Origin of the sequence: Nevskia sp. (genome assembly GCF_051860985.1) — a bacterium.
Lineage (GTDB): Bacteria > Pseudomonadota > Gammaproteobacteria > Nevskiales > Nevskiaceae > Nevskia.
In genome coordinates, this window is record NZ_JBIMKV010000010.1 from 55,420 (window position 1) to 163,103 (window position 107,684).

Annotated in this window: 100 protein-coding genes and 3 tRNA genes (1 of these 103 running past the window's edge); 59 read left to right on the top strand and 44 right to left on the bottom strand. The window is 68.1% G+C overall.

Features of this window, described 5'->3' with window-relative positions; all coding sequences use genetic code 11:
• Positions 1-789: the 5' portion of an acyl-CoA dehydrogenase family protein gene (locus ACTIGJ_RS11435; protein WP_439640447.1), read on the bottom strand. The gene continues 375 nt to the left of window position 1, outside the view; the window shows 789 of its 1,164 coding nt (coding positions 1-789); its start codon is at positions 787-789; its stop codon lies beyond the left edge, outside the window.
• A 119-nt stretch (positions 790-908) separates the two neighbouring features.
• On the opposite strand from ACTIGJ_RS11435, the gene ACTIGJ_RS11440 reads away from it, so the two are divergent.
• The 3 genes from ACTIGJ_RS11440 to ACTIGJ_RS11450 all read left to right on the top strand — a co-directional run bounded on the left by ACTIGJ_RS11440 (position 909) and on the right by ACTIGJ_RS11450 (position 5,114).
• Positions 909-2,606, top strand: coding sequence for an AMP-binding protein (locus ACTIGJ_RS11440; RefSeq protein WP_439640448.1), 1,698 nt, complete (start codon positions 909-911; stop codon positions 2,604-2,606).
• Positions 2,603-3,082 carry a GNAT family N-acetyltransferase gene (locus tag ACTIGJ_RS11445; protein ID WP_439640449.1) on the top strand — a complete coding sequence of 160 codons (480 nt, stop codon included), beginning with the start codon at positions 2,603-2,605 and terminating at the stop codon, positions 3,080-3,082. The genes ACTIGJ_RS11440 and ACTIGJ_RS11445 overlap by 4 nt, the downstream gene beginning before the upstream one ends.
• 280 nt (positions 3,083-3,362) lie before the next feature.
• Complete coding sequence (locus ACTIGJ_RS11450; RefSeq protein ID WP_439640450.1) at positions 3,363-5,114, top strand: S8 family peptidase; 1,752 nt, start codon at positions 3,363-3,365, stop codon at positions 5,112-5,114.
• Positions 5,115-5,200: 86 nt separating this feature from the next.
• On the opposite strand, the gene ACTIGJ_RS11455 is transcribed toward ACTIGJ_RS11450, so the two are convergent.
• From ACTIGJ_RS11455 to ACTIGJ_RS11470, 4 genes are all read right to left on the bottom strand, one after another.
• On the bottom strand, positions 5,201-6,859 hold the full coding sequence (locus ACTIGJ_RS11455) for a fatty acid--CoA ligase (RefSeq protein WP_439640451.1): 1,659 nt from the start codon (positions 6,857-6,859) through the stop codon (positions 5,201-5,203).
• A gap of 184 nt (positions 6,860-7,043) precedes the next feature.
• The gene (locus ACTIGJ_RS11460) at positions 7,044-7,613 is read right to left on the bottom strand and encodes a DUF1415 domain-containing protein (protein ID WP_439640452.1); all 570 of its coding nucleotides are present in this window, start codon (positions 7,611-7,613) and stop codon (positions 7,044-7,046) included.
• Positions 7,610-8,200, bottom strand: coding sequence for an LON peptidase substrate-binding domain-containing protein (locus ACTIGJ_RS11465; RefSeq protein ID WP_439640453.1), 591 nt, complete (start codon positions 8,198-8,200; stop codon positions 7,610-7,612). Before ACTIGJ_RS11465 ends, ACTIGJ_RS11460 begins: the two co-directional genes overlap by 4 nt.
• 17 nt (positions 8,201-8,217) lie before the next feature.
• Positions 8,218-8,994: an SDR family oxidoreductase gene (locus tag ACTIGJ_RS11470; protein ID WP_439640454.1), complete on the bottom strand. Its 777-nt coding sequence runs from the start codon at positions 8,992-8,994 to the stop codon at positions 8,218-8,220.
• Between the two features lie 101 nt (positions 8,995-9,095).
• Here ACTIGJ_RS11470 and ACTIGJ_RS11475 point away from each other — a divergent pair, with 101 nt between their 5' ends.
• On the top strand, positions 9,096-10,952 hold the full coding sequence (locus tag ACTIGJ_RS11475) for a M48 family metalloprotease (RefSeq protein WP_439640455.1): 1,857 nt from the start codon (positions 9,096-9,098) through the stop codon (positions 10,950-10,952).
• 26 nt (positions 10,953-10,978) lie between these two features.
• Here the strand turns inward: ACTIGJ_RS11475 and ACTIGJ_RS11480 are convergent, their stop codons facing one another.
• From ACTIGJ_RS11480 to ACTIGJ_RS11500, 5 genes are all read right to left on the bottom strand, one after another.
• Positions 10,979-11,320 (bottom strand): hypothetical protein, encoded by a 342-nt coding sequence (locus ACTIGJ_RS11480; RefSeq protein WP_439640456.1) that lies wholly within the window; start codon positions 11,318-11,320, stop codon positions 10,979-10,981.
• 11 nt (positions 11,321-11,331) lie between these two features.
• Entirely contained in the window at positions 11,332-12,411 is a 1,080-nt protein-coding gene (locus ACTIGJ_RS11485) for a phosphotransferase family protein (RefSeq protein WP_439640457.1), read from the bottom strand.
• Between the two features lie 92 nt (positions 12,412-12,503).
• A complete protein-coding gene (locus ACTIGJ_RS11490) occupies positions 12,504-14,045 on the bottom strand; it encodes an EAL domain-containing protein (RefSeq protein ID WP_439640458.1) in 1,542 nt (513 codons plus the stop codon).
• Positions 14,046-14,170: 125 nt separating this feature from the next.
• Positions 14,171-14,986, bottom strand: coding sequence for an ion transporter (locus ACTIGJ_RS11495; protein ID WP_439640459.1), 816 nt, complete (start codon positions 14,984-14,986; stop codon positions 14,171-14,173).
• 38 nt (positions 14,987-15,024) lie between these two features.
• Positions 15,025-15,411, bottom strand: coding sequence for a hypothetical protein (locus ACTIGJ_RS11500; RefSeq protein ID WP_439640460.1), 387 nt, complete (start codon positions 15,409-15,411; stop codon positions 15,025-15,027).
• 138 nt (positions 15,412-15,549) lie between these two features.
• On the opposite strand from ACTIGJ_RS11500, the gene ACTIGJ_RS11505 reads away from it, so the two are divergent.
• Entirely contained in the window at positions 15,550-16,479 is a 930-nt protein-coding gene (locus ACTIGJ_RS11505) for a histone deacetylase family protein (RefSeq protein ID WP_439640461.1), read from the top strand.
• Positions 16,480-16,494: 15 nt separating this feature from the next.
• Complete coding sequence (locus ACTIGJ_RS11510; protein WP_439640462.1) at positions 16,495-17,940, top strand: peroxidase family protein; 1,446 nt, start codon at positions 16,495-16,497, stop codon at positions 17,938-17,940.
• Positions 17,941-17,962: 22 nt separating this feature from the next.
• Here ACTIGJ_RS11510 and ACTIGJ_RS11515 read toward each other — a convergent pair whose 3' ends face one another.
• The 5 genes from ACTIGJ_RS11515 to ACTIGJ_RS11535 all read right to left on the bottom strand — a co-directional run bounded on the left by ACTIGJ_RS11515 (position 17,963) and on the right by ACTIGJ_RS11535 (position 24,941).
• The gene (locus ACTIGJ_RS11515) at positions 17,963-18,298 is read right to left on the bottom strand and encodes a hypothetical protein (protein ID WP_439640463.1); all 336 of its coding nucleotides are present in this window, start codon (positions 18,296-18,298) and stop codon (positions 17,963-17,965) included.
• A 2-nt stretch (positions 18,299-18,300) separates the two neighbouring features.
• On the bottom strand, positions 18,301-19,245 hold the full coding sequence (locus tag ACTIGJ_RS11520) for a radical SAM protein (RefSeq protein WP_439640464.1): 945 nt from the start codon (positions 19,243-19,245) through the stop codon (positions 18,301-18,303).
• Positions 19,242-21,965: a protein kinase domain-containing protein gene (locus ACTIGJ_RS11525; protein ID WP_439640465.1), complete on the bottom strand. Its 2,724-nt coding sequence runs from the start codon at positions 21,963-21,965 to the stop codon at positions 19,242-19,244. Before ACTIGJ_RS11525 ends, ACTIGJ_RS11520 begins: the two co-directional genes overlap by 4 nt.
• 220 nt (positions 21,966-22,185) lie before the next feature.
• Positions 22,186-23,673, bottom strand: coding sequence for a protein adenylyltransferase SelO (locus ACTIGJ_RS11530; RefSeq protein ID WP_439640466.1), 1,488 nt, complete (start codon positions 23,671-23,673; stop codon positions 22,186-22,188).
• Positions 23,670-24,941, bottom strand: coding sequence for an NAD(P)/FAD-dependent oxidoreductase (locus tag ACTIGJ_RS11535; protein WP_439640467.1), 1,272 nt, complete (start codon positions 24,939-24,941; stop codon positions 23,670-23,672). The genes ACTIGJ_RS11530 and ACTIGJ_RS11535 overlap by 4 nt, the downstream gene beginning before the upstream one ends.
• Before the next feature lie 99 nt (positions 24,942-25,040).
• Here ACTIGJ_RS11535 and ACTIGJ_RS11540 point away from each other — a divergent pair, with 99 nt between their 5' ends.
• From ACTIGJ_RS11540 to ACTIGJ_RS11635, 20 genes are all read left to right on the top strand, one after another.
• Positions 25,041-25,337, top strand: coding sequence for a DUF1244 domain-containing protein (locus ACTIGJ_RS11540; RefSeq protein WP_439640545.1), 297 nt, complete (start codon positions 25,041-25,043; stop codon positions 25,335-25,337).
• Positions 25,338-25,389: 52 nt separating this feature from the next.
• Positions 25,390-26,172, top strand: coding sequence for an outer membrane lipoprotein-sorting protein (locus ACTIGJ_RS11545; RefSeq protein WP_439640468.1), 783 nt, complete (start codon positions 25,390-25,392; stop codon positions 26,170-26,172).
• Positions 26,172-28,907 (top strand): MMPL family transporter, encoded by a 2,736-nt coding sequence (locus ACTIGJ_RS11550; RefSeq protein ID WP_439640469.1) that lies wholly within the window; start codon positions 26,172-26,174, stop codon positions 28,905-28,907. Before ACTIGJ_RS11545 ends, ACTIGJ_RS11550 begins: the two co-directional genes overlap by 1 nt.
• Complete coding sequence (locus tag ACTIGJ_RS11555; RefSeq protein WP_439640470.1) at positions 28,904-29,806, top strand: hypothetical protein; 903 nt, start codon at positions 28,904-28,906, stop codon at positions 29,804-29,806. The genes ACTIGJ_RS11550 and ACTIGJ_RS11555 overlap by 4 nt, the downstream gene beginning before the upstream one ends.
• Before the next feature lie 18 nt (positions 29,807-29,824).
• Positions 29,825-30,328: a transcription elongation factor GreB gene (gene greB, locus ACTIGJ_RS11560; RefSeq protein ID WP_439640471.1), complete on the top strand. Its 504-nt coding sequence runs from the start codon at positions 29,825-29,827 to the stop codon at positions 30,326-30,328.
• A gap of 54 nt (positions 30,329-30,382) precedes the next feature.
• Positions 30,383-31,456 (top strand): Holliday junction branch migration DNA helicase RuvB, encoded by a 1,074-nt coding sequence (ruvB, locus tag ACTIGJ_RS11565; RefSeq protein WP_439640472.1) that lies wholly within the window; start codon positions 30,383-30,385, stop codon positions 31,454-31,456.
• Between the two features lie 46 nt (positions 31,457-31,502).
• The gene (ybgC, locus tag ACTIGJ_RS11570; protein WP_439640473.1) at positions 31,503-31,940 is read left to right on the top strand and encodes a tol-pal system-associated acyl-CoA thioesterase; all 438 of its coding nucleotides are present in this window, start codon (positions 31,503-31,505) and stop codon (positions 31,938-31,940) included.
• A 33-nt stretch (positions 31,941-31,973) separates the two neighbouring features.
• Positions 31,974-32,660 carry a protein TolQ gene (tolQ, locus tag ACTIGJ_RS11575; RefSeq protein WP_439640474.1) on the top strand — a complete coding sequence of 229 codons (687 nt, stop codon included), beginning with the start codon at positions 31,974-31,976 and terminating at the stop codon, positions 32,658-32,660.
• A complete protein-coding gene (gene tolR, locus ACTIGJ_RS11580) occupies positions 32,660-33,127 on the top strand; it encodes a protein TolR (RefSeq protein WP_439640475.1) in 468 nt (155 codons plus the stop codon). Before tolQ ends, tolR begins: the two co-directional genes overlap by 1 nt.
• Entirely contained in the window at positions 33,124-34,005 is an 882-nt protein-coding gene (gene tolA, locus ACTIGJ_RS11585; RefSeq protein ID WP_439640476.1) for a cell envelope integrity protein TolA, read from the top strand. The genes tolR and tolA overlap by 4 nt, the downstream gene beginning before the upstream one ends.
• Before the next feature lie 126 nt (positions 34,006-34,131).
• On the top strand, positions 34,132-35,427 hold the full coding sequence (gene tolB, locus ACTIGJ_RS11590) for a Tol-Pal system beta propeller repeat protein TolB (RefSeq protein ID WP_439640477.1): 1,296 nt from the start codon (positions 34,132-34,134) through the stop codon (positions 35,425-35,427).
• 72 nt (positions 35,428-35,499) lie between these two features.
• Entirely contained in the window at positions 35,500-36,009 is a 510-nt protein-coding gene (gene pal, locus ACTIGJ_RS11595; protein WP_439640478.1) for a peptidoglycan-associated lipoprotein Pal, read from the top strand.
• 16 nt (positions 36,010-36,025) lie between these two features.
• Positions 36,026-36,853, top strand: a complete 828-nt coding sequence (gene ybgF / locus ACTIGJ_RS11600; RefSeq protein ID WP_439640479.1) for a tol-pal system protein YbgF — start codon at positions 36,026-36,028, stop codon at positions 36,851-36,853.
• A gap of 59 nt (positions 36,854-36,912) precedes the next feature.
• The gene (queE, locus tag ACTIGJ_RS11605; protein ID WP_439640546.1) at positions 36,913-37,557 is read left to right on the top strand and encodes a 7-carboxy-7-deazaguanine synthase QueE; all 645 of its coding nucleotides are present in this window, start codon (positions 36,913-36,915) and stop codon (positions 37,555-37,557) included.
• A gap of 68 nt (positions 37,558-37,625) precedes the next feature.
• The gene (queC, locus tag ACTIGJ_RS11610) at positions 37,626-38,330 is read left to right on the top strand and encodes a 7-cyano-7-deazaguanine synthase QueC (protein WP_439640480.1); all 705 of its coding nucleotides are present in this window, start codon (positions 37,626-37,628) and stop codon (positions 38,328-38,330) included.
• Positions 38,331-38,385: 55 nt separating this feature from the next.
• Positions 38,386-38,460 (top strand) — tRNA-Lys (locus tag ACTIGJ_RS11615).
• Between the two features lie 314 nt (positions 38,461-38,774).
• Positions 38,775-39,152 (top strand): hypothetical protein, encoded by a 378-nt coding sequence (locus ACTIGJ_RS11620; protein ID WP_439640481.1) that lies wholly within the window; start codon positions 38,775-38,777, stop codon positions 39,150-39,152.
• Between the two features lie 101 nt (positions 39,153-39,253).
• Positions 39,254-40,051 carry a uracil-DNA glycosylase gene (locus ACTIGJ_RS11625; RefSeq protein WP_439640482.1) on the top strand — a complete coding sequence of 266 codons (798 nt, stop codon included), beginning with the start codon at positions 39,254-39,256 and terminating at the stop codon, positions 40,049-40,051.
• A gap of 101 nt (positions 40,052-40,152) precedes the next feature.
• The gene (locus tag ACTIGJ_RS11630) at positions 40,153-41,865 is read left to right on the top strand and encodes a proline--tRNA ligase (RefSeq protein ID WP_439640483.1); all 1,713 of its coding nucleotides are present in this window, start codon (positions 40,153-40,155) and stop codon (positions 41,863-41,865) included.
• A 122-nt stretch (positions 41,866-41,987) separates the two neighbouring features.
• Positions 41,988-42,524, top strand: coding sequence for a lytic transglycosylase domain-containing protein (locus ACTIGJ_RS11635; protein WP_439640484.1), 537 nt, complete (start codon positions 41,988-41,990; stop codon positions 42,522-42,524).
• A 9-nt stretch (positions 42,525-42,533) separates the two neighbouring features.
• On the opposite strand, the gene ACTIGJ_RS11640 is transcribed toward ACTIGJ_RS11635, so the two are convergent.
• Complete coding sequence (locus ACTIGJ_RS11640; protein ID WP_439640485.1) at positions 42,534-43,229, bottom strand: hypothetical protein; 696 nt, start codon at positions 43,227-43,229, stop codon at positions 42,534-42,536.
• A 61-nt stretch (positions 43,230-43,290) separates the two neighbouring features.
• Here ACTIGJ_RS11640 and ACTIGJ_RS11645 point away from each other — a divergent pair, with 61 nt between their 5' ends.
• The 3 genes from ACTIGJ_RS11645 to ACTIGJ_RS11655 all read left to right on the top strand — a co-directional run bounded on the left by ACTIGJ_RS11645 (position 43,291) and on the right by ACTIGJ_RS11655 (position 44,853).
• A complete protein-coding gene (locus tag ACTIGJ_RS11645; protein ID WP_439640486.1) occupies positions 43,291-43,701 on the top strand; it encodes a hypothetical protein in 411 nt (136 codons plus the stop codon).
• A 214-nt stretch (positions 43,702-43,915) separates the two neighbouring features.
• Positions 43,916-44,515, top strand: a complete 600-nt coding sequence (gene wrbA / locus ACTIGJ_RS11650) for an NAD(P)H:quinone oxidoreductase (protein WP_439640487.1) — start codon at positions 43,916-43,918, stop codon at positions 44,513-44,515.
• Complete coding sequence (locus ACTIGJ_RS11655; RefSeq protein WP_439640488.1) at positions 44,512-44,853, top strand: DUF2069 domain-containing protein; 342 nt, start codon at positions 44,512-44,514, stop codon at positions 44,851-44,853. The genes wrbA and ACTIGJ_RS11655 overlap by 4 nt, the downstream gene beginning before the upstream one ends.
• Before the next feature lie 27 nt (positions 44,854-44,880).
• Here the strand turns inward: ACTIGJ_RS11655 and zapE are convergent, their stop codons facing one another.
• The 5 genes from zapE to ACTIGJ_RS11680 all read right to left on the bottom strand — a co-directional run bounded on the left by zapE (position 44,881) and on the right by ACTIGJ_RS11680 (position 48,709).
• Complete coding sequence (gene zapE, locus ACTIGJ_RS11660) at positions 44,881-46,017, bottom strand: cell division protein ZapE (protein ID WP_439640489.1); 1,137 nt, start codon at positions 46,015-46,017, stop codon at positions 44,881-44,883.
• 4 nt (positions 46,018-46,021) lie between these two features.
• A complete protein-coding gene (locus ACTIGJ_RS11665; RefSeq protein WP_439640490.1) occupies positions 46,022-46,774 on the bottom strand; it encodes a lysophospholipid acyltransferase family protein in 753 nt (250 codons plus the stop codon).
• A gap of 96 nt (positions 46,775-46,870) precedes the next feature.
• Positions 46,871-47,233: a hypothetical protein gene (locus ACTIGJ_RS11670; protein WP_439640491.1), complete on the bottom strand. Its 363-nt coding sequence runs from the start codon at positions 47,231-47,233 to the stop codon at positions 46,871-46,873.
• Between the two features lie 19 nt (positions 47,234-47,252).
• Positions 47,253-47,975 carry a phosphoadenylyl-sulfate reductase gene (locus ACTIGJ_RS11675; protein WP_439640492.1) on the bottom strand — a complete coding sequence of 241 codons (723 nt, stop codon included), beginning with the start codon at positions 47,973-47,975 and terminating at the stop codon, positions 47,253-47,255.
• A gap of 131 nt (positions 47,976-48,106) precedes the next feature.
• Positions 48,107-48,709 carry a glutathione peroxidase gene (locus tag ACTIGJ_RS11680; protein WP_439640493.1) on the bottom strand — a complete coding sequence of 201 codons (603 nt, stop codon included), beginning with the start codon at positions 48,707-48,709 and terminating at the stop codon, positions 48,107-48,109.
• 123 nt (positions 48,710-48,832) lie between these two features.
• On the opposite strand from ACTIGJ_RS11680, the gene ACTIGJ_RS11685 reads away from it, so the two are divergent.
• Positions 48,833-49,432 (top strand): RDD family protein, encoded by a 600-nt coding sequence (locus tag ACTIGJ_RS11685; protein ID WP_439640494.1) that lies wholly within the window; start codon positions 48,833-48,835, stop codon positions 49,430-49,432.
• A gap of 8 nt (positions 49,433-49,440) precedes the next feature.
• Here ACTIGJ_RS11685 and lptG read toward each other — a convergent pair whose 3' ends face one another.
• Positions 49,441-50,499, bottom strand: a complete 1,059-nt coding sequence (gene lptG, locus ACTIGJ_RS11690; protein WP_439640495.1) for an LPS export ABC transporter permease LptG — start codon at positions 50,497-50,499, stop codon at positions 49,441-49,443.
• Positions 50,496-51,569 carry an LPS export ABC transporter permease LptF gene (gene lptF, locus ACTIGJ_RS11695; RefSeq protein ID WP_439640496.1) on the bottom strand — a complete coding sequence of 358 codons (1,074 nt, stop codon included), beginning with the start codon at positions 51,567-51,569 and terminating at the stop codon, positions 50,496-50,498. The genes lptG and lptF overlap by 4 nt, the downstream gene beginning before the upstream one ends.
• Before the next feature lie 344 nt (positions 51,570-51,913).
• Here lptF and ACTIGJ_RS11700 point away from each other — a divergent pair, with 344 nt between their 5' ends.
• Positions 51,914-53,428 carry a leucyl aminopeptidase gene (locus ACTIGJ_RS11700; protein WP_439640497.1) on the top strand — a complete coding sequence of 505 codons (1,515 nt, stop codon included), beginning with the start codon at positions 51,914-51,916 and terminating at the stop codon, positions 53,426-53,428.
• Between the two features lie 183 nt (positions 53,429-53,611).
• Positions 53,612-54,091, top strand: coding sequence for a hypothetical protein (locus tag ACTIGJ_RS11705; RefSeq protein WP_439640498.1), 480 nt, complete (start codon positions 53,612-53,614; stop codon positions 54,089-54,091).
• Positions 54,092-54,232: 141 nt separating this feature from the next.
• Here the strand turns inward: ACTIGJ_RS11705 and ACTIGJ_RS11710 are convergent, their stop codons facing one another.
• Complete coding sequence (locus ACTIGJ_RS11710; RefSeq protein WP_439640499.1) at positions 54,233-55,645, bottom strand: sensor histidine kinase; 1,413 nt, start codon at positions 55,643-55,645, stop codon at positions 54,233-54,235.
• Positions 55,646-55,804: 159 nt separating this feature from the next.
• The gene (locus ACTIGJ_RS11715) at positions 55,805-57,166 is read right to left on the bottom strand and encodes a sigma-54-dependent transcriptional regulator (RefSeq protein WP_439640500.1); all 1,362 of its coding nucleotides are present in this window, start codon (positions 57,164-57,166) and stop codon (positions 55,805-55,807) included.
• Positions 57,167-57,469: 303 nt separating this feature from the next.
• Between ACTIGJ_RS11715 and ACTIGJ_RS11720 the strand changes: the two genes are divergently transcribed.
• The 7 genes from ACTIGJ_RS11720 to ACTIGJ_RS11750 all read left to right on the top strand — a co-directional run bounded on the left by ACTIGJ_RS11720 (position 57,470) and on the right by ACTIGJ_RS11750 (position 61,631).
• The gene (locus tag ACTIGJ_RS11720; RefSeq protein WP_293373434.1) at positions 57,470-57,634 is read left to right on the top strand and encodes a DUF1328 domain-containing protein; all 165 of its coding nucleotides are present in this window, start codon (positions 57,470-57,472) and stop codon (positions 57,632-57,634) included.
• A gap of 60 nt (positions 57,635-57,694) precedes the next feature.
• The gene (locus ACTIGJ_RS11725; RefSeq protein ID WP_439640501.1) at positions 57,695-58,336 is read left to right on the top strand and encodes a BON domain-containing protein; all 642 of its coding nucleotides are present in this window, start codon (positions 57,695-57,697) and stop codon (positions 58,334-58,336) included.
• A gap of 89 nt (positions 58,337-58,425) precedes the next feature.
• Positions 58,426-58,620 (top strand): CsbD family protein, encoded by a 195-nt coding sequence (locus ACTIGJ_RS11730; protein ID WP_439640502.1) that lies wholly within the window; start codon positions 58,426-58,428, stop codon positions 58,618-58,620.
• A gap of 177 nt (positions 58,621-58,797) precedes the next feature.
• Positions 58,798-60,222, top strand: a complete 1,425-nt coding sequence (locus ACTIGJ_RS11735; RefSeq protein ID WP_439640503.1) for an OmpA family protein — start codon at positions 58,798-58,800, stop codon at positions 60,220-60,222.
• A 152-nt stretch (positions 60,223-60,374) separates the two neighbouring features.
• Entirely contained in the window at positions 60,375-60,818 is a 444-nt protein-coding gene (locus tag ACTIGJ_RS11740; protein WP_439640504.1) for a DNA polymerase III subunit chi, read from the top strand.
• A 5-nt stretch (positions 60,819-60,823) separates the two neighbouring features.
• Complete coding sequence (locus tag ACTIGJ_RS11745; protein WP_439640505.1) at positions 60,824-61,240, top strand: hypothetical protein; 417 nt, start codon at positions 60,824-60,826, stop codon at positions 61,238-61,240.
• Between the two features lie 7 nt (positions 61,241-61,247).
• Positions 61,248-61,631 (top strand): bleomycin resistance protein, encoded by a 384-nt coding sequence (locus tag ACTIGJ_RS11750; RefSeq protein ID WP_439640506.1) that lies wholly within the window; start codon positions 61,248-61,250, stop codon positions 61,629-61,631.
• On the opposite strand, the gene ACTIGJ_RS11755 is transcribed toward ACTIGJ_RS11750, so the two are convergent.
• The 15 genes from ACTIGJ_RS11755 to ACTIGJ_RS11825 all read right to left on the bottom strand — a co-directional run bounded on the left by ACTIGJ_RS11755 (position 61,628) and on the right by ACTIGJ_RS11825 (position 82,066).
• A complete protein-coding gene (locus ACTIGJ_RS11755; protein ID WP_439640507.1) occupies positions 61,628-62,323 on the bottom strand; it encodes a response regulator in 696 nt (231 codons plus the stop codon). The two genes, ACTIGJ_RS11750 and ACTIGJ_RS11755, sit on opposite strands and share 4 nt — an antisense overlap.
• On the bottom strand, positions 62,320-65,070 hold the full coding sequence (locus tag ACTIGJ_RS11760) for a DUF4118 domain-containing protein (protein ID WP_439640508.1): 2,751 nt from the start codon (positions 65,068-65,070) through the stop codon (positions 62,320-62,322). Before ACTIGJ_RS11760 ends, ACTIGJ_RS11755 begins: the two co-directional genes overlap by 4 nt.
• Positions 65,071-65,072: 2 nt before the next feature.
• Positions 65,073-66,416: a hemolysin family protein gene (locus tag ACTIGJ_RS11765; RefSeq protein ID WP_439640509.1), complete on the bottom strand. Its 1,344-nt coding sequence runs from the start codon at positions 66,414-66,416 to the stop codon at positions 65,073-65,075.
• Positions 66,417-66,512: 96 nt separating this feature from the next.
• Positions 66,513-67,094: a potassium-transporting ATPase subunit KdpC gene (gene kdpC / locus ACTIGJ_RS11770; RefSeq protein ID WP_439640510.1), complete on the bottom strand. Its 582-nt coding sequence runs from the start codon at positions 67,092-67,094 to the stop codon at positions 66,513-66,515.
• 40 nt (positions 67,095-67,134) lie between these two features.
• On the bottom strand, positions 67,135-69,189 hold the full coding sequence (gene kdpB / locus ACTIGJ_RS11775) for a potassium-transporting ATPase subunit KdpB (RefSeq protein WP_439640511.1): 2,055 nt from the start codon (positions 69,187-69,189) through the stop codon (positions 67,135-67,137).
• A 50-nt stretch (positions 69,190-69,239) separates the two neighbouring features.
• The gene (gene kdpA, locus ACTIGJ_RS11780) at positions 69,240-70,985 is read right to left on the bottom strand and encodes a potassium-transporting ATPase subunit KdpA (RefSeq protein WP_439640512.1); all 1,746 of its coding nucleotides are present in this window, start codon (positions 70,983-70,985) and stop codon (positions 69,240-69,242) included.
• Positions 70,982-71,074: a potassium-transporting ATPase subunit F gene (locus tag ACTIGJ_RS11785; protein WP_439640513.1), complete on the bottom strand. Its 93-nt coding sequence runs from the start codon at positions 71,072-71,074 to the stop codon at positions 70,982-70,984. Before ACTIGJ_RS11785 ends, kdpA begins: the two co-directional genes overlap by 4 nt.
• Positions 71,075-71,085: 11 nt before the next feature.
• Complete coding sequence (locus tag ACTIGJ_RS11790) at positions 71,086-71,331, bottom strand: hypothetical protein (RefSeq protein WP_439640514.1); 246 nt, start codon at positions 71,329-71,331, stop codon at positions 71,086-71,088.
• Between the two features lie 12 nt (positions 71,332-71,343).
• Positions 71,344-73,170, bottom strand: a complete 1,827-nt coding sequence (locus ACTIGJ_RS11795) for a hypothetical protein (protein ID WP_439640515.1) — start codon at positions 73,168-73,170, stop codon at positions 71,344-71,346.
• Positions 73,171-73,241: 71 nt separating this feature from the next.
• Positions 73,242-76,592, bottom strand: a complete 3,351-nt coding sequence (locus ACTIGJ_RS11800; protein WP_439640516.1) for a UvrD-helicase domain-containing protein — start codon at positions 76,590-76,592, stop codon at positions 73,242-73,244.
• Positions 76,589-79,417, bottom strand: coding sequence for a PD-(D/E)XK nuclease family protein (locus ACTIGJ_RS11805; protein ID WP_439640517.1), 2,829 nt, complete (start codon positions 79,415-79,417; stop codon positions 76,589-76,591). Before ACTIGJ_RS11805 ends, ACTIGJ_RS11800 begins: the two co-directional genes overlap by 4 nt.
• A 28-nt stretch (positions 79,418-79,445) precedes the next feature.
• The gene (fdxA, locus tag ACTIGJ_RS11810; protein WP_439640518.1) at positions 79,446-79,769 is read right to left on the bottom strand and encodes a ferredoxin FdxA; all 324 of its coding nucleotides are present in this window, start codon (positions 79,767-79,769) and stop codon (positions 79,446-79,448) included.
• Between the two features lie 76 nt (positions 79,770-79,845).
• Positions 79,846-80,391 (bottom strand): cytochrome b, encoded by a 546-nt coding sequence (locus ACTIGJ_RS11815; RefSeq protein WP_439640519.1) that lies wholly within the window; start codon positions 80,389-80,391, stop codon positions 79,846-79,848.
• On the bottom strand, positions 80,388-80,762 hold the full coding sequence (locus ACTIGJ_RS11820) for a c-type cytochrome (protein ID WP_439640520.1): 375 nt from the start codon (positions 80,760-80,762) through the stop codon (positions 80,388-80,390). The genes ACTIGJ_RS11815 and ACTIGJ_RS11820 overlap by 4 nt, the downstream gene beginning before the upstream one ends.
• On the bottom strand, positions 80,762-82,066 hold the full coding sequence (locus tag ACTIGJ_RS11825; RefSeq protein ID WP_439640521.1) for a cytochrome C: 1,305 nt from the start codon (positions 82,064-82,066) through the stop codon (positions 80,762-80,764). The genes ACTIGJ_RS11820 and ACTIGJ_RS11825 overlap by 1 nt, the downstream gene beginning before the upstream one ends.
• Before the next feature lie 203 nt (positions 82,067-82,269).
• Here ACTIGJ_RS11825 and ACTIGJ_RS11830 point away from each other — a divergent pair, with 203 nt between their 5' ends.
• On the top strand, positions 82,270-82,974 hold the full coding sequence (locus ACTIGJ_RS11830) for a response regulator (protein ID WP_439640522.1): 705 nt from the start codon (positions 82,270-82,272) through the stop codon (positions 82,972-82,974).
• Complete coding sequence (locus ACTIGJ_RS11835) at positions 82,971-84,365, top strand: ATP-binding protein (RefSeq protein WP_439640523.1); 1,395 nt, start codon at positions 82,971-82,973, stop codon at positions 84,363-84,365. The genes ACTIGJ_RS11830 and ACTIGJ_RS11835 overlap by 4 nt, the downstream gene beginning before the upstream one ends.
• 38 nt (positions 84,366-84,403) lie before the next feature.
• Here the strand turns inward: ACTIGJ_RS11835 and ACTIGJ_RS11840 are convergent, their stop codons facing one another.
• Entirely contained in the window at positions 84,404-85,762 is a 1,359-nt protein-coding gene (locus ACTIGJ_RS11840; RefSeq protein ID WP_439640524.1) for an adenosylmethionine--8-amino-7-oxononanoate transaminase, read from the bottom strand.
• 141 nt (positions 85,763-85,903) lie between these two features.
• On the opposite strand from ACTIGJ_RS11840, the gene ACTIGJ_RS11845 reads away from it, so the two are divergent.
• Positions 85,904-87,115, top strand: coding sequence for a pectin acetylesterase-family hydrolase (locus ACTIGJ_RS11845; RefSeq protein ID WP_439640525.1), 1,212 nt, complete (start codon positions 85,904-85,906; stop codon positions 87,113-87,115).
• A gap of 12 nt (positions 87,116-87,127) precedes the next feature.
• Here ACTIGJ_RS11845 and argA read toward each other — a convergent pair whose 3' ends face one another.
• Together argA and ACTIGJ_RS11855 are read right to left on the bottom strand one after the other, a co-directional pair.
• Positions 87,128-88,459 (bottom strand): amino-acid N-acetyltransferase, encoded by a 1,332-nt coding sequence (argA, locus tag ACTIGJ_RS11850; protein ID WP_439640526.1) that lies wholly within the window; start codon positions 88,457-88,459, stop codon positions 87,128-87,130.
• 57 nt (positions 88,460-88,516) lie between these two features.
• Positions 88,517-88,969: an acyl-CoA thioesterase gene (locus tag ACTIGJ_RS11855; protein WP_439640527.1), complete on the bottom strand. Its 453-nt coding sequence runs from the start codon at positions 88,967-88,969 to the stop codon at positions 88,517-88,519.
• Between the two features lie 360 nt (positions 88,970-89,329).
• Here ACTIGJ_RS11855 and ACTIGJ_RS11860 point away from each other — a divergent pair, with 360 nt between their 5' ends.
• From ACTIGJ_RS11860 to ACTIGJ_RS11930, 15 genes are all read left to right on the top strand, one after another.
• Positions 89,330-89,812, top strand: a complete 483-nt coding sequence (locus ACTIGJ_RS11860) for a DUF4282 domain-containing protein (RefSeq protein ID WP_439640528.1) — start codon at positions 89,330-89,332, stop codon at positions 89,810-89,812.
• Positions 89,809-92,001: a DUF1302 domain-containing protein gene (locus ACTIGJ_RS11865; protein ID WP_439640529.1), complete on the top strand. Its 2,193-nt coding sequence runs from the start codon at positions 89,809-89,811 to the stop codon at positions 91,999-92,001. The genes ACTIGJ_RS11860 and ACTIGJ_RS11865 overlap by 4 nt, the downstream gene beginning before the upstream one ends.
• Before the next feature lie 12 nt (positions 92,002-92,013).
• Positions 92,014-92,745, top strand: a complete 732-nt coding sequence (locus ACTIGJ_RS11870; RefSeq protein ID WP_439640530.1) for a hypothetical protein — start codon at positions 92,014-92,016, stop codon at positions 92,743-92,745.
• Positions 92,742-93,494, top strand: coding sequence for a hypothetical protein (locus ACTIGJ_RS11875; protein WP_439640531.1), 753 nt, complete (start codon positions 92,742-92,744; stop codon positions 93,492-93,494). The genes ACTIGJ_RS11870 and ACTIGJ_RS11875 overlap by 4 nt, the downstream gene beginning before the upstream one ends.
• Positions 93,491-94,258 carry an Abi-alpha family protein gene (locus ACTIGJ_RS11880; protein WP_439640532.1) on the top strand — a complete coding sequence of 256 codons (768 nt, stop codon included), beginning with the start codon at positions 93,491-93,493 and terminating at the stop codon, positions 94,256-94,258. Before ACTIGJ_RS11875 ends, ACTIGJ_RS11880 begins: the two co-directional genes overlap by 4 nt.
• A 53-nt stretch (positions 94,259-94,311) precedes the next feature.
• A complete protein-coding gene (locus ACTIGJ_RS11885) occupies positions 94,312-95,601 on the top strand; it encodes a DUF445 domain-containing protein (RefSeq protein WP_439640533.1) in 1,290 nt (429 codons plus the stop codon).
• On the top strand, positions 95,598-96,380 hold the full coding sequence (locus ACTIGJ_RS11890) for an outer membrane lipoprotein-sorting protein (protein ID WP_439640534.1): 783 nt from the start codon (positions 95,598-95,600) through the stop codon (positions 96,378-96,380). The genes ACTIGJ_RS11885 and ACTIGJ_RS11890 overlap by 4 nt, the downstream gene beginning before the upstream one ends.
• Positions 96,381-96,532: 152 nt before the next feature.
• Positions 96,533-96,609: transfer RNA gene (locus ACTIGJ_RS11895), tRNA-His, on the top strand.
• A 15-nt stretch (positions 96,610-96,624) separates the two neighbouring features.
• Positions 96,625-96,700: transfer RNA gene (locus ACTIGJ_RS11900), tRNA-Lys, on the top strand.
• A 177-nt stretch (positions 96,701-96,877) separates the two neighbouring features.
• Positions 96,878-98,086, top strand: a complete 1,209-nt coding sequence (locus tag ACTIGJ_RS11905) for a tyrosine-type recombinase/integrase (RefSeq protein WP_439640535.1) — start codon at positions 96,878-96,880, stop codon at positions 98,084-98,086.
• Positions 98,086-98,277 carry a hypothetical protein gene (locus ACTIGJ_RS11910; RefSeq protein WP_439640536.1) on the top strand — a complete coding sequence of 64 codons (192 nt, stop codon included), beginning with the start codon at positions 98,086-98,088 and terminating at the stop codon, positions 98,275-98,277. The genes ACTIGJ_RS11905 and ACTIGJ_RS11910 overlap by 1 nt, the downstream gene beginning before the upstream one ends.
• 446 nt (positions 98,278-98,723) lie before the next feature.
• The gene (locus ACTIGJ_RS11915; RefSeq protein ID WP_439640537.1) at positions 98,724-101,597 is read left to right on the top strand and encodes a class I SAM-dependent DNA methyltransferase; all 2,874 of its coding nucleotides are present in this window, start codon (positions 98,724-98,726) and stop codon (positions 101,595-101,597) included.
• A gap of 4 nt (positions 101,598-101,601) precedes the next feature.
• Positions 101,602-102,822, top strand: a complete 1,221-nt coding sequence (locus tag ACTIGJ_RS11920) for a hypothetical protein (RefSeq protein ID WP_439640538.1) — start codon at positions 101,602-101,604, stop codon at positions 102,820-102,822.
• 114 nt (positions 102,823-102,936) lie between these two features.
• Positions 102,937-103,131: a helix-turn-helix transcriptional regulator gene (locus ACTIGJ_RS11925; protein ID WP_439640539.1), complete on the top strand. Its 195-nt coding sequence runs from the start codon at positions 102,937-102,939 to the stop codon at positions 103,129-103,131.
• Between the two features lie 11 nt (positions 103,132-103,142).
• Positions 103,143-103,676, top strand: a complete 534-nt coding sequence (locus ACTIGJ_RS11930) for a hypothetical protein (protein WP_439640540.1) — start codon at positions 103,143-103,145, stop codon at positions 103,674-103,676.
• Positions 103,677-104,325: 649 nt separating this feature from the next.
• On the opposite strand, the gene ACTIGJ_RS11935 is transcribed toward ACTIGJ_RS11930, so the two are convergent.
• Positions 104,326-105,636, bottom strand: coding sequence for a multiheme c-type cytochrome (locus ACTIGJ_RS11935; protein ID WP_439640541.1), 1,311 nt, complete (start codon positions 105,634-105,636; stop codon positions 104,326-104,328).
• Positions 105,637-105,983: 347 nt separating this feature from the next.
• On the opposite strand from ACTIGJ_RS11935, the gene ACTIGJ_RS11940 reads away from it, so the two are divergent.
• Positions 105,984-106,730 carry a PP2C family protein-serine/threonine phosphatase gene (locus ACTIGJ_RS11940; protein WP_439640542.1) on the top strand — a complete coding sequence of 249 codons (747 nt, stop codon included), beginning with the start codon at positions 105,984-105,986 and terminating at the stop codon, positions 106,728-106,730.
• Positions 106,727-107,684 (top strand): serine/threonine-protein kinase (locus tag ACTIGJ_RS11945; protein ID WP_439640543.1); only part of this gene is annotated, 958 nt, incomplete at its 3' end. The genes ACTIGJ_RS11940 and ACTIGJ_RS11945, both read left to right, overlap by 4 nt.

Consider the following 107,684-nt stretch of genomic DNA (forward strand, 5'->3'; position numbering starts at 1 on the left):
CTGCGCCGAGGCCCAGGCCTGCGCTGCGAGCATGATCCGCTCGTTGTTGAAGTTCATCATGATCGCCATGAAGCCGGCGTTTTCAGGACCGATGCGGTTGGCCACCGGCACCCGGCAATCCTGGAAATACAGCGTGGCGGTGTCCGAACACCACCAGCCCATCTTCTGCAGCGGCGTGCGGCTGAAGCCTGGCGTGCCGGCCTCGATCACCAGCAACGACACGCCGTTCATGCCGTCGCCGCCGGTGCGGACGGCCACGGTGAGGTAGTCGGCGCGCATGCCGGAAGTGATGAAGGTCTTCGAGCCGTTGACGATGTAGTGGTCGCCGTCGCGCACCGCCTTCGTGCGCAGGTTGGCGACATCCGAGCCGCCGCCCGGTTCGGTGATGCCGAGGGCGGCGATCTTTTCGCCGCGCAGCACCGGCGCCAGGAATTTCTCCTTCTGCTCGTGGCTGCCCATGTGCACCAGCGGCGGGCTGGCGATGCCGTGGCTCAGCAGGCTGGCGATCAGGCCGCCGCTGCCGGTACGGGCCAGTTCCTCGACGGCGATGACCAGATAGAACAGGTCCGGCACCTCGATGCCGCCATAGGCTTCCGGGAAGCCGACACCGAGCAGGCCGACTTCCGCCGCCTTGGCGTGCAGTTCGCGCGGCAGTTCCTCCGCAGCTTCCCAGGCTTCGATGTTCGGTGCACATTCACGCTCGACGAAGCGGCGGACCTGGGTCCGGAAGGCCTCGTGTTCGGCGGTGTAGAACGGCGAAGCGAGCGAGGCACTCTGGGCACGAGTCACGGTAATCATCCTGTCTGTCGTAGCGGTTTCGCAGACTGTAGTGCTCGGCGTACCATCACGCTAGAAGAATATTTGTTACGACAATCATTATTACCCGAAGCCTTCAAAGGACACCCGACATGGCGCAGCTCCCACCCGATGCTCTCCCGCTGGCCCGTATCTATCGCTGGGAAAAGGAGCTGGCCGACCGGCCCTGGCTGACCCAGCCGATGGGCGGCGGCGCGGTTCGCACCTGGACCTGGGCCGAGGCCATCGACGAGGCGCGGCGGGTGGCCGAATGGCTGCAGTCCTACGGCCGTATCCACGGCTGGGACAAGGACGCCAAGGTGGCGATCCTGTCGAAGAACTGCGCCCACTGGATCATGACCGACCTCGCCATCTGGATGGCCGGCTATGTCAGCGTGCCGCTGTATCCAACGCTGACCGCGACCTCGGTGCGGCAGATCCTGGAGCACAGCGAATCGAAGGCGATCTTCGTCGGCAAGCTCGACGACTACGCGATGATGCGGCCCGGCATTCCCGATGACTTGCTGCGCTTCGGCTGTGCGCTGTCGCCGACTGACGATCATCGCCAGTGGGACGACATCGTCGCCTCGAATCCGCCGATGCCCGGCGAGACCCGGCGGGCGGCCGACGAGCTGGCGACCATCGTCTACACCTCGGGCACCACCGGCATGCCCAAGGGCGTGATGCACAGCTTCGGCACCATCGGCCGCGCGCCGATCGCGATGGAGCAGCGCATCGCGCCGACGCCGGCCGACCGCATGCTGTCCTACCTGCCGCTGTCGCACATCGCCGAGCGTTGGGCGGTGGAATCGGTGTCGATCCGCTGCGGCACCCAGCTCTACTTCGCGGAAACGCAGGACACCTTCCTGAAGGACCTGCAGCGTGCCCGGCCGACCTTGTTCATCTCGGTGCCGCGCCTGTGGGTGAAGTTCCAGCAGGGCGTGTTCGCGAAGGCGCCGAAGGAAAAGCTCGACCGGCTGTTCCGGATTCCGTTCCTCGGCCGCATCGTCAAGAAAAAGATCCTGAAGCAGCTTGGTTTCGACACCGTGCGCTTCGCCGGCGGTGGCGCCGCACCGATGCCGGCCAGCCTGATTCGCTGGTACGGCACGCTCGGGCTGGAACTGCTGGAGGGCTACGGCATGTCTGAGAACTTCGGCGTGTCCCACGGCAGCAAGCCGGGGCAGGGGCGACCGGGCTATGTCGGCGTGCCGTACGACGACGTGGAGCATCGGATTGCCGAGAACGGCGAAATCCTGGTCCGCTCGCCGTGCAACATGATGGGCTACTTCAAGGAGCCGGAGAAAACCCGCGAGGCGCTGACCGAGGACGGCTGGCTGCACACCGGCGATCGCGGCGAGATCGACAGCGACAACCGCCTGCGCATCACCGGCCGGGTCAAGGAACTGTTCAAGACCGGCAAGGGCAAGTACGTGGCGCCGGCGCCGATCGAGAATCGCCTGTCGGCGCATCCGAAGATCGAAGCGGTCTGCGTGACCGGCGCCGGCTTTCCGCAGCCGTTCGCGATCGCCATCCTGAGCCCGGATGCGCAGAGTGCCTTCGGGGCCGACCTGGCGCTGCGCGATGCGCTGACCGCGTCGCTCGGCGCGATCATGGCCAGCGCCAATGAGGCGGCCGATCCGCACGAGCACCTGAGCTTCATCGCCGTGGTGCCGGGCTCATGGACGGTGGAAAACGGCTTCATCACGCCCACGCTGAAGATCAAGCGCAACATCGTCGAAGAGGCTCACAGCAAGCACTTCGAAGGCTGGTCGCGGCAGCGGCGGGCCGTGGTCTGGCAGCTCGGCGCATGAACGCCGGCACGGCTGTGGTGACCGCCCGGCTGTACCGGCCGGACGATCGTGCCGCCTGCCTGCGAGCCTTCGACAGCAATGTGCCGAAGTTCTTCGATGTCGCCGAGCGCACCGATTTCGAGGACTACCTCGACAGCCTGCCGGAGCGCTCGCACGGCCGCTATTTCGTGGCGGTCGATTCCACCGGCGCCGTGCAGGGCAGTGCCGGTTATGCCCTGAACGAGCGCGGCGACAGCGCCGATTTCTGTTGGGCCATGGTCCGGCGCGAACAGCACCGCAGCGGCTACGGCCGGGTGCTGCTGGAAGCGCGGCTCGCCGCGATCCGGGCTGAAGGCGGTGTCCGCGACGTGCGCCTGAGCACCAGCCAGCACGCGGCCGGCTTCTACCAGCGCTTCGGCTTCGTCACCGTCAGGCTGGTGCCGGGCGGCTTCGCGCCCGGCATCGATCGCTGCGACATGCAGCTGCCGCTCGACTGAAGTCGCACGGCTCGGCTTGCACCTCGGGCGAGGGCGTAACCAGGTCCGCCCGATGCCCGGATCGTGTTGCCGGTCGATGAGCGGCGGACGCCCGTTCTTCGTTCCCGGCTTGATCAAGGTCTCCAATGGCCGCGGATTTCGGCATGCCGAGGGCTGATGCGTGCTGGTTCCCGGTGCGGCTTTCGTGGTGGACTGACGCCGGTTGGCACGAAATTCGGTTGCCAACCCGCGCGTCGGACCCCGTTGGGTCCTCACCACACAAGAACACAGGGAGCAGAACATGGAATCAGTCAGCAACACGAAGGGCTGGCGGCCGCGCCGGCTCGGCATCGGGCCGATGGCCTCGGCGCTGGTCGCCGGTGCCTTCCTGCTGGTCACGGCAGCCACGCAGGCGGCGGACAGCGGGCCGACCCAGCGCTTGATCGTCAAGTTCAAGCGTCCGGCGCTGTCGACGGCGGCGCACCAGAAGCAGGCACAGGCGCTGGCCAGCCTGATCGGCAGCCGCCGGGGCGTGGCGCTGCAATGGCTGCGCAGCACCGGCACCCAGGCCGACGTGCTGCGCATCGGCCGGCGTGTGGATGCAGCGGAGCTGGCCGCGCTGATCGCCGAATTCAAGGCCGATGCGGCGATCGACTACATCGAGGAAGACCGCCTGCTGCAGCCGACGTCGACGCCGAACGATCCGCGCTACAGCGAGCAGTGGGGCTATTACGAAGCGGTCGGCGGCATCCGCGCGCCGGCGGCCTGGGACGTCACCACCGGCACCGGCGTGACCGTGGCGGTGATTGACACCGGCTATCGCCCGCATGCCGATCTGGCCGCCAACATCGTCGGCGGCTACGACATGATCAGCGACCTCGCCACCGCCAACGACGGCAACCTGCGCGACGCCGATGCCCGCGATCCGGGTGACTGGGTGCGCAACTTCGAATGCGGGCTGAACCTGTCGGCCAGCAGTTCCTGGCACGGCACCCATGTCGCCGGCACCATCGCCGCCGTCAGCAACAACGCGCTGGGCGTGGCCGGTGTCGCCTATGGCGCCAAGGTGCTGCCGGTGCGCGGGCTCGGCAAGTGCGGCGGTTACACCTCCGACATCGCCGACGGCATCATCTGGGCTTCTGGCGGTACGGTGCCCGGCGTGCCCGCCAACCCGAACAAGGCGCAGGTCATCAACATGAGCCTGGGCGGCTCCGGTGCCTGCGACAACACCACGCGGCTGGCGATCCAGGGCGCGATCAGCCGCGGCACCACCGTGGTGGTGGCGGCCGGCAACGACAACGGCAACGCCAACAACCACACGCCGTCGAACTGCCCCGGCGTGATCACGGTGGCGGCAGTCGGCCGCAACGGTGGCCGTGCCAGCTACTCGAACTTTGGCACCGTGGTGACGCTGGCAGCGCCCGGCGGTGATAGCCGGGCGGCCGGCAACGGCGTGCTGTCGACCCTGAACGCCGGCACCAAGGGCCCCGGTGCGGACGCCTACGCGTTCTACCAGGGCACCAGCATGGCCACGCCACATGTGGCCGGCGTGGTGGCACTGCTCTACAGCGTCAAGCCGTCGATCACGCCGGACGAGGTGAAGACCGCGCTGACCACCACGGCCCGCGCCTTCCCGGCGGCCTGTTCCGGCTGCGGCAGCGGCATCGTCGACGCGGCGGCGGCCGTCGCCTACGTGCAGGCCGGCATCATCATCGACCCGCCACCGCCGCCGCTGTGCCCGGCGGGCTTCCTCGCCTACCAGGGTGAACTGGCCACGAAGGGCGCACTGACCGCTCAGCCCAGCGAGCTTGGCTTCACGCTTGGCGCCGCAGGGCCGATCGAAGGCAGCCTGAGCGGTGCCGATGCCAGCAACCTCGACCTGTACCTGCAGCGCAAGAGCGGCAGCGCCTGGAGCATCGTCGCCCGCTCGGATGCCGCCGGCACCTCGGCCGAACGCATCAGCTTCACCGGCGCCGCCGGCGCTACCTACCGCTGGGGCATCCGCGCCACCGCGGCGCCGGGCGCCTATACGCTGTGCGGCAGCCCGCAATGACGATCGCCATGCCCAGCGCCTGAAACACATTCGCCCTGCAGCGGCATGACCGCTGCAGGGCGAATGTCGTCAGCCAGGGGCCGTGTTCAGGCCGCGCCAGCCTCCGCGTACTTCACGCGCAGCACTTTCTTGTCGAGCTTGCCAACGCTGGTCTTGTCCAGCGCTTCGACGAACAGCACGCGTTCCGGCACGCCGTACTTGGAGATCACGCCCTTGTCGGCGAAGGTCATCATGTAGCGCTTGATCTCGGCTTCGTCGCCGGTTTCGCCGGCCTTGAGCACGATCAGCGCCACCGGGCGCTCGCCCCACTTCGGGTCCTTGATGCCGATGACGGCGACTTCGCTGACACAGGGATGCGCGGAGATCAGGTTTTCCAGATCCAGCGACGACACCCATTCGCCGCCGGTCTTGATCACGTCCTTGACGCGATCGGAGATCACCAGCACGCCGTCGTCGCCGAAGCTGCCGATGTCGCCCGAGTGCATCCAGCCGCCCTGCCAGAGTTCCTCGGACGCTGCCGGGTTCTTGTAGTAGCCCTGGGTGGTCCAGATTGAGCGGAACACGATCTCGCCGGTCGACTTGCCGTCGTTCGGCAGCGGCTGGACGTTGGCATCGACGGCGCGCACGTCGCACAGCAGCGCTGGGCGTCCGGTGCGCACGCGCAGGGATGCCTGATGGTCGTTGTCGCCGCCGAGCTGGTCGGTGGGGATGTGGTTGATGATCTGCAGCGGGCCGGTCTCGCTCATGCCGTAGCCGGTGAAGACGTCGATGCCGCGATCGAGTGCGGCCTTGGCCAGGCCCTTCGGCAGCGCCGAGCCGCCGATCAGCACCTTCCAGCGCGACAGGTCCACTTCCTTGGCCATCGGGTGGCTCAGGATCATGTGCAGGATGGTCGGCACGCAGTGCGAGTACGTGACGCCTTCCTTGGCGATCAGCTGCAGCAGCATGTCCGGCGTGTAGCGGCCGGCGTAGACCTGCTTGAGGCCGAGCATCGTCGCCACGTACGGCATGCCCCAGGCGTGGACGTGGAACATCGGCGTGATCGCCATGTAGACGTCGTCCTGATGCACGCGCCCCTGCACCGGCGCGGTGCCGAAGGTAGAGGCGACGCCCAGCGTGTGCAGCATCATCTGGCGATGGCTGTAGTAGACGCCCTTCGGCAACCCGGTGGTGCCGGAGGTGTAGAAGGTCGACATCCGTGCGTTCTCGTCGAACTCCGGGAAATCGAAGCACGGCGTTGCCTGCGCGAGCAGCGTTTCGTACTCGCCGGCAAACGGGATCTTCGACGCCGGCAGCTGGCCGTCCTCGGCGATCAGCACGTACTGCTTGACCGTTTCCAGCTTGTCCAGCAGCGATTCCAGCACCGGCACGAAATCGGTGTTGACCAGCACGATGTCGGCCGCCGCATGGTTCAGCGTGTAGAGCATCTGCTCCGGGCTCAGGCGGATGTTCACGGTCTGCATCACGCAGCCGAGCATCGGGATCGCGAAGTACAGGTCGAGGTAGCGCTGGCTGTCCCATTCCATCACCGCCACCGTCATGCCCGGCTTGGCGCCCAGCGCGGTCAGGAGGTTCGCGGCCCGGTGCACGCGCTCGACGAACTGCGGATAGGTGAAGCGCGCCTTGTCGCGATAGACGATCTCGTTCTTCGACGCGCGATTGATCGGGCTGGTCAGCAGGTGCTTGATCAGCAGCTGGTAGTTGTAGGCGGACGGCGTGCGATCGATCGGCGGCAGCGAGGTCATCGTGGGGTCTCCTGATGCGTTCGGTGAGAAAGTGCAGAACAGCGTTGGTTCGCGTGCCAGCCGGCGCGGCGGGCGCCTGTGACGGCACGCGATTCACATGATTTCGACAAGCGGCGGCAGGGCTGCCGCGCAGCGCTGCGAACTATAGCCGCAGGGTTGCCGTGCGAGGACGCAGGGCAGTGCCTCAGCCCGGCTTCAGGAAGCTGAACAGGCGCCGGCGTTCGGCAAGGCTCATCGCCTCCAGCTTGGCGACGTTGGCCTCGGGAATCCCTTCCGGGTCCGGGTGGCTGTCGATCGCGCTTGCCACGCTGTCCTCGCGCAGCAGGTGCAGGATCGGCACCGGCGAGCGGTTGGTGTAGTTGCCGGCTTCGGTCGGCAAGGTGCCGGCGAACTGGTAGTGCGGATGGAAGCTGGCTACCTGGAATTCGCCGGACCACTCGTACTGGTCGAGCAGGGCATCGACGTCGTCAAGGAAATCGTTGTAGTCGAGAAAGTCGGCGAGGAAATTCGGGATCGCGATCAGCGTCGTTTCCAGGGTCGCCGGCGGCGTATCGGCCAGCCGCGCCAGCTCCAGTTGCAGATCGGTCAGCAGTTCCACGCCGCTGCGGGCTTCGCTGACCAGTACCCGCACCCGGTTGTCGCGGAACGGCCGCGCCGCGAACGGACACAGGTTCAGGCCGACGACGATGCTTTCCAGCCAGGCGCGGACCTGGGCTTCGACCGGATGCAGCGCCGGCGGCGGCGTCTGGTTCATGGGCGATCGTCCCGCAGCTGCCGCAGCAGGGTTTCGACATCGGCCAGCATCGCCAGCGGGCGCGTCGCCTCCAGCAGCTTCTGCTTGCGCTCGGGCGCAATCGGCAGCAGTTCGGCCAGCCGGCTGGCGACCCAGGCCGCGTCGTCGAAGCGGGTCGGCTGCGCGAAATTCTCTTCGCCCAACTCCTTGATCAGATCGCCCAGCAGCTGCTGCAGCGGCGCGTAGCGTTCGGGCACGCCGGTCGGGTCGGGAGGGTCGATCAGTTCGACGGTGCCGATGATCAGGCCATCCGGCTGGGTGCGTCTGTCGATCAGCCGGAAGATGCTTTCGCCACGCGTGTTCAGGGTGAACAGGCCGGGGTTCGGCACTTCCCAGTCGGTGATGCGCGCTGTGCAGCCGACCTTGGCCGGCACCGCCGGCGTGCCGACCTCGAAGCCACCGACGATCAGCGCCACGCCGAACAGGCTGTTGTCGCGGATGCAGGCCTTGGTCATCTCCACGTAGCGCGGCTCGAAGATGCGCAGCGGCAGCCGGCCGCCGGGGAACAGCACGGTGCCGAGCGGGAAGATCGGGATTTCCATCGCCATCGCCGCAGCTGTCCGGTTCAGAGCCCGCCGCAGCCGATCAGGCCGCCGTCGACCGTCAGCGTGGTGCCGGTCACGTAACTCGATGCCGGCGACACCAGATAGAGGATCGCCGGCGCGATTTCCGCCGGCTGGGCCGCGCGGCCCAGCGGAATCTGCGGCAGTACCTGCTTCATCAGCTGCTCGTTCTTGGTCAGCGCCGAAGCGAACTTGGTTTCGGTGAGCCCCGGCAGCACGGCGTTGCAGCGCACGTTCCAGGACGCGCATTCCTTGGCGAAAGCCTGGGTCATGTTGATCACCGCCGCCTTGGTGATCGAGTAGATGCCCTGGTACATGCCCGGCTTCACACCGTTGATCGAGGCGATGTTGACGATCGCGCCACCGCCGCTCTTCTTCATCAGCTTGGAGGCCAGCGCCGCCAGCTCGAAATAGCCCTTGATGTTGACCTGCAGGGTCTTGTCGACCTTCGACATCTCGGTGTCGCTGATATGGCCGAAGTAAGGATTGGTGGCGGCGTTGTTGACCAGGATGTCGAGCCTGCCGAGGCCGGATTCGATCTCGGCCATCAGTGCCTTCAGTGCGGCCGATTCGCCCTGGTGCGCCGCGATCGCAGTGGCTTTGCCGCCGCTGGCGACGATGCTGGCAGCAACCACGTCGAGGTCTTCCTGCTTGCGGCTGGAAATCACCACGTGCGCGCCCTGTTCGGCCAGCAGCCGGGCAGTGGCTTCGCCGATGCCGCGCGAGGCGCCGGTGATCAGCGCGACCTTGCCGGTCAGATCGAAAAGTTGAGTCGCCATGGCCGCTCCGGGTCGATAATCGTGATTGCGAGCCGCGAGTTTAGCCGCAGCGATCCTCCGGCGAAGCGCTGGCGATCACCACTCGACAACCGGGGGCAGGCATGACCGAGCAGGGCTTCCAGGCGCTGGTCCAGCGTCTCACCGGACGCGCCCAGCGGCACCCAGCGCGGTTCCGGCTGGAAGTGTTCGCGCTGGCGGCAGCCGGCTACCTCTATGTGCTGCTGCTGGTGGTGCTGGCACTGCTGAGCAGCCTGGTGCTGGTGGTGATCTGCTTTCTGCAGCCGATCCTGCTGGTCAAGCTGCTGAAGATCATCTGGCTGCCGATCTGGTTCTCGTGGTCGGTGCTGAAGTCGATCTGGGTGCGCTTCGATCCGCCGCAGGGCCGGCCGCTGAAGCCGGCCGAGGCGCCGGCACTGTTTGCCGAGATCGCGCGCATTCGTGCCGCGATTCCCGGTCCGAAGCCGCATCAGGTGCTGGTCACCGACGACTACAACGCCGCCGTCGCCCAGCATGCGCGGCTCGGCGCGCTCGGCGGGTGGCGCAACTATCTGATCCTGGGGCTGCCGATGATGTCGGCGATGTCGCCGGATCAGTTCCGCGCCGTGCTGGCCCACGAGTTCGGCCACTTCGGCGCCGGCGATTCGCGGCTCACCGGCCGCATCTACCGCATGCGGGTGCTGTGGGCGCGGCTGCAGCAGCAGTTCGATCAGCGCGGCGGCTTTTTCTTCCGGCGCTTCTTCGCCTGGTTCGGGCCGAAGTTCAACGCCTATTCGTTCGTGCTGGCGCGGGCGCAGGAGTACGCAGCCGATGCCGCCAGTGCCCGGCTGGTCGGCACCGTGCCGGCGGCCGAAGCGCTGGTGATCGCCCAGATCGGACACGACTATCAGGAAAGCCAGGTCTGGCAGCCGGTCTGGCAGCGGCTGCCGCACGATCCCGAGCCGCTGGCGCGGCCCTACGCGCAGTTGCTCGCGGGCGGTCATCGCTATGCCGACTGGAGCGACGCCCCGGCGCGCTTGCAGCGAGCCCTGCAACGCCGGACCGGCTGGTCCGATACGCATCCGGCGCTTGGCGATCGGCTCGCCTCGCTGGGTGCGGCCGCGGCGGTGCCGCCAGCCGCTGAGCAATCGGCGGCCGCCGCCTTTCTCGGGCCGACCGCCGAGGTGCTGGCCCGGGAATTCGACGAACGCTGGCGTGCCGGCATCAGCCAGCCGTGGCGCGAGCGCCACGAGCAGCGCCAGCAGGAGCGGCAGGAACTGGCAATGCTCGACGAGCAGGCGGCCGGCGCCGGCGCGCTCGACCGCGCGGCTCTCTGGCGGCAGGCGCTGCTGACCGAGATCGTCCACGATCCGGCGACGGCGCTGCCGCGTTTCCAGGCTTTCGCCGAAGCCTATCCGGACAGCGCCGAGGCGCGTTACGCGATCGGCCAGATCCTGCTCGGCCAGGGCGACGACGCCGGCATCGCGCTGATCGATGCAGTGATGCGGCAGGACCCGAATGCGATCAAGCCCGGGGCGGTGCTCGTTCACCAGTACTTGACCGATCGGGGGCGGGAAGCGGAAGCGCGGCCGTATCTTGATGCCTGGCAGGCGCGCGACGATCTGGAGCAGCAGGCCGCCGCCGAACGCGCCGAGTTCCGGCCGAAGGACGACTACCTGGATCACGGCCTCGATGCTGGCGAGGTCGATCGGCTGCGCATACAGGCGGCGACGCTGCCCTGGCTGGGTCAGCTGTGGCTGGTGCGCAAGAGGGTTGCGGTATTTCCGGAGCAGCCGGCCTGGCTGCTGCTGGTCAAGCCGCGCTGGTACAAGCGGATCAAACCGGCGCTCGCCGAAACCGAGATCCGCCGGACGCTGGACCTTGCCGATACGCTGACCGTGGCCGTCCATCGTTCGGAGCTGAAGGCCTTGTTCAGGCGGGCGACCCGGATGGCCGTCGGCAGCCTGATCTATCGGGCCTGAGCCCGGACCGGGTTTTTCGATGCTGGCTACAGCACCGAATAGACGACGAAGAACCCAATCGCCACCAGCAGCGTCATCGAGGCCAGGAACAGCGTCTCCACCGCCCGCAGCAGCCTGGCGGTGGTGCGCCGGCTGCCGGTGCGCAGCCCCCAGACCACCAGATAGCAGCAGATCAGGAACATCAGCGCGTTCAGCGCCAGCACGTCGTCGGCCAGCGTTTCGGTGTTGCGCGAGCGGGCAAAGGCATTGACCGCGCCGAGCAGGCCGACGCAGATGCCGGTCATGCTGGTGGCGGCGGACAGCAGCCGTTCGAGGATGCGCTCGTGACGGGCGTCGTCGTCGGCGCTGATCGGGTCATGCAGCTCCATGCCGTGCGGGCTCAGAGCGGCGAGCGGGCCATCACCCGCTCGCAGACCTGCGCCAGCACGGTGACGAACAGGCCGAAGGCCTTGAACTTGGGATTGGTGGTCTGGCCGAGCTTGTAGCGGTAGTAGATCTGCTGGGCGATGACGCCGAGCCGGAACAGGCCGAACACGTAGTACCAGTCGGCGTTCGGGATCGCGCGGCCGGTCTTTTCCTCGTAGTGCCGGATGATTTCCGCGCGGCTCAGCATGCCGGGGATGTTCGACGGCTGCATGCGGATCGCCTGCATCTCCGGCGGATCGCCGGCTTCGACCCAGTAGGCCAGCGAGGAGCCGAGATCGAGCAGCGGATCGCCGAGCGTGGCCATTTCCCAGTCGAGCACGCCGATCACAGTCAGCCCGTCGTCGGGGCTCAGCACCACGTTGTCGTAACGGTAGTCGTTGTGGATGATCGCCGGCCGCGCCGAGTCGGCCGGCATGTGATCGTGGAGCCAGCGGATGATCGCGTCGTAGCTCGGGATGTCGTCGGTGACGACGCGCGCCAGCCGCTCGCTCCAGCCGCTGACCTGGCGCGCGACATAACCGGCCGGCTTGCCCATGTCGGCCAGGCCGGCGGCCTGGTAGTCCAGCTCGTGCAGCGCGATCTGGGTATCGATCAGGTTCAGGCACAGCTGGCGCGCGCGCGCCGGGCTGTACTGCACGCCGGCCGGCAGATCGCGGCGCAGGATCACGCCGGTCAGCTTGTCCATCACGTAGAAATCCGAGCCGATCAGGCTGCTGTCCTCGCAGTAGGCCAGCGGCTTCGGGCAGGCGAAGTGCGGATTCAGCCGGGCCAGCACGCGGAACTCGCGGCCCATGTCGTGGGCGCCCTTGGCCTTGGTGCCGGACGGCGGCCGGCGCAGGATCATCTGGCGGCTGCCGACCGTCAGCTGGTAGGTGAGGTTCGAGGCGCCGCCGGGGAATTGCCGCAGCTCCAGCGGACCGTTGGCAAGATCGGGGATCTGCGATTTCAGGAACGGCAGGATCCGCGCGGGATCGAAGGCGTTCTCGTCGCGGACGGTGCCGGCGGTGTCCAGCGGGGCGGCGATGTCGGTCATCGGGTGCTCGGGCTCGGTGGCGGATCAGCGGCGCATTGTTGCCGAAGCGCGCCGCCGTCCGCACGGGGCCCGGGTCTGCCCCCGGCGCGGCTTCAGCCGGCCTTGCTGCCGCGCTCCAGATAGCGGCGCAGCTCGGCCAGCGGCAGCGCCGCCGCCAGCCGCCAGCCCTGCAGGTAGTCGACGCCCGCCGCCCGCAGGCGCTCGATCTGGAAATCGGTCTCCACGCCTTCGGCGACCGTGGCCAGGCCCAGCCGGCGCGCCATCGTCACCATGTCCTCGACCAGCCCGGCCGTGACCGATTCGGTACCGATGGCGTCGACGAAGGCCTTGTCGATCTTCAGCAGGTCGAAATGGAACTGGGCGAGATAGCGCAGCGACGAGTAGCCGGTGCCGAAGTCGTCGAGCGCGATCCGCGCGCCTTGCGCCCGCAGCGTGTCGATCACCTGGCTGGCGACGTTGTCGGACGACGACAGCAGCTCCCGCTCGGTGATCTCGAACACCAGCCGGCCATCGGCGAAGCGATCGCCGAACACGTCGTTCACCAGCGTCGGCAGTTCCGGATCGCTGAAATGCCGGGGGCTCAGGTTCAGCGCCACGTAGAAGCCGGGATAGGCCTCGAGCAGGGTTTCCAGATCGCGCCGCACCTGGCGCATCAGCCAGGCCGTCATCGGGATGATCTGCCCGGACAGCTCGGCCAGCGGCACGAACACGCCGGGCATGATCAGACCCTTCTGCGGGTGCTGCCAGCGCAGCAGCGCTTCGGCGCCGACCACCCGCAGGCCATCGCTGGCGTGGATCGGCTGGTAGTGCACGCGCAGCTCGTCGTTCTCCAGCGCGTCGACCAGGGCGGCGTCCATCGAGCGTTCGCGGCGGTCCAGTCGAACCAGCAGCAGGAACAGCGGCAGTGATATCGCCAGCCCGAGCGCGACGAAGCCGGCGGTGTTCTCCCACCAGGCGCCGATCAACTCGTCACGCGAGCCGCTGACGACGATGCGCAGCGGATAGCGTCGGGATTCGCGGCGGCGGACCAGGCTGTCGGCGTCCTCGATCACCGCCGCGCTGCCGGCGCGCGCCAGCACCCGGCCATCGCGGCGTTCGATGCGCAGCGCGATCGAGCTTTCATCGATCGCCGCCCGGACCGGCTCCAGCAGTTCGCGCGGATTGAGCAGCAGGCTGATGGCCAGCCCGGCGGCCTGCTGTGGCCCGCCGCTGCGCAGCACGCGGATCGACACCTCATCTTCCAGTGTCAGCGCCGGGGCCTCGATGTGGATGCCATCGGTCGGCCACGGCGGTAGGTCGAGATTCGGCACCTGTACTGGCGGCGCAAAGCGGCGCAGGTTGGAGCAGACCAGCTGGCCGTCGATCAGCAGGCCGGCTTCGCGGAAGTACAGCGAGGTGTAGACGGCCTTGCGCAGTCGCTCGAGGCTGGCCTCCGGACAGTCGGCGTCGACCGTCGTCACCAGCTCGGCCAGCGAGGCTTCGGCGGCGCCGAATACCTCGTCGGCACGGTGCTCCAGCAGCAGGGCGTAACGGTCCAGCCGCTGCCGGGCATCGCCGTTGGCCCGCTGCCAGGTCACTGCCAGGGTCAGCGCCGGCGGCAGCAGCCCGGCCACCACGGCGGCCAGGGCGATCATCGCCAGCTTGCGTCTGCGACGGGGTATCACCTGCAGCAGCTCCCGGTGCGGGCGGCGGCTGTCAGGAGCCTCCGCATCGGCAGCGAGACGCTGTCGAGGCCGGAACGGTAGTGCAAAGGCATCGGCTACGGCTGCCGTGCCGGAACAGTGGTCGGCGCCGGCGGCGTCGACGGTGGCGGGTGGCGGGCGTCCTCGCGGGCCTGCACGGCGGCGCGCAGCTGGTCGATGTTCTCGCGCAGCACGTCGGCCACCAGTTCATCGGTGCGCGGGTCGTTGAGCACGTCGTGGACGATGCCGATGGAAGTGTCGATCACCGAGTTGACGATGTCGCCGTAGAACGGCAGCCGGTTCAGCGCCTTGGTACGCGGATGGGCCTTCAGCTTGTCGGCGATCATCGCGCGCAGTTCGCGGTCGTTCTCCTCCAGCGCCCGGGCGATGTTGCGGGTGTAGGTGCCCTTCTTCAGCACTTCGGATACTTCCGCCAGCACCGCCAAGGTCACCACGCCGCCGATTGCGCGCAGTACGGCGTCCTTGAAGCGGCTGACCAGGCGATAGGTGAACTCGTCGCCCAGCGCGCGATCGGCCGCCATGCCGAAGCGCGACAGCAGGATCACGATCCGCACCACCCGGAACAGCCGGAAGCCGCGCAGCGCCGGCTCGGAGACCGGGATCATGCCGAGGATCTCGTACCAGTTGCGGACCAGATAACGGCGGCTCCAGCCGTCCTGCCACCAGCGCCACAGGAACTCGATGGCGAAGATCGCGCAGATCGCGTAGTCGGCGGCGATCAGCCGGGCGCTGAGTGCCGGTGATACTCGGCCCCAGCTTTCCCAGCTCAGCAGGCCGATCGACACCAGCGCCAGCACCAGCAGCAGCCAGTCGAGCAGCGGAACCCGACGGGCGCTGTCGATCAAGCCGGGCGGGGCGGCGGGTTCAGTCATCGGACGGCCCGGGCGGCTTGCGACGCCTGCACGGCGGCTCAGTGCGGGGTCGTCGGCGGCCGCTGGTCCCGGCGTTCCTTGATGCGTTCGCGCAGCTTCTGCTTCTGCTGCTCGCAGGCTTCTGGGTTGGCTTCGCAGCGGTCGCGCAGCGTTTCGGCGCGTTCGCGCAGTTCCTGCTTGCGGGCTTCGCAGGCATCCGGATTGGCCGCGCAGCGGGCCTTCAGGTCGTCGACCCGCTCGTGCACCCGCTCGCAGGCAGCAGGATCAGCCGCACAACGCTGCTTCAGCCGCTCGCCGGCCGCGGCGCAGGCTTCCGGGTGTTCGCGACAGTAGTCGCCCGCCGCACCGCTGGCGGCGCGCGCTGCGCCGGACCACAGGCCTGCCGCAAGCAGGGCCATCAAGACTGCAGACGGGATGCGGCGCATCGGGATCTCCTCAAGGTGGTTCGAATTGTGGCGATAGCAAACCACGAAAGCGGTGCCCGTGGGGCGCCGGCAGAGCGGCCTCCTTCATCGGCTGCCACCGTGCTTGACAGCGCCGTTGCCGCCACCCGAAATGCCGCCATGAGCATCGCCATCCCGCTGTGGATCACCCATCCCGCCTGTACCCGCCACGAGATGGGTGCCGGCCATCCGGAGTCGATCGAGCGCCTGCACGCGATCCACGACCGGATGATCGCCAGCGGCCTGCTGCCGATGTTCCGCCAGGCCACCGCGCCGCTGGCCAGCCGCGAGTCGCTGGTGCGGGTGCACGAGCCGAGGCTGGTCGATTTCCTGCTCGCTGCGCGGCCGCAGCCGGGCTCTTACCAGCGCATCGACGGCGATACCGCGATGAACGCCCACAGCGCCGAAGCCGCCCAGGCCGCCGCCGGTGCGGTCGTGCTCGGGGTCGATGAGGTGCTGGCCGGCAAGACCCGTTTCGCGTTCTGCGCCGTGCGCCCGCCCGGCCATCACGCCGAGCGCCGCCGGGCGATGGGCTTCTGCCTGTTCGACAACGTCGCCGTCGGTGCCGCCCATGCGCTGGCCAGCGGCCTGGAGCGTGTCGCCGTGCTGGATTTCGACGTGCACTACGGCAACGGCACCTCCGACATCTTCCGCGACGATCCTCGCGTGCTGGTCTGCAACACCTACCAGGACCCGTACTACCCCGGCTGGGTCAGCGACCCGCTGCAGCTGCATATCGTCGATGCACCGCTTCGCGCCGGCGATGGCAGCGAAGCGTTCCGGGCGGCCGTCGACAGCCGCTGGGCGCCGGCGATCGACGCCTTCCAGCCGCAGCTGATCCTGGTGTCCGCCGGCTTCGACGCCCACGGCCAGGACCCGCTGGCCGGCCTGGATCTGGTATTCGACGACTTCTCGTGGATCGGCAGCCGCATCCGCCAATGGGCCGATCGCCACGCCAGCGGCCGCGTGGTGGCGACGCTGGAAGGCGGCTACGACCTGTTTGCGCTGGCGCGCAGCGTGGAGTCGTTCGTGCGGCCATTCACGGTTTGACGGAGGATCATCGGAATGAGCCAGGGCGGCATTCGGCCGATCAAATCACCGGCATTCTCGCCGGCCTCTGCCAAGTACGGCCGGTTACTGCCGCCACCGCTGATCGGTCCGAGCAATTTCGATGAGCGCGCGCTGCGCGATCTTGGCCTGTCGATGATCGATCGTGGCGACCTGAAGGAGATTGGAAACCCCGATATCCCGGCGGCCTACACCTACTTCGGCCAGTTCGTCGACCACGACCTGACGCTTGATCTTGTCTCGACCTTTGAGGCCGAGATCGATTCGACCGCGACCCGCAATTTCAGGACGGCTGCGCTGGAACTCGATTCCCTGTACGGCCAGGGGCCGCACGATGCGCCGCATCTGTTCGATCAGGCGCAGCCGGGCTGTTTCCGGCTCGGCAGGGTGCTGCAGGCCGACCGCGGCGATGACCTGAAGTTTGATCTCCCGCGTCTAGAAGACGGCACGCCGCTGCTCGCTGACCGCCGCAACGACGAGAATCTGTTGATCAGCCAGCTGACCGTCGCTTTTCTGCGTCTGCACAACCACTGGGTGGGCGCAGCGAGCCACCAGGACTGGCGTACGAGGCATGAAGCTGCCCGGCAGCAGCTCCGCTGGCATTACCAGTGGGTGGTGCTGAAAGACTATCTACGGAGAATCGTTGGGCAGCCACTTATCGACGACATCCTTCTGAATGGCCGACGGCTCTACGACCCGCTGGATGCGGCCGCTGAAGCATTCATCCCGGTCGAGTTTTCGGGCGCTGCCTTCCGCTTTGGTCATTGCCAAGTTCGCGGTCGCTACCAGATCAACCGCAATGTGCCCAAACGTTTCATTCCCACGTTTCCGGCGCTTCCGATGAGCGACCGCTACGAGGTTCCAGAGCAGAACGATGTTCGAAGCAGCCTGCGCGGTGGACCGGTTCGCCAGCAGGACGTGGTCGACTGGTCGTTGCTGGTCGGAAACGGCATTGACGTTCAGTTCTCGAACCGCATCAGGCCCTCCCTCTCCGACCCGCTGCGCGGTTTGCCTGGCGAAGTGCTGCGCGACGGGGGTGACAACGGCGTGCTTTCGGTCCGCAACCTGTTGCGCGGAGCCCGACTGCGCCTGCCCGATGGGCGCGCTGCCGCCATGTTTGCGGCCGCGCTGATCTCTTCATCCGAAATCCGGGTGCTCGAAGAAGCCGAGATCTGGGCCGGTTTCGAGCACTACCGACTGGACCACGTGCCGTTATGGTTCTACGTGTTGCGCGAGGCTGAACAGCCTCGTGGCAACGGCTGTCGGCTGGCCGGACTGGGTGCGCGCATCGTCGCCGAGACGCTGATCGGTGTCCTGCAGAAGGACCCTTATTCGATCCTGCGTAGCGGCAGCAACTTCAGGCCTGACCCTTCGCTGACGCGCGATGGCGAATTCGATCTCGAATGCCTGCTGCGCGCAGCAGGCATGAAGTTCGGAGCCTGAGCGGCCAGCAGCCTGCGCCTCGTCAGCAAAGAGGTGCCAAGTCGTCCTTGCTTGCGCCAGACCAGCGCACGATGCGGGTAGCGGCGCACAGACTCTTGGCGATCAGTTCGACTACTTCTACTTGCTTCCCGGCTGGTGTCAGCTTCAGCAAGTCCTCCACCGGACCGAAGGCTTCCGGCTCAACACTCTTGAACTTGTTGATGCGCGGATCCTTATCGCCCGCGAATGTCCAGCCCCGAGCTTTGGCGAAGTCTGCGGGATTGGTACTCAACAGGCCTGCGGCAGCCTTGTCCTTGATTGCATCTTCGAAAGCAGTGATCAGATCGCCGACGGTCGGCGCACGCAATCCTTCAGTCATGGTCAAGCTCCTCGTGGTGATCGTTCAGGGTGAGTTTCATGGGCACTGTCGCGGACGACCGATGCCAGCTGCGGATCGGACGCCAGATGTGTGCAGAGATCGCAGGTGTCGACGTAGCCTTCGCGGAGCCGATCCTGATGACCCGCGCGTACCACGGCAGGCAGAAACGACGCGGGCCCGACAGCACGAAGACGCTGGTGAACGGGATCGCGCCGCAGGCGATCGAGTGCGCGGGCGAGTGTCGCCGTGTGGATATCGCCCAGCGTGTGCAGCTCGGAAACCGGCCCGGAACTGCAGCAGGCGAGCACCCGTCCATCGGCTGCGATCATCGTGTCTTCCGATGGGCAACGGCCGAGCGGAATGCCACGCGGGCGTATCAGCTCGTGATCGGCAACGGCGCCCTGGCTTCGTCCGGGGCCGATGACGGCGAACGACTCGACCTCGTCAGCCCAGACGGCAGCGGCAGACAGATCGGCGTCTGGTGCGCTCGACAGATCGGCTTCTATCACCGCCTGCTTGAGTACCGTGCGCAGACCGCATTGCCGCGCTGCTTGCAGTGCATGAGCCACCCGTTCTGCCGGAACGAAGGCGCGATGGAAGCGGCTGCTGCTGATGCCCAGCAGGCGCAGTCCGGCCTCGGCCAGCGGCGCCAGCACCTCGACCCCACGCGATACCGAGGTTGCCCAGAAGCCGTTGCTGACACAGCCGACGATGGCGCCTAGCGCCTGACCGTGCGCAATGAGTGCGCGAAGCTGCGCCAGATCGAGAAACGGCTCGCCGCCAGTCAGGGCGAACTCCAGCTGCCCCGTGTTCAGCGCAGCGGCCTGGTCCATCACGGCACACAGCTCATCGGTACCGAGCGTGGCCGTGCGCTGCGGGCCGCAAGCGGCGGAGCAATGCGCGCAGCGGGCATTGCAACGCGACGTGATCTCGATGCCAAGCCTCACGGCGCCGGCCTCTCCGCAGCTGGCAGCCGCGACTCGGCAATTTCCCGGGCATCCTGGCCTAGCCTCTGGCTGATCAGCGTCCATGCCTTTGTCAGAGCATGGGTCGGCGCCAGATCGTCGAAGCGCAGCGCGACCGGTATCGCCAGCTGCTGGCGGGCCTGTGCCGTGTCGCCGGCCGCGAGTGCCTGACGGGCCAGTGCCAGGCGGATCTGCCGGGTCAGGATGTGGTTCGTCCCGTAGTGGGTGCTGCTGCGGCGTAGGGCGTCCTGCAGTTCATTGCCGGCGGCGGCGACGTTGCCCTTGTCGAGCAAGGCTTCGCCAAGCACGAGCCTGACGAGCACCGACTGATCGAAGCCGCTCTCGCTCTGAAGCGCCGACAGGGCGCGGCGCGCGAGGTCGATCGATTCGTCGTGACGCCGTTGCAGCAGGCGGGTTCTGGCCAGCCCTGCCATTGCGGTGATACGCGGTCCGCTCGGCGCTTCGCCCCAGGCATCGGCGATCCGGAGTGCGCTTCGGAAAGCGGCCTCGGCATCGTTGTAGCGTCCGGTTTCATTGGCGATCTGTCCGAGCGTCAGCTGCATCAGCCCGACGCTTTCGTGGCTCGCGCCGTGCGCACGCACAGCCCGCGCGATGCCGTCGTTCGCGACCTGAGCGGCCTCGTCGTAGTGGCCGTACTTGGACAGTGCGACAGCAAGACCATCGCAGGTCAGGGCGATCGCCGCGTCGTCGTCAGGGTGGTGCTTCAGCTGGTCGTCGAGAATGCTGCGGAACGCATCCCGGGCGGTTGCCAGCTGGCCCCGGTGAAGCCAGGACCAGGCGACCTGGGAACGCAGCCGCAGTACCGAACTGTCCAGCGCGCCGTAGCGTTCGGCGGCGGCTTGCGCCAGCACCTGATAGTCGGCGAGATGGGCCGGGTCGCGTCCCATCGCGAATTTCAGCGTGGCCAGCTCGGCCGCATCGCGGACGGCGCTGCGCTCGTCGCGGCCTCCGGCGGCCAGATGACCGGCCAGCGCACGCTCCAGCTGTTCCTCAGCCTCGGCGCTCATCTCCAGCGCGTTGAACGACAGCCCGAGCGCGGCGTTCAGGTCAGCGGCAGTCCCCGGATCGTCGACGAACCGTTCGCCGACGCGGCTGGCACCTGCTTTCAGCAGCGCTGCCACCGTCATGTCCTTGACCGGCACCTTCCACGCGGTCACCGGCGCGAACAGGTCATGCGTCAGGAATTCGCTGACCGCCTGCGCCCGACGTGCTTCAGCTTCGGCCCGCCGGGCCTCGTCGCCGGCGCGCGTCGATTCGCGTTCGGCCAGTTGGCGTGCAGCCCGTGCATCGACATACAGAGTCGTGCTGGCGGCAAAGCCTACGAACAGCGCGGCGAAGGCAGCAATCACACCCACCCGCCGCGCCTTCATCCGCTCGGCGGCACGCAGGGCCGCTTCGGCGCGGCGGGCGGCTTCGATGGCGTCGACATGGGCCTGACGGCGGGCCGCCAGCGCGCGCAGCCGGGTTGCCAGTTCGGCGGCGCTGGCGAGCCGGCGCTCCGGATTGTTCTCGGCAGCGGCCGCGATGTCGTCGCGCAGCATCGGGTCGTCGATGCCGATTTCCCAGCCAGCGCCGAGCTGCCGGCGCAGGTTGCCGACCACGAACTGGTAGAGCATCACGCCGAGTGCGTAGATGTCGGCCTTGGCGGTGGCCGGATGCCCGGCGGCGACTTCGGGTGCCAGGTAGAGCAGGGTGCCGGCGTTCAGGTCGGCGCTGGGATCGATCACCTGGGTGAAGCCGCCGCGGGTGATTTCCAGCCGCGCGAGCACGCTCGGATCGAGAATCCGGCTGGCGCCGAAATCGGCGAGGCGGATGCCGGGAATGTCGTCGCTACCGGGCACCACGAACACGTTGGCCGGTTTCAGGTCCTTGTGCAGCACGCCGACCAGATGAACGTCGGCCAGCGCATCGGCGATCCGCGCCACCAGCTCGATACGCGCCTCCAGCGGCACCCGCGCCGGGCCGCCCTGGCCGTCGAACCATTCCAGCAGACTGCCGCCCTGGCAGTACTCGGTTTCGATGAAGTACGGTGGCTCGTCGAAGTTCCAGTCGAGCACATCGACGTAGTGGTCCTTGTCGCCGAGGCTCTGCCGCAGCAGGCGGTGGATGGTCACCTCGCGCTTGAGCGCCGACAGGCCGTTGGCGTCGGTGGTGAACTTGAACACGCGGTGCTCGCGCAGCTTGGCGTGTTCGGCCAGCCAGGTGTCGCCGGTCTGCCCGAGGCGGCGCAGCAGCCGCCAGTTCGGCCGCAGCGGCGGCTGGTCGCCGATCTGGAAGCCGAGCCTGGCTTCGGCAACGGTAGCGCTGCGGTGGTCGTCTTCCTGCAGCTGTACCGGTGCATCGAAGCGGTAGCCGAAGCCGTGCACGGTCTTCAGCCAGGTGCCGCCCTGTTCGCCCAGCACCTCGCGGACGCTGGACACGCAGTTGCCGACCACGGCTTCGTTGACGATCCGGCCGGTCCATAGCGCGTCCAGCAGTTCGCTTTTGGTGATCAGCTCGCCGGGATGGCGGACCAGCAGCATCAGCAGGTTCAGCGGCTTCGGCTCGATGGCCAGCAGTTCACCATCGCGGCGCAGTTCACGCCGGGTTTCGTCCAGCTCGAACGCGCCGAAGCGCCAGCGCGCGCTGTGCAGTGCAGGACCGGCGCGCTGACTGAAGTCAGGTTCGATCTTTTTCGGCATCCCCGTCGCCTGTGATGAGCGTGTTGTTCTGGTCATCGCACCGCTTGCGCGCCCGGCGCCGAAGGGCGTCGGGGCGCAAGGGTGCGCTGCGTCACGAAGGCACGATCTTCAGGCTTTCGACGGATTCTTGACGAGCCGTTCACAACGGCAACTGTGACGAACCGCACAGTTGCCGCCAACGTGTCCGGCGGCCGGCTGAAGGTGCCGGCCCGGTCGGGTGTCAGGACGAGCAGCTGACCTCGATATGACGCGCTTCCGGCGGTGGCTCGGCGGCGTAAGCCTCGTGGCCGGGCTGCTCGGCAAACGGTTGGGCGAGCAAGGTGAACAGCCGCGCGACCTCGCTGGCATCGCCCGCTTCGGCCTGCGCGATCGCCGTCTGCGCGAGATGATTGCGCAGCACGAATTTCGGATTGACGGCGTTCATCCGGGCCGCGCGTTCGCGGTCCTCGCTCTGTTCGGCACGCAGCCGGGCGCGGTAGTCGGGCAGCCAGGCGTCGAACGCGGCGAGATCGAGGATTTCTTCGCGCAGGCCGGCACCGGCGACCGCATCCGGCCGATCGTCGGCGATCCGCACGCGCGCCAGATGGCGCCAGCTGCGCGTGAAGTCGGCCTTGCTCGACGCCAGCAGGCCAAGCCAGCGGTTGATCAGGGCCTCGTCGCCATCGCGGTTTTCGCGCAGGCCGAGCTTGGCGGTCCAGCGCGCGGTCATCGCTGCCGCATAGGCGTCCGGGTAGCGATCGGCAATCGGCTGAGCGCGCGCCACCGCCGCTTCCGGGGTGTCACCGAGCAGCGGCAGGCAGGCCTGCAGCAGCTTGGCGCAGTTCCAGTGGCCGATCACCGGCTGGCGATCCCAGGCGTAGCGGCCGCCCTGGTCGGTGTGGTTGCAGATGTGTTGCGGATCGAAGGCATCAAGGAAGCCGAACGGGCCGTAGTCGAGAGTCAGGCCGAGCGCGGAAAAGTTGTCGGTATTCATCACGCCGTGGCAGAAGCCGACCGCCTGCCACTGCGCCATCAGCCGGGCCGTGCGCTCGACGACTTCGGTCAGCCATTTCGCGTGGCGGTCCGGATCGCCGTCGAATTCCGGGAAGTGGCCGGCGATCAGGTGATCGGCCAGCGGCTGCAGGCGTTCGTGCTCGCGCCGGTAGTACCAGAACTCGAAATGGCCGAAGCGCAGAAAGCAGGGCGCCACACGGCAGACCACGGCGGCGGTCTCCATCGTTTCCCGGCGCACCGGTTGCGGCGAGCCGACCAGCGCCAGCGCCCGCGTGGTCGGAATGCCGAGGGCGTGCATCGCCTCCGAGCACAGGTACTCGCGGATCGACGAGCGCAGCACGGCGCGGCCGTCGGCATGGCGCGAGTAGGGTGTCGGCCCGGCGCCCTTCAGCTGCAGCTCCTGCGGCCGGCCGGCGGCGTCGGTGATCTCGGCGATCGACAGCGCCCGGCCGTCGCCGAGCTGCGGCACGAACTGGCCGAACTGGTGCCCGGCATAGACCGAAGCGCGGGCATCGAAGCCCGGCCACGCCGCGTTGCCGGCCATCAGGGCAGTGAAGGCCGGATCGGCTGCGGCGGCCGCATCCAGGCCCAGTTCTGCGGCCAGCGGCCCGTTCAAGTGCAGCAGCTGCGGGTCCGGCAGCGGCCGGGCCGGGATCGGCAGCGAGTACGGCTCGCCAAGGGCAGCGAAGCGCGGCGTCAGCGGGGGCAGGGTCATCGAGGCTTGGTGGCGTCCGGGTCGGAGCCGACGATCAGGCGCGCGGCTCGCGAATAGCTGAGGTAGTTGAAGAACCATTGTGTCGCGACCAGCATGCGGTTGCGCGCGCCGATCAGGAAGTAGACGTGGGCGACGCCCCACAGCCACCAGGCGATCAGGCCCTTGATGCGGACGAAGCCGAAGTCGATCACCGCCGAATGGCGGCCGATGGTCGCCAGGTTGCCGAAATCGCGATAGCGGAACGCCCCCGGTGCCTTCTTGCCGGCGAGCGCGGCGCGAATGGTGCGCGCCACATGCTGGCCCTGCTGCTTGGCCGCCGGCGCCACACCGGGCACCTGCTTGCCGTCCTGGACGATCGCGGCGGTGTCACCAATCACGAACACCTGCGGCTGGCCGGCGACGCTGAGATCCGGCTGCACCTGCACGCGCCCGGCGCGGTCCGCTGGCACGCCGAGCCAGCGCGCGGCCGGCGAGGCGGCGACGCCGGCTGCCCACAGCACTGTGGCGGCGTCCAGGTGGCTGCCGTCGCCGAAGCGCAGGCCGTCGGCATCGCAGCCGGTGACGCGGGTGTCGAGCATCACCTCGACGCCCTTCTTGCGCAGCTCCGACAGCGCGAACGCCGACAGCGCCGGCGGGAACGACAGCAGCACCCGGTCGGCGCCTTCGACCAGCACCACGCGGACTTCGCGCGGGTCGATCGAGCGGAAGTCGCGGACCAGCACTTTCCTCGACAGCTCGGCGATCGCGCCGGCCAGTTCGACGCCGGTCGGCCCGGCGCCGACGATGGCGACGCTCATCAGCTTCCGACGCTCGACCGGATCGCTGCTGTTCTCGGCGTGTTCCAGCGCCAGCAGCAGCCGGCGGCGGATCAGTGTGGCGTCGTCGACACGCTTCAGTCCCGGAGCGTGACGTTCCCAGTGATCGTTGCCGAAATAGGTGTGGGTGGCGCCGGTCGCCAGAATCAGCCAGTCGTACGGCAGTTTCCGGCCGTCGGCGAGCAGCACTTCCCGGCTGCCGGTGGCCACGCCGGTGACCTCGCCGAGCAGCACGCGGGCGTTCTGCTGCCGGCTCAGGATGCCGCGCACCGGCCAGGCGACGTCGGAAGGATTCAGGCCGGCGGTCGCCACCTGGTACAGAAGTGGCTGAAAAAGATGGAAATTGCGGCGGTCGACGACGGTCAGGTCGACGGCCAGGCCATCGAGTGCGCGGGCGGCGGTCAGGCCGCCGAAGCCGGCGCCGACGATGACGATGCGGGGAAGCGAGGACATTGACTGTCTCAAGTGATGGCAGGTGGGCAGGGGGTGTCGCGGTGGCCAGCGGGCATCGCGCACAATCGCGCTTCCACTCGAATGACCACCGCCACGACCATGGACCAGCAACTTCGGGACCGTCTTGATGCCGCCGTGCTGCAGCGCCTGCTGAACCACCTCGACACGCGCAAGGACGTGCAGAACATCGAGCTGATGAATCTCGCCGGCTTCTGCCGCAACTGCCTGTCGAAGTGGTACGCCGCCGCAGCCCGCGACCTCGGCGCCGAGGTCAGCGATGACGCCGCCCGCGAGCGCGTCTACGGCATGCCGTACAGCGAGTGGAAGCGGCTGTACCAGAAGGAGGCGACGCCAGCGCAGCAGGCCGCCTTCGAGCAGGCCCGCCCGAAAGACTGACCGTTCGGCCAACGGGCGCGGTAGGCTTGGCGCGGGGATCCGGGGACGGCACATGAAGGCAACAAGCTGGCTTGGCGCGCTGCTGCTGGCCATGGCCGGCGCAGCGCAGGCCGACGATGCAACGCAGAAGCTGCTCGACTGCATGCGGGCCAACATCCCGCCGTCGCTGCAGATCAAGGAAGTGGAACTGAATTCGACCGACCGCAGCGGCGCCGAGCGCCAGCTGAAGGGCAAGGTCTACGCCTCGCGCGCTGAGGGGCTGATCCGCGTGCTGCTGCGCGTGTCGCGGCCGCGCGATCTCGACGGTGCCGCCTATCTGATGCGCGAGGGCGGCGCCGGCCGCAGCGACGAGATCTTCCTGTACCTGCCGGCGATCCAGCGGGTGCGCAAGATCAGCGGTGCGTCCAGCGACGGCGCGCTGCTCGGCACCGACTTCAGCTACAACGACATGAAGCAGCTGCAGGCGGCGTTCGGCGATACCCGGGCGGCGCTGGAAAAGCCGACCACGCTCGGCGACCGGCCGGTCGAGGTGCTCAGCCTGCTGCCGCCCACCGGGTCGGTCTCGCGGTACAGCCGGGTGCTGGCCTACGTCGACCGCCAGTCGTGCACGGCGCTGAAAGCCGAGTTCTTCGAGGGCAAGACCCTGCGCAAGGAGCTGAGCGCCTCCGCCGACAGCCTGAAGCGCGCCGACGGCTACTGGTATCTGTCCGAACTGCTGATGCGCGACCTGAAGGAAAACACCCGCACGCGGCTGAAGGTGACCGGCGTCAGCGGCAGCGCTGACGAACTGCCGTCGCGGCTGTTCGATCCGACCTCGTTCTACCGCGGCAACTGATGGATACCGTCGCCTGGCTCGGCGGCGTCGCACGACGGCCGCGTACCGTGCTGGCCGCCGTGGCGGCGGTCACCGTCATCGCGCTGCTGCTGTGCGTCAATCCGGTGACCCGCGAGGTGCGGTTCCAGGTCGATCCGGCGGCTGAGGCGCTGCTGCCGGCTCATGATCCCGGGCGCGCCGTGCTCGACCGGGTGCGCAAGACCTTCGGTATCGACGATCCGCTGGTGATCGCGGTGCGCTTCGAGCCGAGCGTCTACAGCGCCGATCACATCGCCCGCATCGCCCGCATCGCGGACGGCTTCCGTCAGCTGCCGGGCGTCACGGACGTGCACTCGCTGGCCAACGCGCCGAACGTCAAGGCCGGCGCTGACGAGATCGATGTCACCAGCTTCGCCGACCAGGCGGCCCGCGATCCGGCCGTCGTCGCCCAGTTCGCGGCGGACATCCAGGCCAATCCGCTGTATCGCGGCACATTGGTATCGGCCGACGGCAGCATGGCGGCGTTCGCGCTGACCCTCGACACGCTGACGCCCAAGGACTACCTGCGGCTCGGCTTCGATGCCCGGGCGCGGGCCGTCGTCGCTGACGTCGGCGGCGCATCGGAGGTCCACCTGACCGGCACGCTGCCGGTGCGCGCGGCCACCCGCGAGGCGCTGGACCGGACCCTGAAGCGCACCGTGCCGGCGGTGTTCGCGGCGATCGCGGTGCTGCTGCTGGCGACCTTCCGCAGTGTCGTCGCCGCCGGCTCGGCGCTGCTGTCGGTGGCCATCGCGCTGGTCTGGACCGTGGCCAGCGCGGTGCTGCTGGACATCCAGTTCAACCTGGTCAGCGCCATCGTGCCGCCGCTGGTGATCACCATCGGCCTGTCGTACACGGTGCACCTGCTGGCGGCGCATTTCCTGTCGCGCACGGTGCTGCCGAATGCCCGCAACAGCCAGCGCGCCGAATGGGTGATGCGGCGCATCTCCACCGGCCTGACCTTGTCGGCCACCACCACGGTGATCGGCTTCCTGAGCCTGCTGCTGAATCCGCTGCCGGCGGTGCGCGGCTTCGCGCTGCTGGCCAGCCTCGGCACGCTGTACGTCGGCGCGCTGACCCATCTGTTCCTGCCGGCGCTGCTCAACGCGCTGCGCTGCACGCGGGAAACGCCGCCGATCGCCACCCGCCTGTTCGGCCGCTTCGCCGCAGCGCTCGCCGAGTTCGACCTGCGCTACCGGCGGGCGATCATCGCGGCCGCAGCGCTGCTGATCGTCCTCGGCTTCACGGCCGCCACGCGGATCCGCGGCGGCGCCGATTTCATCGCCAGCTTCGATGCCTCGGCGCGCGTCCGGCAGGATTTCGAAGCGGTGGCGCAGGCCTTCAACGGTGCCAACTTCGTGACCGTGCTGATCGATGCGCGGGTTCCCGATGCGCTGACCGATCCGCGCCTGATCGAGGCAATCGACAGCTTCCAGGACTGGCTGCGGGCGCAGCCGGAAGTCGGCGCGGCGGTGTCCTATGTCGACCAGCTGAAGCTGACCAACCTGGCGCTGAACAACAACGAGCCGCTGCATTTCGGCATTCCCAACGACGATGCCGCGGTCAAGCAGATCCTGCTGTTCGCGGCCTCCGACACGCTGAACCGGCTGATCGATCCGCAGTACCGCAGCGCGCTGATCTCGGTGCGCATCAATGTCGACGGCTCGCAGGCGATCGGTGATTTCCTGGATCGCGCCGAAGCCCGTGCGGCAGCGCTGCCGGCGTCGCTGGAAGCGCGCTTCACCGGCAGTTCGGTGCTGGCCACGCGGGCCGTCGAGGCGCTGGCGGCCGGCCATCTGGCGTCGATTGCGATCGCGGTGATCGCCATCGCCTGCCTGCTGTCGCTGATGTTCACCTCGGTGAAGGCCGGGCTGGTCGCCACGGTGCCGAACCTGGTGCCGATCGCGGTCTACTTCGGCACCCTGGGCGTGCTCGGCCTGCCGCTGAATCCGACCACCAGCCTGATCGCCTGCATCGTGCTCGGCATCGCCGTCAACGACACCGTGCACTTCCTGGCCCGCTTCAACAGCGATGCCCGCGAGCAGGGCAAGGAAGCCGGCGCCGTGCGCTCGGCGCTGAATTCGGTGCTGCGGCCGATCACGCTGGCCACCGCCTGCCTGTGTCTCGGCTTCCTGGTGTTCACCGCGTCGGAGCTGAACAACCAGGTGCAGTTCGGGCTGCTGGGCGCCTGGACGCTGTTCGTCGCCTGGATCGCCGACATGACCTTGACGCCGGCGCTCGGCTCGCGGCTGCGCATCGTCACCCTGTGGGATCTGCTGCGGCTGGATCTCGGCAAGAGCCCGCAGCACACCATTCCGCTGCTGTCCGGGCTGTCGATGCGCCAGGCCCGGCTGTTTGCACTGATGTCGCGGCTGGAGCGCCACCCGGCCGGCGCCCGGATCATTCAGGAGGGCGACCTGTCGCGCGACATCTATGTGGTGATCGATGGCGGCGTCGAGGCCACCGTCGAACGCCACGAGGAACGGCTGGTGCTGTCGACGATGACCCGCGGTGCGGTGATCGGCGAGACCGGCTATTTCGGCCAGCGGCGCACGGCGAGCGTCGACAGCACCACGCCGGTCCGGCTGCTGCGTTTCAATTCCCAGGATCTGGAGCGCCTGCGCGAGCGCTATCCGGCGATCGCGGCGACCGTCTTCCGCAACCTCAACCGCATCCAGGCCGAGCGCATCGCCCGGATGACCGCCCTGCTCAAATGAAGCGACGTGATCGCGTGTCGGTCGATCGCCGGCCGGCCTTGGCTCTGGCGCTGCTGACGCTGGCCGGCAGCGCGCTGCTGGTGCTGCCGCTGGCGCTGCGTGCGCTGCCCGACGGCGTCTCGGTGATCGTCGGCGACGGGGGCAATGTCACCGCGCTGCAGGGCGCCGACGGCCTGCTGCTGATCGGCAGCTTCGACGGTCGACTCGATGCCGGCACCGTCGCCGCGCTCGGGGAAGCGGTGCCGCGTCTGGTCATCGACACCGATCCGGACGACGCCGCGCTGTCGGCCACCGGCGAAGGGGCCGCCGTGCTGCGCCGCGAGGGCGCGGTGGTGCGCAGCTCGGTGGCCGCGCTGCTGAAGCGCGAGGCGCGCAAGCCGTTCAAGACCGAGGCGGCGGCCACGCGGCCGATGATCGCCTTCGCCAGCGGCGACAGCTTCGCGTTCAACGGCGAGGAGATCGGCATCTTCCGGGTGCCGAGCGGCCTCGTCTCCGGCGCCAGCGCGGTGCTGCTGCCGGCCGCCCAAACCGTGCATCTCGGCGGCCTGCTGACGCCGGGCCAGTATCCGGACATCGATGTCGGTCAGGGCGGCTCGATCGCCGGCCTGATCGCCGCGATCGGCCGGCTGGTCAATCTCGGCACGCCGGATACCCGCTATCTGCCGCAGCGCGGCCCGGCGCTGGATCGCGACGCGCTGATCGCATACCGCGACATGCTGGCGACCATCCGCAACGCGGTACGCCAGGCCATGCTGCGCGGCGACGGGCTGGAAAAGATCCAGCGGGACGCGCCGCCGACCGCCGCCTACGACGCGGTCTGGGGGCAGGGGGCGATCAGCGGGCCACAGTTCATCGCCATCGTCTATGAAAGCCTGCAGAACCCGCCGGACGATGACTGAGTCCAGCAGGTGTTACCGGTGAGCCGCTATCGCGAGCCGCCGCCGAAGAGCGCGCCGTACATCACCGCCGAGGGCGCCGAGCGGCTGCGCGCCGAGTACGACCAGCTGTGGCGGGTGCGCCGGCCGGAAGTGGTGCGGGCGCTGTCGGCGGCGGCGGCCGAGGGCGATCGCTCGGAGAACGCCGAGTACATCTACCGCAAGAAGGAACTGCGCGAGATCGATCGCCGGGTGCACTACCTGCAGGTCCGGCTGCCGGAGCTGAAGGTGGTGGACGGCGCGCCCAGCGATCCGCGCCGCGTGTATTTCGGCGCCTGGATCGACGTCGCCGACACCGATGGCGAGGAACGGCGTTACCGGATCGTCGGCCCGGACGAGATCGACCCGGCGCGCGGGTACATTTCCATCGATTCGCCGCTGGCCAAGGCGCTGCTGAAGCGCAGCGAAGGCGAAGTGGTGAAGCTGAGTCTGCCGGGCGGCGAGGCGGAACTGGAACTGCTGTCGGTGCGCTACCAGCCGGGCTGAAGCGCGCGGCACCGGACGGCCGTTGCCGGGAGCAGTCCGACTACAATGTCGGCCATGCCGCGCAAGCCCTCCGCCCCGATTGACGACCTTCCGCCCGAACGGCTGATTTCCGCCGGCGCCCGCAGCGACGAGGACCGTGTTGATCGCGCGATCCGCCCGCAGCGGCTCGAGGATTACGTCGGCCAGCCGGCCGTCCGCGAACAGATGAGCATCGCCATCAGCGCCACCCGGGCGCGTGCCGAGGCGCTCGACCACGTGCTGATCTTCGGCCCGCCGGGGCTCGGCAAGACGACGCTGGCGCACATCCTGGCCGCCGAACTGGGCGTCAACCTGCGGCAGACCTCCGGTCCGGTGCTGGAAAAGGCCGGCGACCTCGCCGCGCTGCTGACCAACCTGGAGCCGCGCGACATCCTGTTCGTCGACGAGATTCACCGCCTGAGCCCGGTCGTCGAGGAAGTGCTGTACCCGGCGATGGAGGATTACCAGCTCGACATCATGATCGGCGAGGGGCCGGCGGCGCGTTCGATCCGCCTCGACTTGCCGCCGTTCACGCTGATCGGCGCCACCACCCGCGCCGGCAGCCTGACCGGGCCGCTGCGCGACCGCTTCGGGATCATCCAGCGGCTGGAGTTCTATTCGGTCGCCGACCTGACCACCATCGTCAAGCGCTCCGCTGCCATCCTCGGCGTGCCGGTCGAGGAGGAGGGCGCCTTCGAGATCGCCCGCCGCTCGCGCGGCACGCCGCGCATCGCCAACCGCATGTTGCGGCGGGTGCGCGATTACGCCGAGGTGCGCGGCACCGGCGTGATCAGCGCCGCGATCGCGGCGGCGGCGCTGCAGATGCTCGATGTCGACGCCCAAGGCTTCGACCTGATGGACCGCAAGCTGATGATGGCGCTGATCGAGCGCTTCGACGGCGGTCCGGCCGGGCTCGACAACCTGGCGGCGGCGATCGGCGAGGCGCGCGACACCATCGAGGACGTCATCGAGCCCTACCTGATCCAGCAGGGCTATCTGCTGCGCACGCCGCGCGGCCGGATGGTGGGCAAGCTGGCCTATCAGCACTACGGGATCCCGTTGCCTGGCCGGCTTCCGCCAGATCTCTTCGAAAGCGCCGCAGGTGATTGATCAGTTTGTGTTGTTGCGCTGCCGCATCGGCTAAACTGTCAGACAAATGTCGACCCTGAATCCGGTGTTCTCGTGGCCTTTGCGGGTCTATTACGAGGACACTGACCTGAGCGGCGTGGTCTATCACGCCAACTATCTGAAGTTCTTCGAGCGCGCCCGCACCGAGTGGCTGCGCGCGCTCGGCTGTTCACAGGAACGGCTGCGCGGCGAGGTTCAGGTGGTGTTCACGGTCAGCCAGATAAACGTGGCTTTCCGCTCGCCGGCGCGCCTGGATGATGAACTTGAAGCGACGGTGGCGGTCACGGAGCTGAAGCGGGCAAGCCTGGTGCTGAGCCAGACGCTGCGCCTTCGCGAGCAGCCGGATCGGCTTCTGGCCAGTGCCGAGGTGCGCGTGGCCAGCGTCGATGCCGCAAGCTTCAGGCCGACGGTGCTGCCGCCGCTGTTTCGCGATCGCGCCCGGTTCGTGGCGGACGATCACCGTTGAAACCTGCCCCAACAAGACAAGGGAACTAACCGAATGAGTGGCACGATCTCGTTGACCCAGCTGGTCCTGCAGGCGAGCGTCCCGGTGCAGCTGGTGATGGGCTCGCTGCTCGCCGCCTCGCTGGCGTCGTGGGCGGTGATCCTCGCCAAGCGCGGCCTGCTGTCGCGCATCCAGAACCAGGCGGTCGCGTTCGAGACGCGCTTCTGGTCGGGCGGCTCGCTGGCCGAGCTGTACGAGGCGCTGCGCCGTTCGCGCGAGCCGGAAGAAGGCTTGCCGCAAATCTTCCGGGCCGGTTACGAGGAATACTCGCGCCAGCAGGGTGCCAAGATCCCGCCGGACGATGCGCTGGCCGCCGTGCAGCGGCAGATGCGCGTGGCGATGGCGCGCGAGACCGAAAAGCTCGAAGGCGGCCTGAGCCTGCTGGCGACGATCGGCTCGACCAGCCCCTACGTCGGCCTGTTCGGCACCGTCTGGGGCATCGTCAACGCCTTCGTGGCAATCGGCAACGTCAAGCAGGCCACGCTCGCCAGCGTGGCGCCCGGCATCGCCGAAGCGCTGATCGCCACCGCCATCGGCTTGTTTGCGGCGATTCCGGCGGTCATCGCCTACAACTTCTTCGTCGCCCGCGTCGAACGCCTCGAGAACCGCTTCTCGACCTTTGCCGAAGAGCTCACCGGCATTGTCGATCGCGGCCTGCGCGGTGGTTCGAGGGCCGGCTGATGGCAGGCGTGGCGCCCAAGAAGGGCAAGCGGCGGCTGACCGCCGAAATGAACGTCGTGCCGTACATCGACGTGATGCTGGTGCTGCTGGTGATCTTCATGGTCACCGCGCCCCTGCTGACCCAGGGCATCGATGTCGAACTGCCGCAGGCCAGCTCGCAGACGCTGAGCGCCGATGACGAGCCGCTGACCCTGTTCGTCGACGCCCGCGGCGACTACTTTCTCGACGCCGGCGGCGATCCGAAGAAGGCCCTGGCCGACCAGATCGTCATCGACCGGGTGGGTGCGATCCTGCGCAACAAGCCCGAGACGATGGTGCTGATCCGCGCCGACAAGAACGTCAAGTACGACCGGGTCGCCAACGGCATGTCGCTGCTGCAGGCCGCCGGCGCCGCCAAGATCGGTTTCGTCACCGATGCGCCGTCGGTGCCGCGTGCCAGTTCCGCCGCCAAGCGCGAGCGCGGATGATCCTGCAGACGCGCCATATCGTTGCGGCGATCGCGCTGCATCTGGCGGTGTTCGGGCTGCTGTTCAGCGGCGTCCAGTGCGGTCGCGTGCCCGAGCCGGTCAACATCATCCAAGGTCAGCTGATCTCGGCGAACGAACTGCCTAAGCCGCCGTCGGCGCCGAAGGCCGAGCCGACGCCGGAACCGCAGCCCCCGACGCCGGAAGCCGTCCCGCCGCCGCCGGCTCCGGAGCCGCCGAAACCGGACCCGATGGAAGCGCAGCGCAAGCTGCAGGCGGAGCGCGAGGCCAAGGCCGAAGACGCCAAGAAGCAGCAGAAGGCCGCCGAGCAGAAGGCGGCCCAGGAAGCGCTGCTGAAGAAGCAGGCCGACGAGATCGCCGAACAGAAGCGGCTGGCCGAGGACGCCCGCAAGAAGAAGGAAGCGGAGGATCGCCAGCGCGAGGAAGAGCTGTCCAAGCAGGCGATTGCCGACGAGGAAAAGCGTCTCGCCGCGGAGAAGGCGGAGAAAAAGAAGAAAGCCGAGCAGGCACGCCGCGAGGCCGAGGAACGGCGCGCGCGCGAAGCGGAACTGTCGGCGGCTTTGGGTGCCGAAAGCGAGCAGCGGGTCGCGGCCGACCAGAATCTCTGGGTCACGCAGATCGTCGCGGCGATCCGCGCGGTGCGCCGGCTGCCGCCGAATGTCGACCCGGGGCTGGTCTGCCGGATCGCCATCCAGTTATCGGCGACCGGCGAAGTGATCAACGCCAGCGTACGAACCCCGAGCGGCAATCCGCAGTACGACGAATCCTCGCTGCGTGCGGTGTTCAAGGCGTCGCCGCTGCCGCTGCCGCGTGATCCCACTGCCTTCGTGTCGTCGATCGTGGTGTCGTTCTCGCCATGACCGTGCTGCATCCATCGCCGTCGGCGCCCGTCAGCGGGCCTGGCGTCTGGCCGCCGAGCGTCGATCACTCGAGCATCGCTGGCCGCGCCGTTGCCGACGCCACCTATCAAGAAGTCGAGGTGCCACTTGACTAAGTTCCGATCCTTTTTCCTGGCCTTGCTGCTGGTGACCGGTGGTGCGCGGGCCGAACTCGAAATCTCGGTGTCCGGCGGCACCATCCGTGCGCAGCCGATCGCCGTCGTGCCGTTCCGCCAGGGGCCGTCCGAGCCGGTGGATGTCGCTGCCATCGTCGCCGCCGACCTGGCCCGCAGCGGCCAGTTCCTGTCGCTGGCCCGCAGCGACATGAAGGGCTTCGATCCGCTGCCGACCACCGAGGCGCAGGTCGACTACCGCACTTGGCGCGCGCTCGGCCAGGAAGCGCTGGTGATCGGCAACGTGCAGGCGCTGCCCGGCGGCGGCGCCAAGACGGTGGCCGAGCTGTACGACGTGTTCCGGACCCAGAAGGTCCTGACTGTCGAAGCCACCGCCACCCGGGCAACCGAATGGCGTTCGATGGCGCACAAGGTGGCCGACCAGATCTACGAAAAGCTCACCGGCACCCGCGGCATCTTCGACACGCGGATCGCCTACATCACGTCGACACAGGTGTCCGGCCGGCGGCAGTTCAAGCTGATCTGGGCCGATGCCGACGGCGAGAACCCGCGCGAGATCGCCCGCAGCTACGAGCCGCTGCTGTCGCCCAGCTGGTCGCCCGACGGCAAGCGCATCGCCTATGTGACCTTCGAAGGCGGCCGCTCGAAGATCATCATCCAGACGCCGGCGACCGGCGACTACCTGACCTTCCTCGGCGAAAAGGGCATCAACAGCGCGCCGGCCTGGACGCCGGACGGCACCCGCCTGGTGGTGACGCTGTCGTTCCAGAAGAACTCCGATCTCTACGTCATCGACCTGGCGACGCGCTCGCGCCGCCGGCTGACCGACAGCTTCGCGATCGACACCTCGCCGGCCGTGTCGCCGGATGGGCGGACCGTCGCCTTCCTGTCCGATCGCAGCGGTTCAGCGCAGATCTATACGATGAGCATCGACGGCGGCGAGGCCAAGCGGTTGACGTTCCAGGGCCGGCGCAACGAGCAGCCGCGTTATTCGCCAGATGGCAAGACTCTTGCACTGGTGAATTACGATGCTTCCGGTTATCGTATCGGGCTTGTGGATGTTGCAACGGGTGCCATGCGCCTGGTGAGCAGCGGTCCGCTTGACGAAGGTCCGAGTTTTGCTCCGAACAGCGCGGTCGTGATCTACACGCGACAGGGCGCGGCGGGTGCCGAACTGGCCACGGTTTCCACGGACGGCGCGGTCCGTCAACGATTGCGGCACACCGGCGATGTCCGGGAACCGGCCTGGGCGCCGTATGCCTCGCCCTGAGTGTCTCTAGCCTGTCACCCGAAAGGGTTCATCATCGTCACCAATCCAAACGTCGTCACGGAGTTTAGAAAAATGCTGAACAACAAGTGGTTTGCCTGCGCCACCCTCGCCATCGCTGCCGTTGCCACCGGTTGCTCCAGCACCGGCGACAAGAACGCCAATGCACCGGCGGAAGCGGTCAAGCCGACCACCACGTCGCAGGGCAGCGCCGCTGCCGCGCCGTCGGGCAAGACCTCGGTCTCGACCCCGGCCGCGACCCAGTCGATCGTCTACTTCGACTTCGACTCCAGCGACCTGAAGCCGGAATCGAAGGATGTCGTGGCCGCCTGGGCGAAGTACCTGACCGCCAACCCGACCGCCAAGGCCCAGCTGCAGGGCAACACCGACGAGCGCGGCACCCGCGAGTACAACCTGGCCCTCGGCGAGCGCCGTTCGGCTGCCGTCAGCTCGGCTCTGCAGTCGGCCGGCGTCGCTGCCTCGCAGCTCGAACTGACCTCCAACGGCGAAGAGAAGCCGGTTGCGCTGGGCCACGATGAAGCCTCGTGGTCGCAGAACCGTCGCGTCGAAATCGTCGGCCAGTAAGACGGTGAGGGCCGCCATGGTGATGTCGCATCGCACGTCCACGATCCTCCGCACGGCCGCGACGTTCTGCGTGCCGCTGTGGCTTTCGGCCTGTGCAGCGCAGAACTACGGCGGTCCGATCAATGGCCAGCAGGCGCTCAGCCCGGAAGAGCGACGCCTGCAGGCCGTTGAGTCGAAGCTCGCCGAGCTGTCGCGCAAGCTGTCGTCCAACGAGGCCGGGCGCGATCAGCGCAATGCCGAGGAACTGGGGCGGCTGCGTGGCCTGATCGAGCAGCTTCGCTACGACTTCGACCAGTCCGAGCGTCGCCAGCAGGAAGCCATCACCTCGTTCGATGCCCGCATCAAGGGTCTCGAAGCCGAGGCCCTGGCGCCGTCATCGGCAGCCGCCGCACCCGCAGCGCATGTCGGCGACGGAGCCACTGGCAGCGCGCCGGCTGCGGCACCGGCGGCTGCGCCGCTCAGTTCGGCGGCCGACGAGGAAGCGCTGTACCTGAAGAGTTTCGACCTGCTCAAGGGCGGCAAGTACGACGAGGCTATCACCGGCTTCAAGGGCATGCTCGCCAAGTATCCGCAGGGCAACTACTCCGACAACGCCTGGTACTGGACCGGCGAGTCGTACTACATCAAGAAGGATTTCCCGAACGCGCTGGCGAGCTACCGCTCGTTGCTCGAGAAGTTCGGCAGCAGCCCGAAAGTCCCGGATGCGCTGCTGAAGACCGGGATCATCCAGCAGGAACAGAAGAAGAACGACGCGGCCAAGGCGGCCTACAACCGCGTCATCAAGGAATTCCCGAACTCCAGCGCGGCCATCCAGGCGCGTACGCGAGTCACCCAGCTTCGCTGACCCGCATGAGTCCGCTCGCCACGGCAGCCGAGCGCGCCACGCCTCGGACCCCGGTGGCGATGTCGACGCGACTCAGGCTCACCGAGATTTTCCTGTCGCTGCAGGGCGAGTCGACGTTCGTCGGCTGCCCGACCGTGTTCGTGCGGCTGACCGGCTGCCCGCTGCGCTGCAGCTACTGCGATACCGAATACGCCTTTCACGGCGGTCAATGGCATGAGCAGGCCGAGGTGCTGGCGACGGTCGCCGGCCACGGCGTCCGCCACGTCTGCGTGACGGGCGGCGAGCCGCTGGCGCAAAAGGCCTGCATCCCGCTGCTGGCGGCGCTGTGCGACGCCGGCTACACGGTGTCGCTGGAAACCAGCGGTGCACTCGATGTGTCGGCGGTCGATCCGCGCGTGGTCAAGATTCTCGACATCAAGACGCCGGCCTCGAACGAAGTCGGGCGCAACCGCTGGGCCAACCTGCCGCTGCTGCAGCCGCATGACCAGATCAAGTTCGTGATCGGCAATCGCGCCGACTACGACTGGGCGGTCGCCGTGGTCGCCGAACACCAGCTGACGCGCCGTCACACGGTGCTGTTTTCGCCGAGCGCAACCCAGCTGCCGGCCCGCGAACTGGCCGACTGGATCGTCGCCGACCGTCTGCACGTGCGCTTCCAGATGCAGCTGCACAAGCTGCTGTGGGGCGGCGAGGCCGGGCGCTAGGCGCCGCGCCGCCGCCACGCGCGCCGGCAGCCTCGCCGGCCGGCCCGCCCAACCCGTTCGGAGTGACCATGTCCCATCCCCGTTCCGCCGTCGTGCTGCTCAGCGGCGGTCTCGATTCCGCGACGGCGCTGGCGATGGCGCGTGCCGATGGCTACGTCTGCCACGCGCTCAGCGTCGCCTACGGCCAGCGGCACAGCGCCGAGCTGGACGCCTCGGTGAAAGTCGCGCGCCGGCTGGGCGCGGCCTCGCACCGACTGATCCAGGTCAATCTCGACCTGATCGGCGGCTCGGCGCTGACCGACCACCGCATCGCCGTGCCGGAAGGCCAGGCTCCAGACGCGGCCATCGGCGGCAACAGCATCCCGGTGACCTACGTGCCGGCCCGCAACACGCTGTTCCTGTCGCTGGCGCTCGGGCTCGCCGAAGTGGAGGGTGCGGAAGCGATCTACATCGGCGTCAACGCCGTCGACTACAGCGGCTACCCCGACTGCCGGCCTGCCTTCATCGCCGCCTTCGAGAACGTCGCGCAGCTCGCCACCCGGGTCGGCGTCGAAGGCGGACGCCTCCGGATCGAAACGCCGCTGATCGCGCTCAGCAAGGCCGAAATCATTCATCGCGGCGCGGCACTCGGCGTCGATTTCGCCGAAACCGTCTCCTGCTACCAGGCCGATGCCGATGGTCAAGCCTGCGGCCGCTGCGATTCCTGTCGCCTGCGCCGCGAAGGCTTCGCGGCTGCCGGCATCGCCGATCCCACTCGCTACGCCGCAGTCTGAATCGCCCACCGTTTCAGCGGCGCTTGCCGCTATAATCCGCGCCGCGTTGGACGAAGGGTCGTTAGCTCAGCGGTAGAGCATCGGACTTTTAATCCGTTGGTCGATGGTTCGATCCCATCACGACCCACCATCTTCATCCCGCGCAGGTCGCACCCCGCCTCAACGAGAAGCCCGCAATCGCGGGCTTTTTGTTTGGGGGCGTCCGGGTTGCCTCCGAGCCGTGTTCCCATCCGTGATGTCAGCGGGCTGCATGGGTTCGGTGGCCCCAGCGCTGTGGCGGCCAGTTGTGATCGACCATTGCGCCGCCTGCGGTGGCCGGGCAGGCTGCCTGCAGTGGAATAGCCAAGACAGCTCGATGGCGTTCTGGGAGACGATCACGTGGGAGGCAGGCGCTCAGTGCAAGCAACAGGGTTGATACGGAACCTCTCGCCGCAGGTGATCGCTGTGGGTCTGCTTTCCTCTGTGGCGGTCATCATTCCGGGCTACCTGACGCTGCTCGTGCACAAGCCACATCTCGTCGTCGAACTCGATGCGCCGCGGCTCATGCTCGTCTGCAGCGGGGTGACCCTGCCGATGCTGCTGACCCATCTGCAGCGCTCGGAGACCACGTCTGCCGCACATCGCAACCCGATCGCCGCGAGGGCCGTCTGGGTGGCGCTGCTGCGAACCTGGGCGATTCTGCTGACGGCGCTGTCGATCTCCTACCTGTGGGACACGCGGTTCGAGACGCACGTCATGATCACGGCGGTGATCCAGGCGCTGGTCTGGGGTGCGACGCGGTCGCCGGGCCCCACCGGCGGCAACGGGACCTCGGGCAACTGATCGCGCTGCAGCCGTTTCGACGGCGGGTCCGTGCGGCGCCCGACCACGCGTTCGCCGCCGCCGAGCCTCATCTGGCTGCCGCGCACCGGTAAAGTACCGGCATGGAAGCTCACCGCCGTGCCCGCCTGCTCCGCGCACTCGATATCGACGTCTGGTCGCCGCGCTCGGCGTCGCCGGTGGCGGTGACCGATGCCGACGTGTTGCCGGTCGCCCCGGCTGCTGCGCCAGCCGAGATACCGGCGCCGCGTCGCGCGCCGTCGGCGAGCCGCCGTCCAGAGCCGACGCCGCCAGCCGGCCTGTTGCCCGATCTGGAAGCGCCTGCGCCGGCCTATGTCGCACCGGCCGACTGGCAGGGGCTTGCCGATGCCGTGCGCGGCTGCACCCGCTGCAAGCTGTGCAAGACGCGCACGAACACCGTGTTCGGCGTCGGGCCGCTCGACGCTCCGCTGATGGTGGTCGGCGAGGGGCCGGGGGCCGAGGAAGATCTGCGCGGCGAGCCGTTCGTCGGTGCCGCCGGCAAGCTGCTGGACGCCATGCTGCAAAGCGTCGGCCGGGCGCGCAGCAGCAATGTCTATATCGCCAACGTCGTCAAATGCCGGCCGCCTGGCAATCGCGATCCGGAAGCTGACGAGGTGGCCGCCTGCCGGCCGTACCTGGATCGGCAGATCGAACTGCTGCAGCCGAAGCTGATCGTGGCGCTCGGGCGCGTGGCCGCCCAGCGACTGCTGAGCAGCAACGCGCCACTGTCGAAGCTGCGCGGCGTGCCGCAGGTCTACGGTGCGGCCGGCACGCCGGTGCTGGTCAGCTACCACCCGGCCTATCTGCTGCGCACGCCGGCCGACAAAGCCAAGAGCTGGCTGGATCTCAAGCAGGCGCACCGGCTGCTGGCAGGCCGCTAGCACTGCGCCCCCGTTCAGCCGCTGCTACAGGGCCCGGATCGGCCGGATGATCCGATGGTCCGAACGTTACAATCCGTATCACTCTTCCTCTCAAGCCTGCCATGCGCCTGTCCCGCTTCCCGCTGTCCACGTCCAAGGAAACCCCGGCCGATGCCGCCGTGGTCAGCCACCAGCTGATGCTGCGTGGCGGCTTCATCCGCCAGCTCGGCTCGGGCCTGTATTCGTGGATGCCGATCGGCGTGCGCGTGCTGCGCAAGATCGAAGCGATCGTGCGCGAGGAAATGAACGCTGCCGGTGCGATGGAGATCATCACGCCGACCGTGCAGCCGGCCGAGCTGTGGCAGGAGTCCGGCCGCTGGGCGCAGATGGGCGACGAGATGCTGCGAATCAAGGATCGTCACAAGAACGAGTTCTGCTACGGCCCGACCGCCGAGGAAGTGGTGACTTTCCACGTTCGCCAGGACATTCGCAGCTACCGCCAGCTGCCGGTCAACTACTACCAGATCCAGACCAAGTTCCGTGACGAACGCCGGCCGCGCTTCGGCGTGATGCGCTCGCGCGAATTCGTCATGAAGGACGCCTACAGCTTCCACATGACGGAAGCTTCGCTGGCAGCGGAGTACGACAACATGCGCGCCGCCTACGCGCGCATCTTCACCCGCATCGGCGTCAATTTCCGCATCGTCAAGGCCGACAGCGGCAACATCGGTGGCTCGCGTTCCGAGGAGTTCCACATCCTCGCTCAGTCCGGCGAAGACCTGCTGGCGGTGTCCGACAGCGGCAACTACGCCGCCAATGTCGAAGCGGCCGAAACGCGCGCCAGCGGCACGCCACGCGCGACGGCGAGCGCTGCGCTGGAAAAGGTCGCCACGCCGGGCCAGAAGACCTGCGAGCAGGTGTCGAAATTCATGAAGGTGGCGCTCGACCAGAAGGTCAAGCTGCTGGTCGTGAAGGCGGCCGAAGGCGGGCTGGTCGGCATCGCCCTGCGTGGCGATCACCAGCTCAACGAGATCAAGGCCGCCAAACATCCGAAGATCGCTGATCCGTTCCAGATGGCCAGCCCGGACGAGATCAAGGCCGCATTCGGTTGCGAGGTCGGCTATCTCGGTCCGGTCGGTTGCCCGATTCCGGTGATCGCCGATTTCGCGGCCAGCGAGGTCGCGAACTTCGTCTGCGGCGCCAACGAGGACAACCATCACCTGAAGGGCGCGAACTGGGGCCGCGACGCGGCCGAACCGGAAACGGCCGACCTGCGCATGATCGTCGAAGGCGACCCGAGCCCCGATGGCGTCGGCACCATCAAGCTGTATCGCGGCATCGAAGGCGGCCACGTGTTCCAGCTCGGCAAGAAGTACACGAAGGCGATGGGCCTGACCGTGCTCGACGAGAACCAGCAGCCGGTAACGCCGGAAATGGGCTGCTACGGCATCGGCGTGACCCGCATGGCCGCCGCCGTGATCGAACAGCGCAACGACGCCAACGGCATCCTGTGGCCGGATGCGATCGCCCCGTTCCGCGTCATCGTCTGCCCGATCGGGCTGGACAAGGCCGACACCGCCGCCAGCGTGAAAGCCGCCGCCGAAACGCTGTACGCCGAGCTGCTTGCCGCCGGCGTCGACGCCGCCCTCGACGACCGTGGCCTGCGCCCCGGCGAGATGTTCAAGGACGCCGACCTGATCGGCATCCCGCACCGGATCATCGTCGGCGCGAAAGGTCTCGCGACCCAGCAGTTCGAGTACAAGCGTCGTGATGCAGCAGCAGCTGAGATGATTGCGGCGACGACGGCAGCGGTACTGGAGAAGCTGGGCGGCTGATCGCGCCGGGCCGTTGCGTGCTCAGGAAGGGGCCGACCATTTCCGTCTGCGTGCTGCGGCGACTACTGTTTCGCTGCTCTTGGCCGCTGCCCCGCCTTGCATGCGCTGCGGCCTTGTCGTTGATGCTCGACGCACAGGCCGCGCCCACCCGGGAACCAGAACCCGAATTGCGGGTGCTGATGAAGCAGGCGATCGAGGCGGCGACCAGCTTCGAGGACCCGTATCTGGCTGAGGTCTGGTTGACCGACATGGCCGGGCGTATCGCCCGTCATGCGCCGAAGGCGATGCCGGACCCGGCGGTGCGGCTGCGTTTCCTGCAGCTGCTGCATGCCGAGGCGACCCGCGCCGGGGTGTCGCCGGAACTGGTGTTGGCGACCATCGATGTCGAAAGCCGCTTCGAGCGTTTTGCGGTGTCCAGCGTCGGCGCGCTGGGTTACATGCAGATCATGCCGTTCTGGATCGAGGAGATCGGCAAGCCGGGCGACAACCTGTTCCACACGCCGACCAATCTGCGTATGGGCTGCACGATCCTGAAGTTCTATCTGGACAAGGAGAAGGGCAGCTATGTGCGGGCACTGGCGCGCTACAACGGTTCGATCGGCAAGCCGGACTATCCCTATCTGGTACTCGACCGGCTGACCCGGCGCTGGTCGCGCTGAGCGCGGGGCTCAGCCGCCGGAGGCGGCGGCCGACGTGCTGGCACCTGGTGCGGGCGCGGCGGCTTGCGGCTTTGAAGCGGCTTTCGGCGCCGGTGATGGTTGCGATGCCGGCTCGGGGGCCGATGACGCGGCGGCAGCAGCGTTGGCGGCACGCGGCGCGGTGCGTGCTTCCGGCCGCACCACGTCCTGCGGATGCTCCTGCGCGTAGCGCAGCGCGGCCACCACGTCGGCAATCGGTGGAAAGCGGGGAATGATCAGCTTCTGGTCGCGTTGCAATTGCCACGGCTCCGGCAGTGCTTCGAGGTTCGCGCGCCAGATCAGCGGCCACAGTGCTGCATTGCTGTAGCCCTCTTCCCGGCCGGCGACCGCGCGCAGGTTTTCGCTCTTGGCGGCCGTGTACAACCGCACCGAGCGGTCGAGATCGGCGTTCAGCAGCGCCAGCGATTCGACCGCCGCCGCGTACTCGCCATTGGCGATCTTCTTTTCGGCCGACTGCACCATCGCCAGTTCCAGATCGCCGAGGCCGATGCGGTCGCTGGCGCGCTTCAGCAGCACCAGGGCATCACGGGCGGTCGCTGCCTCGGCGCTGCCGGCACCGATCGGCGCGGCCGTCACCGGCGGGCCGCCGCTTGCGGCCTGGGCGCTCGCGGCCTGCACAGCGAGAGCATCGCGGGATTTCAGGGTCGGCAGCTTCGGCAGCGGCATCGCCGCCAGGGCCCGGCGCTCGGATTCGTTCAGCGCGGCCGAGGCCAGCGGATCAGCCGACTTGCGCGGCGTCGCTGAGGCAACTGCAGGTTTCGGGGCGCTGCTGCTGGTCGGCGTGCCGGTTGCGGTGCCGGCTGTAACAGGCGCGGGTGCGCGCGCCGCCGGGGCCGGCTGCGGTCTTGCCGGCACGGTGGCAGCGCCGGCGCTGGCCGTGGTCGCGGTGCGGGGTGGCGTGGCCACCGGAGTAGCGGCGCTGCCGGCGGCTTTGCTCGTCGTGGATCGGCTGGCGTTGCTGGTGGATGGCGTGGCAGCGGCGCCAGTGGTCGCGGCGCGCGGCGTGTTGCCGATGCTGCTGCCCGTTGGTGCGATGGCGGGTTTTGGTGCCGGCTTCGCGGCTGGTTTCCGGACAACGGCCGGCGCCGGTGAGGCGGGGACCGGATCGGCAGTTGTCTGTGACGGGGTGGGCCGGTAGCGCGACGGCGAGGATTGGCAGGCGGTGGCCGCGACGACGACCAGCAGCATCGCGGGCAACAGCCGGAGGCTGCGAAGGGGGATCGGGGGCATGGCGGCAGACTAGCCAGCGGTCATCGAAGGGTCAAACGACGCCGACGGCTCGTTGCCACCGATGATCGCGGGCCTTGCCGCCGGCGCCCCGTACAATCACGCCGTCCAGTGATGAGGTGGTGATGATCGAGATTCTGGTGCTCTATTACTCGCGGCATGGCGCAACCGCCGCGATGGCCCGGCAGATCGCCCGGGGAATCGAATCGGTCGATGGCGTGCAGGCCCGTGTGCGCACGGTGCCGCCGGTGTCGGCCGATACTGTCGCGACTGCGCCGGCGGTGCCGGAAGCCGGTCCGCCGTATGCCACGTCGAACGATCTGCGCGAATGCGCGGGCCTGGTACTCGGCAGTCCGACGCGCTTCGGCAACATGGCAGCGGCGCTGAAGTACTTCCTCGATGGCACGGCGGATCTGTGGCTCGGCGGCGCGCTGGCCGGCAAGCCGGCGGCGGTGTTCACCTCCACCGGCAGCCAGCACGGCGGCAATGAGGCGACCTTGCTGACGATGATGCTGCCGCTGCTGCATCACGGCATGGTGCTGGTCGGTCTGCCGTATACCGAGCCGGCGCTGTCGACCACCGATACCGGCGGCACGCCCTACGGGGCCAGCCATGTGGCCGGCACCGGCGGCAAGCCCCGGCCGTTGAGCCGCGATGAGACCACGCTGTGCCTGGCGCTCGGCAAGCGCCTTGCAGAGACCGCCCGGAAGCTCGCGGCGCCATGAACCGACCCCTGAGTGTCTACGCCTGGGCGGTCGCACTGGGCTGCCATTTCCTGCTCGCCAACGGCCTGTGGATCTGGGCTGGCCTGCTGCCGGGCCTGTTGCTGGTGCTGCCGCTGGCGCTGGGCCTGCCCGGGTTGATCCGCCGCCGCCGCTACACGGCCGGCTGGCTGACCCTGCTGCTGTCCGGCTACATCGCCGGGCTGATGGCGGAAGCGGCGTCGGTGCCGTCGCGCTATGGCATCGCGCTCGGCTTCAGCGGGCTGGCGGCCGTGGAATTCGCGGCGCTGGTGCTGTTCGTGCGCTGGTCGGCGCGGGAGAACGGCGTCGCCCGCATCTGAGCGGCGGGCCGGTGACACCCGCCGGCCTCAGCCTCGGTGGGCGCTGGCCAGGTATTCCTCGGACTGCATTTCCTGCAGCCGGGACTGGGTGCGGGCGAACTCGAAGCGCAGCTTGCTGCCGCTGTAGAGGTCCGACGGCGCTGCCGCCGCGCCGATCAGCAGCTTGACGCCGCGGTCGTAGAACTCGTCGACCAGGGTCATGAAACGGCGGGTGGCGTCGTCGCGGCTGCTGTCGAGCTTCGGCACGCCGGTCAGCACCACGGTGTGGTGCAGCCGGCCCAGCTCGATGTAGTCGGCGGCCGAGCGCGGACCTTCGCAGAGCGCCTCGAAGTCGAACCAGATCGCGCCATCGGCGATCCGCTCGGCGTGCAGCCGGCGGTCGTTCAGCAGGTAGTCGCCCGGTGCATGCTCGCCATGCGGGGCCAAGGCATCGAAATGGCAGGCCAGCTCGGCGCGCGCGGCGTCGTCGTCGGGATGCAGGTAGAGGCGGGCGTCCTTCAGCTGGCGCAGCCGGTAGTCGGTGCCGCCGTCGACGTTCAGCACCGTGACGTGGCGCTTCAGAGTTTCGATCGCCGGCAGGAAATTCTGCCGCTGCAGACCGTCCTTGTAGAGGCCGTCGGGCGGCACGTTGCTGGTGGCGACCAGCGTGATGTTGCGCTTGAACAGGGCCTCGAACAGCCGGCCGAGGATCATCGCGTCGGCGATGTCGGCGACGAAGAATTCGTCGAAGCACAGCACGCGGGTGGTTTCGGCGATCTCGTCGGCCACCTTCTGCAGCGGGTCGGCGGCATCCGGATAGCGGTTGCGGCGGGCGTGGACATCCAGCAGGAAGCGGTGGAAGTGAGTGCGGGTCTTGCGGCTGAACGGCAGCGCGTCATAGAAGGCATCCATCAACCAGGTCTTGCCGCGACCGACACCGCCCCAGAGATACAGGCCGTCGACCCGGCTCCAGGTCATGCGGCTGGAACCGAAACGGCGGCGCGGCGGATTCTCGATCAGCTGGTCGTAGACCGCCTGCAGCGCGTCGACCGCCGCCGCCTGCGCGGCATCGGCGACAAAGCCTTCGCGTTTCAGTTCGGCGTCGTAGCGCTGCCGGGGCGGCGGCGCCAGTTCGAGGCCGGCCAGCGCCGCCTTGTCGCTGCGATCGGAGGAGAACAGGGCCATGGCGTCAGCCGGCGACCCGGACCGGCGGCGCCGGCAGGCTGCCATCGGCCTCGCCGCAGTGGGCGAGCATCACTGCCCGCGCGGTGACCGACAGCGTGTCGGCGGCTTCGCGGCTGTCGCCATGCGCCGACAGCGGCGCGAACAGCTCGATGGTCACCGCTGACCAGCTGAACAGCCTGCGGCCTTCGCCCAGCAGCGCGCGCGAGCCGCGGATCACCGCCGGCACCACCGGCACCGCAGCGCGGGCGGCGATCAGGAAGGCGCCGGACTGGAACGGCAGCAGGACCGGTGCGGCGCGGAAGGTGCCCTCCGGAAAGATCGCGAACGATTCGCCGGCGCGGGCGCGGTCGATCAGCGTCTTGGTGGCCTTGGCCGCTTCGCGCGGCGAGCTGCGGTTGACGAACTGGCAGCCCATGCGGCGCAGGATCAGGCCGATGTACGGCCAGTCGGCCGCGCCGTGCTGGACGAAGAACGTGAAGTGCGGCGGCAGCGCGGCGGTCAGCAGGATGCCGTCGAGATAGCTGGCGTGATTGCAGATGACGATGCAGGGGCCATCCGGCAGTTGCTGCAGGCCGCGCACGCGGAACGGCATCAGGCTGAGATGCATCCAGGCGCGCACCGCCAGCCGGCCGGTCGCGCGCCGCGCGCCGAGCGTCGGCAGGACGATCAGCAGCGGGCAGAACAGCAGCAGCACGACGGTGACGAACACGGCGGCCGCATAGACGCCGTGCAGCTTGCGGAGAAAGGTCGGGAGCATGCGAAGGAGGCCGGGAAACGCCGTCATTATAAGTCGGCGGTTCCGATCCCCAGGCCGGCGGCGGCACTGCCGGAGCCGCCGGCGTGGCTGCGGTGGTCAGGGACGCCAGACCTGCTCGGCCTGCGGGTCGTAGACCGCCAGCCCCAGCGCCCGGGCGGTGTCGCGCACCAGCGGCAGCACGGCGGCGACGCGGGCGGGCACCACGGTCAGCACCGCCACGTCGTGCATCAGGCCGTCGCGCAGCGGGCCATCGGCCCAGACGGCGCTTTCCAGCTGGTCCTCGCGCAGTTCGCTGATGCAGGGATGGCGGGCGGTCAGCCGTTCAAGCAACTCCAGCAGCGCCGGCAGCGGCGGCTTGCCGTGCTGCTCGAATGCCTCGGAGCGGGCGTCGAAATCGCCCCAGACCTCGGCGTCGTCGGCCGGGATCGGCGCGGCGCTGATCATCAGCAGGTGGCTCATGCCAGCGCGCGCCTGGGGCTCAGAGATGCAGGCCGCATTCGGTCTTCGGCTTGCCCATCCAGCGGCCGCTGCGGCCTTCGCCGGCCACGGTGCAGTGGGTGCAGCCGATCGACGAATAGCCGCGCGCCACCATCGGGTGGAACGGCAGCTGGTGCTCGCGGATGTAGGCGTCGCGCTCCTCGCGGGTGACGTCGATCATCGGGTTGAACTTGAGCACGCCGCGTCGCAGCTCGAACACCGGCAGGCCGGCGCGGTGATCGGTCTGCCAGCGCATCAGGCTGGACATCCAGACCTTGTAGTTCGGCTTGATCAGTTCCAGCGGCTCGACCTTGTTGACCGAGCAGCAGAAATCCGGGTCCTTCTCGTAGGTCTTGTCGTCGACGGTGAACTGGTGCTTCCAGTCCTCGGCGCGGACGTCTTCGACCTTCAGCTTGAACAGGTCGATCAGGTACTGGCGGTACTGCACGGTTTCCGGGAAGTGGAAGCCGGTGTCGATGAAGTGGATCGTCTGCGCCGGGTTGATCGTCGAGATGATGTGCAGGAAGTACGCCGAGGTGGCCGCGAACGACGAGGTGACCAGCACCTTGTCGAGCGGAAACTCCTGATACAGCAGCTTCAGGCGCGCTTCGAAGCCGAGCGGCGCGTAGCGCTCGTTGAGCAGGGCGACCTCGGCTTCGGTCGGTCCGGGCTGCGTCGAGGGGCTTGCCGGCGTGTCGTTCGCCGACTGCGGTCCGTCATACATGCTGTTGATCCTTTCACTGCGGCCAGATGCGCCAAGGACGCGAAGTTTAGGGACGCGTCCCTGGCGCAACAACGATCTGAGGCCCGCAGCCCGGAATTAAGCTAACGATATGCCGCTTTCGGCCCGCCGCATCAGCGACCGGCGACCGCGTTGCCAGCCGGCGCGGCGGCTTGCGGCGCCGGCTTGGCCAGCTCGGCCTTGATCGCTTCGAGCAGCTTCGGGTCATCCGGCGTGACGCGGCTGCTGTAGTGGGCCAGCACCTTGCCGTCGCGGCCGATCAGGTACTTGTTGAAGTTCCAGTCCGGGGCATGCCGGGTGGCGGCCTTCAGGTCCTTGTAGAACGGATTGGCGTCGTCGCCGTCGACCCGGGTCTTGGTGTACATCGGGAAGGTGACGCCGTAATTGGCGGTGCAGAACTTGGCGATGCTTTCGTCGGTCGCCTCTTCCTGGCGGAACTGGTCGGACGGGAAGCCGAGCACCACCAGCCCGTCGCCCTTATGGGTCTTGTACAGCTTCTCGATGCCCTCGAACTGCGGGGTGTAGCCGCAGCGGCTGGCGGTGTTGACCACCAGGATCACCTTGCCGCCGTAGCTGGTGCAGAGGTTTTCGGTGCCGCCGAGAAGGCGCTTCTGGTCGTGGTTCAGCGGGCTGCCGGTGCAATCGATGGCGCGGGCGGGGGTGAACGGGACGGCCGCCAGCAAGGCGAGGGCGGATGCCGCGATGAGATGACGCATGGGGAGACTCCTGCAGTTTGAAATCGGGGGCCTACAATGCCGCGCCTGATCGGCAGCGGGCGGGAATTCCAGCGGTGACACCGCTTGCGACGTCGATCCTATCTGCCTTCCTACAATGCCGTCATGCCTGAATTGATCCTGCCTGCGCCGCTGTGGCGGCGCCTTGCTGCCGCCGTCTACGACGGCCTGCTGCTGATCGCCCTGTGGATGGTCACGCTGCTGCTGATCTGCCTGCCGCTGAACAGCCTGCTGGGCCTGCCGCCCGGCAATGCCGTCAACCGGGCGCTGCTGCTGACCGTGGCGCTGGGTTTCTTCGTCTGGTTCTGGACCCGTGGCGGGCAGACGCTGGGCATGCGCGCCTGGCGGTTGCAGGTGCGGCGCAGCGGCGGCGCGCTGCTGCGGATGCCGGTGGCCGTGGTGCGGGCGATGGCCGCGCTGATCTACTGGGGGCTGGTGCTGACGCCGGCAGCGGCGTCGATGATCCATCGCGCGCCGAGCCTGGAAAACCTGCTGCCGCATGTGCAGACGGCGTCGATCGGCGCCGGGCTGGCGGTGCTGCTGTCACTGGTCGCCGCCCGGCTCGATGCCCGCCGGCGCCTGCCGCAGGACTGGCTGACCGGCAGCGAGGTGGTGCTGCTGCCGCTGAACCCGTTCCCCGCTGCGCCGAAGGCGAAGAAAGGCAGCGGCAGAACGGCGAAAGAATCCGGATCCGACCCCCGATAGGAGCAGAGTCAGCGGGCGAGGCGCAGCCGCCACAGTGCCAGCACGGCGAGCAGCGCGGTGGGCAGGCCGGCGGCCATCGGGGCCGGCCACTGGTAGAGATCGCCGACGCTGACCGACACCTTGTTCAGCACATAGAACACGATGCCGACCAGCACGCCGGCCAGCAGGCGCTGGCCGGCGCCGGCATCCCGCAGGGTACCGACCACGAACGGCACCGCGAACAGCATCATCACCATCACCGTCACCGGCTCGACCAGCTTGCGCCACAGCCAGATGCGGTACTTGGTGGCGTCGAGCTTGTTCTCCTCCATGTAGTCGACGAGGTTGTACAGGCCTCTGACCGACAGCACGTCGCCTTCGAGGATGAACAGCTTCAGCACGTTCGGGGTGATCGAGCCGCTGATCTCGATCTGGTCGAGCGTCACCACGCGGGTGCTGTCATCGTGCATCTCGGTGCGCTTGACGCCGGTCATCAGCCAGCGGCCGTCGACATAGCGGGCCTCGTCGACGGTGGACACCTGGGCCAGCCCTCCGTGGGCGTCGGTGCGGAACACGGTGACATCGCGCGCATGGTCCTCGGCCAGCAGGCGGCGGATGCGCAGGATGTTGTCGGCATCGCGCAGCCACAGCGCCCGGTCATGGCTGCCCTGTTCGCCGCGGGCCTCGTCGCGCAGCCGGGTGGCCAGGTTCTCACCGGCCGGGCCCAGCCAGTCGCCCAGCACGTAGCCGAACGCCCCCAGCAGCGCGCCAGCGGCGAGCGTGGCCGCGCCGATCCGCAGCATCGACACACCCGACGCCCGCATCGCGGTCAGTTCGCTGGAACGCGCCAGCGCGCCGATGCCCAGCAGTGCGCCGAGCAGCGCGACGATCGGCAGCAGGATGTACAGGCTCGACGGCATCAGCAGCACGCTGTACTCCAGCACCTGCAGCACGCCGTAGCTGCCCTTGCCGGTCTCGCCGATGTCGGAAATGAACACCACCAGCGTATAGATCGTCACCAGTCCGAGGCCGACCAGCGCGGTCAGGCTCAACACGCTGCCGATGATGTAGCGGTCCAGCCGGTTCATGCGACCACCTGCTGGCGGCGACGGATCATCCAGACGGCCGCGCCGAGCACCAGGCCATGCGCCCACCACAGGCCCACTAGCGGCGGGATCTGGCCCTTGCCGATCCAGGCCTGGCCGACACCCAGCAGGTTGGTATAGATCAGGTAGACGAGGATGCCGAAGACGATCTTCGAATAGCGGCCCTGGCGTGGCCGCAGGTGCGCCAGCGGCACCGCCAGCAGCGCCAGGATCAGCACCGACACGGGTGCAGCGATGCGGAAATGCAGCTCCGCCTGGTCCTGGGCGTCCGCGCTGCCCCAGAGCACGCCGGTCGGGCTCAGCTTGCGCTGGTTGTTGATGTAGCTGAACGGCGGTGGCGACAGGCGCAGCGTCAGCGCGTCGAAGCGCACGACGTCGTAGCTGGCGGTGCCGGGCGTGCCGAAATAGCGGTGGCCGGTGGTCAGCTCGACAACCCGCTCGCCGCTGACCGGGTCGATCACCTGGGTGCCGTGATCGGCGACCACGACGCTGGAGCCGCCGGATTCCTCCAGTTCGGCGAACACCTTGCCGAGCGTCCGGCCGTCGGGGCTGATCGAATCGGTGTAGAACACCGCGCGGCCACCGGCCACGGTCTTGAACTGGCCGGCCTCGAACGGCGTGAACTGCACCAGCCGCTTGGCGTCCTTGACCAGGAAATCGGCCTGCCGGCCGGCCCAGGGGCCGATCGAGAAGCTCAAAGCAGCGGTCAGCACGGTCAGCGCCGCCGCCAGGCCCATGAACGGCCGGTACAGCCGCCCCAGGCCGGAGCCACAGGCGGTCATCGCGGCGATCTCGTTGTCGCTGTACAGCCGGCCCAGCGACAGCATGATCGCCAGCAGCAGCGACACCGGGATCAGGATCACCAGGTAGCGCAGGCTCGACAGCAGCGCCACGTTCAGCAGCAGTTCGCGTGGCAGCTCGCCCTTGGCGGCCACCCCGAGCACGCTGGCAAAGCGGGTGGCGATCATGATCGCCAGCAGGATGAAGGTGACGGCCGCCCACGCGGTCAGCACCTCGCGCAGCAGGTAGCGGTCGAGAATCCTTCGGTTCATGCCGATAGCGTACCCGACCGGCCGTCGCCGCCCGGCTTCCGGACCTCGCGCAGCGCACCCCGGAACCGCGCCAGCGTGGTGCGGCGTGTTTCGAGAAAAGCCAAGTCAAGGACCTGGATCACAGTTCCGGCGCCAATGAAAGAGTGGAAAGAGTAGGGGAAATCGTTAGAATCACGGGGTCACTTGGGTTTTTTTCAAATACGCCCCCGTATTGGGAATCGAGGGTCGCTCGCCGGGCACGGTTCGAGCAGGAAAATCCGAGTTTTGAATTCAGCATCGCTCGCTGCGGCCCGCATCGGCGCGAGTCTTGCAAGACCCTGCCACGCCATTAGTAGAAAAAAGCCATGGAATATTTCGTAAAGAGCGGCAATCCGGAAAAGCAGCGTGTTGCCTGCGTGATCGTCGGCATCTTCGATCGCCGCAACCCGACGGAATCGGCGGAAACCATCGACAAGGCCAGCGAGGGCCTGCTCGGCAGCATCATGCGGCGCGGCGACATGGACGGAAAACTCGGCCGCAGCCTGATCCTGCACAACGTCGCCGGCGTGTTCTGCGACCGCGTGCTGCTGATCGGCCTCGGCAAGGAACGCGATTTCGACGAGGCCGCCTTCCGCAAGGCGCACCAGGCTGCAGCGCGGGCGCTGCGCAATACCGGTGCAATCGACGCCGTCAGCTACCTGACCCACCTGCCGGTCAAGGGCCGTGACTTCCAGTGGAACGTGCTGCAGGCGGCGCTGGTCACCGAAGCCGAGTTCTATCGCTTCGACGAGATGCGCGGCGAAAAGGCGCGCGAGGAAATCGTGCCGCCGAAGCTCGAACGGCTGACCTTCGACGTGCCGCGCCGCAGCGATCTGCCGGCCGGCGAAAAGGGCCTGCAGGAAGCGCAGGCGATCGCCCATGGCGTCGCCCTGACCAAGCGGCTGGCCAACCTGCCGGGCAATGTCTGCACGCCGACCTTCCTGGCCCAGAGCGCGATCGACCTCGGCAAGAAGCACGGCTTCACCGTGAAGGTGCTCGAGGAATCGGACATGGAAGCGCTCGGCATGGGCGCGCTGCTGTCCGTGTCGCGCGGCAGCCGCCAGCCGGCCAAGCTGATCGTCATGGAATACCTTAAGGGTACCCAGGGCGAGGCGCCGATTGCGCTGGTCGGCAAGGGCCTGACCTTCGACGCCGGCGGCATCTCGATCAAGCCGGCTGCCAAGATGGACGAGATGAAGTTCGACATGTGCGGCGGCGCCAGCGTCGTCGGCACCTTCGCGGCACTGGCCGAACTGCAGCTGCCGATCAACGTCGTCGGCGTGATCGCCGCCAGCGAAAACCTGCCGGATGGCGCCGCCAGCAAGCCCGGCGACATCGTCACCAGCATGGCCGGCATCACCATCGAAGTGCTCAACACCGACGCCGAAGGCCGGCTGATCCTCTGCGATGCGCTGACCTATACCGAGCGCACCTACGACCCGCGCATCTGCATCGACATGGCCACCTTGACTGGCGCCTGCGTCGTCGCGCTCGGCTCGCAGGCCTCCGGCCTGTTCGCCAACCAGTCTGGCCTGGCCCGCCAGCTGCTCGCCGCCGGCGACCAGATCGGCGACCGCGCCTGGGAACTGCCGCTGTGGAGCGACTACGACCACCAGATCAAGAGCGAATTCGCCGACATCGCCAACATCGCCACCGTCGGCGCGGGCGAAGCCGGCGCGATCATCGGCGCCGTCTTCCTGCACCGCTTCACCAAGAAGATGAAGTGGGCCCACCTCGACATCGCCGGCACCGCCTGGCACGGCAAGGCCGCCACCGGCCGCCCGGTGCCGCTGCTGACTCAGTACTTGATCAACGTGGCGGCCAAGCGTGGGGACGATTGAGGAGGGGCTGACGCCTACTTCAGTATCGGGCGAGGCAATTGCCTAGGCGGAGGCTCTAAGCCCGCACCCGACTCGTATCCCGCAGCACGTTCAGCCGTTGGTAGCTTCCGGCTTCCGGCGAGCGCCTCTGCGAACTGCAACGATCGTGTTACTGCCGAGCCACTCGAGCGGGATCATCAAGTCATGGTGTACGTCGTCGCGATCGTGCTGAGCGTGATTGCAGGCCTGCTGATCGCTGGATTGCAGACGCGCGCCGAGGGGCGATATCGCCACCCCGCGTCCAATGCCGATCAGCCATCTCGCGTGTGGCCACGGGCCTCGCTGTTGCGCATCTGCAGCGGGTGGTTGCTTGCCGCCTTTGCGAGCATCGTTGTTTGTGTGGCGGCGCTCTTGCTGTCGCTGCTGGGCCTGAAGATCGCTAAAGCGATCTTGCTTTACTCGATACTGGCGATGTTTTTCCTCGGGCCATCCGCATTTCTAGTCGCAAGGCTGCCGAGGTGCCCGTCTTGCCGCCTACACGTGCTTCGGGGGCCGGCTTGGGTCAGGCCGGCCTATCCGGCGCGGTATCGGGGATTGCAGGATGCAGGGGCGGTCGCCCTTGGTGTGCTCGTTGACCGTCGATCTCACTGCATGCATTGCGGCCAGGACTTCCATTTGCCTTGAGGCGCGATGTGTTGGCGTCTGCGGTCGTTTCGAATTGCATGGCTGACGGCAGGTCACCGCTGACGCGGCATCGTCCAGATGGGAGCGCCAAACTACGGCTGCCTCTGTTGGATAAAGGGTGCGTCAGCCGGCGTAGCCCGATCAGCCCGCCAGCACCTCGCTTGGCCACGGCAGGCTCACGGTGAAGCGAGCGCCCTGACCGCGCTGCGAGGCGACCTCGATCTTGCCGCCGTGGCGTTCGACGATCTCGCGCGACAGGGTCAGGCCGAGGCCGGCGCCGCCGGTGTTGCGGCCGAACTGCACGAAGGGGTCGAAGATCCGCGCCAGCTGGCGGCGGGTCAGGCCTTCGCCGCTGTCGCGCACCTCGATGCGGATGGCGTCGGAGCCGGCGACCACGGTGATGCCGACTTCGCCGCCGGACGGCGTGTGGCGGATGGCGTTGCCGATCAGGTTGTCGAGCACGCGGGAGAACTGGCCGGCGTCGAGCTGCAGATCCGGCAGGTTTGGGGCGACGGCGCAGCTGATCGACAGCTTGCGCTCCAGCGCCATCGGCTCGAAGCGCGCCTGGGCGTCGCCGGCCAGCTGGGCCAGCTGCACCGGCTCCAGTTTCAGCGGTGTTTCGGCGTGGCTCAGGCGCGAGACGTCGAGCAGGTCGGCGACCAGGTCGGCCAGCCGGTGGGTTTCGGTGTGCACGGTCTCGAACAGGTCGGCCTCGCGGCTGTCGGGCGCGAAGCGGGCGCGTTCGGCCAGCAGGTCCATCGCCATCTTCAGACCGGTGACCGGGGTGCGCAGCTCGTGCGACGCGCGCAGCACGAAATCGGTCTGCAGTTGCTCCTGTTCGCGCTCCTCGGTGACATCGCGCAGCAGCATCACCAGCCCCGGCCGGGTGTCGTCGGTGAACGGCGTCAGCGCCAGCGCCAGCTTGCGCTGCATCACGCCTTCGCCGATCACCAGATCCGGCTCGTCGTCCTGCGACAGCGACTGGCTGGCGATGTCGTCGATGATCCGCTGGTTGAAGCGTTCGCCGCCGAGCAGCTCGTCGAGCGTGCGGCCGATCGCCAGATCCACCGTGGTGCCGAGCTGGCGGGCGGCGATCGGATTCAGGCGTTCGATGCGCGCCTGTTCGTCGACGATGATCAGGCCGTCGTCGATGGAGCCGAGCACCACGTCGTTGCGGCGCTGCTCGGCCAGCAGACGGTCGATCGAGGTCGACTTGTAGGTTTTCAGTGCCGCCGCCATGGCGTTGAAGTTGGTCGCCACGATGTTGGCCTCGACCAGCCGCGAGGCCTCGATCTTCACGTCGAACTCGCCGTCGGCGATGGTCCGTGCGGCACCGGCGATGCGTTGCAGCGGCGCGCTCAGGTACTGCGCCTGGGCGATCGCGAAGCGCAGGCCGAAGGCGCCGATCGCCGAACCGGCGATGCCGAGCAGGCCGATCTGGTACCAGGGCGCTCGCTCGAAGCGATCCCAGGCCAGTGCCAGCAGAGCGCCGGCGATGAACGCCAGCACGATCAGCGCGGCGTAGGTGAGCAGCAGGCGGTGAAGGATTTTCATGGTCGAGGAAGTTCGGCTATCGCGATGATCGGAAACGCTTTTCGCGGCGGCGTGACGGTGGATGACGGGCGCACCGGCGACCCGGGTAGGGCTGCCACGCGATCCGCAGACAATATCGAGCTTGATCCGGCAAGTGCCTGATCAGGCGAATTTTTCAGCTCAGATCCCGTACTGCTTGCGCTTGCGGTACAGCGTCGAGGCGTCGATGCCGAGCTGCTTGGCGGCCACCTCCAGCGTTTCCGCCTCGCCAAGCACGGCCAGGATGTGCTCGCGCTCCAGCGCCGCCAGGCTCATGGCGCCGGTAGGGCGGGCTGCCGTGCTGGCTGCCGCCGCGCCGCCGGCTTCACCGAGCGCCAGGTCGCGGGGTTCGATCAGCTCGCCCCGGCACAGGATGCTGGCGCGTTCGATGACGTTGCGCAGCTCGCGGATGTTGCCCGGCCAGCGGTGCCGGCACAGGGCGTCCATCGCCGCCTCGCTGAAGCCGCGCCCGCGGCCCCGGTGGATGCGGATGAATTCGTCGAGGAAGCCGTTGGCGAACGCCGGCAGATCCTCGATGCGGTCGCGCAGCGGTGGCAGATGCAGGCGGATGACGTCGAGGCGATACAGCAGGTCTTCGCGAAAGGTCCCGGTCTTGACCATGCCGTGCAGGTCGCGGTTGGTCGCCGCCACCAGCCGCACATCGGCCTGGCGGGTCACCGGATCGCCCAGGCTTTCGAACTGCTTGTCCTGCAGGAAACGCAGCAGCTTGGCCTGCAGACCGATCGGCACTTCGCCGATTTCGTCGAGGAACAGGGTGCCGCCGTCGGCCTGCGCGACACGGCCCGGCGAGTTGGCGACGGCGCCGGTGAACGCGCCCTTCTTGTGGCCGAACAGCTCGCTTTCGAACAGCTCGCCGGACAGGCCCGGACTGTTGATGGTGATGAACGGCGCCGCGTGGCGTGCGCTCCAGCGGTGGATGGCGCGGGCGATCACGCCCTTGCCGGTGCCGCTTTCGCCGAGCACCAGGATGTTGGCGTCGCTGGCGGCCACCTGGCGGGCGGTGTCGAGCAGTTCCGCCATCGCCGGCGAGCGGCTTTCCAGCTGTGCCGAATCGTTGCTGCTGCCGGTCTGGCGTTCCAGTTCCTCCAGCCGCAGATCCAGCCGGCGCGCGTGCAGCTGCGTGGCCGCGGCGATCCGCAGCTGTTCCGGTGAGCAGGGCTTGACCAGGTAGTCGACGGCACCTGCGCGCATCGCCTGCACGGCGGTATCCACCGAGGAATGCGCGGTAACGATCACCACCCGCAGCCACGGCGCGGCGGTGCGGATGGCCGGCAGCAGTTCCAGCGCCGTGGTGTCGCCCAGTGTCAGGTCCAGCAGGCAGACATCGAACACGCGGCTGCGGATCAGCGCCATCGCCTGTTCGCCGCTGGCGGCGGTGGCGACGGTATGGCCGTCGTCCTCCAGGCAGTAGCGGAAGGTTTTCAGCAGCGGGGCTTCGTCATCGACGACCAGTACCCGGCCGCCCGTCTTTTCAGCCGTCAAGGTGGCAGTCCTCCGTGTCGGTGCCTGTGGATGTCCGACCACCCGAAGCGCCGTTCATTCCCGAGCCGGATGTCGCCGTGCATTTTGCACGACGCGCAAGGGCCGATCGTGCAGATTGCCGTCCGTTTAACCGGATAAAAGTTTTCAAGATATTGAAAATACTGAAAAAAATAGTTGGCACGGGCCTTGGAATAGTACAGGCACGGCACGCCGATGGGCGGTGTGCCGGGATCGCCGGTCTGCACGGGCGATACCACGCAAAACCTGTCTGCACACGCATCAATACAAGAAGGAGGTCACCCCATGCTCCATTACGCCGTTGTCTTTTTCGTCATCGCGCTGATCGCGGCGCTGCTCGGCTTCTCCGGCATCGCCGGTACCGCAGTCGGCATCGCCAAGCTGCTGTTCCTGGTGTTCCTGGTGCTGGCCGTGCTGTCGCTGATCTTCGGCCGCCGGGTCAAGACCTGAACGCGTCACGCCTTCTCCCCACTGTCTGCTGAAACGCCAAACCAAAAAAGAGGACACAACATGAACATTCATCCGCTCAACCGCACGCTGATCGCCGCTGCGCTGATCGCCAGCTTCGGTCTGGCCGCCTGCAAGCCGTCGGTGCCCGATGGCCAGATGTCGGACGGCGCCGCCGCCAACGCGCCGAAGGACAGCGCCACGCTGGGTGCCGCGCTGGACGATACCGGCATCACCGCGAAGCTGAAGGGCCGTCTGGCCAGCGATGCCCGCATCGAAGGCTCCGACATCTCGGTTGAAACCAACAACGGCGTGGTGACGCTGTCCGGCAGCGCCAAGGCCGGCGCCGCCAAGGAAGCCGCCGAGGAACTGGCCCGCAACGTCGAAGGCGTGAAGGGCGTCGACAACCAGATCACGGCGCCGACCGCGCTCGACACCTTCGTCAAGGATGCCGACAAGGCCGCCGACCGCGCCGGCGAGGCGATCACCGACACCGTGATCACCACCAAGCTCAAGGCGGCACTGATCGCCGATGAAACGACCAAGGGCACGGCCATCAACGTCACCACCACCGACGGCCGCGTGACCCTGAGCGGCAAGGTCACCAGCGGCGCCGAGCGCGAGAAGGCGATCTCGATTGCCACCCGCACCGAGGGCGTGAAGAAGGTCGACGCCGACGACCTGAAGGTCGGCAGCCGCTCGTGATCGGGCCTTGCCCATCCGATCGGTCACCCGAGTTACGAACCCCGAGTCACAACCGTAGTCCCCCGCAACATCCAACTGGAGACATCGACATGAACGAAGACATCCTCAAGGGCAAGTTCAAGCAGCTCAGCGGCCGGATCAAGGCCAAGTGGGGCGAGCTGACCGACGACGACCTGAAGCTGCTGGAAGGCAAGCGCGACGTGCTGGTCGGCAAGCTGCAGGAGAAGTACGGCCTGACCAAGGAAAAGGCCGAGCAGCAGATCAAGGAAATGGAAGACGCCTGAGCGCTTCCTGATCCGATGAGGCAAGGCCGCGCCCGCATCGAACGGGCAGGCCGGTAGCAGGCGGCAGCGCGGGCCCCCCGACTCGCGCTGCCGTTTTCCGGGATCGCCCCGATTCCCGGTCATCCGCATCAAAAACCACCAAAAATCCCATCGCCTGAAACAAGGCAAGGAGCTGTCATGCGCATTCACACCCGCCGCCTGTGCGTTTCCGTCACCACGATGTTCCTCGCCGGCGCCGCCGGTACCGCCATGGCCGGCGACGGCTGGTACCTGGGCCTTGAGGCCGGTGCCAACAAGCAGCGCCAGTCGAACGACAAGACCATCGGCGGCGGCCTGCTCGGCACCCAGTCCGAGTTCCAGTCGAAGTACGACACCGGCTTCCTCGGCGGTGTCACCACCGGCTACTCGTTCGCCAACGGCCTGCGTCCGGAACTGGAACTGGTCTACCGTCAGGACCGCTACAAGACGCTGTTCGGCCCCGGCTTCCGCGATGAGGGCGACGGCCGCAAGGACGCCCGCAGCGCCTTCGCCAACCTCTGGTACGACATCAAGAGCGAGAGCGGCTTCTTCAAGACCGTGCACCCGTACATCGGCGTCGGCGGCGGTGTTTCCCAGCTGTGGCTGGAGAACGTTGGTTCCAACGGAGCCGAACTGGTCAATGACCACGACACCGTGTTCGCCTACCAGGGCGGCGCCGGTATCGGCTTCGACCTGACCCAGCGCCTGACCGCTTCGCTCGACTACCGTTACATGGGCACCGAGAAAGGCCAGTTCGACGCCAGCCCGCGCGGCTCGGGCGACCTCGTGGAGACCGGCTACAACGGCCAGTCGGCGATGATGTCGGTGCGTTACGTGCTGGCCGAGTCCAAGCCGTCCGACTTCGACGGCGACGGCGTGCCGGACAAGCGCGACAGCTGCCCGAACACGCCGGCCGGCACCCCGGTCGACGGCAAGGGCTGCCCGGTCGACAGCGACAACGACGGCATCAACGACAAGCTCGACGCCTGCCCGAACACGCCGGCCGGCGCCACGGTCGATGCCAAGGGCTGCCCGATCGACAGTGACGGCGACCGCGTGCCGGACTACGCCGACCAGTGCCCGAACACCCCGCCGGGCACCAATGTCGACGCCAAGGGCTGCACCATCGAAGCGCCGAAGCCGGCGATTGCCGACACCGACGGTGACGGCGTGGCCGACGGCATCGACCAGTGCCCGAACACGCCGCCGGGCGCGAAGGTCACGGCCAACGGTTGCGCGGTCAACCAGTCGCTGGTGCTGAAGAACGTGCACTTCGCGTTCAACAAGGCGGTGCTGACCAACGACTCGAAGACGGTGCTCGACACGGTCGCCAAGACCATCATCGACTCGCCGGGATTCACCATCGAGATCGGCGGCTACACCGACTCGATCGGCTCGGATGCGGCCAACCAGAAGCTGTCGGAAGCGCGCGCCAACGCGGTGCGCAGCTACCTGATCGGCAAGGGCGTGACCGCTGGCGCGCTGACCGCCAAGGGCTATGGCGAAGCCAACCCGGTGGCGTCCAACGACGACGAGACCGGCCGTGCCGACAACCGTCGCGTCGAGATGCGCGTCATCAACTGAGGCGGGGCTGCAGGACCCGGCGCTGCGCGGACCAAGCATCCGCGCAGCGCCCGACGAGGCAGGCAGCGATTGGGCGACCCGCGCTTCGGGTCGCCCTTTTTTGTCGGCGCGGCGGGCTATGCTTCACGCCTCGTCCAGCCGCGCCGTACGCCGTGACCCGCATCGATTTCTACATCCTTGGCGATGCCTTCGCAGCCGTCACCAGCCATGTGATGACCGCCTGCAAGCTGTGCGACAAGGCCACCGCCACCGGCAAGCGGGTGTTCGTCTACGTGCCGGACGACAACGTCGCCGCCGAACTCGACGGCACCTTGTGGACCTTCCGCCAGGGCAGCTTCATCGCCCACGAACGCCAGGCCGACAAGGCGCCGGAGGAGCCGCTGCCGGCCGTGCTGATCGGCCGCGACGAGCCGCCCGCCGCCTACGACGGCGTGATGATCAACCTCGGCCTCGACATTCCGCCGTTCTTCAGCCGCTTCGAACGGGTGCTGGAAATCGTCGATGCCAACCCCGCCGCCCGCCAGGGCTCGCGCGACCGCTACAAGTTCTACCGCGACCGCGGCTACGAACTGGCCACCCATAACCTGAACGGATGACCGCCATGTCCCAGCCGCGCCCGTGCACGGTCCTTGCGCTTGTCGGTCGTCTTGGCGTCGCCAGCCTGCTGCTGGCCAGCACCGGCTGCCAGCTGCTGAGCCAGACGCCGGACCCGGACCGGCGCAGCGCCATCCGCGAGCGCGTCGCCTACGGGCTGAGCGCAGCGGAAGCCAGTTCGCGGCTGTCCGGCCTGGGCTTCGGCTGCTCGCGGCGCAGCGGCGAGTATCTCGACGAAGCCGGCAAGGCCCGCGAGGCCGACCACTTCCTGTTCTGCGTCGAACGCCCCGGCGCGGTCAGCTTCGCCTGCCAGAACCGCGACCAGGTGACCGTGGTGCTGCGCGACGACCAGGTGTCCGGCATCGAAGTGCGGCGCGGGCCGAGCTGCGACCAGACTTCGCCGGAAGCGCTGAAGATCAAGTGAATCGGCCATGACTCAGACGGTCATACCCCAATTGCGGATGCGCGACGCGGCGCTGACGCTGCCTTTCTACCTCGATGGGCTTGGCTTCACGCTGGACTGGGAACACCGCTTCGAATCCGGCCTGCCGCTGTTCTGCCAGATCAGCCGCGACGACCAGACGTTGTTCCTGACCGAACACAGCGGCGATTGCGAACCCGGCGGCGCGGTCTACCTGATCGTGCCGGATGTCGATGCCTGCCACCGTGCATTCACGGCCCGTGGTGTCGTCATCGAGCAGCCGCCGGCCGACACCCCCTGGGACATGCGCGAAATGCGGGTGATCGATCCGGACGGCAATCGCCTGCGCTTTGCCAGTGATCTTGATCGGGCAAGCGCGGCGGCCGCCGGCTAGGGTTCGCTGCGCAACCGGTAGCCGACGCCCGGCTCGGTGACGATCAGGCTCGGCTGTTCGGGATTCGCCTCCAGCTTGCCGCGCAGCTGCCGGATGTAGACCCGCAGGTAGGCGACATCGCCATCGGAATCCTGCTGCCAGACTTCGCGCAGCAGGTGGCGATGGGTCAGCACGCGGCCGGCGTGCAGCACCAGCTGCTGCAGGATGCCGTACTCCTTCGGCGACAGCCGCACTTCCACGCCATCGCGCAGCACCAGCCGGCGTACCAGGTCGATGCTCAAAGATCCGCGCACGAACAGCGGCTGGGCGCCCTGCCGCTGCATGCGGTGACGCAGTGCGGTGCGGATGCGGGCCAGCAGTTCGTCGACGCTGAACGGCTTGGTCACGTAGTCGTCGGCCCCGGCATCAAGCGCCCGCACCTTGCCGCTGTCGTCGGTGCGGCTGGACAGCACGATGATCGGCACCGCCGACCGCTGGCGCACCGCTTCGATCACGCTCAGACCGTCGCCGTCGGGCAGGCCGAGATCGAGCAGGATCACGTCCGGCTGATGCGAGGCCGACAGCGCCAGCGCTTCGGCGACGGTACCGGCCTCGAACACCCGGTAGTCGTTCACCTGCAGGGTGTTGCGCAGCAGCCGGCGGATCGCGGCCTCGTCGTCGACGACCAGCACCTTGCCCAGTTCCAGGCTCATGCGCCGGCCTCGGGCTGCGCTTCGGCGATCAGGTCCGGGGAAAACTCGATCAGAAACTCGGCGCCGTGGGCCGGGCCGCCGTCGCTGCCGGCGCTGCGGTTGCGGGCGTGGATGCGGCCACCCATGGCGATCACGAAGCCGCGGCAGATCGCCAGCCCCAGCCCGGTGCCGGCGCGCGAGCGGTCGGCGTCTTCGCGCACCCGGTAGAACTTGTCGAAGATCCGGTCGAGGTCACCGGGCGGAATGCCGGGGCCGTCGTCGCGGACATGCAGCGCGATCGAGAAGCGGTGGCGCACGACGCCGATCTCGATGTGGCTTCCGGCCGGCGTGTACTTGGCGGCGTTGTCGAGCAGGTTGACCAGCACCTGGTCCATCAGGGTTTCGTCGAGCAGCAGCAGCGGCAGATTGGCCGGCACCGACAGCTTCACCTTGTGCGCGGCCAGCCGCTTGGCGCATCGCTGGACGCTGGCGGCGATCAGGTCGCCGAGGTCGCAGGGCTCGCGCCTCGGCTGCAGCGCGCCGGCATCGAGGCGGGTCATGTCGAGCAGGTTCGAGACATAGCGGTTCAGCCGCTCGGCCTCGTCCTGGGCGCTGGCCAGCAGTTCCTCGCTGGCTTCGGCGTCGAAGCGGCCGGCGTGGCGGCGCAAGGTCGCGAAGGTGCCGATGATCGATGCCAGCGGCGTGCGCAGGTCATGCGAGATTGAGGTCAGCAGCGAGCCGCGCAGCTTTTCGGTCTCGGCCAGCATCCGCGCCTGGTCGATGTCCTTGGCCAGCCGGATGCGCTCGGTGGCGATCGCCGCCAGATCGACCAGGGCATCGAGCAGGCGGCGCTCGTCCGGCGTCAGCCGGGCATCGCCCTGGGCGCGGCTGATGCCGACCACGCCGTGCCGCCCCTGGCCGGTGCGCAGCGGCAGGAACAGCCGTCGGCCGCCGGGCAGGGTATCGGTACCGCTGCCGGTCGGCTGGTTCTTGTCCCAGCACCAGGTGGCGGCGGCCAGATCGGCTTCGTCGAGCGCCGCACCGGCCGGCGCGCTGGCCACCGGCAGCAGCGCGCCGTTCTTGGTGTCGGGCAGCAGCATCAGCGCCTCGACCTTCAGCATGTTGGCGATCTGGGCCGCCGACGCCGCCATCAGCGTGTCCAGCTTGCGGATGCCGGCCAGCTTGCGGCTGAACGCCAGCAGTTCGGCAGTCGTCCGCGCCTGGGCGTGGGCGGCTTCGGCGTGCACGCGCTCGCGCGAGGTCAGCGTGCTGGTCAGCACCGCTGCCGCGCTGAAGAAGATCAGCGCCAGCACCTGGCCGGGATCGGCGACGTTGAACGTGTAGTGCGGCTCGGTGAAGAAGAAGTTGTACGCCGCCGTGCTGGCGATCGACGCGAAGATCGACGGCCCGAGCCCGTAGCGGGTGGCGCTCCACATCACCGCCGCCAGATAGACCAGCGAGATGTTCGGCACCGTCACCATCGCCACCAGCGCGCGGCCGAGCAGGGTGGCCAGCGCCACCATCACCGCCGTGGCCGGATAGGCGGTGACCGGCGTGCGCGGTGCCTGCGGCGGCGTGTCGTCTTCGTCGCCGGGTACTGCGGCAGGGGCCGTCGCGCTGCGGGCCTGCGGGTCCTCGGCCAGCACGTGCAGGTCGATGCCGGCGGCATCGCGGCTGAGTTCGGTCAGCAGCGAGCCGTGGCGCAGCGTGAACCAGCGGCTGCGCTGCGACTTGCCGATCAGGATCTGGGTAATGTTGTTGTCGCGCGCCCAGGCCAGCAGGTCGCCGGCGATGTTGCGGCTGCCGGGCAGGGTCAGGGTTTCCGCCCCCAGCGATTCGGCCAGCCGCAGCGTGTCGGTGATCCGCGCCTGCGCCTTCGGGCCGGCGGGTGCGCTGCGCATGTTCTCGACGTGGATCGCGAACCACGGCGCATCGAGGCGATCAGCCAGCCGCTTGGCGCGGCGCACGACCTCGCTGGCGGCGGCCGATTCGTTGACGCAGACCAGCAGCCGCTCGGCCGCTGCCCAAGGCCCGCGAATCGCGTGGCGGCGCATGTAGGCGCGCATCTGCTGGTCGACACGCTCGGCGGTGCGGCGCAGCGCCAGCTCGCGCAGCGCGGTCAGGTTGCCGGGCTTGAACCAGTTGCGCAGCGCTGCCTGCGCCTGCGCTTCAGCGTAGACCTTGCCGTCGGCCAGCCGCTCGATCAGCTCCTGCGGTGTCAGATCGACGATCTCGACATCGTCGGCGGTGTCGAATACCCGGTCCGGTACGGTTTCTCGGACCCGTACCCGGGTGATCCGGGCCACCACGTCGTTGAGGCTTTCCAGGTGCTGGATGTTCAGCGTCGACCAGACATCGATGCCGGCCGCCAGCAGCTCGGCGACATCCTGGTGGCGCTTCGGATGGCGGGCGCCGGTGACGTTGCTGTGCGCCAGCTCGTCGACCAGCGCCAGCTGCGGCCGGCGCGCCAGCACGGCGTCGAGATCCATCTCGGCATAGGCGCGACCCTGCACCGGCAGCGTCCGGCGCGGCAGCACCTCCAGGCCTTCGACCAGCGCCTCGGTGTCGCGGCGGCCGTGGCTTTCGACGATCGCCACCACCACGTCCACGCCTTCGCCCTGCTTGCGGTGCGCGGCCTTGAGCATCGCGCAGGTCTTGCCGACGCCGGGCGCGGCGCCGAGAAAGATCCGCAGCTTGCCGCGCGCCGCGTCGTTCGACGCTTCCAGCAGCGCCTCGGGCGACGGGCGGGCGGGTTCGTCGGCGGCCATCGTCAGTCGGCCGGCGGCGGCGGCCGGCTCACCTTGATCCGCTCGATGCGCGGCCCGGTGACACGCTGCACGGTCAGCTCGCGATCGCCGATGACGATCAGATCGCCGCGCACGGCGATGCGGTCGAGTTTCTGCATCACCAGCCCGGCCACGGTGTCGACATCCTCGCTGCCGTCGATCGGGCTTCCGAGCACGCGCTCCAGCCGGTAGACCGGCGTGTCGCCCCTGAGCAGCAGGCTGCCGTCGGCAAGGTGGACGATGCGTCGGTCGACCTGGCCGGCACGGCGCGGTTCGTATTCGTCGGCGATCTCGCCGAGCATCGCTTCCAGCACGTCTTCCAAGGTCACGAAGCCGTCCATCGTGCCTTCGAAGTCGTCGACCAGCGCCAGATGCGGCGCGCCCTGGCGGAAGCGGCGCAGCACTTCCAGTGCCGGCGTTTCCTCGCGGAAGCGCTGCACCTGCCGGGCCAGCCGGCGCAGGCGCAGCGGGAAGTCGTCGCCCGGCGCTTCCAGCAGCAGGTCCTTGACGTGGACCACGCCGATCACGGTCTCGTCGCCGTCGAGCAGCGGGTAGCGGCTGTAGCCGTACTTCTGCACCGTGCGCCGCACTTCGGCGTGGCTGTTGTCGACCGACAGCGAGATCAGATCGCGGCGCGGCCGCATCAGATCGCTGGCGACCAGATCCTGCAGCTCCAGCGTGTGCGCCAGCATCGTGTTGAGGCTGGATTCCGGCTGGTCGCTGGCCGCATGGCTGAGGTGCAGGATCATCTTCAGCTCGTCATGCGTGTAGCTGTTGTCGCCGCCGTGACCGCCACCGGTGCCGTCCAGCCCGGCCGCCTTCAGCGCGATGCTGGCGCTGCGGTTGAGCAGTTCGATCGCCGGATACATCAGCCAGTAGAACGCGTACAGCGGCGTGGCGGTCCACAGCGACACGCCTTCCGGCCGGCGGATCGCCATCGACTTCGGCGCCAGCTCGCCGATCACGATGTGCAGGAACGAGATCACCGTGAACGCGACCAGGAAGGCGATCGTGTGGATGGTGCGCTCGGACTCGATGCCGACCATTGCCAGCAGCGGTTCCAGCAGGCCGGCGAAGGCCGGCTCGCCGACCCAGCCCAGCCCCAGGCTCGACAGCGTGATGCCGAGCTGGCAGGCCGACAGGTAGGTATCGAGCCGGCTGTGGACCTTGCCGAGAATCCGACCCCGCCAGCCGCGCTGCGAACTCAGCTCCTGCGCGCGCGTGCTGCGCAGCTTGACCAGCGAGAATTCGGCGGCGACGAAGAAGCCGTTGAGAACCACCAGCGCGCAGGCCAGAGCGACCAGCAGCGCGTTGTTCAGAGGTGACATGGGACCGCTGGGCATGCCCCGGAAACGGGAGCAGACGGAGTATATCGCCCGCGTCCGGAGCGCCCGTCGCAGCGCCGCTGCGCCAGCGGTTCATGTTCAGCCCGGCGACGGGAACGCCGCGTCGAGCGCCAGGTTCAGCTGCAGCACGTTGACCACCGGCTCGCCGAGGATGCCCAGCACCTCCGGCTCGGCCAGGCCGGCGATCAGCGCGCGCAGCTTCTGCGGATCGGCATGGCGGGTGCGGGCGACTCTCGGCAGCTGGAACTCGGCAGCGGCCAGCGAGATGTGCGGATCGAGCCCGCTGCCCGAGGTAGTGACCAGATCCACCGGCACGGCGGCGCCGGGATTCTCGGCCTGCAGCGCGGCGGCGTCGGTCCGGATGCGCTCGATCAGCGCCTTTGAGGTCGGCCCCAGGTTGGAGCCGCCGCTGGCAGCGGCGTTGTACGGCGTCGGGCTGGTCGCCGAGGGCCGGCCGTGGAAGTAGTCCGGCCGGGTGAAGGCCTGGCCGATCAGCGACGAGCCGATCACCGTGCCGTCGGCGCGCTGCACGAGGCTGCCGGCGGCCTGCTGTGGAAACAGCTGGCGCGCGATGCCGGTGATCGCCAGCGGATAGGCGAGGCCGGTCAGCAGCGTGAACAGCGTGAGCAGGACCAGCGTCGGGCGAAGGTGTTGCAGCATGGGTGGGCTCCTGTCGGATCGAACGGGCGGCGCGGCGGCGTCAGGCGAGATGCAGCGCGGTGATCGCCAGGTCGATCAGCTTGATGCCGACGAACGGGGCGATCAGGCCGCCGCCGCCGTAGATCGCCAGATTGCGGGCCAGCAGCGTGCCGGCGCCGACCGCGCGATAGGCGACACCGCGCAGCGCCAGCGGAATCAGCACGATGATGATCAGCGCGTTGAAGATGATCGCCGACAGGATCGCGCTCTGCGGCGTCGCCAGGCCCATCACGTTCAGCGTATCGAGCTGCGGGTAGAAGGCGGCGAACAGCGCCGGCACGATCGCGAAGTACTTGGCGACATCGTTGGCGATCGAGAACGTGGTCAGCGCGCCGCGCGTCATCAAGAGCTGCTTGCCGATGCCGACGATCTCGATCAGCTTGGTCGGGTCGGAATCGAGGTCGACCATGTTGCCGGCCTCGCGGGCGGCCACCGTGCCGGTCTGCATCGCCACGCCGACATCGGCCTGCGCCAGCGCCGGCGCGTCGTTGGTGCCGTCGCCGCACATCGCCACCAGCCGGCCGCCGGCCTGCTCCTTGCGGATCAGCGCCAGCTTGTCCTCCGGGGTCGCCTGGGCCAGGAAATCGTCGACACCGGCCTCGGCGGCGATGGCGGCGGCGGTCAGCGGGTTGTCGCCGGTGATCATCACCGTGCGGATGCCCATGCGGCGCAGTTCGGCGAAGCGCTCGCGGATGCCGCCCTTGACGACATCCTTCAGGTGGATGATGCCGAGCACCTGCTCGTCGCGGACCACGGCCAGCGGCGTGCCGCCGACCCGCGCCACGCGTTCGGCGATCGCCTTCAGCTCCGGCGGTACCGCCCGGGTGCCGGCGAGCCGGCTGACGTAGTCGATCACCGAGTCGACGGCGCCCTTGCGGATCACCGCGCCGTCGACATCGATGCCGGACATCCGCGTCTGCGCGGTGAACGGGATGAAGGTCGCCTGCGTGCCGGCCAGGTCGCGGCCGCGCAGGCCGAATTTCTCTTTCGCCAGCACCACCACGCTGCGGCCTTCCGGCGTTTCGTCGGACAGGCTGGCCAGCTGCGCGGCCTCGGCCAGGGTGCGCTCCTGGACGCCGGCCACCGGCAGGAACTCGCAGGCCTGGCGGTTGCCGAGCGTGATGGTGCCGGTCTTGTCGAGCAGCAGCGTATCGACATCGCCGGCCGCCTCGACCGCCCGGCCGGACAGCGCCAGCACGTTGAAGCGCACCAGCCGGTTCATGCCTGCGATGCCGATCGCCGACAACAGCGCGCCGATGGTGGTCGGGATCAGGGTCACGAACAGCGCCACCAGCACGATCACCGGCACCTCGCCGCCGGCATAGGCGGCGAAGCTCGGGATCGAGGCCACCGCCAGCACGAAGATCAGGCTCAAGCCCGCCAGCAGGATGTTCAGTGCCAGCTCGTTCGGCGTCTTCTGCCGCGATGCACCCTCGACCAGCGCGATCATCCGGTCGAGAAAGCCCGAGCCGGGCGCGGCAGTGACGCGCACCACGATGCGGTCCGACAGCACCCGGGTGCCGCCGGTCACGGCCGAACGGTCGCCACCCGCTTCGCGGATCACTGGCGCCGATTCGCCGGTGATCGCCGATTCGTCGATAGTGGCGATGCCGTCGATCACTTCGCCGTCGGCCGGCACCAGGTCGCCGGTCTCGGCGACGATGCAGTCGCCGGCCTTCAACGTCGTCGCCGGCACTTTCACCTCGTCGTCGCGGCTGGCGTTGAGCTTGCGGGCGATGGTGTGGCTGCGGGTCTGCCGCAGGCTGGCGGCCTGCGCCTTGCCGCGGCCTTCGGCCAGCGCTTCGGCGAAATTGGCGAACAGTACCGTGAACCACAGCCAGACGATCACCTGGCCGGAGAACAGCAGCGGCGCGCCGGAACGGTTGTCGATCAGCAGGTCGCGCAGGAACAGCAGGCTGGCCAGCAGCGACACCAGCGCGGTGATGAAGATCACCGGGTTCTTCGCCAGCCGCTGCGGATGCAGCTTGGCAAAGGTGTCGCGCAGCGCCGGGGCCAGCAGCGCGCGGGTGAACAGCGGCGTCGGGGAGGAGGTCATGGGGATCTCGCATGGCGCCGCCGGCAACCGCCGGCCGGCACCGGAGTGGTTCAGAACAGGGTGCCGGCCTGCATCGCCAGATGCTCGACGAGCGGCCCCAGCGCCAGCGCCGGGAAGTAGGTCAGGCCGCCGACGATCAGCACGATCGCCACCAGCAGGCCGATGAACAGCGGGCCGTCGGTCGGGAAGCTGCCGGCGGTGGCCGGCGACCGCGCCTTGGCGGCCAGCGAGCCGGCGATCGCCAGCATCGGCACGATCACCGCGAAGCGGCCGATCAGCATCGCCGCCGCCAGGCTCAGGTTCCAGAATGGCGTGTTGGCATTCAGCCCGGCGAAGGCGCTGCCGTTGTTGCCGACCGCCGAAGCATAGGCGTAAAGCATTTCGCTGAAGCCGTGCGGGCCGGCGTTGGCAAGGCTCTTCAGCGCCAGCGGCGACACGCTGGCCACGGCCAGGAAGCCGAGCAGCGCCAGCGGCATGCACAGGATCGCCAGCACCGTCAGCTTGATCTCGCGGGCCTCGATCTTCTTGCCGAGATATTCCGGTGTGCGGCCGACCATCAGCCCGGCGATGAACAGCGCCACGAGCGCGAACAGCAGCATCCCGTACAGGCCGGCGCCGACGCCGCCGAACACCACTTCGCCAAGCAGGATGTTGACCAGCGTCACCGCGCCGCCGAGCGGCATGAAGCTGTCGTGCATCGCGTTGACCGCGCCGCAGGAAGCATCGGTGGTGATGGTCGCGAACAAGGTCGAGGCGGCGATGCCGAAGCGCGCCTCCTTGCCTTCCATGTTGCCGCCGGACTGCACCAGGCTCATCTGCTGGTCCACGCCGAGCGCGGCCACCGCCGGATTGCCGCCGCTTTCCGCCCAGTAGGCCAGCCCGGCGCCGGCCACGAACAGCAGGCTCATCGCCGTGTACAGCGCCCAGCCCTGCCATTCGTTCTTCACCGCGCGGCCGAAGGTGTTGGTCAGCGCGGCGCTGATCAGGAAGATCGCCATCATCTGCACGAAGTTGGCGACGGCGGTGGGGTTCTCGAACGGATGCGCGGCGTTGGCGTTGAAGAAGCCGCCGCCATTGGTGCCGAGCATCTTGATTGCCACCTGCGAGGCCACCGGGCCCTGGGCGATCGTCTGCTGGGCGCCTTCAAGCGTCGTGGCCGCGACCGCGCCGACCCAGCTCTGCGGCACGCCCTGCCAGACCAGGAACAGCGCCAGCGGGATCGACAGCGGCAGCAGCACGTAGAGCGTCGCACGCGTCACGTCGACCCAGAAATTGCCGAGGTCCGCAGCCGTGCCGCGCTCGCGGGCGAAGCCGCGGATCAGTGCGATGGCCAGCGCGATGCCGGTGGCCGCCGACAGGAAGTTCTGCACCGCCAGCCCCAGCATCTGGCTCAGCAGCGACATCGTCGATTCGCCGCCGTAGCTCTGCCAGTTGGTATTGGTGACGAAGCTGATCGCGGTGTTCAGCGTCAGGTCCGCCGACGGCGCCGGCAGACCCAGCGGATTCAGCGGCAGCAGCGCCTGGGCCTGCTGCAAGGCGAACAGCAGCAGGTAGCCGCCAAGGCTGAACACCAGCATCGCCGTGGCGTACTGCGGCCAGCGCTGCGACTGCTCGGCGCGGACGCCGGCCAGCCGGTAGAAGCCGCGTTCGAGCGGCCCGAGCAGCGGCGACAGCCAGGTCCGTTCGCCGTCGAACACCCGTCGCAGGTAGCCGCCCAGCGGCCGCGTGGTCAGGGTCAGCACCAGCAGGAACAGCGCGATCGGCAGGCTGCCGTCGAGCAGCGGCGACGGCGTCACTGGAACTTCTCCGGCTTCAGCAGCGCGTAGCCGAGATAGGCCAGCAGCACCAGCACGGCGAGGCCGCCGAGGGCATGATCGAAGCTCATCGTCGGGGCCTTCAGATACGGTCGCAGAACGACACGTAGGCAATCAGCACGGCAATGCCGGCAGCGCCGAGCAGCAGCAGGAAGGTGGTCATCGAAATCGTCCCGTTCGCCGGACCGCTTCCGGCCCGTGCATTGGGCGACGGGCGGGCGTTGGGATTCGAGACGGCTGGGCGGCGGCGAAAATAAAGAACGCGTAAAGACGGCCGGCGGGATGGCCCGTTGCCCGGCGTTCGCCCGCCGGCTTCAGGGCCCGGCATGAGTGCCCGGCTTCAGGGCATCGCGGGGCGGTTGTCGGCCGCCGGCGCGGCGGCATCGATCGCCGATTCGGCACGCGCCCGCTGGCGATCGACCTGCTGCTGCAGCTGTTCCAGCTGCGGCGCGGCCTCCGGCGTCGCCGGATCGACCGCCAGGCTGCGCTTGACGGCGTCCTGGCTGCTTCGGGCGCTGCCGGCGCCGCTGTCGCCCAGGCTCTGCGCGGCGTCGACCTTGCTGCCGGCCTTCAGCGCATCGACCACCAGGTTCTCGCGTTTCACCGCCGCTTCGGTCGAGCGCAGGCTGGAACCGGCCTGCAGTGCCGCGAGCGCAGTGTTGATGCCGCCGACGCAGGCCGTGCAGCGGGTCTTCGACAGCAGCTTTTTCAGATCCCGGCTGGCCGCTTCCGGGCTGGCCGCGCTGCCGGTGATGCGCAGCACCTCGGCGCGGTACCAGCGGTCGAGCAGGCCGGACGCATTGCTGATGCCGTTGACCAGCCAGGCCCGCGATTCGGCGTCGATCGCCGGCACCGCTTCGGCGGTGTTGAGCCGGCGCAGCGCGATTTCGAGTGCGGCGGCGTCGGCGGCGTCCGGGGCGTCGAGATCGGCATTGCGGGCGACGGCGGCATCGACCTCGTCGATCGCCCGGAAGCCGTCGAGCAAGGTCGCCCAGCTCTTGCGGGTGGTCGGCGTGGCGGTGGCCAGTGCCTCGTCGAGGCAGGCGTCGATGCGCGACGCGCGGCTGGCGAAGTAGCGCTGCCAGTAGGCATGGCGCGGGTTGGCGGCATCCGGCGTGACCAGCCGCTGGTAGCGCCAGGCGGCGCGCGACAGGCGGTCGATCGAGCCGCCGGAGTCGCGGATGTCGGCCAGTACCGTGCGCCGGCGCAGCAGCAGGTCCTCGAGAAATGCCTGGCGGCCGGTCATCGCGCCGCTGGCCAGCACCTCGGCGGTCTTGGCCAGCACGGCGCGGTCAGTCGAGCAGGGGCCGCCCTGGGCGACCAGATCGTCGATCGGCCGGTAGTCGCTGACCCGCAGGTCGAACAGCAGGTACGGCGTGGTCACCGGCGCGCCCGGCTTGTCGACCTGCCGGCACAGCTTCGGCTGCTCGACCTCGATGCTGCACAGCTCGGCGTCGATGGTCAGGCCGCCCTTGCGGTCCTCGGTCAGCATCAGGAAGGCGACCACGCGGCCGTCCAGCGAATCCAGCGTGTCGCCGACCTGGAAGGTGTATTCCTTCTTGCGCTCCCACTGGTGGTTGGTGGCGGTCGTCGACTTCTCCAGCATCGGCACCACGAAGGTCTGGAAAGCGGTGATCGGCACGCCGCCGAGCAGGGTGGCGACGCCGGTGATCGCGGCCGGCGTCTTCTTGATGGTTTCCATCAGCGGCGCCAGTGCGGTCGCGCCGCTGGCGGTGATGCCGCGCACGATCAGGGTCAGGGTCGCGGCACCGCTCAGCGAACCGGCCTTGACGACGATGCCGCCGGCCAGCGTGCGGGCGGTGAGGTCTTCGCTGGAACCCTTGGTGACGTCGTAGCTCAGCAGCGGCACTTCCGGCGCCGGCGTGTCGCGGCCCGGTCCGGACAGCGGCTGCAGCTTGGCGGTGACCACGATCAGCTTCGGCGCGTCCTCGCCATAGAACTTCAGCCGCTCGGCGTTCTCGCCGAGGTTCGACGACACCTGCACCTGCAGGTAGCCATCCTCGCCCAGCTCGAACGAGCGCGGGCCGGGGGCGTGGCCCAGTTCGAGCGTGGTCGGTTCGATGAAGCGGGCCTGCTTGGAGGCGCAGCCGCTTGCGGCGACGGTGGCGATCAGCAGCAGCGGAAGGAAAGCGAAGTGGCGCGTCATGGTCGGCAGCATGGGGACAACGGAAGCTCGGACAACAGTTTGACCGCAGCGGTTCGGCGCTGCTGGCAGGCTCAGCCGCGTGCCAGCACCGGCAACCATTCGCGGCGCGCGGTCAGCAGCAGCCCGGCGCGAATCGGCCGGCCCGGAAACACCTTGCCGATTGCATCGACATAGGCGGCGAGCTGCTCGCGGTAGCGGTCGATCAGCAGTGCCGCATTCGGCCTGGGTGCGGTCTTGTAGTCGATGATCGTCAGCCCGTGGCCGTCGTCGACCAGCCGGTCGAGCACGCCGTGGCGGGCGCTACCATCGGCGGCCTGCCACTGCACCGGCACCTCGTTCCAGGCGCGCCGCAGCTGCGTCCGGTCGAACAGCATCGACAGCGGCGGGGCCGCCAGCACGGCATCGGCCTCGGCCTGCCAGCCGGGCACCAGGCGGGCGTCGATGTCCTCGCCGAGCACTGCTGCCAGCTTCGCCGCCAGGGTCTCGGGCAGCGGCCGTCGGCCGTCGGCGCACTGCTGCAGCAGCCAGTGGATCGCCCGGCCGCGGGTGACGGCGTCCGGATCGCGGGCATCGCCGCTTTGCGACGGCGTCCAGATCGGCGTCGGCGCCGGTCGCAACGGGCTGCGCAGGCGCGGATCGAGCGTGGTCGTCGGCGCCGCGTCGGGCGCTTCGTCGACCACCGGGAATCGTCCGTGACAAGCCGCCGTCACGCCGTCCGGTGCGCCGGGCAGCGGCTCCGGGCTGGCCGGCAGCGTCTGCGCGGCGGACAGGCAGCGCTGGTGCCAGCTCGGTTCCGGCCCGGCCTTGCTGCTCTCGAAAGCCGACACGAACAGGTACTGGCGGGCGCGGGTCACGGCGACGTACAGCAGGTTCAGCGCTTCGCGCGCCTCGCGGGCGCGGCGGGCGTCGATCAGCTGCTCGCTGAGCGCGTCGCGGGCATCGGCGTTGGCGGCCAGCAGGAAATGGCTGGGCGCGGCGGCGTCCGAAGGCCATTCCACCTGCCAGCCGCCGTGCCGGTGGTTGGCGGCCGGTGCGCTGTTGACCAGGAACACGGCCGGCGCCTCGAGACCCTTGGCGGCGTGGATGGTCAGCACCCGCACTTGGCCGTCGCTGGCCGCTGGTGGCGCTTCGCTCGGCGCATCGCGGGCGGCGTCCGCCAGCTGTTCGAGTTTCTGGTTGAGCCGGCCCAGCGTCGGATAGCGGCCCTGGTCGGCGTCGAGCACCAGTTGCAGGAAGGCCCCGACATTGGCGCGCACCCGGCCATCGCCCGGCAGCGCCTGCTCGTAGCGGCGGATCAGGTCGGTGTCGTAGGCGATGCGGTCGAGCAGGTCGTGCGCCGGCAGGCGGCGCGCCTCGCGCTGCCAGCGGCCGATCAGCGCGGCGGCGCGCTGCAGCGCCGGGCTGGCCTGACCGTCGCCATCCAGCGCCAGCAGCCGCGCCCACCAGTGCGGGCCCCGGTCGCGGGCGCCGGCCAGCTGCATCAGATCGGCGTCACGGGCCTCGAACAGCGGCGAGCGCAGCAGCTGCGCCAGGTCCAGATCGCGCTGCGGCACGTCGAGGAAGCGCAGCAGCGCCATCAGATCACGCACCGGCAGCGTGCCGAGCAGCGTGCCCTTGCTGGCGCCGATGAACGGAATACCGGCCGCAGCCAGCGCCTGTTCGATCACCGGCAGATGGGTGCGCTGGCGCGCCAGGATCATCACATCGCCCCAGTCGAGCGGCCGTGCCCGGCCGTGCTCGGACACCGGCAGCCGAGCGGCGACCAGCGCCTTGATCCGCGCGGCGACGCCATCGGCTTCGCGCTGCAGGCGCAGGTCTTCGGCGACCCGGCGCGGCGTGGTCAGCGGATTGCGCAGCGCCTCGTCGTCGTCCGCCTCGGTGGCCGGCGCGTCGGCCTGCACCAGCGGCGCGACCTCGACGGCGCCCCAGTCGGACTCAAGGTGGGTGCCGTGCGGCTGGAAGGCGATGGTCTCGCCATCCGGGCCGCTGAACAGCGCGTTGACGAAGGCGATCACCGCCGGCGCGCTGCGCCGCGAATCGTTCAGCGGCATCGGCGCGCCGCCGAGCTGCTGCTGCAGGAACTGCGCGGCGCTGCCGAGCAGCTCCGGATTGGCGCGCCGGAAGCCGTAGATGCTCTGCTTGGCGTCGCCGACGATGAAGGCAGTGCGGACCCGTTCCGGATCGCCGGCGCTCATCTCGTCGAGGATCGGCCGCAGCAGCTGCCACTGGGTCGGGTTGGTGTCCTGGAACTCGTCGAGCATCAGGTGATCGATGCGCTGGTCGAGCTTGTAGCGCAGCCAGTCGGCCTGCTCGGAATCGGTCAGCAGCCGGTAGCTGCGCCACTCCAGGTCGGCGAAGGTCAGCTGCTGCGTGCGCTGCAGTTCGGCCGCCAGTTCCTGCAGCAGGCAGTCGCCGAGCCGGTAGCCGGCGGCTGTGCGCAGCCAGGTCTCGCGGCGGCGGCGCTCGGCCTCGATCGCGTCGATCTGGTCGGCCAAAAATCCATAGGCATGCAGGAAGGACTTCCAGGCGCTGTCGCTGATCGCCTTCTTCTGGCTCAGGCTGCGGCGGCTGCCGTCGCTGGTCAGCAGCGCGCTGCGCAGCGCGATGAAGCGGGCATCGCCACGGGCGGCGAGGGCCGGCGCCACCATTTCCGCCTTCAGCCGGCCGACCCCGGCGGCGGCCAGCAGCTGGGCCTGCAGCTCGGTGATCGCCCGGTCGACGTCCGCGTGGTCGAGCGCGGCGGTCAGCGGACGGTCGTCGTCCGGGTCGATGCCGAGCTGCCCGGCCAGCCGGTCGATCGCTTCGGCGACGGCATCGCCGGTGCAGCCGTGGGTGTAGGCCCACCAGTCGCTGCGCCGCTCGATGAAGCCGTGCAGCCAGCCGAGGATCGTCGCCTCGCTGGCGCCGCCGGCGATCCAGACGGCCAGCGCCCGCGCCTCCGGGCCGTCCGGCTGCTGGCGGATGCGCTGCATCAGCGCCGCCACAGCGGTGTCGCGCAGTTCGCGCTCGTTCTCGGTCAGCGTGTAGCCGGCCGGCACGCCGGCTTCCAGCGGAAAGCGGCTCAGCAGCTCGTGGCAGAACACGTGCAGGGTCTGCGCGCGCAGCGCGAACGGCGCGTGCAACAGCGTTTCGTGCAGGCGGCGGGCGCGCTCGCGGAGAGGGTCGGTCGGCGTCAGGTCGATCTGCCGCAGCAGCGCGTCGAGCGTGCTGTCGTCGGCATAGGCCAGTTCGCGCAGGCGGGCCTCGACGCGCTCGCGCATCTCGGCGGCCGCCTTGCGGGTGAAGGTCAGCGCCAGGATGCCGCCGGGCTCGGCGCCATCGAGCAGCAGGCGCACGATGCGCGACACCAGCTGCCAGGTCTTGCCGCTGCCGGCGGACGCCGAGACGCTGACCGAACGCTGTGGATCAAGGGCGATGTTCATGGCGCCTGCCAGCCGTCGCGGCGGCAGACGCCGCTGAAATCGCAGCGCGCGCAGGTTCGCTGGTCGCCCTGCGCGTGCAGCACGGCGCCGGCGGCCAGCTGCCCGCGCATCGTCGCCAGCCGGGTCTCGACGCCGGCGGCCAGGTCAGCCAGTTCCTCGCCTTCGATCGCCACCGCCGCCTGCTTCTTCAGGTCCCAGTAGGCGACGCGCTGCACATTGCCGGCCTCCAGCGCGTAATGCGGCAGCTGCACCGATTCGCCGGCCAGCACGTCCTCGCGCCTCGGCACGGCGCCGGTCTTGTAGTCGACCACCGCCGTACCGCCAGCGCTGCGCTGCAGCCGGTCCAGCCGGCCATGCAGGGTCCAGCCGGCGACGGCCGCCTGACGGTCGATTTCGACTTCCACCGGCCCGCCGCCGGCCGCGATCAGCTCGCCGGCAAGGAACGGGGTCAGGCGCTCGAAATCCTGCCGCCAGACCTGGGCCAGCGGACGCGCGGCGAGATCGGCGGCGAACACGGCGTCGGCCAGTGCCGCGAGCCGGGTGACGATCGCCGGGGCGTCATCGGCCGCGAAGCCGCCGGCATACGGCGGCGGCAGCGCCGGGTCGATCTCGGCGTGGAAGGCTTGCAGGATGCGATGCACCCGCTGCCCGTAGTCGGCGCGGCCGGGGTCCTGATCCGCCGGGTTGTCGGCCGACAGGCGCAGCAGCCGGCTGGCGTACCAGCGGTACGGGCAGTCGATCAGCGCCTGATGGCCGCCGGCACTGAGCAGCCAGTCGATCAGCGCCGGGTCCGGCACCACTTGGGCGGGCGGTGTCGGCGCGGCCGGCAGGCGCTGGGCCTGGGGGTCGGTGACCTCGGTGGCGGCCAGCAGAGCCTGCGCGGCGAGTCTCGGGTCCTGCAGCGGTCTTGCGCCGGCGGCGCGGGCGAAGGCATCCAGCGCGTCGAGCCATGGCGACAGCTGCGGCGGCTCGCCATCGCTGCCGGCGTGGGTGATGACGACCTGCGGCGCAGCTTCCAGCACCCGGCGCAGCCGCGCCAGGCTCAAGCTCTGCCGCTGTGGCCAGGTCGGCAGGCCTAGTTCGCGGCGCACGCCCTGGTTGAAGAAGGCCTCGCCGGGCGCGCTGCCGGGCAGCTGGGCGCGGGTGGCGGAGGCCAGGATCAGGCAGTCGGCGGACAGTCCCTGGGTCTGCTCCAGCGTGTACAGCGCCACCTGCGGCTGGGCCAGGTTCGACGGCCGGAAGGTCGCCTGCTCGAGCCGGCGATCGAGCAGCGCGCGGAATTCCGGCCAGCGCAGGCGAATCCCCGAGCCGGCGATCGCCGCGTCGAGCGCGTTCAGCACCGCGAACACCTGGCTGCCGGCATCGTCTTCGGCAAATGCCGCTGCCAGGCCGAGCCGCCTCAGGCTGTCGGCCAGGCGGCTGGCCCAGTCGTTGCGGGACCGGCCGGCGTCGGCCAGCGGCAGTGCGGCGGCGGCGCTGCGCAGGCGTTCGAAGGCGGCCGGATAGCGGCCGGCGACCAGCGCCTGCAGCGCGTCAAGCCCGGCGATCGGCCGGCTGTCGTCGCTGCGCCCTTGCAGCAGCGCGCGCGCCAGCAGGCCGGCCAGCACCGCTTCCGCGTCCGGGCCGGACTCTCGGCCGTCATCGCCTTCGTCGATGCGGAAGAAGCCGCACTTGAGCAGATCGAGCAGCGGCCGGAAGTGGAAGCCGGTGGCGAGGCAGTCGAGCCAGCTGGCCAGTGCGGCCGCCGCGCGGCTGGTCGACAGCGCCCAGCCGACCCGGTCTTCGAGCGTCAGCCCGGCGCGTTCGAGCAGCGCCCGGACCCGGCGCGCCAGCCGGCGGTCGGGGCTGACGATCGCGACCCGGCGCGCGCCGTTCAGGATCGCCTCGCGCACCGCCAGGTCGACGATCCGCGCCTCGTGTTCGGCATGGGCAGCGGCGACGGTCCTCAGGCCGCGGGCGGCGTTCGGCGGTACCTCGGCGGCCCGCTCGCGGGCCGGGCGAGTGTCGTCGGCGAAGGCGAGATCGAGCAGCACCTGGCGCGGCGGCGCGGTGCTGCTGTCCGGCGCCGGCAGCGGCTGGCCGAGCGCTTCCAGCAGGGCGCGCGCTGCTGCGCCGTCGCGACCCCGGCTGCGGCCCTGGGTCCAGAAACGCAGACGGCCGGCCGCGATCAGCGGCCGCAGGCGCACCGCTTCCGCCTGGGCCAGCGCATCGGCGCCGAGCCAGTACAGCGGCGCGTCGTCCGGCAGCTGGTCGAGCGCGGCGGTCAGCCCGGCGAGATAGGCGAAGGCCGGCGCGCGTTCGCCGATGTCCTCGATGTAGGCCCGCCACAGGCGGTGGACGATCTGCGCTTCCCGCGACAGCGGTTCGATCAGCTGTGCGCCGTAGGCCTCGCGCAGCCGTTCTGCGAACGCGGCCTCGTCATCGGGCAGGCGCGCGGCGTTCAGCACCAACTCGTCGAAGATCGCATACAGCGCTTCGGCGACTCTCAGCGGGTCCTGGTCGGGAAAGATCGAGCGGAAGCGCGACAGCGCCTCGGCCAGCCGCAGCACGCATTCCAGTTCGGGCAGTGGCGCGGCAGCGGTGTCGGGCAGGGCCTCGGCGGCCAGCTGCCGGGCGCCGAGGATGCGCGGCAGCAGCACGGCGCCGCCCGCTGCCTCGGCCAGCGCCACCCGCAGCGGCCGCTGCATCGCCGGATGGGCGATGACCACGGTCAGGCCGGAGAGGTCGGGCAGCCGGTCGGCGTGGGCCGAGACCAGCCGGGTGGCCGCCTCGCGGACGAAATCGGCCGAAGCCGGCAGCAGCAGGACAGGTGCCGATGCGCTCACGCCGGATGCGGAGCGCGAAGGCGGCGGCTCAGCGCTCCAGCAGCTTGAACTTGTCCGGCTTGCCGTCCCAGTCCTTGGCGCCGGGCAGGCCGTCCTTCTTCTCGGTCAGCACCGGCCATTCGGCCGCCAGTTCCTTGTTCAGCTTGATGAAATGCTTCTGGTCCTCGGGCACGTCATCCTCCGCGAGGATGGCGTTGGCCGGGCACTCCGGTTCGCACAGCGTGCAGTCGATGCATTCTTCCGGGTCGATGACCAGGAAGTTCGGACCTTCGTGGAAGCAGTCCACCGGGCAGACTTCGACACAGTCCGTGTACTTGCACTTGATGCAGTTTTCGACGACGACAAAAGTCATGGCGATTCGTGGCAGGCGATTGCGGGTGCGCGATTTTACGGCCTAATCGCCGGCGCGTGAGCAACGCGTGTCCCGGTCAGGGCCGGCCGGTCAGCATCCGCCGCAGCACGCCGTCGCGCAGCACGTAGTGGTGGTACAGCGCGGCGGCCGCATGCAGGCCGACCAGCGCCAGCAGCAGCCAGCCGCCGAGCGCGTGCCAGTCGTGGACCTGTTCGGCCAGCTCGCGGTCCTTGGCGATCAGCGCCGGCAGCGGCAGCCCCCACAGCGCGACCTCACGGCCGCGTGCGGAGACGTACAGCCAGCCGAGCAGCGGCTGGGCCGCCAGCAGCGTGTAGACCAGCAGATGGTTGGCGTGGCCGATGCGGCGCTTCAGCGGATCGGCGATCAGCGAACGCAGCGGCATCCGCCAGCGCCACAGCAGCCGCAGGCCGTTCAGCAGCAGCACGCTCAAGCCCAGGCTCTGATGCACGGCGATCAGCGGTTTCTTCTGCGCCGGGTCTTCGAGATCCGCTCCGACCAGCACGGCGATGAACAGGACGACGATCGCCAGCACCGTGAACCAGTGGATGGCCCGCGTCAGCGGATGCAGCGGCGCGGCTGCAAGATCGCCGCTCACGCTCATTTCAGCGATTGCAGGAAGGCGATGACATCCGCTCGCTCGGCGGCATCCTTGACGCCGGAGTAGCGCATCTTGGTGCCCGGCATCGCCGCCTTCGGATTCGGCAGGTAGGCCTCCAGCTGCTCGGCGGTCCAGACGAAATGCGAGGCCTTGTTGGCATCGGAGTAGTCGTAGCCGGCCACGCTGCCGGCGTTGCGGCCGACGATGCCGAACAGCGCAGGCCCCTTGCCGTTGCCGCCCTTGGGGGGGGCGGTATGGCAGTCGGAGCATTCGTTGTCGAACACCTCGGCGCCGCGCTGGGCATCGCCCGCCGCGTGGGCGGCGAGCGACGACGTGGCCAGCAGCAGACTGGCGATCAGGCTTGCGGTGCGCATCAGTAGGCCAGCCAGGCAAACAGCAGGAAGGTGTCGTTCTTGTTCGCGTTGCGACCGTCGCCGTTGTAGTCGGCGGCACCACCGTTGAAGTGCAGGTAATGCGTGTACTGGGCCGCGAAGCGGACATTGGCGTACGGGAACAGCCAGGATTCCTTCTTGCCGAACGGCGTCCAGTCGGCCTGCAGGATGTAGCCGTTGGAATTCGGGCTACCGCTGGCCGAGCCGTCGATGTCGCCGGCCGGATTGCGCACCGAGTCCGTCGTGCCGTTGGTCGAGAACACGCCGAAGGTCGCCCCGTAGGTACCGGCGTAGTAGTACGAGCTGCTGGCATTGAAGGAGTTCAGGAACTGCTTCCGGGTGCTGGCTTCGCCGGCGCCGAAGGCCGCCTCCAGGTTCTGGCGCTCGTAGATGTCGGCGATGTACAGGCTCAGGTGATGCCGCTTGCTCGGCGTGTACTGCCAGCTGCCGTCGAAGCCGTAATCGGTGTAGCGGTTGCGGCCGAAGCTGCGGTCGTAGCCCGGGTACAGCGCGTCGTGCATGCCGAAGCTGCCGACGTGGAAGAACGATTTGCCGATGTTCTTCTGCAGCGCCAGCCGCCAGTACGGGGCCAGTCCGGACAGCTTGTCCTCGTTGTCCTCGCCAAGGTTCTGGCGCAGCTGCCGACCCATGCCCTTGTAGGCGCCGCCTTCCAGGTACACGAGGTCGTCGATCATCGTGTAGGCGGTCAGGCCGGCGACCTGATGTTCCAGCCCGCCCTCGAGCTGGGTCGCCGCGAACGGCGCCGGCGCCAGACCGCTGGAGGTGTACGGATAACGCCAGACCGGTGTCGTGTTGTAGAGGTCCTGGACCATCGGGTTGTTGTTCAGGCTCAGGCCGTAGACCACGTCCTTGCCGAGCAGCGCGGTGGCCCGGGCGAAGCGGATGTCGGTGTGATCGAGCGCGAAGCTGCGCGCCACGCCGTCATAGGTGCCCTGGATGAAGGCGCCGACGTTCGGCGCGATGCGGCCGGCGTAGAACAGGCTGGTCTCGTTGACGGCGGTGTTGTGGTTGTCGCCGAAATGCGGCGCCGCGCCGCCTTCCTGGCCCCGGTTGGTGTTGGTGAACTGGACGATGGTCTGGCCCGACAGCGGGAAGAAGCCGCTGCCGCCGGCATAGCCGAGCAGCTTGAAGTTCCGGCCTTCCTGCGTCAGCTGCGGGCCGAGGCTGCCCTCGTGGCAGGCCGCGCAGGCCTGGCCGGTCTGCTTGGCGTAGCTCGGCAGCGCCTGGGCAGGCAGTGTCCAGCCGATGGCGGCGAGCAGCGCCAAGGCCACTCCGGTCGATAAAAAATGGCGCGGCAGCAGCGGCAGATGGCGTGACTTCATAGTAGGCTGGGTCCCGGAAGTTGCTGATTTGGCGAAACTTGTTGCGATTTCGCCGGATTCTGCCGAAGGCCTCCTTACGAAAGCCTTTCGATGACCCGCCCCATGACCAGCGGTGCTTCTGCACCGCCGACGAGCCCGGAACTGCGATGCGGATACTGCTGGTCGAGGATGATCCTTTGATCGTCGATGGGCTGACGCGGGCGCTGCGCCAGCGCGGCCATGCCGTTGACGTGCTCGGCCGTGGCGGCGAGGTGCCCGAGGCGCTGCGCGAGCCGGTGCACGACCTGCTGCTGCTCGACCTTGGCCTGCCGGACATCGACGGCCTGCAGGTGCTGAGCCAGCTGCGCAAGCGGCATCCGGCGCTGCCGGTGCTGGTGCTGACCGCCCGCGACGCCGTCGAAAGCCGGGTCGCCGGGCTCGACGCCGGCGCCGACGATTACCTGACCAAGCCGTTCGCGATCGACGAACTCGATGCGCGCATCCGGGCGCTGGCCCGGCGCGGCAGCCGGGCGCTGAAAGGACAGGCCCGGATCGGCAGCCTGCAGCTCGATCTCGATCAGCGTCTGGCCCGGCTCGGCGCGCAGCCGCTGAGCCTGACGCCGCGCGAGTACGGCGTTCTCGAAGCGCTGGTGCTGGCCGAGGGACGGGTGGTCAGCAAGTCGGTGATGCGCGATGCGCTGTGCGCCTGGGACGATGACCTGAGCAGCGCGGCGCTCGATGTCCACGTGCACCGGCTGCGCCGCAAGATCGAATGCGGCGCGGTGGAGATCCGCACCGTGCGTGGCTTCGGCTACCTGCTGCGCGAGGTCGCCGGCCCGGCCGGCGAAGAAACGCCCGTCACGCCGTCATGAGCCTCAAGCGCGCCCTGCTGCTGCGCCTGCTGGCGCCGGTGGCGCTGCTGCTGGTCATCAGCAGCATCCTGGCCTATCGGCTGACCTTGCGTTACGCCGATCGCATCTACGACAGCTGGCTGTACGACCTGGCCCACACGGTATCGCTGGAAGTCGGCGAAGACGGCCCGGAAACGGTCCACACCGGCGAGATCGACAAGCAGCTGCGGACCTGGAAGACCGGCGACAGCGAGGTCTACCTGATCACCTCGGCGGGCCGCCGCATCGCCGGCGACGAGGCGCTGCGGGCCGCCGATGCGCAGGGGCAGCGCTACGCCGACGACGCCCGGGTCGCCGATCTGGCGCGCGGCGCGCAGGTGCTGCGGGTGATGCATCTGGCCGTGCCGGCCAATGAGCGTCACGGCGCGCTGGAGGTGCGGGTCGCGCAGGATCTGGCGGTTCGCTACGAACTGGCGGACGAGATTCTCTACGCGGTCTCGCTGCCGGCGGCGCTACTGATCCTGATTGCCTTCCTGCTGACCGGCCGCGCCGTGCGCGCCAGCCTGCGCGGCATCGACGAACTGACCCAGCGCCTCTGCCATCACCCGGAAGGCCGTCCGTTCGCGATCGAAACCGGTCAGCTGCCGAAGGAACTGCGCGGCCTGACCGTCGCCTTCGCCAGCCTGGTCAAGCGCAACGGCCTGCTGCTCAAGGCCCAGCAGCAGTTCATCGCCAATGCCGCCCACCAGCTGCGTGGCCCGATGGCGGCCACCGAACTGCACCTGGACGGCATCGAACGCGCCGTCGACGACGCCGAACGCCAGCGCAGCATGGCGCAGCTGCGGCGGTCGATCGAACGCTCCCGCCGGCTCACCCAGCAGCTGCTGTCACTGGCGCGGCTGGAGCCCGGCAGCCGGCCGCCGCTGCCGCTGCGGACCCTCGATCTCGGCGAAACGGTGCGCGCCGCCGGCGCCGAGTACGTGCCGCTGGCCATCAATCGCGGCATCGATGTGACGCTTGATCTGCCGTCGACGCCGGCCCTGATCACCGGCCATGCGCTGCTGCTGCAGGAAGCGCTGTCGAACCTGATCGACAACGCCGTCCGCTACCACCCCGGCCACGGCCTGATCGAGATGGCCGTGACCATCGACGGCGAACGGGCGCTGCTTACCGTTCGCGACGATGGCCCCGGCGTCGATCCCGAGCTGGCGCCCCGGCTGTTCACCCGCTTCGCCCGCGCCGACGACAGCCACCATGACGGCGCCGGCCTCGGCCTTGCCATCGTTCGCGAAATCGTCGACCTGCACCACGGCGAAGTGCGCGCCGGACCGGGCGAGGGCGGCAAGGGGCTTTGCGTCGAGATTGCCTTGCCGATCGCCGAACCGGCCGGCGGCGAGGCGCCGTCGGCGTGAAGCCGAGGCCCGGGATTCCTGATCAGCAGCGCGGCTGATCAATCGATGGTGGCGGCATGGATGCCATCGATCGCCACCCGGCACAGCTGCACCAGTTCGTCGTCGTTGATCACGTAGGGCGGCATCAGGTAGACGACATTGCCGAGCGGGCGCAGCAGCGCGCCGTTGGCGAGCGCGTGGCGGTAGACGCGCAGGCCGCGTCGTTCGGCCGCCGGGTAGGGCTCGCGCTTGCGCGGGTTCTTTGCCAGTTCGACGGCCAGGATCATGCCCTGCTGGCGCAGGTCGATGACGTTGCGATGGTTGGCCACCTCGCTCATCAGGCCCCACATGCCGGCGGCGGTGGCGCGGTTGCGGGCCTGCCAGTCGTCGCTTTCAAGGATGTCGAGCGTGCCGAGCGCGGCGGCGCAGGCGATCGGGTTGCCGGTGTAGCTGTGCGAGTGGAGGAAGGCGCGCTGGCTGGCGTAGTCGTCGTAGAAGGCGTTGTAGACGGTGTCGGTGGTCATCGTCACGGCCAGTGGCAGGGTGCCGCTGGTGAGGCCCTTCGACAGACACAGGAAATCCGGCGTGGTGCCGCTCCAGTCGTTGGCGAACATCCGGCCGGTGCGGCCGAAGCCGACGGCGATCTCGTCGGCGATGTAGTGCACGCCGTGGCGGGTGCAGGCGTCCCGCAGCAGCTTGAGGTAGATCGGGTGGTACATGCGCATGCCGCCGGCGCACTGCACCAGCGGTTCGACGATCACCGCCGCCACTTCGTGCGCGTGCTTTTCCAGCGTCTCCTCCATCAGCCGGAAGCGCCGCCGGGTGTAGTCCTCCCAGGCTTCGCCGGGCGTGCGGTCAAAGCAGTCGGGCGACGGCACGACGATCGGCTGCATCAGTAGCGGCCGGTAGGCATCGCGATACATGCCGTCGCCGGACACGCCGAGCGCGCCCAGGGTTTCGCCGTGGTAGCCGTTCGACAGCGCGATGAACTTGGTCTTGCCCGGCTGGCCGCTGTTGCGCCAGTAGTGGGCGCTCATCTTCAGCGCGACTTCGACGGCGCTGCTGCCGTTGTCGGCGTAGAAGCAGCGGCTGAGGCCTTTCGGCGCGAGTTTGACGAGGCGCTCGGACAGCTCGACGACCGGCTGGTGGGTGAAGCCGCCGAGCAGCACGTGATCGAGCCGGTCGATCTGCGCCTTCAGGCGCTCGACGATCACCGGATGCCGGTGGCCGAAGATGTTGGTCCACCAGGAGCTGACTGCGTCGATGTAGCGCTTGCCGTCGAAGTCGGTCAGCCAGATGCCGTCGGCGGTGGCGATCGGCACCAGCGGCAGCGCGCCGCCGGGCTCGTGATCGCGCATCTGCGTGCAGGGATGCCAGACGTGGGCGAGGGAGCGGCGGATCCAGTCGTCGTTGTGCATCGGTGGCGGCGGCAGTCGGGAAGCGGCGGGAACCTTAGCACCGCCGGAGTGTCGTGCGCGGTGCCGGCGATGGGGCGCTACCATCGCCGCCGCCGCAAGCCCTGCGGCTTCAAACGCCCGCTCCCGGTGCTGGAGATGCTCATGTCGCACTGCCGTCCGCTTGCCCTGAACGATGTCCTGCGCGGTGCCGCCTGGCCGGTCGCCGCGTTGCTGGCGATGTTTCTCAGCGCCTGCGGCGGCGGTGGCGGAGGCGGCGCGCCGGACCCGGGCGGTATTCCGGCCGCGTTCAGCAAGGTGACGCTGGACACCCGCCTGTATCCGGACGCGCGCTGCAACGACGGCACGCCGGCGGTGTTCTACATCCAGGCCGGCGTCGGCAGTTCGGCGAGCGCGCCGGCCAGCCGCACGGTGATCGGGCTGCAGGGCGGCGGCTACTGCCTGAGCGATGCCGAATGCCGTGGCCGCTCGTCGGACCTGACCTCGTCGTCCGGCTACCCGGCCAGCATCGTGCCGGAAGGTTTGCTGTCGAGCACCGACAGCAATCCGACCTTCCGCAGCTGGAACCGGGTGCGGGTGCCGTACTGCAGTTCCGATTTCTACAGCGGCGATGCCGGCCCGACCGGCGGCAGCACGAACTTCCAGTTCCGAGGCGCGAAGATCGTGCAGGCGGTGATCGCCACGCTGAACAGCCGCTACGGCATCGGCAAGGCCGGCGACACCGTGCTGCTGGCCGGCACCTCGGCCGGCGCGGTCGGCGCCTTCATCAACGCCAACCGGGTGCGCAGCGCGCTGCCGGGCGCCACCGTGCTGACGCTGATCGACGCCGGCGTGTACCCGGATGTCGCGCCGCCGAGGCCGGGTACGCCGCCGCGCGAATCGGTGCGTGATCTCGGCGTCATCGGCCTGAGCTACTGGAACGGCCAGCCGGATGCCGACTGCATCGCCGCCAACCCGAGCGCGCCGTCGCTGTGCTATCTGTTCGAGCATGCCGCGCCGACGCTGGCGACGCCGTTCTTCGTGCTGCAGAACGCGATTGATCTGGTCGGCATCACCAATGTCGGCCTGCTGCCGGCCGATGCCGACCTCAGCGATCCGGTGCTGCAGGCTTGGTTGCGCGACACCTACCTGCCGGCGATGGGCGGCATCCTGAGCCGCGTCGGCGTCACCAGCGGCCAGGGCGTGTTCGGCGTCTGCGCATCGCCGCAGCTGCACACGCAGTCGTCGCAGAACGCGGTGTGGGCGGCGCCGGTGGCCGCGCTCGGCGATGTCTCGCCGCAGGCGGCGGTGGCGGGCTGGGTCGGCAGCGGCGCGGCCGCGACGCAATACCTGGTACCGGCCTGCAGCCCCGGCTGAACGGCGGCGACGCTACAGCGTCTTGACCAGCACCATCGACTTGCGCTGCCAGTTGTACATGCGCGCCTTCTGCACGGGCAGGTCGTCCGGCGTGCCGCTGACGAAGCCGTGCTCGATGAACCAGTGCGGCGTGCGGGTGGTCAGCGCGAACAACCGCCGGATGCCAAGCTGACGGGCCGAGGCCTCGGCCCGCTTCAGCAGTGCCTCGGCGCGGCCTTCGCGGCGGTAGTCCGGGTGCACCGCCACGCAGGAGAATTCGGCCATTGCCTCTCTGGCGAACGGGATCAGCGCGCTGCAGGCGATCACCGTGCCGTCGCGGACCATCACGTCGAACAAGCTGATCTCGATCTCCAGCTGCTCGCGCGAACGCGGCACCAGCACGCCGGCCGCTTCCAGCGGCTGGATCAGCGCCAGGATGCCGCCGATGTCCTCGATCGTCGCTTCGCGGACCGCCTCGTAGTTCTCATCGCTGTAGAACATCAGCCCGCAGCCGTCGCGGGTGTACAGCTCGCGCAGCAGCGCGCCGGTCGGCTCCGCGCCGATCAGATGGACGCGTTCGACACCGCCGCGTCCGGCCGCCAGCGCCGACTGCAGCAGCGCCCGGTCCTCGGCCGACAGCGAGGCCTGGATGGCCGGCCGGGCCAGCAGCTTTTCGGCTTCGCCGAGCGGCAGCTGACCGGCGTCGCCGGTGTCGTCGGCGAGCTGCCAGCGGTCCGGATCGGCATTGAGCAGGAACACCAGCTTGTCGGCCTTGAGCTCGATCGCCACGGCCTGCGCGACGTCACCGGCGCGCAGGTTGAAGATCTCGCCGGTTGGTGAATAGCCGACCGGGCTCAGCAGCGCGATGCGGCCTTTGTCGAGCGCGTTCTCGATGCTGGCGGTGTCGATCCGGCGGACCTCGCCGGTCAGCAGGTGATCGATGCCGCTGCGCACGCCGACCGGCCGCGCGGTGACCCAGTTGCCGCCGGCCACCTTCAGCCGGGCGCCGCCCATCGGCGTCGAGGCCAGCCCGGTCGACAGCCGCGCCTCGATGTCCATGCGCAGGATGCCGACCGCTGCCTTGACGCATTCCATGGTCGGCGCATCGGTAACCCTCAGGTCGCCGGAGAACTGCGGCGCCAGCTGCCGCGCGCTGAGCTGCGCTTCGATCTGCGGGCGCACGCCGTGTACCAGCACCAGGCGCACGCCGAGGCTGTGCAGCAGGGCCAGGTCGTGGATGAAGCGCTCGAAATCCGGGCGCAGCGCGGCCTCGCCGCCGAAGGCGACCACGAAGGTCCGGCCGCTGTGGGTGTGCACATAGGGCGCCGCGCTGCGCAGCGCGGCGACGAAGTCGTCGGGAGTCATGCGCGGATTATAGGCGGCGGCCCCGGGGCGCCCCCGAGGGCAGTGGCGCACACCGCCTCAGGCGATCCGGTAGGTCTCCAGCCAGGCGCGCAGCTCGTCGCTGATCGGCGTCGGTCGGCGGCTCTCGGCGTCGATCTGCACCAGCAGCGATTCGGCGGTTCCGAAGCAGCGGTCGTTGGCGAACAGGCCCTGGCCGACGCGGTACGAGGTGCGGCCGATCTGCATCACGCCGGTGCCGACCATCACTTCGGCCGGCCAGTGCAGTTCCTCGATGAAGTTGACGACCAGCTGGCTGACCACGAACAGCCGGCCCAGCGCGCGGTTCTGCATCGTCACCTGGTTCATGAACATCGAGCGGCCGGTTTCGCAGTAGGCGGCGAAGGCGAGGTTGTTGACGTGGCCGATCTGGTCGGTGTCGGACCAGCGCACCCGCTCGCGTTCGAAGTGGCGGTAATGGCTGTGGATGCGCAGGGCCGGATTGGCCGGATAGCCGGTCGGGGAGGCGGACATCGGGGTTCGGGGATCGTCGTGGCGAAGGGGAGCGAATGATAGGACGCGTCCGGCGCGTGGCAGCCGGCACGGCGGTCGCCACGGTGCTGTCGCCGGCGACCGGAGGCTGGGGGTGCCACGCCGCCCGGCGGCGGGCAGACCGTTCCTGCGGCGCTGACGATGCCATTGTCGGCTGTCACAGTCGTGTGTAGGCTGTGACAGCTTCGTCAGCATCCCGATGGCGACATGCGACCGAGGGATGCGGCGGCGGATACGTGACGGCAGATCGCGGTCCGGAACAAAAATCCAAGACGGCCCGAGCCGTCGAACAGTCAACAGTGCGAGGGGAGACGCGGAGGAATGAAACCGGATCGGCCGAGTGTGTCCGCCACTGGCTCGTCGTCAGGGTCGTCGACCGGTTCCGACCTGCCGCCGTGGGCCGCCACCCGGGCCGAGCTGGGCGAGGTGCTGGTCGGCCTGGCCGATGTGCAGATGCGCTCCATCGTCACCACCCGCCTGGCGCCAGCGATCTACATGCTGTGCGTGGCCGGCGTCGCGGCGATCAACGTCTACCTGGCGGCGCTGGTGTTCGGCTACTCGCTGGTGCTGGGCCTGATCTGGCTGCTGCTGATCATGCCGGTGCTGTTCATTTCCGGCGTGGTGGTGGTACGGGTGGCGCTGGAGGTGATCCTGTCGATCTTCCGCATCGTCGTGTACATGGAATCGCTGATGGATCATGTCGCGACCCTGAAGGGCCAGACCGAAACGATCATGGACCGCACCGAAATCATCGATCTGCCGCGCATCCAGTTCTGGAAGCCGCGCCGGCGGCGCGGCGATGGCAGCGGCGAGGGGCGGGCATGAGGCGGCTGGTGCTGGTGCTGGGCCTGCTGCCGCAGGTGGTCGCGGCGGATGGCTGGCTAGACGAACTGAGCTTCGACTGGAGCAACCGGGTGTCGGTTGGCGCCGCGCTGCGCATCGAGGCGCGCGACCCGAACCTGGTCGGCAAGTCGAACCTCGATCCGAATCTCTGCGCCGCCGATGAATGCCTCAGCGTCAGCCCGGACCAGACGGGTCCGAACACCCGCTGGCTGAATGCGCCCGGCGCGCGCAACTCTGTGTACGACGAAGGCAACCTGAACTACGACCGGGGCGATTTCATTTCCTCACCGGTCAAGTGGACGTCGCGGCTCAAGGTCAGCCGCGACAACCTGAAGTTCGAGGCCGGCGTGCTGCTGTTCTACGACTACGTCAACACCACGCTGAAGGAATACCACCCGAACCAGATCGTCACGCCCGGCACGCCGCCGGGCCAGGTGGTGCGCAACAAGCGCGACATCGACACCATCCACCAGATCGGCTACGGCGCGCAGCTGCTCGATGCCTACGTGCAAGACACCTTCGACATCAACGACCGGCCGATCGACATCTCCATCGGCCGCCAGCGGCTGGTCTGGGGCGAGGCCAGTTTCGCGACCCAGGGCAGCCTGAATTTCAACAATCCGCCGGACGTCAACAACCTGAGCCGGCCGGGCGGCACGCTGGACGAGGTCTACCGGCCGGCCGGCATGGTGATCGCGAAGGGGCCGATCGACGAGCGCCTGAGCTTCGAGGCCTTCTACCAGTTCGAATGGCGGCCGGTCGGCATTCCGCCGCGCGGCTCCTACCTGTCGTTCTTCAACGCCTCGAACCACCTGACGGCCAACGAGGGCATCATCGCGCCGTTCGCCAAGGCACCCTACGACCCGCTGCAAATCGGCACTCCCGGCAACGACGTGCTGGCGCTGGTCAGCGAAACCAGCCTCACGCTGCGCCGGGGCGCCAACCGCAACCCTGACAACGGCGGCCAGTACGGACTGGCGCTGTACTGGCATCCGGACGACTGGCTCGGTGGCTCGGAACTGGGCCTCTACTACTCGCGCTACCACTCGCGGATTCCGACCGCCAGCGCCACCGCCTCGGATGCCAGCTGCGCCCGGCGCGAAGGCAATCCGGCCGGCATCGACGCGATCGACCTGACCAGCTTCATTGCCGCCTGCGGCGTGCCTGGTACCCACCAGCGCGAAGCGGTGCCGCTCGACACCGCGCAATACTTCCTCGAATACCCGGAAGACATCCACCTGTTCGGCGCCAGCTTCTCGACCCTGATCGCGGGCGTCGCCGTGCGCGGCGAGTTCTCGTTCCGACCGAACCAGCCGGTACAGGTCGATCTGGAAGACGTGCTGCTGGCTGCGCTGCAACCGGCATTGCCGCGCAACGACATTCCGCTGTTCACCACCGACAACACCGTGCAGGGCCTGGTGCTGGCGCTGCAGGACCCGACCAATGCGCTGTCGGTGCTGGCGGCCACCACCGGCAACCTGCAGGGCGCGATCGGAGCGCTGCAGGCGCTGGCCGGCGCACCGGGTGTGCTCGGCACCACGGTGCCGGGTTCGCGCACCGGCATTCCCGATTTCGTCACCGAGTACCGGGGCGGCGTGCCCGGCGAAGTGGCGCCGGGGGCCTACATCCGCGGCTACGAACGGCTGCAGGTGCAGCAGGCCTCGATCGGCCTGACGCGGATCTTCGGCAATACCGGCTTTCTCGGCACCATGGACACCGCGCTGCTGCTGGAAGTGACGGAGATCTGGATTCCGAACCTGCCGCCGCGGGCGCGGCTGCAGTTCGAGGCGCCCGGCACCGACACCCATGCCGGCCCCGGCGTGGCCGACACCGGCAACGCGCTGCGCATCAATCCGATCCGCAACACCGGCGGCTATGTCACGCCGTTCTCGTGGGGCTATCGCGCCGGCGCGCTGCTGCACTACGCCGACGTCGTCGTGCCCGGCCTCGACGTCACTCCGTTCCTGGTCTTCACCCACGACGTCGGCGGCGTGTCGCCGGGCCTGGCCGAGAATTTCCTGCGCGGCCGCAAGCTGGGCGTGGCCGACCTGCGCTTCAGCTACGGCGATGTCGACCTCAATCTGGTCGGCACCTTCTTTTTCGGTGGTGGACGCCGCAACACGCTGGCCGACCGCGACTTCGTCGCCGCCAGCATCGCCTACAAGTTCTGATCCGCGATCCTCATGAAAACCATCCTTGCTGCCATCGGCGTCATCGCCATCATCGGCGTCGCCGCCGGCGTGCTGGTCGGCGTCTGGGTGTTCCGCAACGTCGACGCCCGGCTGCTGCTGACCGACCAGCCGGCCAAGGTGATCATTCCCGAGCCGCTGCGGGTGTCGGCGAACGTGCTGAACAATCTGGAGATCGAACTCGACACCAGCATCACCACGACGGTGCCGATCGATCAGGTGATCACCATCCCGATCGCCGAGACGCTGAACGTGATGGCCGACTTCGACGGCGACGTGCCGATCAAGATCAACGTGCCGGTGAAGGACAAGATCGCCATCGACCAGGTGCTCGACATCGACACCGTGATCAAGGCCGAAATCCTCGGCGACAAGCACGATCTGCCGCTGCGCGGCCGCATTCCGGTCAAGGCGATCGTGCCGGTGAACCTCAACATTCCGGTCGACCAGCTGGTGCGGCTCAAGTTCAGGGCGCCGGTGCAGGCCAAGCTGCGGCAGGCGCTGACCGTGCCGCTGAAGGCCGACATTTCCACCACCATCCCGATCAAGAGCCAGATGTCGGTGCCGGTGAAGTCGGCGCTGGAGGCCTCGATCAGGATTCCTGATCCAGCCGACATCGTGATCGTCGAATCCGACCTGCTGCTGCCGCTGCGCACCGTGGTGCTCGGTGCCGCCGGCAATCCGCGTCCCGCCGCCGCGCCGGCCCCGGCCCCGGCGGCGCCGTGAAACGCCTGCTGATCGGGCTGGCCGGCGGGCTCGCCGCCGGTGGCCTGCTGGCGGGAGCCGGCCTACTCGGCTTCTGGGTGTATTCGTGGCTGGTGGTCGGGCTGACGCTGACCGATCAGCCCGGCCTGATCACGCTGCCGCCGAAGTTCGTTGCCCAGGCCCGGGCCACGAACGACGTGACGATCAAGCTCGACGGCTTCATCGACGCCATCGTGCCGTTCAAGCAGACGCTGGATCTGCCGATCGAAGGCGATTACACCGCCGACATCAATCTCGACACCGTGGTGCCGCTGCGCTTCACCATCGAGTACAGCGGCGTGATTCCGGTCGATACCTTCGCCGATATCCAGGGCCGCACCGACTTCGTCTACCAGAACGTCAAGCGCCTGCGGAACGTCGCCTTCGCCGGCCGCGTGCCGCTGCAGTTCGAACAGCCGGTGAAGTTCGTGGTGCCGATCGATACCCAGCTGCGGGTGAAGTTTCGCGGCCCGATCGGCCTGAAGCTGAACCAGACGATCAAGGCGCCGGTCGACACCGTGCTGCACACGCGGATCAAGGCCCAACGCGAAGTCACCACACCGATCCTGGCCCGATTCGGGTTGGATGTGACGTCACCGACACAGCCGATTCCGGTCATCATCCAGCATTCGGATCTGCGCCTGGAGGTCGATACGCTGCGGCTCTCGAAGGCCGCCGATCCCTCTCAACCGCAACGCCGCCAAGCCCCGGCCGGAGCGCCCGCACCATGAGCAAGAGCAAGAAGAATCCCTCGTTGTGGCAACGAGCGCTGGAGGCCGCCGCCGGCGATGACGCGCCGGGCGCCGGCCCGCTGGCCAACCGCCTGCTGGCGAAGCTGCCGGGCGGAGCGATCGTCCAGGAACAGCTCGACCGCGTCGAGAAACGCGTGCTCGGCGAGCTCAAGGCGCGGCTGGATCGCCTGGACAGCGGCAGCCATGAGCAGACCTTGCAGGTGGTGGCGTTCTCGATGGAGGCCCAGACCACGCATGCGCCGACGCGTGATCTGCGCGAGCCGGCCGAGATGCTGCGCGAGCTGCTGGCGATTTCCAGCGAGCAGACCAAGGAGCAGGCCGAGCTGGCCTACTACTCCAGCCTGATCCGGGCGCTGCTGCCGGACGAGGCGCGGATCCTGTCGGCGGTGTCGGACGGCGGCACTTATCCGCTGGTGAATCTGGTAGCGCTGTCCAAGCTCGGCATCCAGACCCACGTGGTGCTGGAGAACACCTGCTCGGTCGGCCGCGCGGCCGGCGTGCAGCTGCCCGAGATGACGCGCGGCTACCTGCAGCGCCTGATGGCCGCCGGGCTGGTGGAAACCGGGCCCGAGGACTACGCGCTGACCACCAAGTACGAAATCCTGGAAACCGATGACGTGCTGCGCAAGCTGATCAACCAGATGAAGGCAGCCGGCCAGCGCAGCCAGATCAAACGACGGGTGCTGAAGATTTCCGAGCTGGGCCGCAATCTCTGGGAAGCCTGCCGGATCACCGAAGACTGAGTGGCGGCTGCGGCCAAGCGGATCACAACAAATACGCGCGGGGAGAGAACGCAATGCAAAGCTGGGCACAGATCGTTGCCGATGTACAACTGAACTGGTGGCTGTACCTGTCGATGCCGTTCGTCGCGGCGCTGATCGGCTACGTGACCAAGATCGTCGCGATCAAGATGATGTTCCAGCCGATCGAGTTCATCGGCATCAAGCCGATCTTCGGCTGGCAAGGCATCGTGCCGCGCAAGGCGGCGACCATGGCGTCGATTGCCTGCGACACCATGACCTCGCGGCTGATCAAGCCGGAGGACATCTTCAACAAGCTCGATCCGGACCGCATCGCCCGGGAAATCGAGAAGCCGCTGCTGGCGGCCGTCGAGGACATCACCCGCGAAGTGGCGGCGGTCTACTCGCCGGGCCTGTGGGAAGCCGCGCCGGAGGCGGTCAAGCGGCTGATCATCGGCCGCATCCAGAACGAGGCGCCGAACATCGTCCGGGCCATCATGATCGACATCAAGCAGAACATCGATTCGGTGTTCGACCTGAAGGACATGGTGGTGTCCAACCTGCTGCGCGACAAGCCGCTGCTGAACCGGATCTTCCTCGAAGCCGGCAGCGGCGAGTTCAAGTTCATCCGCAACTCGGGCATCTACTTCGGCTTCCTCATCGGCGTGGTGCAGGCCGTGACCTGGGCGGTGACCCAGAACCCGCTGGTGATGCCGCTGTTCGGTCTGTTCACCGGCTGGTTCACCGACTGGCTGGCGCTGAAGATGGTGTTCAACCCCAAGCATCCGACCAAGTACTTCATGGGCCTCGTCGAATGGCAGGGTCTGTTCCTGAAGCGTCGTGCCGAAGTGTCGGCCGAATACGGGCGGCTGATCGCCAAGGAAATCGTCACGCCGCGCAACATCATCGATGCCGTGCTGAAGGGGCCGCTGTCGGACCGTCTGTTCAACATGGTCCAGAAGCAGGTGCAGAAGGTCGTCGACGAGCAGTCCGGCATCGCCAAGCCGTTCGTGGTCTTCGCGGTCGGCTCGACCAAGTACCAGGAAATGAAGCGCCTGGTGGCCGAGGAAATCATGAAGCGGCTGCCGGACACGCTGAAGCACATCGAAGCCTATGCCGGCGATGCGATGGCGATCGAGAACACGCTGGCGACCAAGATGACCGAGTTGTCGGTGGAGGAGTTCGAAGGCCTGCTGCATCCGGCATTCGAGCAGGACGAGTGGATCCTGATCGCGGTCGGCGCCTCGCTCGGCTTCATCGTCGGCGAAATGCAGGTGTTCCTGATGGAGCATCTCGCCAAGAAGGCACCTGACGTGCAGGCGGCGCTGAGCCTGCTGATCTCGTGACCCGGCCGGGCTCGCTGGCGCGGGCCTGGCTGGCAGCCCTGGTGCTGGCGGCCGTGCCGGCGTCCGCCGCCCGCGATGAGGCCGCGCTGCGTGCCTGCCTGCGCGCCAACCTACCGTCGGCGGCAGTCTCGCAGGACATCGTGATCACCCAGACCGACGCCGGCGGGGCGGTCAAGCGCCTCAGCGGCCGCTGGTACTGGCAGCGCAGCGACAGCCGCCAGCGCGCGATGCTGAAGCTGTCCACTCCCGAGGACCTGAACGGCGCTGCCTACCTGTTCATCCGCGATGGCGGCAAAGAAACCTTCTGGCTGTACCTGCCGAGCGTCGGCCAGGTGCGCAAGGTCGTTGGCGCTACGGTTGCCCAGTCGCTGTTCGGCAGCGGCCTGTCGGCATTCGACCTGAAGTTCCTGTTCAGCGGCCTGACCGGCGGGCAGGTCCGCTATCTCGGTGCCGACAGCCGCGGCGGTCGCAGCGGCGAGCGCTGGCGCTACCAGCCGCCGTCGGCGCCGGACATCCTCTACGACAGGGTCGAACTGGTGATCGACGATCTCTGGTGCCTGCCGACCCATGCCGACCTGTTCGGCGGCGTGCCGTGGAAGACGCTGGAGGTCGATCCGGCTTCGGTGTCGAAGCGCGACGGACGCTGGCAGGCGGGACGCGTATTGCTGACCGACCTGCGTGCCAGCAACCGTTCCGAGATCCGGCTCGGAACGGAATCGATCGTCGACTCATTCCCGGAAAGCCGGTTCGATCCGCGAAAATTCTATCGGCAGCCCTGAACTGAAAAAAATGCTGGCATCAGGCTTCAGGATGGGTATACTGCGCCCCCCGCAGGCATGGGATCAGAACGCAGACCGGCGCGAAGTTGCGCTGAAACTGTCGAAAAGATACCGGTGCAGCGGGGGCTGAGTTAAAATTGCAGCGTCAAATGGTGGGCGTAGCTCAGTTGGTTAGAGCTCTGGATTGTGATTCCAGAGGTCGTGGGTTCGAGTCCCATCGTCCACCCCATTTTCGGCAAGTTGCGGGTCGCTAGCTCAATTGGTAGAGCAGCTGACTCTTAATCAGTAGGTTCCCGGTTCGAGTCCGGGGCGACCCACCACCCGCACATTTTCCGAGGTCCGAAACGGTCCAAGGAAGTCCGAGAAAGCCGCACCCAATCAAGGGTTTGCGGCTTTTTTTGTGCCTTTTCCGTCCGCTTGGGTCCCGTCGAATCCGTTGACAGCCCGTGTTTGGCGGGGGTATCTCTGGGGGTATTCGGCATGGGCTGGGGGTACCGATGGCATTCACGGACGCAGCGGCGCGCAATGCGAAGCCCGGCGACAAGCCGCGCAAGATCACCGTAGGCGGCGGCCTTTACCTGTTGGTGCAGCCCAGCGGATCGAAGCTGTGGCGCTACAAGTACCGCGTTGGGGGTATCGAAAAGCTGCTGGCGCTGGGGGTATATCCGGACGTGCCACTGGCGAAAGCGCTGAAGGCGCACCGCGAAGCCCGCGAGTTGGTTGCGCAAGGTATCGACCCATCCGCTGCCAAGGTGCAGGACAAGACGGCCAAGCGCGCCCTGGAAACCAACAGCTTCGAGGCCATCGCCCGCGAATGGCTGGCACAGAAAACCATCGTTCCGACCTACATGGAGAAGATCACGGCACGGATGGAAGCCGACGTGCTTCCGTACATCGGCAGCCGGCCGATTGCCGACATCACCCGCGCGGAACTAACGGCGGTGCTGAAGCGCATACAGGACCGAGGCGCAATCGAGACGGCCCACCGCGCGCGCAGTGAGATCGGTCAAGTGTTCCGGTTTGCGATGAAGGACGACCGCGCCACGGTTGACCCGACCATCGCGCTGCGCGGCACGTTGAAATCCCCCGAGGTCAAACACTTCCCGGCGATCCTGGACCCCAAGCCGCTGGGGGAGTTGCTGCGCGCGATGCACGGCTATCAGGGCGATCCGATCACACGCGCGGCGCTCCGGCTGGCACCGATGCTGTTCGTGCGCCCTGGCGAGTTGCGGACGGCCCGCTGGGAAGACTTCGACCTGGACGCAGCCGAATGGCGCTACATCGCCAGCAAGAAGCGCAATCACCATCTGGTCCCGCTGGCGTCGCAGGCCGTTGAAGTGCTGCGCGACCTGTTGCCGCTGACCGGGCCTGCCGGTTTTGTCTTCCCTGGCGCGCGTACCAAGCACCGGCCGATGTCCGAAAACACCGTGAACGCCGCGCTGCGCCGCTTGGGCTTCCCGGTTGGCACCGTCACAGGCCACGGCTTCCGCGCCAGTGCGCGCACCTTGCTTGCCGAGCTGGGGTGGCGTACCGATGCAATCGAACGCCAACTGGCACATGCGGCCAGCGGCCCATTGGGGGGAGCCTATGACCGCGCCCAATTCCTGGCCGAACGCAAGCGGATGATGCAGGCATGGGCGGATTACCTTGACGCGCTGCGCGAAGATCGCAAAGTGATCGCGGGCAACTTCGGCAAGGCCGCCTGATGTCGAACGAGCGGATCACCAAAGACCGGCGCAGCTACTCGATTATCGGGCTGCTGTCGGCAGGAAGCCGTTTCTATAACGACGAATACACGGAAGACGACGCCGTGGCGGATTACTTGGCGCTGCACCCTGAAGCGGTCGAAGCGGACGTGCGCGCCGAATTGGCTGCCGAACTGGCCAAGCTGCGATGAGCGATCCCCCGTTCGAAGTACAGCGTGCTGGACCTTTACCTTGTGGGATCACGGATGACCGACGACTTCGATGAATCGGCTGCCGTCAACTACTACCTCAGACTTCATCCTGAGGCGGACGCTGACGTGGTAAGGGCGGAGCTTGAATCGGAGCTGAAACGAGTCTTAGGTAGCGGGTAGAAACTGCGCCTAGGCTTGCGTCGGATCGTCCAATTCGATGAGGCGGCCCGATGGCGGGCGATCTGGATCGGCTGCGCAATGGGACAACGTGGTTGCAGGCATCTTCGACTGCCTCTGCGGAACGGGCCTTGGGTCTCAGTTATCCACAGCGCCACCCGTATCAAGACGCACCTTGAACCGGGCGATTCCGCGTAACGCCGCTATGCTTGAGCGCAAGCAATGGAATGCACGGGCATTCCGGGCAATGCACCAAGACCTGACGGCCGATGACCCCGAGCGAGTTCATAGCGAAATGGAAAGGCGGCGGCGACGAACGCCGCGACGCACAGCCGTTTTTTGAAGACCTGTGCCGGCTGGTCGGACACCAGACCCCGCGCGAGGCAGACCCCGAGCACCGCTGGTTCACCTACGAATACGGCGCGAGCAAGACCAGCGGCGGCGACGGCTACGCCGATGTCTGGAAAAAGGGCTTTTTCGGCTGGGAAGCCAAGGGCACGCACAAGAGCCTGACCAAGGCTTATGAACAACTGAAAATGTACGCGGATGCCCTGCAGAATCCGCCGCTGTTGGTCGTGTCGGACCTGCAAACGATCATCGTGCATACCAACTTCACGAACACCGTGAAGCGGGAACACCGATTCACCGTGGCCGATCTGGAAAGCCAGGACACGCTGCGCATTCTGGAAGCGGTATTCAAAGACCCTGAACGGCTGCGCCCCGGCACGACGCGCGCCGCCGTCACGCAGGAAGCCGCTGACAAGTTCACCCGGCTGGCCGTGGCGCTGCGCGGTCGCAATCACGAAGCCGGTGCCGTGGCGCACTTCCTGAACCGGCTGCTGTTCTGCATGTTTGCCGAAGACATCGGTCTACTGCCGTCGCACCTGTTCACCAAGCTGGTTCAAAGTTCGCAGGGCAAGCCCGAACTGTTCACCGCCCGCAGCCGTGAGCTGTTCGCGGCCATGCACCGGGGCGGCGATGTCGCATTCGAGAACATTGAATGGTTCAACGGCGGGCTGTTCGAGGACGACAGCACGCTGCCGCTGCTGAACGACGAACTGAAGCTGTTGCTGGAAGCCTGTTTGCTGGACTGGAGCGAGATCGAGCCCAGCATCTTCGGCACCCTGTTCGAGCGCGGCTTGGACCCCGGAAAGCGCGCGCAGTTGGGCGCGCACTACACCGACCCGGCCACCATCATGAAGATCGTGCGGCCCGTGGTTGTCGAGCCGTGGCTGGCCGAATGGGAAACCGAGAAAGCCGAGCTGCTGAAGCTGATCGAAAAGGCGGGGCTGCACACGTCATCGGTAGCGGACACCGCCACACAGAAAGCCGCCAAGACCAAGGCGCTGAAGGCCGCGCAGGACCGTTACAACGCCTTCCTGGAGCGGCTGCGCAACTTCACGGTACTGGACCCCGCCTGCGGCAGCGGCAACTTCCTGTATCTGTCGCTGCGCGCGTTGAAGGACACCGAAAAGCGCGTGCTGATCGAAGCCGAGCGCATGGGCCTGAGCTTGCAGTTCCCGGCCATAGGCCCGCAGGCCGTCAAGGGAATCGAGCTGAACCGCTACGCCGCCGAACTGGCGCGCGTCACCATCTGGATCGGCGAGATTCAATGGATGATCGGCAACGGCTATGGCGTGTCGAAGCAGCCGATCCTGAAGCCGTTGCAGCAAATCGAAAACCGTGACGCGCTGCTGAACCCGGACGGCAGCGAGGCCGCGTGGCCTTCGGCGGATGTCATCGTCGGCAATCCGCCGTTTGTGGGCGACAAGAAGATGGCCGGCGAACTGGGAGCCGATACCGTCACGCGCCTACGGAAGGCTTACGAAGGCCGAGTGCCCGGTGGTGCCGATCTAGTCTGCTACTGGTTCGAGAAAGCGAATGACCGCATACGCAACGGAACGCTTAGGTGCGCAGGACTGGTCACGACCAACAGCATTCGTGGCGGCAAGAATCGCGAAGTCCTGAAGCACATCTGCGACGCAAGCCGAATCTTCGATGCCTGGAGCGATGAAGAATGGGTCAATGAGGGCGCGGCCGTACGGGTCTCGTTAGTTTGCTTCGGACGCAAAGACGGACCGGCCCGGCTGAATGGTGTCGAGGCAGGAACCATCTTTGCCGACCTGACGGCGGCCGGTTCCGCGTCTGTCGTCGATCTGACGCGCGCTGTTGCATTGAAGGCGAATGAAGGCGTGTGTTTCTCGGGCATCCAGAAAACGGGTCCATTCGAGATACCCGGTGAACTTGCTCGAATCTGGCTTAAGTTGCCCAATCCGAATGGACGCCCGAATAGCGATGTTGTGCGGCCTTGGTTTAACGGCTTGGACGTGACGCGACGGAATCGCGACTACTGGATTGTTGACTTCGGTACCGACGCGACAGAAGTTGATGCGGCGATGTACGAAGCGCCTTTCGCCCATATCCAGACGCACGTCCAGCCAACGCGCGTGGGCAAGCGAGAAGCGCGGACGAATGAGTGTTGGTGGCTGTTCCAGTGGTCACGCCCGGTCATGCGTCGTGCCTTAGCCGGGTTGCCGCGTTTCATCGTCACGCCTGAAGTTTCCAAGCACCGCGTCTTCGCATGGCTTCCAACCGGAGTGGTCGCGGACAAGAATCTGTCGGTTATCACGCGCGATGACGATGTCGCTTTTGGCGTACTTCACGCGCGACCGCATGAGATTTGGTCGCTTCGGATGTGTACCTACATGGGGGTCGGGAATGACCCCCGTTACACCGCGACAACTTGCTTCAATACCTTCCCGTTCCCGCAGGGCCTGACCCCAAACATCCCCGCCAAGGACTACGCCGACGATCCGCGCGCCATTCGCATTGCCGAGGCGGCGCGCAAGCTGGTCGAAGCCCGTGACCGCTGGCTGAACCCGCCCGAGTGGACGGACCGCGTGCCGGAGGTCGTGCCGGGCTATCCGGATCGCATCATCGCCAAGCCCGGCCATGAAGCGGACCTGAAGCAGCGCACCTTGACCAACCTGTACAACACGCGGCCCGCCTGGCTGGACAACCTGCATCGCGCCTTGGATGAGGCCGTCGCAGCCGCCTACGGCTGGGAATGGCCGCTGGCCGATGACGAAGTGCTGCGGCGACTGTTCGCGCTGAACCAAGCGCGCGCAGCGGCGGAAGCCTGATCCCGTGTCGGCGCTGGTCAGGGATGATCTGCCGCCCGAGCTGACGCCGGACGAATGGGCGGCCCTTAAGGCTGCGGCGATGCGCGGCAAGCTGCCGGCGGCACTGACCCCCAGCGAACTGGCCGCGTTGGCGTATCCGGACGCGCAGGCGGTATCGGATCGAAAGGCGCTGCTGATCGCGACCTGTGAGGCGCTGGAAGCGGGCGAGTTGGAGCCGGCGAGGCCGCCCAAAACATTGGCCGATCTTCACCCGTGTATTGCGGCACGCTGGAAGGACGCCCGCCCGCCATTCAATCCGACCGTTTCGGTCCTCCTCTGGTTTTTGGGTGAAGACTACGAAGCGCGCGAAATCGAAAGCGGGTTTCCGCGCCACAACTTTTGTATCCCCGTTGCCCGCGAGTCGTTTCTGGCTTGGGCGCGGACGCTTCAGATTGATCTGCCCGGCGCGTCTGTGATCCGCAGCCGCAGCCCGGACGACACGGACAAGGCGCGCAGCCAGCCTGTTGCGGTGCTGGCCGAGCTGCAACGCCTTCCCGCTTGGCTGACGCGGGAAGAATTGTTGTCGCTGTGGGCGACCGTAGAACATCCGCAGACGGCTGCAGCCCGAAGTGCCAAAGCCACAGCCAACCGCCTGCGGTTGGATGAGGGGCTGCGCGGCGGTCGATTGCCGCACCATCGCGCCATCGCTGTGGCCATGCCAACCGATGCGCTGCCGCCACCCGATGCCGAGCGGCCGGGTTGGCATTCCGCGCGAGCCGCAAAGCGCCGGCCTGCCTGGGAAGACACCGACCTTCCGCCGATGCCGGCCAGCACCGGCCAGCCCACGTTGCGGCCTGCGCAAGTCTGGCTGCATCGCGATGATTTTGACGATTGGGTGCGCGGCGAGCTGATCGCGCTTCCTGCTGACTGCCTGTTGCGGCATTGGTGGCCGTGGAAAAAGCCCGAGCCCGAGCCGCTGCGTCGCGAATCGGATCGCGTTCTGCGGCGGAAGCGTTCGAACTACGGCAGGGCTTCACATGCGACGCGCCGGCTAAGAGATTGGCGCGCGCTGATTGCCGAGGCGGAAGCCTTGATGGCGGGGCAGGGCATGACCCGTTCCGACGCTGCGCGGCGCGTTGCGCGCGCCCACAAGCTGACGGGCTGCGATGGCCCCCGCCTGAGCGGCCAGACCAAGACCTTGGCCAACAAGCTGGGCAACGTCGGCGACATCGCGGCGGCCGGCTGAGCGAGACGGCTAGCGCTTCCCGATTCGCGTTTCCCAACATCGTTTCCCGGAAGCATCGGCACGGGAAACACGACGCGGCACCGTTGCACCGTCATTCACGACGGAGCGCAACACATGTCACAAGACCTTCTGAGGCTTCCGCTGGTGATCCAGCGCACCGGGCTGGCGCGGACTTCCATCTATGCCGGCATCAAGCGGGGCGACTTCCCCAAGCCGATCCAGCTAGGCCCGCGCGCGGTGGCCTGGCCATCGGCCGACATCGATGCGTGGGTGGCGGCGCGGATCGAAGCCAGTAGAAAGGGCCGCTAGGAGTCGCGGCCGTGAACCCCCAAGCCAAGCGCCGAAAGCTGAAGGGGCGTCGGTCCGAAGGGACGTTCACGCAATGGCCGCACGCCTGCGCACAGCACGCGAACTACAAAGCGCTGACGCCAATTGCCAAAGCGCTGCTGTTCGACTTGCTGGGGCAGATACGCATGGCGAACAACGGCGATCTGGCCTGCGACTGGAAGCGGATGAAGGCGCACGGCTGGCGGTCGCGGACGACCGTTGAAAAGGCGCGTGCGGAGCTGGAGCGACGCGGCTGGATCGTCCGTACCTATCAAGGGTCGCTAGGCAATCGCTGCAACCTGTACGCGGTCACCTGGCTGGGGATCGATGAATGCAGGGGCAAGCTGAATGTTGCTGCCAACCCTGTGCCGCTGGGGTTCTGGAAGATCGGCAACAACCCGTGGCTGCAGCGTGACCAGCACTTGCGCCCGAAAGGACGGCGGACGCCGTTGACCAGCAACTGTGCAAGCAATCCGCAGCTTGACCAGCCGCTGGGCAACGAAACCTGCGCAGACCCCCGACCTTGACCAGACATTGGTCAAGTCAGGGGAAAAGCAGCGCGGCGGCTTGCCCAGCTTCTGGGCACCTTCTAAGAGTCACCATAGGGTGTTGCCGTTTGGCGCGGAAGGCTTGCGAGTGTCGAAGGCCGCTGCAACCGCGAATCGTCCGGCCGAAGCACCGCCGCCGACGTTGCCGACCTGGCCGACTGGGCCGGGGGCGGTCAAAAGTCTGGGCAGTCCGAGCCGGAAATCGATGTCCAACCTTTGTGCGCAGCGCCGCGAAATTGAAACGGGGGGGGTATCCGGGCCGATGCGGCCGGCTTCGCGACTGCTGAAGCCGGTTGCCGATGCCGGGTGGCGCATCGTTGATGCGAAGCCCAGCGGCCACGCCGACGCGCCCGCAGTTTCAACGCGCGACCCGGACCGAGCGGCACCGAGCCAAAGGCCGGTCAACGTCGCAGCGCCCCGGTATCTGGTCAGTTCTGGGGGTATTTTTGGGGGTAGCGAAAGAATCGGCCGATCAAAAACCACTGATCTAGTTGATGTTTAGCGCTCTGTTCGAGTGAGGGGCGACCACCCGCACATTTTCCGAAGTCTGAAACAGGCTGAAGAGACACAAGAAAGCCGCAATCCCAAACGGGACTGCGGCTTTTTTGTGTCCGGTTGCGGCTCCGTCTCAGCTGCTGGCGGATTGTTCGGCGGCGGTGGCCTTGATGGATTCGAGCGCTTTCCGCAGGCGCTCGGGATCGTACGGACGCTGGCTGTCGTCGACGGCGTCAAAGACCTCGCGGACCGGCTTCGCGAAGACCGTCTCCGGAAGCTGCGTTTCGGTCTGCAGATGGCTGCTCAAGGCGTCGAGTCCGTAGTAGACCTGCTTGGCCATCGTGAAATCGCCGGCGAGCTTGCCGCCGCCAGCGATGGCGAGGGCGTTGATCAGCTTCAGCAGTTCGGCTTTGCCAAGGGGTTTGCCGCGCAGTTCGCCGAGCGCGGTGTCGGTCAGTTTGCGGAGGTCGGCGGCAGCGCTCCGGATTGCCGGCACCGACTGCCGCGAGCCTTCGTGCAACTGCTTCAGCGCGGCATCCCAGGCGCGCGACGAGGGCAGGTCGAGCGTGCGCAGGATCAGCGACGACAGCACCAGGCTGGCGTCGGCGATACGAAGCTGGCCGGGGTCCTGGTGGCCACCCAGTCCAGCGTTCCAGCGCGGCGGCCGCATCGCGTGATGGCACGAGGAGCATTCGAAGAACACCAGCTCCGGGGTCAGGCCGTTGGCGGTCATCCGCTCGCTGCTCAGGCCGTCGAGCAGGAACTGGCCGGACACCAGCTGACCCGTGGCCCACACGGTGCCGCTGGCGGCGAAGTTCTTGCGCTTGCGGTAGTCGGCATCGACCTTGAAGTGTGCCGGCTGGATCAGCGTGTTGAAGGCCAGCTCGAACTCCAGCGGCGGGTGGCCGGCGCCCATCATGCGGTGGTTGATCGGCTTGCTGGCCGAGCCGAGATGGCAGTCCAGGCACAGCTTGGCGCGCACGGTCGGGTCTTCCAGCGGAATCAACCCCTGGGCGATGTTCTGGGCATGGCTGTTGCCCGAGACATGTGGCCCGAGCCAGTTCTTCGCGCCGCCGTGGCAGGCCTCGCAGCCGACGCCTTCGGACAGCGAGAAATGCGGTCCGCGCTGTGCTTCGGGAACGTAGTCGGAATGGCAGGTCAGGCACTCGGCCGCCTTGCTGGCGTCCTTGATGCCGAGGTTGTCGGCGATCCGCCGGGCGGCCGGCTTCAGCAGCAGCTTGAAGGCGTTCTGGTGGCCGTCCTTCTGCTGCCAGATGAAGTACTCGTCCTGGCGCACCGGCGAGTTGCTGATCGGCCGAGACGAGCCATGACAGGTGCTGCCCGCGCAGGTCGCGACACCGACGTGCTTGCTGTTATCCGGATTGTCGGCGCCGGCGATGGCTGCGAACAGCAGGACCAGGGCCAGCGCGGTGCGCGAGAACATCGTGGAGGTGCGTCGCGAAGGCCGAATGCCCATGTCTGGTCCGTCAAGAGTGCTGGTGCCGTGGAAGAATTGCCGGGTCGCCGCCGAGGCTTGAGAACCACCGCTCGGTTGGCGCATCAATTCTTGCCCAGGACCGGTCGGCGAAGCATGCGGTTGGCATGAGTTTCGCCGATAATGAAACCGCTGTACTGCGACTTCGCGCACAGCGCGTTCGCCTGCGCTACCACCGTCAAACCGGATACACGCCTTGCCCGCTTCGCGCATGCTGCTTCTGCCGATGCTGACGATTGCCGCGCGCCACGCGCTCGCGCGGCCGGCGGGTCGTGGCCGGAGCCGCTGACGCCCGCATGTCCAACTGGTTCGGTCGCTGGTGGCGTGGAAAGGAATCTCGGCTGGAGATCGGCGGGGTCACCCATCCCGGCCTGGTGCGCGATCACAACGAGGACGCCTTCGCCACCTTCCCGGAACAGGCCGTGGCGGTGGTGGCCGACGGCATGGGGGGGCTTTCGAAGGGCGAGATCGCCAGCGCGCTGGTGATCGACGCGGTGACCGATGCGATGCGCGACCAGCGCACGGCGGCCGAAGGATTGCTCGATGCCCACCAACGCCTCTGCGAGCTGCGGGCGGCGTCCGCCGGCGAGCGGATGGGATCGACGGCCGTTGCCATCACCGTGCACGGTCAGCAGGCGCGCATCGACTGGGTCGGCGACAGCCGCGCCTATCTGTGGCGCGACGGCGAGCTTCGGCAGATCACCCGTGATCACTCGTTCGTCGCGGAACTGCTGGAAGCCGGCGCGCTGACGGCCGAAGAGGCGGAGACGCATCCGAACCGCAACGCGCTGACCCGCGCGATCGGGGTGCAGGATGTCGCCACGTTGCAGGTGGATTCACTGGATCTCGCGCTGCGCGGCGGCGATCGCCTGCTGCTGTGCAGCGATGGCCTGTCCGGTTTCCTCAGCCACCAGCGCATCGCCGACTGCATGCGCAGCGCCAGCAACGCAACGGCCATGGCCGAGGAACTGGTCCGCCAGACGCTCAGCGGCACCGACGCCGCCGACAACGTCACGGCGGTCTGCATGGTGCTGCCGCCATGAGCACGCTTCCGGAAGGCACCGTCCTCGGCAAGTACCTGATCATTCGCCACCTCGGCTCCGGCGGCATGGCCGATGTCTACGAAGCCGAAGACAGCCGGCTCGGCCGGCGCGTGGCGTTGAAGGTGTTGCCGCCGGAACTGGCCCGCAACCCGCAGTTCATCCAGCGCTTTGAGAGCGAAGTCCGCAAGGCGGCGTCGCTGAACCACGGCGGCATCGTGCCGGTGTTCGACTTCGGCCTGGAGAACGGCACCCACTACTACTCGATGCGGCTGCTGACCCACGGCAGCCTGCGCAATCGCATCGACGACGGGCTCGGCGACCAGGAAGCCCTGTCGATCCTGCGCGACATGGCGGACGCGCTCGGCCATGCGCACAGCCGGCAGCCGCCGCTGGTCCACCGTGACGTCAAGCCCGAGAACATCCTGTTCGACGAACAGGGCCGACCGCTGCTGACCGATTTCGGCATCGCCAAGGCGATGGATGGCAACCGCAACCTGACGGCAACCGGCGTTGCCATCGGCTCGGCGCTGTACATGAGCCCGGAGCAGGCGCGCGGCAAGAAGGATCTCGACGGCCGGGCCGACCTGTACAGCCTCGGCGCGCTGTTCTACGAAATGCTGATGAAGGTTCCGCCGTACGACGGCGAGGACCAGATCTCGATCATCTTCAAGCACGTCACCGAGCCGATTCCGCAGTTCCCGGAGCCGTACACGCAGTACCAGGACCTGCTCGACGCGATGATGGCCAAGAACCCGGCCCAGCGTGTCGCCTCGGCCCGCGACCTGGTGGCGCTGATCGACCCCTTGCTGCCGCAGCGCCCGACGCGCGGCAACGCCGGCACGCGCACGACCGGCCAGACGCAGGGAGTAGGCGCCGGCGCCATCAGCGGCTCGGTGGAGCTCGAGCGGATCGAACGCGAGCAGGCGGCGGCGCGTGCGGCCGAGAGAGCGCGCG

What these genes read in the sequence shown, in the direction of transcription:
- ACTIGJ_RS11440 (WP_439640448.1), top strand. Translation starts at nt 909, where the DNA reads ATGGCGCAGCTCCCACCCGATGCTCTCCCGCTGGCCCGTATCTATCGC.
- ACTIGJ_RS11445 (WP_439640449.1), top strand. Translation starts at nt 2,603, where the DNA reads ATGAACGCCGGCACGGCTGTGGTGACCGCCCGGCTGTACCGGCCGGAC.
- ACTIGJ_RS11450 (WP_439640450.1), top strand. Translation starts at nt 3,363, where the DNA reads ATGGAATCAGTCAGCAACACGAAGGGCTGGCGGCCGCGCCGGCTCGGC.
- ACTIGJ_RS11455 (WP_439640451.1), bottom strand. Translation starts at nt 6,859, where the DNA reads ATGACCTCGCTGCCGCCGATCGATCGCACGCCGTCCGCCTACAACTAC.
- ACTIGJ_RS11460 (WP_439640452.1), bottom strand. Translation starts at nt 7,613, where the DNA reads ATGAACCAGACGCCGCCGCCGGCGCTGCATCCGGTCGAAGCCCAGGTC.
- ACTIGJ_RS11465 (WP_439640453.1), bottom strand. Translation starts at nt 8,200, where the DNA reads ATGGCGATGGAAATCCCGATCTTCCCGCTCGGCACCGTGCTGTTCCCC.
- ACTIGJ_RS11470 (WP_439640454.1), bottom strand. Translation starts at nt 8,994, where the DNA reads ATGGCGACTCAACTTTTCGATCTGACCGGCAAGGTCGCGCTGATCACC.
- ACTIGJ_RS11475 (WP_439640455.1), top strand. Translation starts at nt 9,096, where the DNA reads ATGACCGAGCAGGGCTTCCAGGCGCTGGTCCAGCGTCTCACCGGACGC.
- ACTIGJ_RS11480 (WP_439640456.1), bottom strand. Translation starts at nt 11,320, where the DNA reads ATGGAGCTGCATGACCCGATCAGCGCCGACGACGACGCCCGTCACGAG.
- ACTIGJ_RS11485 (WP_439640457.1), bottom strand. Translation starts at nt 12,411, where the DNA reads ATGACCGACATCGCCGCCCCGCTGGACACCGCCGGCACCGTCCGCGAC.
- ACTIGJ_RS11490 (WP_439640458.1), bottom strand. Translation starts at nt 14,045, where the DNA reads ATGATCGCCCTGGCCGCCGTGGTGGCCGGGCTGCTGCCGCCGGCGCTG.
- ACTIGJ_RS11495 (WP_439640459.1), bottom strand. Translation starts at nt 14,986, where the DNA reads ATGACTGAACCCGCCGCCCCGCCCGGCTTGATCGACAGCGCCCGTCGG.
- ACTIGJ_RS11500 (WP_439640460.1), bottom strand. Translation starts at nt 15,411, where the DNA reads ATGCGCCGCATCCCGTCTGCAGTCTTGATGGCCCTGCTTGCGGCAGGC.
- ACTIGJ_RS11505 (WP_439640461.1), top strand. Translation starts at nt 15,550, where the DNA reads ATGAGCATCGCCATCCCGCTGTGGATCACCCATCCCGCCTGTACCCGC.
- ACTIGJ_RS11510 (WP_439640462.1), top strand. Translation starts at nt 16,495, where the DNA reads ATGAGCCAGGGCGGCATTCGGCCGATCAAATCACCGGCATTCTCGCCG.
- ACTIGJ_RS11515 (WP_439640463.1), bottom strand. Translation starts at nt 18,298, where the DNA reads ATGACTGAAGGATTGCGTGCGCCGACCGTCGGCGATCTGATCACTGCT.
- ACTIGJ_RS11525 (WP_439640465.1), bottom strand. Translation starts at nt 21,965, where the DNA reads ATGCCGAAAAAGATCGAACCTGACTTCAGTCAGCGCGCCGGTCCTGCA.
- ACTIGJ_RS11530 (WP_439640466.1), bottom strand. Translation starts at nt 23,673, where the DNA reads ATGACCCTGCCCCCGCTGACGCCGCGCTTCGCTGCCCTTGGCGAGCCG.
- ACTIGJ_RS11535 (WP_439640467.1), bottom strand. Translation starts at nt 24,941, where the DNA reads ATGTCCTCGCTTCCCCGCATCGTCATCGTCGGCGCCGGCTTCGGCGGC.
- ACTIGJ_RS11540 (WP_439640545.1), top strand. Translation starts at nt 25,041, where the DNA reads ATGGACCAGCAACTTCGGGACCGTCTTGATGCCGCCGTGCTGCAGCGC.
- ACTIGJ_RS11545 (WP_439640468.1), top strand. Translation starts at nt 25,390, where the DNA reads ATGAAGGCAACAAGCTGGCTTGGCGCGCTGCTGCTGGCCATGGCCGGC.
- ACTIGJ_RS11550 (WP_439640469.1), top strand. Translation starts at nt 26,172, where the DNA reads ATGGATACCGTCGCCTGGCTCGGCGGCGTCGCACGACGGCCGCGTACC.
- ACTIGJ_RS11555 (WP_439640470.1), top strand. Translation starts at nt 28,904, where the DNA reads ATGAAGCGACGTGATCGCGTGTCGGTCGATCGCCGGCCGGCCTTGGCT.
- ruvB (WP_439640472.1), top strand. Translation starts at nt 30,383, where the DNA reads ATGCCGCGCAAGCCCTCCGCCCCGATTGACGACCTTCCGCCCGAACGG.
- ybgC (WP_439640473.1), top strand. Translation starts at nt 31,503, where the DNA reads ATGTCGACCCTGAATCCGGTGTTCTCGTGGCCTTTGCGGGTCTATTAC.
- tolQ (WP_439640474.1), top strand. Translation starts at nt 31,974, where the DNA reads ATGAGTGGCACGATCTCGTTGACCCAGCTGGTCCTGCAGGCGAGCGTC.
- tolR (WP_439640475.1), top strand. Translation starts at nt 32,660, where the DNA reads ATGGCAGGCGTGGCGCCCAAGAAGGGCAAGCGGCGGCTGACCGCCGAA.
- tolA (WP_439640476.1), top strand. Translation starts at nt 33,124, where the DNA reads ATGATCCTGCAGACGCGCCATATCGTTGCGGCGATCGCGCTGCATCTG.
- pal (WP_439640478.1), top strand. Translation starts at nt 35,500, where the DNA reads ATGCTGAACAACAAGTGGTTTGCCTGCGCCACCCTCGCCATCGCTGCC.
- ybgF (WP_439640479.1), top strand. Translation starts at nt 36,026, where the DNA reads ATGGTGATGTCGCATCGCACGTCCACGATCCTCCGCACGGCCGCGACG.
- queE (WP_439640546.1), top strand. Translation starts at nt 36,913, where the DNA reads ATGTCGACGCGACTCAGGCTCACCGAGATTTTCCTGTCGCTGCAGGGC.
- queC (WP_439640480.1), top strand. Translation starts at nt 37,626, where the DNA reads ATGTCCCATCCCCGTTCCGCCGTCGTGCTGCTCAGCGGCGGTCTCGAT.
- ACTIGJ_RS11625 (WP_439640482.1), top strand. Translation starts at nt 39,254, where the DNA reads ATGGAAGCTCACCGCCGTGCCCGCCTGCTCCGCGCACTCGATATCGAC.
- ACTIGJ_RS11630 (WP_439640483.1), top strand. Translation starts at nt 40,153, where the DNA reads ATGCGCCTGTCCCGCTTCCCGCTGTCCACGTCCAAGGAAACCCCGGCC.
- ACTIGJ_RS11635 (WP_439640484.1), top strand. Translation starts at nt 41,988, where the DNA reads ATGCTCGACGCACAGGCCGCGCCCACCCGGGAACCAGAACCCGAATTG.
- ACTIGJ_RS11640 (WP_439640485.1), bottom strand. Translation starts at nt 43,229, where the DNA reads ATGCCGCTGCCGAAGCTGCCGACCCTGAAATCCCGCGATGCTCTCGCT.
- wrbA (WP_439640487.1), top strand. Translation starts at nt 43,916, where the DNA reads ATGATCGAGATTCTGGTGCTCTATTACTCGCGGCATGGCGCAACCGCC.
- ACTIGJ_RS11655 (WP_439640488.1), top strand. Translation starts at nt 44,512, where the DNA reads ATGAACCGACCCCTGAGTGTCTACGCCTGGGCGGTCGCACTGGGCTGC.
- zapE (WP_439640489.1), bottom strand. Translation starts at nt 46,017, where the DNA reads ATGGCCCTGTTCTCCTCCGATCGCAGCGACAAGGCGGCGCTGGCCGGC.
- ACTIGJ_RS11665 (WP_439640490.1), bottom strand. Translation starts at nt 46,774, where the DNA reads ATGCTCCCGACCTTTCTCCGCAAGCTGCACGGCGTCTATGCGGCCGCC.
- ACTIGJ_RS11670 (WP_439640491.1), bottom strand. Translation starts at nt 47,233, where the DNA reads ATGAGCCACCTGCTGATGATCAGCGCCGCGCCGATCCCGGCCGACGAC.
- ACTIGJ_RS11675 (WP_439640492.1), bottom strand. Translation starts at nt 47,975, where the DNA reads ATGTATGACGGACCGCAGTCGGCGAACGACACGCCGGCAAGCCCCTCG.
- ACTIGJ_RS11680 (WP_439640493.1), bottom strand. Translation starts at nt 48,709, where the DNA reads ATGCGTCATCTCATCGCGGCATCCGCCCTCGCCTTGCTGGCGGCCGTC.
- ACTIGJ_RS11685 (WP_439640494.1), top strand. Translation starts at nt 48,833, where the DNA reads ATGCCTGAATTGATCCTGCCTGCGCCGCTGTGGCGGCGCCTTGCTGCC.
- lptG (WP_439640495.1), bottom strand. Translation starts at nt 50,499, where the DNA reads ATGAACCGGCTGGACCGCTACATCATCGGCAGCGTGTTGAGCCTGACC.
- lptF (WP_439640496.1), bottom strand. Translation starts at nt 51,569, where the DNA reads ATGAACCGAAGGATTCTCGACCGCTACCTGCTGCGCGAGGTGCTGACC.
- ACTIGJ_RS11700 (WP_439640497.1), top strand. Translation starts at nt 51,914, where the DNA reads ATGGAATATTTCGTAAAGAGCGGCAATCCGGAAAAGCAGCGTGTTGCC.
- ACTIGJ_RS11705 (WP_439640498.1), top strand. Translation starts at nt 53,612, where the DNA reads ATGGTGTACGTCGTCGCGATCGTGCTGAGCGTGATTGCAGGCCTGCTG.
- ACTIGJ_RS11710 (WP_439640499.1), bottom strand. Translation starts at nt 55,645, where the DNA reads ATGAAAATCCTTCACCGCCTGCTGCTCACCTACGCCGCGCTGATCGTG.
- ACTIGJ_RS11720 (WP_293373434.1), top strand. Translation starts at nt 57,470, where the DNA reads ATGCTCCATTACGCCGTTGTCTTTTTCGTCATCGCGCTGATCGCGGCG.
- ACTIGJ_RS11725 (WP_439640501.1), top strand. Translation starts at nt 57,695, where the DNA reads ATGAACATTCATCCGCTCAACCGCACGCTGATCGCCGCTGCGCTGATC.
- ACTIGJ_RS11730 (WP_439640502.1), top strand. Translation starts at nt 58,426, where the DNA reads ATGAACGAAGACATCCTCAAGGGCAAGTTCAAGCAGCTCAGCGGCCGG.
- ACTIGJ_RS11735 (WP_439640503.1), top strand. Translation starts at nt 58,798, where the DNA reads ATGCGCATTCACACCCGCCGCCTGTGCGTTTCCGTCACCACGATGTTC.
- ACTIGJ_RS11745 (WP_439640505.1), top strand. Translation starts at nt 60,824, where the DNA reads ATGTCCCAGCCGCGCCCGTGCACGGTCCTTGCGCTTGTCGGTCGTCTT.
- ACTIGJ_RS11750 (WP_439640506.1), top strand. Translation starts at nt 61,248, where the DNA reads ATGACTCAGACGGTCATACCCCAATTGCGGATGCGCGACGCGGCGCTG.
- ACTIGJ_RS11755 (WP_439640507.1), bottom strand. Translation starts at nt 62,323, where the DNA reads ATGAGCCTGGAACTGGGCAAGGTGCTGGTCGTCGACGACGAGGCCGCG.
- ACTIGJ_RS11760 (WP_439640508.1), bottom strand. Translation starts at nt 65,070, where the DNA reads ATGGCCGCCGACGAACCCGCCCGCCCGTCGCCCGAGGCGCTGCTGGAA.
- ACTIGJ_RS11765 (WP_439640509.1), bottom strand. Translation starts at nt 66,416, where the DNA reads ATGTCACCTCTGAACAACGCGCTGCTGGTCGCTCTGGCCTGCGCGCTG.
- kdpC (WP_439640510.1), bottom strand. Translation starts at nt 67,094, where the DNA reads ATGCTGCAACACCTTCGCCCGACGCTGGTCCTGCTCACGCTGTTCACG.
- kdpB (WP_439640511.1), bottom strand. Translation starts at nt 69,189, where the DNA reads ATGACCTCCTCCCCGACGCCGCTGTTCACCCGCGCGCTGCTGGCCCCG.
- ACTIGJ_RS11785 (WP_439640513.1), bottom strand. Translation starts at nt 71,074, where the DNA reads ATGAGCTTCGATCATGCCCTCGGCGGCCTCGCCGTGCTGGTGCTGCTG.
- ACTIGJ_RS11790 (WP_439640514.1), bottom strand. Translation starts at nt 71,331, where the DNA reads ATGCCGGGCCCTGAAGCCGGCGGGCGAACGCCGGGCAACGGGCCATCC.
- ACTIGJ_RS11795 (WP_439640515.1), bottom strand. Translation starts at nt 73,170, where the DNA reads ATGACGCGCCACTTCGCTTTCCTTCCGCTGCTGCTGATCGCCACCGTC.
- ACTIGJ_RS11800 (WP_439640516.1), bottom strand. Translation starts at nt 76,592, where the DNA reads ATGAACATCGCCCTTGATCCACAGCGTTCGGTCAGCGTCTCGGCGTCC.
- fdxA (WP_439640518.1), bottom strand. Translation starts at nt 79,769, where the DNA reads ATGACTTTTGTCGTCGTCGAAAACTGCATCAAGTGCAAGTACACGGAC.
- ACTIGJ_RS11815 (WP_439640519.1), bottom strand. Translation starts at nt 80,391, where the DNA reads ATGAGCGTGAGCGGCGATCTTGCAGCCGCGCCGCTGCATCCGCTGACG.
- ACTIGJ_RS11820 (WP_439640520.1), bottom strand. Translation starts at nt 80,762, where the DNA reads ATGCGCACCGCAAGCCTGATCGCCAGTCTGCTGCTGGCCACGTCGTCG.
- ACTIGJ_RS11830 (WP_439640522.1), top strand. Translation starts at nt 82,270, where the DNA reads ATGCGGATACTGCTGGTCGAGGATGATCCTTTGATCGTCGATGGGCTG.
- ACTIGJ_RS11835 (WP_439640523.1), top strand. Translation starts at nt 82,971, where the DNA reads ATGAGCCTCAAGCGCGCCCTGCTGCTGCGCCTGCTGGCGCCGGTGGCG.
- ACTIGJ_RS11840 (WP_439640524.1), bottom strand. Translation starts at nt 85,762, where the DNA reads ATGCACAACGACGACTGGATCCGCCGCTCCCTCGCCCACGTCTGGCAT.
- ACTIGJ_RS11845 (WP_439640525.1), top strand. Translation starts at nt 85,904, where the DNA reads ATGTCGCACTGCCGTCCGCTTGCCCTGAACGATGTCCTGCGCGGTGCC.
- argA (WP_439640526.1), bottom strand. Translation starts at nt 88,459, where the DNA reads ATGACTCCCGACGACTTCGTCGCCGCGCTGCGCAGCGCGGCGCCCTAT.
- ACTIGJ_RS11855 (WP_439640527.1), bottom strand. Translation starts at nt 88,969, where the DNA reads ATGTCCGCCTCCCCGACCGGCTATCCGGCCAATCCGGCCCTGCGCATC.
- ACTIGJ_RS11865 (WP_439640529.1), top strand. Translation starts at nt 89,809, where the DNA reads ATGAGGCGGCTGGTGCTGGTGCTGGGCCTGCTGCCGCAGGTGGTCGCG.
- ACTIGJ_RS11870 (WP_439640530.1), top strand. Translation starts at nt 92,014, where the DNA reads ATGAAAACCATCCTTGCTGCCATCGGCGTCATCGCCATCATCGGCGTC.
- ACTIGJ_RS11880 (WP_439640532.1), top strand. Translation starts at nt 93,491, where the DNA reads ATGAGCAAGAGCAAGAAGAATCCCTCGTTGTGGCAACGAGCGCTGGAG.
- ACTIGJ_RS11885 (WP_439640533.1), top strand. Translation starts at nt 94,312, where the DNA reads ATGCAAAGCTGGGCACAGATCGTTGCCGATGTACAACTGAACTGGTGG.
- ACTIGJ_RS11905 (WP_439640535.1), top strand. Translation starts at nt 96,878, where the DNA reads ATGGCATTCACGGACGCAGCGGCGCGCAATGCGAAGCCCGGCGACAAG.
- ACTIGJ_RS11910 (WP_439640536.1), top strand. Translation starts at nt 98,086, where the DNA reads ATGTCGAACGAGCGGATCACCAAAGACCGGCGCAGCTACTCGATTATC.
- ACTIGJ_RS11915 (WP_439640537.1), top strand. Translation starts at nt 98,724, where the DNA reads ATGACCCCGAGCGAGTTCATAGCGAAATGGAAAGGCGGCGGCGACGAA.
- ACTIGJ_RS11925 (WP_439640539.1), top strand. Translation starts at nt 102,937, where the DNA reads ATGTCACAAGACCTTCTGAGGCTTCCGCTGGTGATCCAGCGCACCGGG.
- ACTIGJ_RS11935 (WP_439640541.1), bottom strand. Translation starts at nt 105,636, where the DNA reads ATGTTCTCGCGCACCGCGCTGGCCCTGGTCCTGCTGTTCGCAGCCATC.
- ACTIGJ_RS11940 (WP_439640542.1), top strand. Translation starts at nt 105,984, where the DNA reads ATGTCCAACTGGTTCGGTCGCTGGTGGCGTGGAAAGGAATCTCGGCTG.